The 113,021-nt window shown below is 73.6% G+C and carries 97 protein-coding genes and 3 pseudogenes (2 of these 100 cut by a window edge); 58 read left to right on the forward strand and 42 right to left on the reverse strand.

Annotation, left to right across the window (positions count from 1 at the left end; all coding sequences use genetic code 11):
• Positions 1-77, reverse strand: the 5' end (the start) of a protein-coding gene (locus CFP65_RS07380) for a sugar transferase (protein WP_158702079.1). The gene continues 1,354 nt to the left of window position 1, outside the view; the window shows 77 of its 1,431 coding nt (coding positions 1-77); it begins with the start codon at positions 75-77; its stop codon lies off the left edge, out of view.
• A gap of 375 nt (positions 78-452) precedes the next feature.
• On the opposite strand from CFP65_RS07380, the gene CFP65_RS07385 reads away from it, so the two are divergent.
• From CFP65_RS07385 to CFP65_RS38755, 5 genes are all read left to right on the forward strand, one after another.
• Positions 453-1,370 (forward strand): glycosyltransferase, encoded by a 918-nt coding sequence (locus tag CFP65_RS07385; RefSeq protein ID WP_104815329.1) that lies wholly within the window; start codon positions 453-455, stop codon positions 1,368-1,370.
• Positions 1,371-1,380: 10 nt separating this feature from the next.
• Positions 1,381-2,613: an MFS transporter gene (locus tag CFP65_RS07390; RefSeq protein WP_104815330.1), complete on the forward strand. Its 1,233-nt coding sequence runs from the start codon at positions 1,381-1,383 to the stop codon at positions 2,611-2,613.
• The gene (locus CFP65_RS07395; protein ID WP_104815331.1) at positions 2,610-3,632 is read left to right on the forward strand and encodes a hypothetical protein; all 1,023 of its coding nucleotides are present in this window, start codon (positions 2,610-2,612) and stop codon (positions 3,630-3,632) included. Before CFP65_RS07390 ends, CFP65_RS07395 begins: the two co-directional genes overlap by 4 nt.
• Positions 3,633-3,753: 121 nt before the next feature.
• Complete coding sequence (gene lanL, locus CFP65_RS07400) at positions 3,754-6,417, forward strand: class IV lanthionine synthetase LanL (protein ID WP_254552278.1); 2,664 nt, start codon at positions 3,754-3,756, stop codon at positions 6,415-6,417.
• Positions 6,418-6,463: 46 nt separating this feature from the next.
• Positions 6,464-6,604: a hypothetical protein gene (locus CFP65_RS38755; RefSeq protein WP_158702080.1), complete on the forward strand. Its 141-nt coding sequence runs from the start codon at positions 6,464-6,466 to the stop codon at positions 6,602-6,604.
• Positions 6,605-6,655: 51 nt separating this feature from the next.
• Here CFP65_RS38755 and ligD read toward each other — a convergent pair whose 3' ends face one another.
• Both ligD and CFP65_RS07410 read right to left on the reverse strand, forming a co-directional pair.
• Positions 6,656-7,522, reverse strand: a complete 867-nt coding sequence (gene ligD / locus CFP65_RS07405) for a non-homologous end-joining DNA ligase (protein WP_104820712.1) — start codon at positions 7,520-7,522, stop codon at positions 6,656-6,658.
• A 30-nt stretch (positions 7,523-7,552) separates the two neighbouring features.
• Entirely contained in the window at positions 7,553-8,566 is a 1,014-nt protein-coding gene (locus tag CFP65_RS07410; RefSeq protein ID WP_104815333.1) for a PHP domain-containing protein, read from the reverse strand.
• A 111-nt stretch (positions 8,567-8,677) separates the two neighbouring features.
• On the opposite strand from CFP65_RS07410, the gene CFP65_RS07415 reads away from it, so the two are divergent.
• A complete protein-coding gene (locus tag CFP65_RS07415) occupies positions 8,678-8,953 on the forward strand; it encodes a DUF6158 family protein (protein WP_104815334.1) in 276 nt (91 codons plus the stop codon).
• Positions 8,954-9,056: 103 nt separating this feature from the next.
• Here the strand turns inward: CFP65_RS07415 and CFP65_RS07420 are convergent, their stop codons facing one another.
• Entirely contained in the window at positions 9,057-10,121 is a 1,065-nt protein-coding gene (locus tag CFP65_RS07420; protein WP_104815335.1) for a Ku protein, read from the reverse strand.
• Between the two features lie 176 nt (positions 10,122-10,297).
• Here CFP65_RS07420 and CFP65_RS07425 point away from each other — a divergent pair.
• The 10 genes and pseudogenes from CFP65_RS07425 (at position 10,298) to CFP65_RS07470 (ending at position 21,486) form a co-directional block, all read left to right on the forward strand.
• Positions 10,298-11,286, forward strand: a pseudogene (locus tag CFP65_RS07425) (GlxA family transcriptional regulator).
• 9 nt (positions 11,287-11,295) lie between these two features.
• The gene (locus CFP65_RS07430) at positions 11,296-11,958 is read left to right on the forward strand and encodes a DJ-1/PfpI family protein (RefSeq protein WP_104815336.1); all 663 of its coding nucleotides are present in this window, start codon (positions 11,296-11,298) and stop codon (positions 11,956-11,958) included.
• A 62-nt stretch (positions 11,959-12,020) separates the two neighbouring features.
• Complete coding sequence (locus CFP65_RS07435; RefSeq protein WP_104815337.1) at positions 12,021-12,281, forward strand: hypothetical protein; 261 nt, start codon at positions 12,021-12,023, stop codon at positions 12,279-12,281.
• Positions 12,282-12,435: 154 nt separating this feature from the next.
• Entirely contained in the window at positions 12,436-13,071 is a 636-nt protein-coding gene (locus CFP65_RS40140) for a hypothetical protein (protein ID WP_217368147.1), read from the forward strand.
• A gap of 349 nt (positions 13,072-13,420) precedes the next feature.
• A complete protein-coding gene (locus CFP65_RS07445) occupies positions 13,421-15,079 on the forward strand; it encodes an APC family permease (RefSeq protein ID WP_104815338.1) in 1,659 nt (552 codons plus the stop codon).
• Positions 15,080-15,266: 187 nt separating this feature from the next.
• Positions 15,267-16,721, forward strand: a complete 1,455-nt coding sequence (locus tag CFP65_RS07450; protein ID WP_104815339.1) for a catalase — start codon at positions 15,267-15,269, stop codon at positions 16,719-16,721.
• Between the two features lie 224 nt (positions 16,722-16,945).
• A complete protein-coding gene (locus CFP65_RS07455) occupies positions 16,946-17,977 on the forward strand; it encodes a phosphotransferase family protein (protein WP_104815340.1) in 1,032 nt (343 codons plus the stop codon).
• Positions 17,977-19,197: an acyl-CoA dehydrogenase family protein gene (locus CFP65_RS07460; protein ID WP_104815341.1), complete on the forward strand. Its 1,221-nt coding sequence runs from the start codon at positions 17,977-17,979 to the stop codon at positions 19,195-19,197. The genes CFP65_RS07455 and CFP65_RS07460 overlap by 1 nt, the downstream gene beginning before the upstream one ends.
• Before the next feature lies 1 nt (position 19,198).
• Positions 19,199-20,371 carry an acyl-CoA dehydrogenase family protein gene (locus CFP65_RS07465; protein ID WP_104815342.1) on the forward strand — a complete coding sequence of 391 codons (1,173 nt, stop codon included), beginning with the start codon at positions 19,199-19,201 and terminating at the stop codon, positions 20,369-20,371.
• A complete protein-coding gene (locus CFP65_RS07470; protein ID WP_104815343.1) occupies positions 20,368-21,486 on the forward strand; it encodes an acyl-CoA dehydrogenase family protein in 1,119 nt (372 codons plus the stop codon). Before CFP65_RS07465 ends, CFP65_RS07470 begins: the two co-directional genes overlap by 4 nt.
• Before the next feature lie 99 nt (positions 21,487-21,585).
• Here CFP65_RS07470 and CFP65_RS07475 read toward each other — a convergent pair whose 3' ends face one another.
• The 3 genes from CFP65_RS07475 to CFP65_RS07485 are packed head-to-tail and all read right to left on the reverse strand — an operon-like array spanning position 21,586 to position 24,079.
• A complete protein-coding gene (locus CFP65_RS07475) occupies positions 21,586-22,542 on the reverse strand; it encodes an NADPH:quinone oxidoreductase family protein (RefSeq protein WP_104815344.1) in 957 nt (318 codons plus the stop codon).
• Complete coding sequence (locus CFP65_RS07480) at positions 22,539-23,327, reverse strand: SDR family oxidoreductase (RefSeq protein WP_104815345.1); 789 nt, start codon at positions 23,325-23,327, stop codon at positions 22,539-22,541. The genes CFP65_RS07475 and CFP65_RS07480 overlap by 4 nt, the downstream gene beginning before the upstream one ends.
• On the reverse strand, positions 23,324-24,079 hold the full coding sequence (locus CFP65_RS07485; RefSeq protein WP_104815346.1) for an SDR family oxidoreductase: 756 nt from the start codon (positions 24,077-24,079) through the stop codon (positions 23,324-23,326). Before CFP65_RS07485 ends, CFP65_RS07480 begins: the two co-directional genes overlap by 4 nt.
• Positions 24,080-24,178: 99 nt before the next feature.
• Here CFP65_RS07485 and CFP65_RS07490 point away from each other — a divergent pair, with 99 nt between their 5' ends.
• Both CFP65_RS07490 and CFP65_RS07495 read left to right on the forward strand, forming a co-directional pair.
• A complete protein-coding gene (locus CFP65_RS07490; RefSeq protein WP_104815347.1) occupies positions 24,179-24,811 on the forward strand; it encodes a TetR/AcrR family transcriptional regulator in 633 nt (210 codons plus the stop codon).
• A 141-nt stretch (positions 24,812-24,952) separates the two neighbouring features.
• Positions 24,953-25,723, forward strand: a complete 771-nt coding sequence (locus CFP65_RS07495) for a DUF2470 domain-containing protein (RefSeq protein WP_104815348.1) — start codon at positions 24,953-24,955, stop codon at positions 25,721-25,723.
• 69 nt (positions 25,724-25,792) lie between these two features.
• On the opposite strand, the gene CFP65_RS07500 is transcribed toward CFP65_RS07495, so the two are convergent.
• Positions 25,793-26,566, reverse strand: a complete 774-nt coding sequence (locus CFP65_RS07500) for a VOC family protein (RefSeq protein ID WP_254552279.1) — start codon at positions 26,564-26,566, stop codon at positions 25,793-25,795.
• An 86-nt stretch (positions 26,567-26,652) separates the two neighbouring features.
• Between CFP65_RS07500 and CFP65_RS07505 the strand changes: the two genes are divergently transcribed.
• Positions 26,653-27,891, forward strand: coding sequence for an NAD(P)/FAD-dependent oxidoreductase (locus CFP65_RS07505; protein ID WP_254552280.1), 1,239 nt, complete (start codon positions 26,653-26,655; stop codon positions 27,889-27,891).
• 23 nt (positions 27,892-27,914) lie between these two features.
• Here the strand turns inward: CFP65_RS07505 and CFP65_RS07510 are convergent, their stop codons facing one another.
• Positions 27,915-28,160 carry a DUF1876 domain-containing protein gene (locus tag CFP65_RS07510; protein ID WP_174805513.1) on the reverse strand — a complete coding sequence of 82 codons (246 nt, stop codon included), beginning with the start codon at positions 28,158-28,160 and terminating at the stop codon, positions 27,915-27,917.
• Positions 28,161-28,267: 107 nt separating this feature from the next.
• Here CFP65_RS07510 and CFP65_RS07515 point away from each other — a divergent pair, with 107 nt between their 5' ends.
• Positions 28,268-28,771 (forward strand): DUF1990 family protein, encoded by a 504-nt coding sequence (locus tag CFP65_RS07515; RefSeq protein ID WP_104815350.1) that lies wholly within the window; start codon positions 28,268-28,270, stop codon positions 28,769-28,771.
• A 31-nt stretch (positions 28,772-28,802) separates the two neighbouring features.
• On the opposite strand, the gene CFP65_RS07520 is transcribed toward CFP65_RS07515, so the two are convergent.
• From CFP65_RS07520 to CFP65_RS07530, 3 genes are all read right to left on the reverse strand, one after another.
• Positions 28,803-29,612 (reverse strand): anti-sigma factor, encoded by an 810-nt coding sequence (locus CFP65_RS07520; RefSeq protein ID WP_104815351.1) that lies wholly within the window; start codon positions 29,610-29,612, stop codon positions 28,803-28,805.
• Positions 29,609-30,175: a sigma-70 family RNA polymerase sigma factor gene (locus CFP65_RS07525; protein ID WP_104815352.1), complete on the reverse strand. Its 567-nt coding sequence runs from the start codon at positions 30,173-30,175 to the stop codon at positions 29,609-29,611. The genes CFP65_RS07520 and CFP65_RS07525 overlap by 4 nt, the downstream gene beginning before the upstream one ends.
• Positions 30,176-30,246: 71 nt before the next feature.
• Positions 30,247-30,804: a hypothetical protein gene (locus tag CFP65_RS07530; RefSeq protein ID WP_104815353.1), complete on the reverse strand. Its 558-nt coding sequence runs from the start codon at positions 30,802-30,804 to the stop codon at positions 30,247-30,249.
• 182 nt (positions 30,805-30,986) lie between these two features.
• Between CFP65_RS07530 and CFP65_RS07535 the strand changes: the two genes are divergently transcribed.
• Positions 30,987-31,367, forward strand: coding sequence for a co-chaperone YbbN (locus tag CFP65_RS07535; protein ID WP_104815354.1), 381 nt, complete (start codon positions 30,987-30,989; stop codon positions 31,365-31,367).
• 74 nt (positions 31,368-31,441) lie between these two features.
• On the opposite strand, the gene CFP65_RS07540 is transcribed toward CFP65_RS07535, so the two are convergent.
• Positions 31,442-32,041 carry a TetR/AcrR family transcriptional regulator gene (locus tag CFP65_RS07540; RefSeq protein ID WP_254552281.1) on the reverse strand — a complete coding sequence of 200 codons (600 nt, stop codon included), beginning with the start codon at positions 32,039-32,041 and terminating at the stop codon, positions 31,442-31,444.
• Between the two features lie 186 nt (positions 32,042-32,227).
• On the opposite strand from CFP65_RS07540, the gene CFP65_RS07545 reads away from it, so the two are divergent.
• The 6 genes from CFP65_RS07545 to CFP65_RS07570 all read left to right on the forward strand — a co-directional run bounded on the left by CFP65_RS07545 (position 32,228) and on the right by CFP65_RS07570 (position 40,413).
• Positions 32,228-33,739 (forward strand): APC family permease, encoded by a 1,512-nt coding sequence (locus CFP65_RS07545; RefSeq protein ID WP_104815356.1) that lies wholly within the window; start codon positions 32,228-32,230, stop codon positions 33,737-33,739.
• Positions 33,740-33,841: 102 nt separating this feature from the next.
• Positions 33,842-34,744 (forward strand): septum formation family protein, encoded by a 903-nt coding sequence (locus CFP65_RS07550; RefSeq protein ID WP_104815357.1) that lies wholly within the window; start codon positions 33,842-33,844, stop codon positions 34,742-34,744.
• A gap of 166 nt (positions 34,745-34,910) precedes the next feature.
• A complete protein-coding gene (locus CFP65_RS07555; RefSeq protein WP_104815358.1) occupies positions 34,911-36,911 on the forward strand; it encodes a protease pro-enzyme activation domain-containing protein in 2,001 nt (666 codons plus the stop codon).
• A gap of 149 nt (positions 36,912-37,060) precedes the next feature.
• Positions 37,061-38,473: an NAD(P)/FAD-dependent oxidoreductase gene (locus CFP65_RS07560; protein ID WP_104815359.1), complete on the forward strand. Its 1,413-nt coding sequence runs from the start codon at positions 37,061-37,063 to the stop codon at positions 38,471-38,473.
• A 145-nt stretch (positions 38,474-38,618) separates the two neighbouring features.
• Positions 38,619-39,707 carry a sialidase family protein gene (locus CFP65_RS07565; protein ID WP_104815360.1) on the forward strand — a complete coding sequence of 363 codons (1,089 nt, stop codon included), beginning with the start codon at positions 38,619-38,621 and terminating at the stop codon, positions 39,705-39,707.
• A gap of 289 nt (positions 39,708-39,996) precedes the next feature.
• The gene (locus tag CFP65_RS07570; protein WP_104815361.1) at positions 39,997-40,413 is read left to right on the forward strand and encodes a molybdopterin-binding protein; all 417 of its coding nucleotides are present in this window, start codon (positions 39,997-39,999) and stop codon (positions 40,411-40,413) included.
• A gap of 104 nt (positions 40,414-40,517) precedes the next feature.
• Here the strand turns inward: CFP65_RS07570 and CFP65_RS07575 are convergent, their stop codons facing one another.
• Entirely contained in the window at positions 40,518-40,973 is a 456-nt protein-coding gene (locus CFP65_RS07575; RefSeq protein WP_158702081.1) for a molybdopterin-dependent oxidoreductase, read from the reverse strand.
• 315 nt (positions 40,974-41,288) lie between these two features.
• Here CFP65_RS07575 and CFP65_RS07580 point away from each other — a divergent pair, with 315 nt between their 5' ends.
• Positions 41,289-43,070: a PucR family transcriptional regulator ligand-binding domain-containing protein gene (locus CFP65_RS07580; protein ID WP_158702082.1), complete on the forward strand. Its 1,782-nt coding sequence runs from the start codon at positions 41,289-41,291 to the stop codon at positions 43,068-43,070.
• Positions 43,071-43,130: 60 nt separating this feature from the next.
• Here the strand turns inward: CFP65_RS07580 and CFP65_RS07585 are convergent, their stop codons facing one another.
• The gene (locus CFP65_RS07585) at positions 43,131-43,607 is read right to left on the reverse strand and encodes a MarR family winged helix-turn-helix transcriptional regulator (protein WP_104815363.1); all 477 of its coding nucleotides are present in this window, start codon (positions 43,605-43,607) and stop codon (positions 43,131-43,133) included.
• Between the two features lie 86 nt (positions 43,608-43,693).
• Complete coding sequence (locus CFP65_RS07590) at positions 43,694-44,011, reverse strand: hypothetical protein (RefSeq protein WP_104815364.1); 318 nt, start codon at positions 44,009-44,011, stop codon at positions 43,694-43,696.
• A gap of 232 nt (positions 44,012-44,243) precedes the next feature.
• Between CFP65_RS07590 and CFP65_RS07595 the strand changes: the two genes are divergently transcribed.
• The 3 genes from CFP65_RS07595 to CFP65_RS40625 all read left to right on the forward strand — a co-directional run bounded on the left by CFP65_RS07595 (position 44,244) and on the right by CFP65_RS40625 (position 47,433).
• Positions 44,244-45,779 carry an AMP-binding protein gene (locus CFP65_RS07595; RefSeq protein ID WP_104815365.1) on the forward strand — a complete coding sequence of 512 codons (1,536 nt, stop codon included), beginning with the start codon at positions 44,244-44,246 and terminating at the stop codon, positions 45,777-45,779.
• Positions 45,780-45,896: 117 nt separating this feature from the next.
• A complete protein-coding gene (locus tag CFP65_RS07600) occupies positions 45,897-46,673 on the forward strand; it encodes a TIGR03084 family metal-binding protein (protein ID WP_104815366.1) in 777 nt (258 codons plus the stop codon).
• A 229-nt stretch (positions 46,674-46,902) separates the two neighbouring features.
• Entirely contained in the window at positions 46,903-47,433 is a 531-nt protein-coding gene (locus tag CFP65_RS40625; RefSeq protein ID WP_104815367.1) for an RICIN domain-containing protein, read from the forward strand.
• A gap of 403 nt (positions 47,434-47,836) precedes the next feature.
• Here the strand turns inward: CFP65_RS40625 and CFP65_RS42440 are convergent.
• The 5 genes and pseudogenes from CFP65_RS42440 to CFP65_RS07635 form a co-directional block, all read right to left on the reverse strand.
• A pseudogene (locus CFP65_RS42440) lies at positions 47,837-48,034 on the reverse strand (HD domain-containing protein); the annotation flags it as partial.
• A 125-nt stretch (positions 48,035-48,159) separates the two neighbouring features.
• Positions 48,160-48,921, reverse strand: coding sequence for a pirin-like bicupin family protein (locus tag CFP65_RS07615; protein WP_104815369.1), 762 nt, complete (start codon positions 48,919-48,921; stop codon positions 48,160-48,162).
• Between the two features lie 78 nt (positions 48,922-48,999).
• Positions 49,000-52,431, reverse strand: coding sequence for an error-prone DNA polymerase (locus CFP65_RS07620; protein ID WP_104815370.1), 3,432 nt, complete (start codon positions 52,429-52,431; stop codon positions 49,000-49,002).
• Between the two features lie 150 nt (positions 52,432-52,581).
• Entirely contained in the window at positions 52,582-54,837 is a 2,256-nt protein-coding gene (locus tag CFP65_RS40145; RefSeq protein WP_217368148.1) for a DNA polymerase Y family protein, read from the reverse strand.
• A gap of 327 nt (positions 54,838-55,164) precedes the next feature.
• Complete coding sequence (locus CFP65_RS07635; RefSeq protein WP_104815371.1) at positions 55,165-55,833, reverse strand: hypothetical protein; 669 nt, start codon at positions 55,831-55,833, stop codon at positions 55,165-55,167.
• Between the two features lie 148 nt (positions 55,834-55,981).
• Between CFP65_RS07635 and CFP65_RS07640 the strand changes: the two are divergent.
• The 3 genes and pseudogenes from CFP65_RS07640 to CFP65_RS07650 all read left to right on the forward strand — a co-directional run.
• A pseudogene (locus tag CFP65_RS07640) lies at positions 55,982-56,551 on the forward strand (aldo/keto reductase); the annotation flags it as partial.
• A gap of 433 nt (positions 56,552-56,984) precedes the next feature.
• Positions 56,985-57,671, forward strand: coding sequence for a Type 1 glutamine amidotransferase-like domain-containing protein (locus CFP65_RS07645; protein WP_104815372.1), 687 nt, complete (start codon positions 56,985-56,987; stop codon positions 57,669-57,671).
• A gap of 119 nt (positions 57,672-57,790) precedes the next feature.
• A complete protein-coding gene (locus CFP65_RS07650) occupies positions 57,791-58,336 on the forward strand; it encodes a GNAT family N-acetyltransferase (RefSeq protein WP_104815373.1) in 546 nt (181 codons plus the stop codon).
• 72 nt (positions 58,337-58,408) lie between these two features.
• Here the strand turns inward: CFP65_RS07650 and CFP65_RS07655 are convergent, their stop codons facing one another.
• Positions 58,409-59,719, reverse strand: coding sequence for an MFS transporter (locus CFP65_RS07655; protein ID WP_104815374.1), 1,311 nt, complete (start codon positions 59,717-59,719; stop codon positions 58,409-58,411).
• Between the two features lie 98 nt (positions 59,720-59,817).
• On the opposite strand from CFP65_RS07655, the gene CFP65_RS07660 reads away from it, so the two are divergent.
• From CFP65_RS07660 to CFP65_RS07675, 4 genes are all read left to right on the forward strand, one after another.
• Complete coding sequence (locus CFP65_RS07660; RefSeq protein WP_158702083.1) at positions 59,818-61,407, forward strand: multicopper oxidase family protein; 1,590 nt, start codon at positions 59,818-59,820, stop codon at positions 61,405-61,407.
• A gap of 172 nt (positions 61,408-61,579) precedes the next feature.
• Positions 61,580-61,999, forward strand: a complete 420-nt coding sequence (locus tag CFP65_RS07665) for a VOC family protein (RefSeq protein ID WP_104815376.1) — start codon at positions 61,580-61,582, stop codon at positions 61,997-61,999.
• A 125-nt stretch (positions 62,000-62,124) separates the two neighbouring features.
• Positions 62,125-63,741 (forward strand): AMP-binding protein, encoded by a 1,617-nt coding sequence (locus CFP65_RS07670; RefSeq protein WP_104815377.1) that lies wholly within the window; start codon positions 62,125-62,127, stop codon positions 63,739-63,741.
• 225 nt (positions 63,742-63,966) lie between these two features.
• Positions 63,967-64,998: an isopenicillin N synthase family oxygenase gene (locus tag CFP65_RS07675; protein ID WP_104815378.1), complete on the forward strand. Its 1,032-nt coding sequence runs from the start codon at positions 63,967-63,969 to the stop codon at positions 64,996-64,998.
• Positions 64,999-65,023: 25 nt separating this feature from the next.
• Here the strand turns inward: CFP65_RS07675 and CFP65_RS07680 are convergent, their stop codons facing one another.
• Entirely contained in the window at positions 65,024-65,809 is a 786-nt protein-coding gene (locus tag CFP65_RS07680) for an HAD family acid phosphatase (protein WP_104815379.1), read from the reverse strand.
• Between the two features lie 130 nt (positions 65,810-65,939).
• Positions 65,940-67,517, reverse strand: coding sequence for an FAD-dependent monooxygenase (locus CFP65_RS07685; RefSeq protein ID WP_104815380.1), 1,578 nt, complete (start codon positions 67,515-67,517; stop codon positions 65,940-65,942).
• A gap of 91 nt (positions 67,518-67,608) precedes the next feature.
• On the opposite strand from CFP65_RS07685, the gene CFP65_RS07690 reads away from it, so the two are divergent.
• Positions 67,609-68,151, forward strand: a complete 543-nt coding sequence (locus CFP65_RS07690; protein ID WP_104815381.1) for a CGNR zinc finger domain-containing protein — start codon at positions 67,609-67,611, stop codon at positions 68,149-68,151.
• A 29-nt stretch (positions 68,152-68,180) separates the two neighbouring features.
• Here CFP65_RS07690 and CFP65_RS39645 read toward each other — a convergent pair whose 3' ends face one another.
• A complete protein-coding gene (locus tag CFP65_RS39645) occupies positions 68,181-68,321 on the reverse strand; it encodes a DUF6126 family protein (protein WP_168219577.1) in 141 nt (46 codons plus the stop codon).
• A gap of 86 nt (positions 68,322-68,407) precedes the next feature.
• Here CFP65_RS39645 and CFP65_RS07695 point away from each other — a divergent pair, with 86 nt between their 5' ends.
• The 3 genes from CFP65_RS07695 to nadE all read left to right on the forward strand — a co-directional run bounded on the left by CFP65_RS07695 (position 68,408) and on the right by nadE (position 71,912).
• On the forward strand, positions 68,408-69,073 hold the full coding sequence (locus CFP65_RS07695) for an HAD family phosphatase (protein ID WP_104815382.1): 666 nt from the start codon (positions 68,408-68,410) through the stop codon (positions 69,071-69,073).
• Positions 69,074-69,709: 636 nt separating this feature from the next.
• On the forward strand, positions 69,710-70,996 hold the full coding sequence (locus tag CFP65_RS07705; RefSeq protein WP_371682380.1) for a hypothetical protein: 1,287 nt from the start codon (positions 69,710-69,712) through the stop codon (positions 70,994-70,996).
• A gap of 85 nt (positions 70,997-71,081) precedes the next feature.
• Entirely contained in the window at positions 71,082-71,912 is an 831-nt protein-coding gene (gene nadE / locus CFP65_RS07710; RefSeq protein ID WP_104815384.1) for an ammonia-dependent NAD(+) synthetase, read from the forward strand.
• A 30-nt stretch (positions 71,913-71,942) separates the two neighbouring features.
• Here nadE and CFP65_RS07715 read toward each other — a convergent pair whose 3' ends face one another.
• Positions 71,943-74,036: a regulator gene (locus tag CFP65_RS07715; RefSeq protein WP_104815385.1), complete on the reverse strand. Its 2,094-nt coding sequence runs from the start codon at positions 74,034-74,036 to the stop codon at positions 71,943-71,945.
• Positions 74,037-74,276: 240 nt separating this feature from the next.
• Between CFP65_RS07715 and CFP65_RS07720 the strand changes: the two genes are divergently transcribed.
• Positions 74,277-75,020, forward strand: a complete 744-nt coding sequence (locus CFP65_RS07720; RefSeq protein WP_104820717.1) for a MerR family transcriptional regulator — start codon at positions 74,277-74,279, stop codon at positions 75,018-75,020.
• Positions 75,021-75,026: 6 nt separating this feature from the next.
• Here the strand turns inward: CFP65_RS07720 and CFP65_RS07725 are convergent, their stop codons facing one another.
• Genes CFP65_RS07725 through CFP65_RS07740 form a run of 4 tightly spaced genes read right to left on the reverse strand, consistent with a single transcriptional unit; the run spans position 75,027 to position 80,728 of the window.
• Positions 75,027-77,189 carry a 3-hydroxyacyl-CoA dehydrogenase NAD-binding domain-containing protein gene (locus CFP65_RS07725; protein WP_104815386.1) on the reverse strand — a complete coding sequence of 721 codons (2,163 nt, stop codon included), beginning with the start codon at positions 77,187-77,189 and terminating at the stop codon, positions 75,027-75,029.
• A 26-nt stretch (positions 77,190-77,215) separates the two neighbouring features.
• Positions 77,216-78,430: an acetyl-CoA C-acetyltransferase gene (locus CFP65_RS07730; protein ID WP_104815387.1), complete on the reverse strand. Its 1,215-nt coding sequence runs from the start codon at positions 78,428-78,430 to the stop codon at positions 77,216-77,218.
• Between the two features lie 32 nt (positions 78,431-78,462).
• Positions 78,463-79,605: an acyl-CoA dehydrogenase family protein gene (locus tag CFP65_RS07735; RefSeq protein ID WP_104815388.1), complete on the reverse strand. Its 1,143-nt coding sequence runs from the start codon at positions 79,603-79,605 to the stop codon at positions 78,463-78,465.
• Positions 79,595-80,728, reverse strand: a complete 1,134-nt coding sequence (locus CFP65_RS07740; RefSeq protein ID WP_168219578.1) for a CaiB/BaiF CoA-transferase family protein — start codon at positions 80,726-80,728, stop codon at positions 79,595-79,597. The genes CFP65_RS07735 and CFP65_RS07740 overlap by 11 nt, the downstream gene beginning before the upstream one ends.
• A 247-nt stretch (positions 80,729-80,975) precedes the next feature.
• Between CFP65_RS07740 and CFP65_RS40150 the strand changes: the two genes are divergently transcribed.
• The 3 genes from CFP65_RS40150 to CFP65_RS07755 all read left to right on the forward strand — a co-directional run bounded on the left by CFP65_RS40150 (position 80,976) and on the right by CFP65_RS07755 (position 84,061).
• A complete protein-coding gene (locus CFP65_RS40150) occupies positions 80,976-82,424 on the forward strand; it encodes a sensor histidine kinase (protein WP_104815389.1) in 1,449 nt (482 codons plus the stop codon).
• 146 nt (positions 82,425-82,570) lie between these two features.
• Positions 82,571-83,245, forward strand: a complete 675-nt coding sequence (locus CFP65_RS07750; RefSeq protein ID WP_104815390.1) for a response regulator transcription factor — start codon at positions 82,571-82,573, stop codon at positions 83,243-83,245.
• Between the two features lie 153 nt (positions 83,246-83,398).
• A complete protein-coding gene (locus tag CFP65_RS07755; protein ID WP_104815391.1) occupies positions 83,399-84,061 on the forward strand; it encodes a Pr6Pr family membrane protein in 663 nt (220 codons plus the stop codon).
• 46 nt (positions 84,062-84,107) lie between these two features.
• Here CFP65_RS07755 and CFP65_RS07760 read toward each other — a convergent pair whose 3' ends face one another.
• From CFP65_RS07760 to CFP65_RS07770, 3 genes are all read right to left on the reverse strand, one after another.
• Positions 84,108-84,479, reverse strand: coding sequence for a toxin Doc (locus tag CFP65_RS07760; protein ID WP_104815392.1), 372 nt, complete (start codon positions 84,477-84,479; stop codon positions 84,108-84,110).
• Between the two features lie 16 nt (positions 84,480-84,495).
• Complete coding sequence (locus tag CFP65_RS07765; protein ID WP_104815393.1) at positions 84,496-84,741, reverse strand: hypothetical protein; 246 nt, start codon at positions 84,739-84,741, stop codon at positions 84,496-84,498.
• A gap of 69 nt (positions 84,742-84,810) precedes the next feature.
• Entirely contained in the window at positions 84,811-86,418 is a 1,608-nt protein-coding gene (locus tag CFP65_RS07770; RefSeq protein WP_104815394.1) for an ABC-F family ATP-binding cassette domain-containing protein, read from the reverse strand.
• A 312-nt stretch (positions 86,419-86,730) separates the two neighbouring features.
• On the opposite strand from CFP65_RS07770, the gene CFP65_RS07775 reads away from it, so the two are divergent.
• The 3 genes from CFP65_RS07775 to CFP65_RS07785 all read left to right on the forward strand — a co-directional run bounded on the left by CFP65_RS07775 (position 86,731) and on the right by CFP65_RS07785 (position 89,775).
• On the forward strand, positions 86,731-88,368 hold the full coding sequence (locus tag CFP65_RS07775) for an ABC-F family ATP-binding cassette domain-containing protein (protein ID WP_104815395.1): 1,638 nt from the start codon (positions 86,731-86,733) through the stop codon (positions 88,366-88,368).
• A 78-nt stretch (positions 88,369-88,446) separates the two neighbouring features.
• On the forward strand, positions 88,447-89,115 hold the full coding sequence (locus tag CFP65_RS07780) for a nitroreductase family protein (RefSeq protein ID WP_104815396.1): 669 nt from the start codon (positions 88,447-88,449) through the stop codon (positions 89,113-89,115).
• Between the two features lie 87 nt (positions 89,116-89,202).
• Positions 89,203-89,775 (forward strand): GNAT family N-acetyltransferase, encoded by a 573-nt coding sequence (locus tag CFP65_RS07785; RefSeq protein WP_104815397.1) that lies wholly within the window; start codon positions 89,203-89,205, stop codon positions 89,773-89,775.
• A 65-nt stretch (positions 89,776-89,840) separates the two neighbouring features.
• Here the strand turns inward: CFP65_RS07785 and CFP65_RS07790 are convergent, their stop codons facing one another.
• The 4 genes from CFP65_RS07790 to CFP65_RS07805 form a co-directional block, all read right to left on the reverse strand.
• Positions 89,841-90,797, reverse strand: coding sequence for an aldo/keto reductase (locus CFP65_RS07790; RefSeq protein WP_104815398.1), 957 nt, complete (start codon positions 90,795-90,797; stop codon positions 89,841-89,843).
• A gap of 89 nt (positions 90,798-90,886) precedes the next feature.
• Positions 90,887-91,639, reverse strand: coding sequence for a hypothetical protein (locus tag CFP65_RS07795; RefSeq protein WP_104815399.1), 753 nt, complete (start codon positions 91,637-91,639; stop codon positions 90,887-90,889).
• Entirely contained in the window at positions 91,636-92,322 is a 687-nt protein-coding gene (locus CFP65_RS07800; RefSeq protein WP_104815400.1) for an RNA polymerase sigma factor, read from the reverse strand. The genes CFP65_RS07795 and CFP65_RS07800 overlap by 4 nt, the downstream gene beginning before the upstream one ends.
• Before the next feature lie 86 nt (positions 92,323-92,408).
• Positions 92,409-93,335, reverse strand: coding sequence for a LysR family transcriptional regulator (locus CFP65_RS07805; protein WP_104815401.1), 927 nt, complete (start codon positions 93,333-93,335; stop codon positions 92,409-92,411).
• 118 nt (positions 93,336-93,453) lie between these two features.
• Here CFP65_RS07805 and CFP65_RS07810 point away from each other — a divergent pair, with 118 nt between their 5' ends.
• The 3 genes from CFP65_RS07810 to CFP65_RS07820 all read left to right on the forward strand — a co-directional run bounded on the left by CFP65_RS07810 (position 93,454) and on the right by CFP65_RS07820 (position 97,015).
• Entirely contained in the window at positions 93,454-94,413 is a 960-nt protein-coding gene (locus tag CFP65_RS07810; RefSeq protein WP_104815402.1) for an NAD-dependent epimerase/dehydratase family protein, read from the forward strand.
• Positions 94,410-95,297 carry an aldo/keto reductase gene (locus CFP65_RS07815; protein ID WP_104815403.1) on the forward strand — a complete coding sequence of 296 codons (888 nt, stop codon included), beginning with the start codon at positions 94,410-94,412 and terminating at the stop codon, positions 95,295-95,297. Before CFP65_RS07810 ends, CFP65_RS07815 begins: the two co-directional genes overlap by 4 nt.
• 197 nt (positions 95,298-95,494) lie before the next feature.
• A complete protein-coding gene (locus tag CFP65_RS07820; RefSeq protein ID WP_104815404.1) occupies positions 95,495-97,015 on the forward strand; it encodes a carbohydrate binding domain-containing protein in 1,521 nt (506 codons plus the stop codon).
• Positions 97,016-97,086: 71 nt separating this feature from the next.
• Here CFP65_RS07820 and CFP65_RS07825 read toward each other — a convergent pair whose 3' ends face one another.
• The 3 genes from CFP65_RS07825 to CFP65_RS07835 all read right to left on the reverse strand — a co-directional run bounded on the left by CFP65_RS07825 (position 97,087) and on the right by CFP65_RS07835 (position 103,100).
• The gene (locus CFP65_RS07825) at positions 97,087-98,733 is read right to left on the reverse strand and encodes a carboxylesterase/lipase family protein (protein WP_217368149.1); all 1,647 of its coding nucleotides are present in this window, start codon (positions 98,731-98,733) and stop codon (positions 97,087-97,089) included.
• 130 nt (positions 98,734-98,863) lie between these two features.
• Entirely contained in the window at positions 98,864-99,349 is a 486-nt protein-coding gene (locus tag CFP65_RS07830) for a hypothetical protein (RefSeq protein ID WP_104815406.1), read from the reverse strand.
• Positions 99,342-103,100, reverse strand: coding sequence for a DUF6531 domain-containing protein (locus tag CFP65_RS07835; RefSeq protein WP_104815407.1), 3,759 nt, complete (start codon positions 103,098-103,100; stop codon positions 99,342-99,344). The genes CFP65_RS07830 and CFP65_RS07835 overlap by 8 nt, the downstream gene beginning before the upstream one ends.
• A gap of 187 nt (positions 103,101-103,287) precedes the next feature.
• On the opposite strand from CFP65_RS07835, the gene CFP65_RS07840 reads away from it, so the two are divergent.
• Both CFP65_RS07840 and CFP65_RS07845 read left to right on the forward strand, forming a co-directional pair.
• Entirely contained in the window at positions 103,288-104,697 is a 1,410-nt protein-coding gene (locus CFP65_RS07840) for an SDR family NAD(P)-dependent oxidoreductase (protein ID WP_104815408.1), read from the forward strand.
• A gap of 19 nt (positions 104,698-104,716) precedes the next feature.
• The gene (locus CFP65_RS07845) at positions 104,717-105,292 is read left to right on the forward strand and encodes an NUDIX hydrolase (RefSeq protein WP_104815409.1); all 576 of its coding nucleotides are present in this window, start codon (positions 104,717-104,719) and stop codon (positions 105,290-105,292) included.
• Positions 105,293-105,386: 94 nt separating this feature from the next.
• Here CFP65_RS07845 and CFP65_RS07850 read toward each other — a convergent pair whose 3' ends face one another.
• Positions 105,387-107,804, reverse strand: a complete 2,418-nt coding sequence (locus CFP65_RS07850; protein WP_371682381.1) for a Tex family protein — start codon at positions 107,802-107,804, stop codon at positions 105,387-105,389.
• 201 nt (positions 107,805-108,005) lie between these two features.
• Here CFP65_RS07850 and CFP65_RS07855 point away from each other — a divergent pair, with 201 nt between their 5' ends.
• A complete protein-coding gene (locus tag CFP65_RS07855) occupies positions 108,006-109,319 on the forward strand; it encodes a glycosyltransferase family 87 protein (RefSeq protein ID WP_104815410.1) in 1,314 nt (437 codons plus the stop codon).
• A 23-nt stretch (positions 109,320-109,342) separates the two neighbouring features.
• On the opposite strand, the gene CFP65_RS42445 is transcribed toward CFP65_RS07855, so the two are convergent.
• Positions 109,343-110,995, reverse strand: a complete 1,653-nt coding sequence (locus CFP65_RS42445; protein ID WP_371682382.1) for an alkaline phosphatase family protein — start codon at positions 110,993-110,995, stop codon at positions 109,343-109,345.
• A gap of 173 nt (positions 110,996-111,168) precedes the next feature.
• On the opposite strand from CFP65_RS42445, the gene CFP65_RS07865 reads away from it, so the two are divergent.
• The 3 genes from CFP65_RS07865 to CFP65_RS07875 form a co-directional block, all read left to right on the forward strand.
• Positions 111,169-111,552, forward strand: coding sequence for a PPOX class F420-dependent oxidoreductase (locus CFP65_RS07865; protein WP_104815412.1), 384 nt, complete (start codon positions 111,169-111,171; stop codon positions 111,550-111,552).
• Positions 111,553-111,728: 176 nt separating this feature from the next.
• Positions 111,729-111,947, forward strand: coding sequence for a hypothetical protein (locus CFP65_RS07870; protein WP_104815413.1), 219 nt, complete (start codon positions 111,729-111,731; stop codon positions 111,945-111,947).
• Positions 111,948-112,100: 153 nt separating this feature from the next.
• Positions 112,101-113,021 carry the 5' portion of an alpha/beta hydrolase family protein gene (locus tag CFP65_RS07875; RefSeq protein ID WP_104815414.1) on the forward strand. 192 nt of this gene lie beyond the right edge of the window, so 921 of the gene's 1,113 nt are visible here — the first part of the coding sequence; the start codon lies at positions 112,101-112,103; its stop codon lies beyond the right edge, outside the window.

Here is a 113,021-nt window from a genome sequence, read left to right on the forward strand (position 1 = left end):
TGCCGGTTCCGGCGCAGATCGCGCGGAGTCCTGACATCGCGGTAATTGTCCGAACGTGCGGCCGATTCAACGGCCATGCTGTGCCCCCCAGCCAGTACGCCTGACGAAAAAAGACGTAAGACGGCACGACCATGAGCAGCGCACACCGGTATCCCCCGAACCAGCGCGCGGACTCCCTCAAGCCGTACCGTGCGATCCCCAGGAGAGAAGGTAGCGGCCCGACACGACATCGGACGGACAAACCGCAAACAATCTCTCCAACTATGTGGGTGTCCGGTGGAGAGGCGGACGATCGGCTTCAACCTGCGCCCCCCGTACGCCCCCCGGTGACGCCCGGGCGGCCGATCGGTGAAACGCCTGACCACGAGCCGTGCCACCACGCATACTTGGCCCCGCGTCACCAAGGATCGTGCGGAGCGACGGGCCCGGGGCGGCCACGGCGAGGGGAAACGATGAAGGCTGCGGAAGTTGCAGTGATTGTGGTCACGTGGAACAGCGCCGAGGTACTGCCCGGCCTGCTCGACTCGCTGGATCGCGGACTGCTGGGAGTTTCCTGGGAGTTGACTGTAGCTGACAATGCGTCAGCGGACCAGACACTCTCCGTGGTACGCAGTGCCGTGCCCTCCGCCCGGGTCGTGCAGACCGGATACAACGCGGGCTACGCCGCCGCGATCAACGCGGCCCTGGCGAGCGTCGCCCCGAGCCGGGCGGTGCTCATCCTCAACCCCGACATCCGGCTGGCCGAGGGCTGCGTGGCCACCATGCTGCGCGAACTCGACACCCCCGGCACCGGCCTGGTCGTACCCCTGCTGACCGGCGAGGGCGGCGGGCTGACCCACTCGCTGCGCCGCGAGCCGGCCGTGCTGCGCGCCTGGGGCGAGGCCCTGCTGGGCAACCGCCGGGCCGGCCGCTGGCCCGCCCTCGGCGAGCTGGTCACCACCGAGGCCGCCTACCGCACCACCACTACGGCCGACTGGGCCACCGGGGCGGCGATGCTGGTCTCCACCGACTGCGTCGCGGCCTGCGGCCCCTGGGACGAGTCCTTCTTCCTCTACTCCGAGGAGACCGAGTACGCCCTGCGCGCCCGCGACCTCGGCTACGCCACCCGGCTCGCCCCCACGGCCCGCGCCGTCCACCTGGAGGGCGACTCCGAGGTCTCCCCGCGCCTGTGGACCCTGCTCACCCTCAACAAGGTGCGCCTCTTCCGCCGCCGCCACGCCCTCCCGGCCACCGCCCTGTTCTGGACGGCCACCCTGCTGCGCGAGGGCTCCCGCGCCCTGCTCGGCCACACCCGCAGCCGCCGCGCCGCCGCCGCCCTGCTCAGCCCGGCCCGCCTGCGCACCCGCCCGACCGCCGACAACCTGGCCTGAGGCGCACAGCGTGTACCTCTCCTCCGCCCGCTCCGCCGACCACTCCCGCCCGGCGGGCCGCGCCGCCCGGCGGGTCAGCTCCACGGTGGTGACCCTCGGGGTGGTGAGCCTGCTCACCGACATCTCCTCCGAGATGGTCTCCTCCGTCCTGCCGCTCTACTACACCTCCGTGCTCGGCCTGACGATGCTTCAGACCGGCTTCCTGGACGGCCTGTTCAACGGCGCCACGGTCTTCCTGCGGCTGGTCGGCGCCCACCTGGCCGACCGGTTCCAGGCCCGCAAGTACGTCGCCCTGGCCGGGTACGGCCTCTCCGCGCTCTGCAAGCTGGCCCTCCCGGCGGCGGGCGCCTCGCTGCCCGCGCTCAGCGCGGCCCTCGCGGCCGACCGCAGCGGCAAGGGCCTGCGCACCGCTCCCCGGGACGCGCTGATCTCGCTCTCCTCCACCCCGGAGACCCAGGGCCGCGCCTTCGGGGTGCACCGGATGATGGACACCGCCGGCGCGTTCTGCGGCCCGCTGGCCGCCTTCGCCCTGCTCTCCGCCGTGGCGGTGGCCTACGACGCGGTCTTCGTGGCCAGTTTCTGCGTGGCCACCCTCGGGCTGCTGGTGCTGCTGCTCTTCGTCCGTGACCAGCGCGGCACCCACACCCGGGCCAAGCCCGTGCTGCGCACCGCCCTCGACCTGCTGCGCGACCGCACCTTCCGCCGCACCTGCCTGCTTGTGACCCTACTGGAGACGGCCACCATCAGCGACGCCTTCGTCTACCTCACCCTCCAGCGCCAGGACGACCTGGCGGCCCGCTGGTTCCCGCTGCTGGCGCTGGGCACCGCCGCGCCGTACCTGCTCCTCTCGCTGCCGGCCGGCACCCTGGCCGACCGTTTCGGCCCCTGGCGGCTCTACCTCGGCGGGCACCTCTGCTTCCTGGCCCTGCTCGCCCTGCTGGCGGTCGGCGGCAGCGGCCCGCTGGTGCTCACCGTGGCCCTGCTGCTGCACGGCACCTTTTACGCCGCCACCGACGCCCCGCTGATGGCGCACGCCGCCCGGCTGCTGCCGGCCGAGGCGCGCACCTCGGGCTTCGCGGTGCTGCAGAGCCTCCAGGCGCTCGGCATGTTCGCCTCCTCGCTGCTCTTCGGCACCGCGTACCGCCTGGTCGGCGCCCGCACCACCCTCGAACTCTTCGCCGTGGGCCTGCTGTTGTCGCTGGGTCTGGCCACCGCTCTGATCCGGAAGGGCACCACCGCATGACCACCCGCCTCCGCGTGACCATCTTCGCCGTGGCCTTCGCCCTGCTCGCCGCCCTGGCCATCGGCTACGGCCTGCACGCCGCCAGTCGCGAGCAGGTGACGCACCGTCAGGGCGACGGGGCCGCCCCGAGCGGCCTGGACCTCACCGGAGTGCACGGCCGGCTGCTCTTCCGCGACACCGAACCCGGGCCCGGCTACGGCCTGTTGGCCACCGTGGCGAGCTCGGAGCCGACCGGCCCGCGCACCGTCGGCCAGACCTCCTGCGAGCGGGTGTACGCGGCGGCCGGCACGGTGGTCTGCCTGGCCACCACCTACGCGGCCATCCCGCGCCACACCGTGAAGATCCTCGACGCCACCCTGGCGGTCAAGCGCGAACTCGACCTCGGCGCGGGCGCCCCGAACCGGGCCCGGATCTCGGCCGACGGCCGGATGGCCTCCTGGACGGTCTTCACCTCGGGCGACTCCTACGCCGCCAACACCTTCTCCACCCGCACCTCCATCCTGGATGTGCGCACCGGCACCCTGACCGCCACCCTGGAGAACTTCGACGTCCGCAAGGACGGGCAGCAGTACCTCCCGGTGGACCGCAACTTCTGGGGCGTGACCTTCACTTCGGACGACAACACCTTCTACGCCACCATGTCGCCGATCAGCACCGGCAAGACCTACCTCGTCCGGGGCGACCTGGCCAAGCACTCGCTCACCGTGCTCCGGGAGAACGTCGAGTGCCCCTCGCTCTCCCCCGACGGCACCCGGCTGGTCTTCAAGAAGCGGGTCTCCGGCGGCACCACCGCGCCCTGGCACCTGGCGGTGCTCGACCTGGCCACCATGAAGGAGACCCTGCTGGCCGAGCAGCGCAGCGTGGACGACCAGGCGGCCTGGCTGGACGACCGCACCGTCACCTACGCCGTCCCGGTGGCCGGCAAGTCCACCACCGACCTCTGGCAGGTGCCCGCCGACGGCTCCGGACAGCCGAGCGTGGTGCTGCACAACGGCTTCTCCCCGGCCCCACTGCCGTAGTCCTCCTCAGGCCCGGGTGATCCGACTACCTGCCCGTCGGATCATCCGAATTTCCTCCGTGCCGAAACTTTCTCCCCGCCGGGCCTCGCCAGCCCGGCCGGGGCGCTGCCATCCTGGAACGGTGACGCCGAGCTATCGCGAGATCGCCGCACGTGTCCTGAACGAGATGTCCACCGCCCCCGGCTGGCGGCTGCGCGAGGACGAGACCTGGTGCTTCGCCACCCCGCCCGACCGCCCGCGCCGGGCCCAGGGTTGGAAGCTGCACCTCTCCACCACCCCCGACTCCGCACCCCGGCTGCTCGCCGAGGCCACCCGGGTGCTGGTCGCGGCCGGCTGCGCGTTCAAGTTCGCCGTCACCCCGCAGGTGGCCGCCGAGCTCAACGGGGTGCGGGCCGTCCGCGGGCAGTCAGGCAAGTTCCTCACCGCGTACCCGGCCGAGGACGACCAACTGCGCCGGCTCGCCGACCAGCTCCACCGGGCCACCCTCGGCCTGGCCGGGGCCGCCATCCTCTCCGACCGCCGCTACCTGCCCGACAGCGCGGTGCACTACCGCTACGGCTGCTTCGCCCCGCCCCACGAGCTGAGCGACGAGGGCTTCTACGAGGGCCGGCTCCGTGCCCCCGACGGCAGTTCGGAGCCCGACCAGCGCAACCCCTGGTTCTCCCCGCCCGGTTGGGCTCCGCTGCCGTTCGAGCACCACGGCACCGCCGCGCGCCCCGGCGGCCCGGTCCGGCTGGCCGACCGCTACCTCGTCCACTCCGCCATCCGGCACTCCAACCGGGGCGGCGTCTACCGCGCCCGGGACGAACTCACCGGCGAGGAGGTGCTGTTGAAGGAGGCCCGCCCGCACGTGGGCGCCGAGCCCGGCGGCCGGGACGCCCGCAGCTGGCTGCGCCACGAGGCCGAGGTGCTGGCCGCGCTCGCGCCCCGCCGGGTCGCCCCCGCCCCGCGCGAGGTCTTCGAGAGCGGCGGGCACGTCTTCCTGGTCGAGGACTACATCGACGGCGTCAGCCTGCAGCGCTGGGCCGCCGACCGGGCCCGCCAGTGCGGCGGCCGGATCCCCGCCCCGGAGCTGCGCCGACTGGCCCTCGCCCTGGCCGGGTTGATCCACGAGGTGCACTCCGCCGGGTACGTGCTGCGCGACTTCAAGCCGGGCAACGTGGTGATGGCCGCCGACGGCACGCCCGTGCTGGTCGACCTGGAGGCCGCCGTCCGCCCCGGCGCCCCGGCCCGGGTCACCGGCACCCGCGGCTTCACCGACCCCGCCTACCTCGAAGCCGCCGACCGCGCCGCCACCCCGACGCCCCCGGCCCCCGGTCCGGAGGCCGACTGCTACGCCCTGGGCGCGACCCTGCTGCACGTGGCCACCGGCATCAACCCCGTGCTGGCCCCCGACACCCCGCCGTCCCGCCCCACCGCCGAACGCCTCGCCGCCCTGGTCCGCACCGCCACCCCCGCCTTCCCCGCCCTCCGCAGCCTCGGCCCGCTCATCCTCGGCCTCACCGCCGACCGCCCGACCCGCTGGACCCTCACCCAGGCCACCGCCCACCTGACCGCCACCCCCGTCCCGCGCCCCGCCCCGCCCTCCTCCACCGGCCTGCCCGCACTCCTCCACCACGCCGACCGCCTCCTCACCGACGGCCTCGCCGAGCTCGCCGCCACCCTCACCCCCGAGGCCGAGTACCTCTGGGCCCGTCCCCGGGCGCTGCCGCCCGGCGACCCCTGCAACGTCCAGATGGGCGCCGCCGGCATCCTCGCCGTGCTCGACCGGGCCGTCCGCTGCGGCCACACCGCCGCCGAACCGACCCTCCACACCACCGCCCACTGGCTCGCCGACCGCCTCGACCGCCCCAGCCGGGTCCTCCCCGGCCTCTACTTCGGCCGCTCCGGCGCCGCCTGGGCCCTGTACGAGGCCGCCCGCACCCTCGACGACCAGGGCCTCGCCGACCGCGCCCTCGACCACGCCCTCCACATCCCGCTCGACTCGCACCACCCCGACCTCTGCCATGGCCTGGCCGGCGCCGGCACCGCCCAACTGCACCTCTGGCGGGCCACCGGCGACAAGCGCTTCGCCGCCCGCGCCACCGAGTGCGCCGACCGCCTGCTCGCCCTGGACGCCCCACCCGCCACCATCGACTGGCCGCTCGGCCCCGAGCACCGCCGCGAACTGGCCAACGCCACCTCGTACGGCTTCGCCCACGGCCTGGCCGGCCAGGCCGCCTTCCTGCTCGCCCTCGGCCGCGAGCTCGACCTGCCGGGGCCGGTGGAGATCGCCACCGCCGCCGGCCACGCCCTCTGCGCGGTGGCCGCCCCGGACGGCCCGGCCGCCGAGTGGCCCAAGGGCCCCCGCCGCACGGACCGCCCGGGCCTGGACTACTGGTGCCACGGCGCCGCCGGCATCGGCACCTTCCTGATCCGCCTCTGGCAGCACACCGGCGAGCCCGCCTTCCGCGCCCACGCCGAACGCGCGGGCGCCGCCGTCCACCGCGACCGCTGGCGCCTCGGCCCGGGCAACTGCCACGGGGCCTCCGGCAACGCCGAGTTGCTGCTCGACCTGGCCGAGGCCACCGGTGAGGAGCAGCACCGCGAGCGGGCGGCCCAGACCGTCGACTGCCTCCGCGTCCGGGCCGCGCACCGGGACGGCCGCGCGGTGCTGCCGGACGACACCCTGCGTGAGCTGTGCGCGAGTTACCACGTCGGCTACTCCGGCGCGCTCGACTTCCTGCTCCGCCTCAGACACGGTGGCCGCCGCTCCTGGCTGGTCGACGCCCGTCGACCGGCCTGACGGCCACCGGGACCAGAAGATGCACCATCGAAAGGAGCCCACCCCGATGGAGACCCAGGTCCTGGAACTCCAGGAACTCCCCGAGACCGACGACCAGCCCCTCGACCCGGTGATGTGCTGCGACACCGGCCACCACAGCTTCTGGGAGAGCTACTTCTGCGTCACCCCGCCCGAGGGTGACTGCTGACCCCACCCCACCCACCAGGTGCGGACGTGCCTCCAGCCGTCCGCACCACCCTTACAGCCGACCCCAGTTGGCCTCCTCCAGCACCCCGGCCCACGGGTCACCGGCCCGCTCGGCCACCTGCTCCGGGGTGAAGGCCAGCTGCTCCGCACTCCGGCAGGCCGCCACCTCGGCCCACTCCAGCGGGGTGGACACGCCCGGCACCCGCCCGGCCCGCAACGAGTACGGCGCGGCCGTGGTCTTGGCGCTGTTGTTCTGCGACCAGTCCACGAAGACCCGGCCCGTCCGCAGCCGCCGCTCCATCCGGTCCACCACCAACCCGGGGTGCGCCACCCGCAGCCGGGCGGCCAGCTCCCGCGCGTACGCCCCGGCCGTCCGCGCCGGAGTCGGCCGCAGCGGCACCGCCAGGTGCAGACCCTTCGCCCCGGAGGTCTTCGGCCAGACGGTCAGCCCGTCCGCCACCAGCAACTCCCTGGCCAGCAGGGCCACCGCGCAGCACTCCACCACCGACATCCCGGGCCCCGGATCCAGGTCGACCACCAGCCGGTCGTGCTCGGCCGGGTCCTCCCGCCACTGCGGCACGTGCAGCTCCAGCGCGCCGAGATTGGCCGCCCAGATCAGGGTGGGCAGATCGGCCACCACCACCTGCTCCAACTCGCCCTCGCTGTGCGTCACTTGCATCGTAGTCAGCCAGTCCGGAGCCCCCGCCGGCAGGTGCTTGGCCCAGAACCGCTGCTCCGCCACCCCACCCGGGAAGCGCAGGAAGGAGGCCGGCCGCCCAGCCAGGTGCGGCAGCAACTTCGGTGCCACCAGGGCGTAGTAGCGCAGCGCGGCGGCCTTGGTCCACCCGGTCTCGGGGTAGAGCACTCGGTCCAGATGGGTCAGCCGGAGCTGCCTGCCGTCCACCTCCGTGATGGTCACCGCCGGATCCGCCACCCTGACCACCGCCGATCACCGACCCGTCCAGTCGAGCAACTCCCGTTCGCTCCAGGTGGTGACGATCCGCTCCGCCGGGATCCCGGCCTTCGCCGCCCGCGCGCACCCGTACGCCTGCCAGTCGAGCTGCCCGGGCGCGTGGGCATCGGTGTCCACCGAGAACAGGCACCCCGCCTCCACCGCCAGCGCGATCAACTCGCCGGGCGGGTCACGCCGTTCGGGCCGACAGTTGATCTCCACGGCCGTCCCGCTCTCGGCGCAGGCGGCGAACACCTTGGCGGCGTCGAACCGTGACTGCGGCCGGGGCTTGTCGCCCAGCAGCCGCCCGGTGCAGTGGCCGAGCACATCGGTGTGCGGGTTGCGCACGGCGGCCAGCAGCCGCCTGGTCATCAGCATCGGATCCATCCGCAGCTTGGAGTGCACCGAGGCCACCACCACGTCCAACTGCCCCAGCAGCCCGTCCTCCTGGTCCAGGGCGCCGTCCTCCAGGATGTCGCACTCGATCCCGGTGAGCAGCCGGAACGGCGCGAGCTCGGCCCGCAGCTCCGCCACCACCTCCAGCTGCCGCCGCAGCCGCTCCGGGCTCAGCCCGTGCGCCACGGTCAGCCGGGGCGAGTGGTCGGTGAGCACGGCCCACTCGTGGCCGAGCTCCTTGGCGGTGCGGGCCATCACGGCGATCGGGCTGCCGCCGTCCGACCAGTCCGAGTGCAGGTGGCAGTCGCCGCGCAGCGCCGCGACCAGTTCCTCCCCACCGACGGCCAGCGGCTCCTCGGCCTGCTGCTCCAGCTCGGCCAGATAGGCCGGCACCCGGCCGCCGACCGCCTCCGCGATCACCTTCGCCGTGGTCGCCCCGACCCCGGGCAGCGCCGTCGCGTGCGCGGCCAGCTCCGCCAGGTCGGGCCGCTCCTGCTCCGCCAGGTGGGCCCGGACGGCCTCGGCGGCGTGCCGGAAGGCCTGCGCCCGGTACGGCGAGGCCTGCGCGCGCTCCAGCAGGAACGCGGTCCGTTCCAACGCCCGAACGGGGTCCATGTGCCCCACGTGCCCGGTGTGACCCCTGAGGAAACCCGCCCCACCCGGTTTCCACCCGCCCCACCCGGGCAAGCCGACCTACAGGGGGACGCTCCCGGAGGAGGCACCGCCATGTCGCAGCCCACCACCGTCGACCGCTCGGCCGGCATCCCGCCCGATGCCCTGCACAACGACGTCCTGCTGCGCGAGCTGGCCCAGCTCCACCGCACCCGCCACGAGACCTTCCTCTACGGCTCCGAAGAGGCCCTCCGCCGCCACACCCTGCGCACCGGCCAGCTCGAAGCCGAGTTCGTCCGCCGCTTCCCCTACCGCCAGGTCGCCGCCACCCGCACCCGCAGCGGCGCCCGCGCCCGCGAAGCCGCCACCCAGATCGCCTCACACCCGTAAACCAGGGGCGCGGGGAACTGCGCGGCCAGCCACCCGGCCACCCCACCTGTTACGCAGAGCTACTTGGCACCGTCTGCGAACAGAGCAACCGGTGAACCGAAAGTCAGGACACCGCCCGCAGGTGCCTCGGCCGGGCCGCCTCCAGGGCGGCCTGCAGCTCGTCCCGGTTCATCGAGGACCGCCCCGCGATGCCCTGCTCGGTGGCCAGCTTGTACAACTCCGCCTTGGTCAGCTCCCCCAGCTCCGGCCCGGCGGCCCCCCGCTTCGCCTTCGCCTTCTCCCCCTTCGCCTTCGCCCCCTTCACCTTGGGCTCCCCCTTCGCCCCGGGCTCCTCCTCTGCCTCCGCCGTACCCTCCGCCCCCGCGGTCCCCGCAGTCCCCGGGGCCGCTGCGCTGAGGCTCCGCTGCAACACGTCCATCAGGTCCACCACGTTGGTGGACTCCGGCGCCGGGGCGGCCCGCACGGTGTCCTCGCCACTCAGCTTGGCCTCCACCAGTGCCCGCACCTGCTCCGCATAGGTGTCGTGGTACGCCGCCGGATCCCACTCCACGCTCAGTGCCTCGATCAACTGCCGTGCCGCCGCCACCTCTTGCTCGCGCGGGGCGGCGTCCTCGCCGGCCCCCGGCAGATTGTCCACCTCACGCCGGGGGTCGCGGACCTCGTCCGCGTAGTGCATGGTCTGCAACACCAGCAGGTCGCCCTCCGCCCGCACGGCCGCCAGGTACTGCTTGCCCCGCATCGCGAAGTTCGCCACCCCCGCCCGCCCGGTCTCGGCCAGGGCGCGCCGGAGCAGCGCGTACACCTTCGCGTACTCCTTGCCGCGCGGGCCGAGGTAGTAGGTCTTGTCGAAGAAGATCGGGTCCACCCGGGCGAGCTCCACGAAGCCGCTGATCTCGATGGTCTTGGCCCGCCCGGGCGATAGTTCGTCCAGCTCGGCGGGCTCGAGCACCACGTACTCGCCCTCGGCGATCTCGTAGCCCTTGACGATGTCGCCGTAGCCGACCTCCTTGCCGGTGCGCTCGTTGACCCGCAGGTTCCGCACCCGGTCGGAGGTGCCGCGTTCCAGCTGCCGGAAGTGCAGCGAGTGGTCCTCGGTGGCGGCGTAGACGCCCACGGGCACGGTGACCAGCCCGAAGCTCAGAATCCCGGTCCAGATCGGTCGGGCCATCTCGGCCTCCTCCTGCGCAGCAACACCACGAGCAAGGCCCCCGTCCTCCATGCTGCTCCCCCGCACCCGACTGAGCACCCCCTCCGGGCGGCGTCCCCTCCCGGGGCAGGCCGTGGCAGAAAAGGTGGGGAGCACGACATTGCTGCCACCTCGCCGCCCCTGCCAGGCTGAGGCCCGTGATCAAGCGCAGCGTGCTCTTCGTCCTGTACGACGACCTCCAGAGCCTGGACGTGTCCGGCCCCTGGGAGGTCTTCGCCGGCGCCGGGGCCTACCAGCCCCGCACCGCCTCCCTCGGCGCGGCCCCGGTCCGGTCGAACAGTGGCCTGCGCCTGCTCCGGCCCCGGTCCGGTCGAACAGTGGCCTGCGCCTGCTCCCCGACGAGGACCTCCGCCGGAGCGAACCGCCGCACACCCTGGTCGTGCCCGGCGGCTCGGGCAGCCGCCACCCCCACCCCGAACTCGTGGACCGGATCAGAGAGTTGGCCGAGGGCGCCGAACGCGTCGTCTCGGTCTGCACCGGCGCCTTCCTGCTGGCCGCCGCCGGGCAGCTGGACGGCCGCCGGGTCACCACGCACTGGAAGCACTGCGCGGCGCTGGCCCGCCGCCACCCCACCGTCGAGGTGGATCCGGATCCCATCTTCATCCGGGACGGCCGGGTGGCCACCTCGGCCGGGGTGACGGCGGGGATCGACCTGGCACTCGCGCTGGTCGAGGAGGACCTCGGCCGGGAGCGGGCGCTGCCGATCGCCCGCCACCTGGTGATGTACCTGCGCCGGCCCGGCGGCCAGGCGCAGTTCAGCACCCAGCTCGCGGCCCAGCTGGCCGAACGGCAGCCGCTGCGCGAGCTGCAGCAGTGGATCGCCGAACACCCGGCCGCCGACCTGGCCGTCCCGGCGCTGGCCAGGCGGGCCGCGCTCTCACCCCGCCAGTTCGCCCGCACCTTCACCGCCGAGGTCGGCGTGCCGCCCGGCCGGTACGTGGACGCCGTCCGACTGGAGACCGCGCGCCGGCTCCTGGAGGAGTCCGCCGACGGGATCGAGCAGATCGCCCGCGCGGCCGGCTACGGCACCCCCGAGGCGATGCGGCGGGCCTTCACCCAGGCCCTGGGCACCCCGCCCTCCGAGTACCGTCGGCGGTTCAACTCAACACCTGCACCCACCACTTGAGGACAAGGCATGCGCACCGTCATCCCGCTCTTCGACCGCTTCACCGGACTGGACGCCGTCGGCCCCTACGAGATGCTGGCCGCCGTGCCCGGCGCCGAGGTGGTCTTCGCCGCCGCCGAGGCCGGGCCGGTCCGCTCCGACACCGGCTTCCTCACCCTGCACGCCGAGCTGCCGCTGCGCGCCGTCACCTCGGCCGACCTGCTGCTCGTGCCGGGAGGCCCCGGCCAGGCCGCCCGAATGGCCTATCGGCCCCTGCTCGACTGGCTCCGCGCGATCGACGCCACCACCACCTGGACGGCCTCCGTCTGCACCGGCTCCCTCCTGCTCGCCGCGGCCGGCCTGCTCACCGGCCGCCGCGCCACCACCCACTGGCTCGCCAAGGACCAGCTGGCCCCGCTCGGCGCCGTCCCCGCCGCCGAGCGCGTGGTCTTCGACGGCAAGTACGCCACCGCCGCCGGCGTCTCGGCCGGCATCGACCTCGCCCTCCACCTGATCGGCCGTACGGCCGGCCACGAGATCGCCCGGGCCGTCCAGCTCGGCACCGAGTACGCGCCGGAGCCCCCGTACGCCGCCGGCACCCCGGAGACCGCTCCGCCCGCCCTGGTCACCGCCCTCCGCGCCCGGCGCGGGACCATCCTCGGCACGGCCGACCCCGCCCACCGAACCGGCTGAACCCACCCCCGGTCCCGCCCGCGGCCTCGGCGCCCCCACCCGGCCCGCGCGACACTTGAGACATGAACGACATCTTCACCCCGCCGGTGGTGGTGCGGCCGCCCACCCGGGGAGTCCACCCGTACCGCCGAGTGGAGATCTACGGCCGCCTGGTCGGCAAGGCCTTCACCGCAGCCGACGTGGCCGAGTACATCCGCCGCGCCGGCGTGGAGGACCCCGACCTGGACGACCCGGACCTCGTCGAGTGGCGCGGCGGCGACCGCACCGCCTGGGAGCCCGACGCACCCCCGCCCGACCAGTCGGACCCGCCTCCCCCTGCGTGAGCGCCCGCCCAGGCCACCAGCCCCCGGCGGAGCCGCCTGCGCCCACCCGGGCCAACCCGGTCCCCCCATCCGTTGACGGCCCCACCGGTCGGGTGGCCGCCGCGCCCGGCCCCTGCGGTAGTGGAGAACACCCCCTACCCCGCCAGGAGCCCCGATGCGCCCCGCCAGCCCGGCCGCCCCCGCCACTCCCAAGACCAGCAGCGCCGGCAGCAGCCGCGGCGCCCGCGCCGGCCGCCGCACCACCCGCCTCATCACCGCCGCCCTCGGCCTGACCACCCTCGCCGCCCTCGCGGCGGGCTGCGCCGAGGCCGAGCTGCCGCCGATCCCGCCCGCCCCGAGCCCCAGCCCGAGTGCGGTGGCCAGCGCCGTCCCGGCGGTGGTCACGGCGCCCGGTCCGACGCCCGCGCCCAAGCCGGGCATCACCATCGCGGTGGCGAACGCGGGCGGCCTTGGGCCGATCCTGGTCGACGGGACCGGCCGCACGCTCTACCTCTCCGATGCCGACACCTCGGTCAAGTCCACCTGCGCCGCCGACTGCGCGGCGGCCTGGCCCGCCGTGACCACGCCCGGGCCGCCGGTCGCGGGGGCCGGTGCGGACCAGGGACTGCTCGGCACCACGCCCCGACCGGACGGCAGCCTCGCGGTGCTCTACAAGGGCCGCCCGCTCTACTACTTCGCCGGTGACAGCGCGCCCGGGGACGTCAACGGGCAGCAGCAGGAGCAGTACGACTCGGTCTGGTACGTCTCGAACGCGACCGGCGACAAGGTCGGCAAGGTAAAGACCGACTGACCTGCGGAGCGGTCATCCGCCCGCCGTCTCACCCTGCGACCGGTTGTTGCACTTCCTGAACCATCGACCAACTCCTGCATAATTCTTCACCCAACCCCCGGAATCTCCGCCTGTTCAGCCACATTCTTATACGTTACCCGTATGAACAATCCCATTCAGTCATTCCTCAAGGGACGCTCAAATACGTCCCGACCTGGGAAGATGACAGACCGCCGACAACCATAACCGGCTCGTGAAAATAGCTCGGAGAATGTAACTATTTAGAATCGGCGCCTGTTGTGGAGCGCCGCGCTGCGCCTAGCCTTGGGCAACTCTCACCACCCCTGCCGTCTTCGAGAGGTCAACCCCCATGGCTCAGACCGACCAGCTCGTCGTCTCGTCGGACAAATCGCCCACACCAGCCCCAACCGGGGGCAGCAAGCTCCGCCGCGAAGTCGGCCTGATCGGTCTGCTCTGGGCCTCCGTCGGCTCGATCATCGGGTCCGGCTGGCTGTTCGGCGCCAAGAACGCCGTCGTGGTCGCCGGCCCGGCCGCGATCATCTCCTGGGGCATCGGCGCCGTCGCCATCGCCCTGCTGGCCTTCGTGCACGCCGAGCTCGGCGGCATGTTCGCCGCCGCCGGCGGCACCGCCCGGTACCCGCACTACACCTTCGGTGGCTGGGCCGGCATGTCCTTCGGCTGGTTCTCCTGGCTGCAGGCGGCCACCGTGGCCCCGATCGAGGTCGAGGCGATGATCGGCTACGCCGGTCACTGGTCCTTCGCCCAGCACTTCCTGCACGCCGACGGCACCCTCACCCCCAGCGGGTTCGCCGTCGCCGTGCTGCTGATGGGCGTGTTCGTCGCGGTCAACTTCCTCGGCGTCCGGATCCTGGCCCTCACCAACTCGATCGCCACCTGGCTGAAGATCGCCGTCCCGCTCGGCACCATCTTCATCCTGGCCGTGACCAACTTCCACGGCTCCAACTTCACCTCGCACGGCTTCGCGCCGTTCGGCGCCAAGGGCGTGCTGGCCGCGATCAGCACCAGCGGCATCATCTTCGCGCTGCTCGGCTTCGAGCAGGCCATCCAGCTGAGCGGCGAGAGCCGCAACCCCAAGCGCGACATCCCGCGCGCGGTGCTCGGCTCGGTCACCATCGGCACCCTGATCTACACCCTGCTGCAGGTGGTCTTCATCGCCGCGCTGCCCGCCGCCGCCTTCGCGGCCGGCTGGGACAAGCTGGACTTCGCCGGCATCAGCGGCCCGTTCGCCGGTCTGGCCACCGTGGTCGGCCTCGGCTGGCTGGCGTACGTGCTGTACTTCGACGCCATCGTCTCCCCCGGCGGCACCGGCCTGATCTACACCACCTCCACCTCCCGGATCTCCTACGGCCTGAGCAAGAACGGCTACGCGCCGCAGCTCTTCGAGCGCACCGACCGCCGGGGCGTGCCGTGGTTCGGCCTGGTGATGTCCTTCGTCACCGGCGTGGTCTGCTTCCTGCCCTTCCCGAGCTGGCAGCAGCTGGTCTCCTTCATCACCTCCGCCTCGGTGCTGATGTACGCGGGCGCCCCGCTGGCCTTCGGCGCCCTGCGGGCCCGGCTGCCCGAGCGCGAGCGCTCCTACCGCCTGCCGGCCGGCGGCGTGGTGGCCCCGCTCTCCTTCGTGGTGGCCAGCCTGATCATCTACTGGTCCGGCTGGGACATCCTGATGCGCCTGGGCTTCGCGATCCTGCTCGGTTACCTACTGCTCGGCGGCTACGCGGCCTACGCAATCCACAAGAAGCTGGCGAACGCGCCCCGGCTGGACTGGAAGGCGGCCCGCTGGCTGCCGGTCTACCTGATCGGCATGGGCCTGATCTCCTGGCAGGGCGGCTTCGGCGGCACCGGCCACATCCCGCTCTGGTGGGACATGGCCCTGATCGCGGCCTTCGCCACCGCCATCTACTACTGGGCGGTCAACTCGGCCCTGTCGGCCGAGGAGATCGAGCGCAACGTCGACGAGGTCGACGTGGTGGACGCCGGCGGCCACTGATCACCCCGATCATCCGCTGAGGGCGTGTCCTACGGGTCACGTCGGAGGGCCCCGCCGGGCGGCAGTACGCCGGGCGGGGCCCCTGCGGTTGTGGGCGGGCGTGGACGGTGATTCAGTCGGAAGCGGCCGCAGCGGAGCGCCCGCTGCCCCCTGGTACCTCCCCGTACCGCTAGGAGGCCCTCCCACCATGTCCGATGCACACGTGCCGTACACCACCAACAACGCCGGTGTCCCGGTCGAGAGCGACTCGGATTCGCTGACCGCCGGCGCCGTCGGCCCGATCCTGCTGCACGACCACTACCTGATCGAGAAGATGGCGCAGTTCAACCGCGAACGCGTCCCCGAGCGGGTCGTCCACGCCAAGGGGGGCGGCGCGTACGGCGTCTTCGAGACCACCGGGGACGTCTCCGCCTACACCAAGGCGGATCTCTTCCAGCCCGGCAAGAGCTGCGAGATGCTGGCCCGGTTCTCCACCGTGGCGGGCGAGTTGGGCACCCCGGACAGCTGGCGCGACCCGCGCGGCTTCGCGCTGAAGTTCTACACCGAGCAGGGCAACTACGACCTGGTCGGCAACAACACCCCGGTCTTCTTCGTCCGTGACCCGATCAAGTTCCAGGACTTCATCCGCTCGCAGAAGCGCCGCCCCGACACCCACCTGCGCGACAACGACATGCAGTGGGACTTCTGGACGCTCACCCCCGAATCCGCCCACCAGGTCACCTGGTTGATGGGCGACCGGGGCATCCCGAAGACCTGGCGGCACATGAACGGCTACGGCTCGCACACCTACCAGTGGGTCAACGCGGCCGGCGAGCGGTTCTGGGTCAAGTACCACTTCAAGACCGACCAGGGCATCGAGTTCCTCACCCAGGCCGATGCCGACCACCTCGCCGGAGTAGACCCGGACGCCCACCTGCGGGACCTCTACACCGCCATCGAGCGTGGCGAGCACCCGAGTTGGACACTCCAGGTGCAGATCATGCCGTACGAGGAGGCCTGGAGCTACCGCTTCAACCCCTTCGACCTGACCAAGGTCTGGCCGCACGCGGACTACCCGCCGATCGAGGTCGGGCGGATGACGCTCAACCGCAACCCCGACAACTACCACGTGCACATCGAGCAGGCCGCCTTCGAGCCCTCCAACCTGGTGCCCGGCATCGGTGTCTCGCCGGACAAGATGCTGCTCGGGCGGATCTTCTCCTACCCGGACACCCACCGCTACCGGATCGGGCCCAACTACGCCCAGCTGCCGCCGAACCGGGCGCACGTGCCGGTGCACTCCTACAGCAAGGACGGCCCGATGCGCTTCGACGCCTCCCGGGCCACCACGCCGTACGCGCCCAACTCCCACGGCGGCCCGGCGGCCCAGCCGGAGCTCTGGGGCGCGCCGCTCGGCTGGGACGTGCAGGGGCAGATGGTGCGCGAGGCCTACCCGCTGCACGCCGAGGACGACGACTGGGGGCAGGCCGGCACGCTGGTCCGCCAGGTGATGGACGACGCGGCCCGCGAGCGGCTGGTCGCCAACGTCTCCGGGCACCTGCTGAACGGGGTCTCCGCCCCGGTCCTGGAGCGGGCCTTCCAGTACTGGCGCAACATCGACAAGGAGACCGGCGACCGGATCGCCGCCCGGGTCAAGGGGTAGCACTCCCCGGGGTACCGAAGGGGCGCGGGTCTTCCCGCGCCCCTTCCGGCTGCCCGCGCCAGGTCCGGGCGCCCGCGCCCCGTCCGGCTGCCCGCGCGCCCTCCGGGGCGATGGCCGGGGACGTTGACAAGGGAGTGGGGCGCGAGGAAGCTAAGCAAGCGCTTAGTCAGCACCCGTCGCACCGATCCGACGCCCCACCCCGTCGCGCCGACCCCGAGGACGCCATGAGTGACGACCGCCCCGCCGACCCGCCCGGCCTGGACCTCGCCGGGGTCCGGGCCCACCTGGACGCCGAGCTCCCCGGCCTGGTGCGCGGGCCGCTCACCGCCCGGCTGCTCGAGGGCGGCCGGTCGAACCTCACCTACCTGATCGAGGACGGCCACTCCCGCTGGGTGCTCCGGCGCCCGCCGCTCGGCCACGTACTCGCCACCGCCCACGACATGGCCCGCGAGCACCGGGTGCAGAGCGCCCTCCACCCCACCGGCTTCCCGGTGCCCCGCCCCCTGCTGCTGGTCGAGGACCCGGCCGTCACCGGCGCACCCTGCTATCTGATGGAGTACGTCGAGGGCACCCCGCACCGGGACGCCGCCGCGCTGGCCGCCCTCGGCGAGCCGCGGGTGCACGCGCTCGGCCTGCACCTGACCGAGACCCTGGTCCGGCTGCACGCGATCGACCCGGCCGCCGCCGGGCTGGCCGACTTCGGCCGACCCGAGGGCTTCCTGGAGCGGCAACTGCGCCGCTGGAGCAAGCAGTTGGACGCCAGTCGGAGCCGCGAGCTGCCCGGCCTGGACGAGCTGCGCGAACGGCTGGCCGAGTCGCTGCCCACCTCCCCCACGCCCACCCTGGTGCACGGCGACTACCGGCTGGACAACGTGCTGGTCGGCCCGGACGACCGGATCCAGGCCGTGCTCGACTGGGAGATGTCCACCCTCGGCGACCCGCTCACCGACCTCGGCCTGCTGGTGATGTACACCGAGCTGGCCCGCCAGTACGACGGCATCCTGCCCGGCGCTGCGCTCGCCCCCGGCTTCCCCACCACCGCCGAGCTGGTCGCCCACTACGCCAAGGGATCCGGCCGGGACGTGGCCGCGCTCGGCTGGTACGTCGGCTTCGCCTCGTTCAAGCTCGCCGTGGTGCTCGAAGGCATCCACTACCGGTACGGCCAGGGCGGCACGGTCGGTGCGGGCTTCGACCGGGTCGGCGAACTCGTGCCGCTCTTCGTCCGGTTCGGCCTCACCTCGCTGAAGGAGCACTGATGGACTTCGGGTACGACACCCGCACCGAGGAGCTGCGCGGGCAGCTGCAAGCCTTCCTCGCCGAGCACGTCTACCCGGCCGAGCCGGTGCTCGCCGCCCAACTCGCCGACCCGGCACGGCCGGAGTGGTCGGTGCCGCCGGTGGTCGCCGAGCTTCGCGCCGAGGCCAAGGCGCGCGGACTCTGGAACCTCTTCCTCCCGGGCGAGGTGGGCGCCGGTCTGACCAACCTCCAGTACGCGCCGCTGGCCGAGCTCACCGGCCGCTCGATCCTGCTCGCCCCGGCCGCCCTCAACTGCGCCGCCCCCGACACCGGGAACATGGAGCTGCTGGCCGAGTTCGGCTCCCCCGAGCAGCGCGCGCAGTGGCTGGAGCCGCTGCTCGACGGCACCATCCGCTCCGCCTTCGCGATGACCGAGCCCGAGGTGGCCTCCTCCGACGCCACCAACATCACCACCCGGATCGAGCGGGACGGCGCGGACTACCTGGTCACCGGCCGCAAGTGGTACATCACCGGCGCGATGAACCCGGACTGCAAGATCCTGATCGTGATGGGCAAGACCGACCCGACGGCCGAGCCGCACCGGCAGCAGAGCATGATCCTGGTGCCGCGCGACACCCCGGGCGTGACCATCCGCCGCGGCATGACCGTCTTCGGCTACCAGGACGCGGACCACGGCGGCCACGCCGAGATCACCTTCGAGGGCGTCCGGGTGCCCGCCGCCAACCTGATCGGCGGCGAGGGCGACGGGTTCGCGATCGCCCAGGCCCGGCTCGGCCCCGGCCGGATCCACCACTGCATGCGGGCGATCGGGATCGCCGAGCGGGCCCTGGAGTTGATGTGCCGTCGGGTCAGTGAGCGGGTCGCCTTCGGCAAGCCGCTGGCCGAGCAGGGTGTGGTGCAGGACTGGATCGCCGAATCCCGGGTGCGGATCGAGCAGGCCCGCCTGCTGGTGCTCAAGACCGCCTGGCTGATGGACACCGTCGGCAACCGCGGCGCCCACACCGAGATCCAGGCCATCAAGATCGCCGTCCCGGCGACGGTGGAGTGGATCCTCGACAAGGCCGTCCAGGCGCACGGCGCCGCCGGCGTCAGCCAGGACACACCGCTGGCCCAACTCTGGGCGGGCAACCGCACCTTGCGGCTGGCCGACGGCCCGGACGAGGTGCACAAGCGCTCGCTGGCCCGCCGCGAGCTCCGCCGCCAGACCAAGGAGGGCTGACATGGACCTCCTTGGTCGTGTCCGCGCCCTGCTCGCCGACCACCCGCCGGCCGGGACGGCACCGCTCGACTTCCTCCGGGCCCGCTTCGACGCGGGTCTGGCCTGGGTGCACTTCCCGGTCGGCCTCGGCGGGCTCGGCCTGGCCCGCTCCGAACAGGCCGTGTTGGAAGCCGAGTTGGCCGCCGCCGGTGCGCCCGACAACAACCCGCGCCGGATCGGCATCGGCCTCGGCATGGCCGCCCCCACCATCCTGCGCTACGGCACCGAGGAGCAGAAGGCCCGCTTCCTGCGCCCGCTCTGGACCGGCGAGGAGGTCTGGTGCCAGCTCTTCAGCGAGCCCGGCGCCGGCTCCGACCTCGCCGCGCTGGCCGCCCGGGCGGTGCTCGGCGAGGACGGGGTCTGGACGGTGGACGGACAGAAGGTGTGGACCTCCACCGCCCACACCGCGCGCTGGGCCATCCTGCTGGCCCGCACCGACCCGGCCGTGCCCAAGCACCGAGGCATCACCTACTTCGTCTGCGACATGACCGACCCCGGCGTGGAGGTCCGCCCGCTGCGCCAGATCACCGGCGAGGCCGAGTTCAACGAGGTCTTCCTGACCGGCGTCCGGATCCCCGACGCCCACCGCCTGGGCGCCGTCGGCGAGGGCTGGCAGGTCGCCCAGACCACCCTCAACAACGAGCGGGTGGCGATCGGCGGCCAGGCCGCCCCGCGCGAGAGCGGCATGATCGGCGTGGTGGCCGAAGTCTGGCGCAACCGGCCCGAGTTGCGCACCCCTGAGCTGCACCAGCGGCTGCTCAAGGGCTGGGCCGACGCGGAGGTCGTCCGCCTCACCGGCGAACGCCTGCGCCAGCAGCTAGCCCTGGGCCAACCCGGCCCGGAGGGCGCCGCGATGAAGCTCGCCTTCGCCCGGCTGGCCCAGGAGTTGAGCAGCCTGGAGCTGGAACTCCTCGGCGAGGAGGGCCTGCACTACGACGACTGGACGATGACCCGCCCCGAGGTCGTCGACTTCACCGGCCGCGAGGCCGGCTACCGCTACCTGCGCGCCAAGGGCAACTCGATCGAGGGCGGCACCTCGGAGATCCTGCGCAACATCATCGCCGAACGGGTGCTCGGCCTGCCCGCCGAACCGCGCGCCGACAAGGACCTGCCCTGGAAGGACGTGCCCCGGTGACCCCCGATCTCCCGACCCCCGACCTGCTCTACTCGGAGGTCGAGGAGGAACTGCGCGCGAGCGTAAGGTCCCTGCTCGACCACCACTGCCGGCCGAACGCCGTGCTGGCCCGCTGCGAGGGCGACCAGCCCTACGACCTCGCCCTCTGGGCCACCCTGGCCGGGCAGTTGGGCCTGGCCGGCCTGGCCGTACCCGAGGAGCACGGCGGCGCCGGCGCGGGCCCCCGCGAAGTCGCGGTGGTCCTGGAGGAGTTGGGCCGCCGGGTCGCTCCGGTGCCGTACCTCGGCAGTGCGGTGCTGGCCACCACGGCGCTGATCGCCTGCGGAGCGGCCGAGGCCCTGCCCGAACTGGCCTCGGGCACCCGGCGGGCAGCGCTGGCCGTGCCGTTCACCACGGCGCCCGGGGCAGCCTTCCCGACCGCCGTCACGGCCGAGGCCGGCACGCTGACCGGACGGGTCACCTCCGTCGCGGACGGGTCGGTGGCCGACCTGCTGGTCGTCCCCGCCATCGGGACCGACGGGCCCGGCCTCTACGCCGTCGAAGTGGGCGGAGCCGGAGTCGAGGTGGTGCGGCGGACCTCGCTCGACCTGACCCGGCCGGTGGCCGACGTGATCCTGGCGGGCGCGGCGGCCCGGCGGTTGGCCGAGGCGGAGACGGCGGTCGCGGCGCTCGACCGGGCCCTGCTCACGGGTGCGGGCCTGCTCGCCTCCGAGCAACTCGGCGTGGCGGAGTGGTGCCTGACCACCACGGTGGCCTACCTGAAGGAACGGCGGCAGTTCGCAAGGCCGTTGGGCTCCTTCCAGGCGCTCAAGCACCGGCTGGCCGACCTGTGGCTGGAGACGGTCGGGGCAAGGGCGGCGGCGCGGTACGCGGCCGACGCGCTGGCCTCCGGCAGCCCGGACGCGGCGGTGGCGGTGGCGCTGGCCCAGTCGCACTGCGGGGCACTCGCCGTACGGGCGGCCGAGGAGTGCATCCAGCTGCACGGCGGCATCGGGATGACCTGGGAGCACCCGGCCCACCTCTACCTGAAGCGGGCCAAGGCCGACCAACTCGCTTTGGGTACACCGGGTTTCCATCGAGCGGCGCTCGCCGAATTGGTGGCGCTCGGGGCGTGAACCACTGGGGGCGCGGGGAACTGCGCGATCAACCGTCCACGTACGTAGTGGGCTGGTCGCGCAGTTCGCCGCGCCCCCGGCATGCTGCCCCAGTAATGGTTACCCGATCACGAGACGACCGGTGGTGCGTCCCTCGGCGACACGGGCCACTGCATCGGCCACCTCTTCGAACGGCACTCGCTCGCTGACCAACGGCCGGACAACTCCCTTGGCGGCGAGCGCAGTCAACTCGGCGTGAGCCTCCCGCACGGCCGCCGGGTCCTTCGTCACGTACAACCCCCAGTGCAGGCCGAGGATCGAGTAGTTCTTCACCAGCGCGTGGTTGAGCGGCGGCGCCGGGATCGAGCCGCCCGCGAAGCCGACCACCACGATCCGGCCCTCGAAGGCCACGCACTTGGCCGACCCGGTGTAGGCATCCCCGCCCACCGGGTCGAAGACCACGTCGGCCCCGCGTCCGCCGGTGGCCTCCTTCACCGCCGCCACGAAATCGGCCGAACGTCGGTCGATGACCACATCGGCGCCCAACTCCCGCGCCACGGCGGCCTTCTCGGCCCCGCCGACCACGCCGATCACCGTCGCCCCGGCCGCCTTGCCGAGTTGGACGGCGGCGCTGCCGACGCCCCCGGCCGCGGCGTGGACGAGGAGCGTCTCGCCGGCGCGGATCCGGGCCCGGCGGTGGAGGGCGAACCAGGCGGTCTGGTAGCCGATGTGGAGGGCGGCGGCCTCGGCGTCGTCCAGTGACTCGGGGGCCGGGAAGAGGTTGTCGGCCGCCATCAGCGCGTACTCGGCATAGGCACCGGCCGGCAGCACCGGGGTGCCGATCACGCGCTGCCCGGTGCCGACCACCTCGCCGCAGAGCTCCAGACCCGGGGTGAACGGGAGCGGGGGCCGGAGCTGGTAGTGGCCCCGAGTGAGCAGGGCGTCGGGGAAGTTGACGGCGGCGGCCCGCACCCGGACCAGCACCTGGCCCTCGCCGGGCTCGGGCTGCGGCACGTCCTCGTGCAGCCGGAGCACCTCGCGCGGCTCGCCCAGCTCGCCCACCTGCCAGGCCCTCATGCCGGGCCCTCCTTCTGCTCGATGGTCTGCTGGAGGCGGTTCATGCCGTCGATCCAGCGGTCGGGGGTGGTGGCGCGGGCCGCGTAGTACTCGGCCACCTCGGGGTGCGGGAGGATCAGGAACTCCTCGGCGGTGACGGCGCGCAGGGCGGCCCGGGCCGCGTCGGCGGGCTCGATGGCCGTCGGGGTGAGCAGCACCTCGCCGGCCGTGCCGGTGGCGGCGAGCATCCGGGTGCGGACGCCCTGCGGACAGAGCGCGTGCACCCGCAGGCCGCGGTGGCGGTAGGTGGCGGCCAGCCACTCGGCGAAGGCCAGGGCGCCGTGCTTGGTGACGGCGTAGGGGGCGGCGCCGAGCATGGTGAGCAGGCCGGCGGCGGAGACGGTGGCCAGGAAGCGGCCCGAGCCGCGCTCCAGCCATTCGGGGAGCAGCTGTTCGGCGGCGCGGACGTGTGACATCACGTTGACGTCCCAGGCGGTGGCCCAGGCGGCCGGGCCCGCGTCGGGGCCGCCGCCGGTGCCGATGCCCGCGTTGGCGCAGTAGGTGTCGATGCCGCCCAACTCGGCTCGGGCGTGGGCGAGTAGAGCGGCGATGCCCTCGGTGGAGGCGGCGTCCCCGGGGTGGGCGAGGCCGCCGATCCGGTCGGCGACGGCCCGGGCGGCCTCGGCGTCGAGGTCGTTGACCAGGACGCGGGCGCCCTCGGCGGCGTACGCCTCGGCGAGGGCCGCACCGATGCCGTGGCCGGCCCCGGTGACCACCACGCGCTCACCGGCGAAGGCCCCGGTCACAGGCCACCGCCGAGCGTCACGCCGCCGTCGACCACCAGGGTCTGGCCGGTGATCCAGGCGGCGTCCTCGGAGAGCAGGAAGGCGACGGCGCCCGCCACGTCCTCGGGCAGGCCGAGCCGCTTGAGCGGGTAGGCGCGGCTGACCTTCTCCTCGCGGCCCTCGTACAGCGCCTCGGCGAACTTGGTCTTCACCACGGCGGGGGCGACGGCGTTGACCCGGATGTCGGGGCCGAGGTCGGCGGCCAGCTCCATGGTGAGCCGGATCAGCGCGGCCTTGCTGACGCCGTACATGCCGATGCCGGCCGAGGAGCGGATGCCCGCCACGGAGGCGACGTTGACCACGGCGCCGCCGTGCTCGCCCATCCAGGCGGCGTGGGCGCGGCGGGTCCAGGCCAGCGGGGCGAGCACGTTGACGGCCATGATCTTGGCGGCCACGGCCGGGTCGGTGTCCAGCACCGGGCCGTAACTCGGGTTGATGCCGGTGTTGTTGACCAGCAGGTCGAAGCGGCCGAAGGCCTCCAGGGTGCGGCTGACCGTCTCCTCCTGGTGGGCCGGGTCATCCGACTTGCCGGCCACGGCGATCGCGTGGTCGGGGCCGCCGAGCTCGCGGACGACCTCGGCCAGGGCCTCCTCGCCCCGGGCGGTGACGCAGACCTTGGCACCGCGCTCGACCAGCTCGCGCGCGATGCCGAGGCCGATGCCCCGGCTCGCTCCGGTGACCACGGCCACCTTGCCCTTGAACGAAGGCGTCATCGCCAACTCCTCTCATCCTGACTAAGCGCTTGCTTAGCATGTTGGGCCCGGGTCACACTGTCAACAGCCCGGCCGGGCCCGTCTGGGAGGATGAGCGCCATGAGTGATCAAGCAGCAGCCGCCCTCTGGCCCGAGGCCGCCGCCGGCACCACGGGCGAGCGCACCGAGACGGCCCGGCGCCTGCTGCTGGCCGCCGTCGACTCCTTCGCCCGGCGCGGCTACCACGCCACCACCACCCGCGACATCGCCACGGCCGCCGGGATGAGCCCCGCCGCGCTCTACATCCACTACCCCTCCAAGGCGGCCCTGCTTTCCGAGATCAGCCGGGCCGGCCACCAGGCCACCCTCGACCTGGTGCTGGCCGCCGCCGCGAGCCCCGGCGGCCCGACCGTCCGGATGCGCAAGCTGATGGAGAGCTTCACGCTCTGGCACGCCCGGGCCCACACCGTCGGCCGGATCGTCAACCACGAGCTGCACGCCCTGCCGCCCGAGGAGTTCGAGGTGGTGGCCGAGCTGAGACGCCAGATCGAGGAGACCGTCCGCGCGGTCATCTGGCAGGGCGTGGCGGCCGGCGTCTTCGACGTGCCGGACATCCGCACCGCTGCCCGGGCCGTCACCTCGCTCGGCATCGACGTCTCCCGCTGGTACACCGACCGCAGCACCGAGACCCCCGAGGAGCTCGGCCGCCGGTACGCCGTCCTGGTGCTGCGGATGCTTGGCGCCAAGGGCTGACCCCGCGGCCGGCTGCCCCTCTGACCGGCCGACCCGGCCTACAGTCTGACGAACTGACAACCCCATCGGACGGCACCCTTCCCCACCTCGATCGACTTAGGTTAGGCTCACCTAAGTCGAACCCGAGGAGGACGGACACCCATGCCCGCACACCGCCCCACCGCAGCCGAACGCGCCCGCACCCTGGTGGCCCACGCCTCCTCCGTGGTCCTGGACCTCCCCGGCATCGACCTCACCGAGCGCCCCGGCCCGCCCCCGCTGGTCAGCTGTGCCGTACTGCCCGGCCCCGGCGCCACCCTCGCCGTCCTGGTCGAGCGCTCCTCCCCGCTGCACCGGATCACCGCCCTGGCCCGGGCCGAGGAGATCCCCGGCGAGCTGGACGTGGTGGACGTGGCCCCCGTCGCCCTGCCGCACCGGATCCGTGCCCGGCTCGGCGCCCAGGGCCGGCTCAGCCCGCTGCCCGCCACCGCCGAGGAGCTCGACCGCCTCTTCCCGCCGCACCTCTTCCCGCACCGCGCCGGAGGCTCCCACGCGCTGCTCCGGTTCGAGCTCGACCACCTGGCCGTGGAGGACCTCTGGGGCAGTGACTGCTGCATCGGCCTCGCCGCCTTCACCGCCGCCCGTCCGGACCCGGTCGCCGCCGAGGAGGCCGGCCTGCTCCAGCACCTGGCGAGCACCCACCCCGAGCAGCTCGACCTGCTGGCCGCCCAGGCCCTGGACCACCCGGACGGCCCCGGCCCCTTCCCGGTCACCGCCGTCCGCCCGGTCGCCCTCGACCGCCACGGCCTGCGGGTCCGCCTGATCGGCGAGCAGCACGTCACCGACGCTCGGTTCGACTTCCCCCACCCCCTTACCGGCCCCGAGCAGCTCCCCGACGCGATGCACCGCCTCTTCGCGCACGCCCTCCGCTGAGAGCCCACCCATGTGAGCGCGCACATCCCGAGCGCCGAGCGCCGAGCGCCGAGCCCCGAGCCCCGGCCGTCAGCGGCCGTTCGGGGCGATCACCGAGAAGTGGCCGCCCTCCGCGTCCCGGAGCCGGGCCGTCCGCCCGTACGGGGAGTCGGCCGGAGCCTCGGCCACCTCGCCGCCCAGCTCCACCGCCCGGACCGCCGCCCGGTCGGTGTCGGTCACCGAGAAGAAGACCTCCCAGTGCGGCGCGATGTCCTCAGCCCGGCGCAGCGCCGCCACGCTCCGGCCCTCCGAGCGCAGCGCCACCCGCTCGTGCTCGTACCGGACCTCGAACCGGGCCGGGTCACGCCCGTCCCACTCGAAGACCTCTCCGTAGAACAGCGCCGAGGCGAACGGGTCGCTCGCCCGCAGTTCGATCCAGACCGGCGCGCCGGGCGAGTCCACCCAGGTGGCGCAGCCGAGCTCGCCCTCCCAGACGCCGAACGCGGCGCCGTACGGGTCGGCCGCCAGGGCCAGCCGCCCGGTCTCGAAGGCCAGCGGGCCCACCGCAAGGGTGCCGCCGCTCTCCCGGATCCGGTCGGCGGTGGTGTCGGCGCTCTCCGTCCCGAAGTAGGTGGTCCAGGCGACCGGCGGCTGCCAGTCCCCCTCCAGGGTGCCGATCCCGGCCACCTCCACCCCGTCCACCACGGCCCGCAGGTGCGGCCCCCAGCGGTCCGCCCCCGGTTCGAACTCCCACCCCAGCAACGGTCCGTAGAACTCCCGCGCGGTCTGCGTGTCGCGCGCCATCAGGCTCACCCAGCACGGCGCGGCGGGCACGCACCGCACCTCGACGGTCTGTCCGCTCAAGGTGACCACTCCCTCCGGTCCGGAACGGGCCCAGCCTAGCCCTGGTGCGTGTACGGCGGGCCCGTGCCACCGTGGAGCTGGACCGAATGGCAGAGCCGAGGAAGTGGTTGGCGATGGGCGGCGCGTACGTCGTGGTGGGCGCGGGTCTGGCCGGGGCGAAGGCCGTGGAGACCCTGCGGGAGGAGGGGTTCGACGGACCGCTGGTGCTGATCGGCGCGGAGGCGGAACGGCCCTACGAGCGGCCGCCGCTCTCCAAGGGGTACCTCCAGGGGAAGGCCGGACGGGAGACCGTCTTCGTGCACCCACCCGAGTGGTACGTCGAGCACCGGGTGGACCTGCGCACCGGCGTCACCGTCACCGAGATCGACCGCTCCGGCCACACCGTCCGGCTGGACGGCCGCAGCCTGGTCGGCTACCAGAAGCTGCTGCTGGCCACCGGCGCCGAACCGCGCCGGCTGCCCGTGCCCGGCGGCGACCGCGCGCTGCTGCTGCGCACCCTGGGCGACAGCGAGCGGCTGCGGGCCGGCTTCCGGCGCGGCGCCAAGCTGGTGGTGATCGGCGCGGGCTGGATCGGTCTGGAGGCCGCGGCCGCCGCGCGGGAGGCGGGGTGCGAGGTCACCGTGCTGGAGGCCGCCGCGCTGCCGCTACTGCGGGTGCTCGGCCGGGAGGCGGCCGAGGTCTTCGCCGAGCTGCACCGCGCGCACGGCGTGCGGATGCGCTTCGACGTGCGGGTCAGCGAGCTGACCGAGCGGGGCGTGCTGCTCGGGGACGGCGAACTGGTCGAGGCCGACACCGTGCTCGCCGGGGTCGGTGTGGCCCCGCGCACCGAACTGGCCGAGGCCGCCGGGCTGACCGTGCAGAACGGCATCCGCACCGACGCCCGGCTGCGCACCTCCGACCCGGACGTCTACGCCGCGGGCGACGTGGCCAACGCCGACCACCCGCTGCTGCGCCGCGCCGTCCGGGTCGAGCACTGGGCCAACGCGCTGCATCAGCCGCGCACCGCCGCCCGGGCGATGCTCGGCCAGGACGCGGTCTACGACCGGGTGCCGTACTTCTTCACCGACCAGTACGACCTCGGCATGGAGTACACCGGTTACGTCGAACCGGGCGGCTACGACCGGGTGGTCTTCCGGGGCGACGTGGACGGCCGCGAGTTCATCGCGTTCTGGCTCGCCCAGGGCCGGGTGCTGGCCGGCATGAACGTCAACGTCTGGGACGTGACCGACCCGATCCGTGCCCTGGTCCGCAGCGACCGGGCCGTGGACCCGGCCCGGCTGGCCGACCCCGACGTGCCGCTGGACGAGGTCTTCGAGCAGGGCTGAGCCCGCCGGCCCCGGCTACGGATTCAGCCGTTCTTGAGTTCGCGGTGGGCCTTGGTGAGCAGCTGCATCGCCAGCTCGTTGAGGGCCCGCGCACCTGCCACCTCCTCGCCCACCCTGGCCTGCGGGCGGTCGTCGTGGTGCCGGGTGCTGTAGCCGTTGGCCCGCAGCTCGGAGCCGTCGGACAGGCAGACCATCGCGGCGGCCTTGGTGCGGTCGCCCTCCTCCTCGAACTCCAACTCCACGTGCCAACCGACGAGTGTGTGCATCATCGCCGCCACCTCCGCATCCATCGGGTCACCGGACGGCGTTCACTCCCCAGCCTGCGCCGCCCGGCCCGCCATTTCCACCGCCGCCCCACCCCGAGAGGTTCGCCGCCGTGCCGCTGACCTACCCCGAGCGGGGCGCGAGCGCCCGGCCGGGCCCGCTGCCGAAGGGCTACCACCACCTGCGGCACCGCGCCCGGCTCGGCCACGGGCGGGCCGCGTTCGAGCGGGCCGGGGCCGCGCTGACCGGATGGGCGGTGCACCGGGGCGCCGGGGTGCGGATCGCGGCCGGAGCCGCCCGGGCCGAGCCCGGGGTGACGGTGGACGGCGAGCTCCGGGCGGGGCCGCTGCGTTTCCCCGCACCCTGCGAGGTGGTCTGGAGCACGGCCGAGCCGAACCGGATCGGCTTCGCCTACGGCACTCGGCCGGGGCACCCCGAGTGCGGCGAGGAGTCCTTCCTGATCGAGCTCGACCCGGACGGCTCGGTCTGGTTCACCATCGCCGCCTTCAGCCGCCCGGCCCGCTGGTACACGCGGCTGGCCGGCCCGCTCACCCCGCTGGCCCAGCGCCTGATCGCCCGCCGCTATGCCCGCGCGGCCCGCCGGCTGGCCGGGTAGAGCGCGAAGGAGACCTCACCGGGCTGGGTGGTCAGCCGGGCCACCGGCCGGGCCCGGGCAGAGCGGTGCCAGTGTGCTCGATGGTCGTCCCGAGGATCCCTGACTGTCGGGAGGGCGGTTGCGTTGCCGTGTTCGCGACCGGGACGGTGAGCAGCAGGCGGGCCGAGGTGTCGGTGGTGCGGATCTCGAAGTGGTCGATGGCGGTGGGGGGCAGGGCGGTGCCGCCGGTGGTGTGCAGGGTCTCGTAGGGGGTGGCGGGGAGGGACCAGGTGGTCACGGTCTGGTGGGCGCCCTGCGGGGAGACGGCGACCAGGTCGCAGGTGAGCGGGCCCTGGAGGGTGCCGAGGGAGAGGGTGAGGGTGATCGCGCTGCCCCAACCGGCCGGCGTGACACCGACGGTGGCCGCGACGCCGGTGGCCGGGTCGGTGGCGGAGTACTGGGCGGCGACGGCCACCGCGGTGGGGGCGGGCGAGCCGGCGGTGACCGCGAGGGTGGCGGCCGGGCCGCCGATGACCAGGACGGCGGCGGCCGCTACCAGGGTGAGGCGGCGGCGCCGGGTGCGGCGGCGGGCGGCCGCGACCTCGCCGATCAGCCGGTCGAGCAGGCGGGGGCTCGGCACGGGGGTGCGGATCGGCTCGCCGGCCGTCCTGAGTTCGGCCAACAGGTCTGTGGTGGCGGCGAGTTCGGGGAGTTCGGCGGTGCAGGACGGGCAGTCGGCGAGGTGCCGCTCGAAGGCGTCCCGCTCGGCCGGGGCGAGCAGCCCGAGCAGGTACGGGCCGAGGTCGGTGTGCGGGCCGCCCGGCGCGGCGGGGTGCTCCGGCACGGTGGGGTGCGAGGTCATGAGGTCACTCCTCGTTCCTCCAGGGCGAGCCGCAGGGCGCGCAGGGCGTAGTGGGCGCGTGAGCGGACCGTACCGGCCGGGATGCCGAGGCGTTCGGCGGCCTCGGCCGCCGTGCTGCCGCGCAGGTAGGTCTCCACCAGCACCTCCCGGTGGGCCGGGGTGAGGTCGTCCAGGGCCTCCGAGATGGTCATCAGCCGCAGGGCGCGGTCGAGTTCGTCGGCGGCGGGCAGCAACTCCAGCGGGGCGTCGGAGACTTCGTGCGGCCGGGCCTGGCTCCCCCGGTGTCCGTCGATCACGATCCGCCGCGCCACGGTGACCAGCCAGGGCCGCACCGAGGGCCCGGAGGTGTCGAGCCGGTCGATGTGCCGCCAGGCCCGGAGCAGCGTCTCCTGCACCACGTCCTCGGCCCGCTGCCGGTCACCCGCCACCAGCCGGGAGACGAACCCGAGCAGCGGGCCGGCGTGCTCCCGGTACAGGGCACGCATCAGCTCCTCGTCCGGCCCCGCACCGGACTCCGCCCGGCCACCGAAGCGCTCCTCGGTCACGGCGCCATCCTCGCGCACGCGGTCCTCCTGGTCGAGACGGGTGGGGTGGACGGGACTGATGAACAGGACTGATGAACGGGTGCGGCCGGTCAGTAGCCCGGCACGGTGCTCGGCGTGGCGGCGGCCGCCTTCTGGCCGGTCGGGGTCACCGCCCACCAGCTGCCGCCGACGCCCTGGCCCTTGGTGTCGCCGGGCTTGGTGTCGGGGGCGTAGCGGTAGAGCGGCCAGCCGGCCAGGGTGAGCTGCTTGCTGCCGTCCGGGCGGGTCACGGTGCCCACCAGCGACTTGTCGATGCCCTGGACCTGCGGGTCGGCGGTGGCGGGGACCGGGGGCCAGAGGCTCGCGCAGGCGTCGGTGCAGTGCGAGGCCGAGGGGCCGGCGGTGTCACTGTCGAAGCGGTAGAGGGTGAAGCCGGCACTGTCGGTGACCACTGTGCCGAGGGTGCCCGAGGCGGCCGTCCTCAGCGCGATCCCGCCGGCGGGGGTCGAGACTCCCGAGCCGCCGGAGGCGCTGGAGCTCGCCGGCGGGGCCGGGCTTGCCGTGGAGTGCGAGGAGCCGGAGCTGCCGCAGCCCGCCACCAGCGCGGCGGCGGCGACCCCGGCGGCGGCGTACAGCCGCAGGCGGCGCGGGACGGTTCTGGTCGACATGGCAGGGACCCCCAAGCGGTGGAGTGGGGCGCGCCGGCCGCGCCCGCTCACCCCCTGGTACGCAGCGCCCGGCCGGAGTGTTCACCGGGAGTGCGGAATAGTCGGGTGTCCGCCGCGGTTGACGGGGAACGGACAGAGCAGATCCGGGCCATCCGGTCGACCGAGAGGGCAGGTACCCCGATATGAGCACCGTCGAGCTGACCACGGCGAACTTCGACGAGGTCGTTCCGGGCCCGGAGGGCAAGCAGTTCGTCTTCATCGACTTCTGGGCCGGGTGGTGCGGGCCGTGCATGCGGTTCGCCCCGGTCTACGAGAAGGCGGCGGAGAAGCACCCGGATCTGGTCTTCGCCAAGGTCAACACCGAGGCCCAGCAGGAGCTCGCGGCCGCCTTCGGCATCCAGTCCATCCCCACCCTGGCGATCATCCGCGAAGGTGTCCTGGTCTTCTCCCAGGCCGGCGCCCTCCCCGAGGCCGCCCTGGAGGACCTGATCGGCCAGGCCCGCGGCCTCGACATGGCCGAGGTCCACGCCAAGGTCAAGGCCGAGGCCGCCGCCCAGGGCTGACCCGCCCGACACACCCGGAGGGGGTGGGAGCCGCCAGCGCGGCTCCCACCCCCTCCGGCGCGTCCGGGTGTCCGTCAGCGGCCGAGGCCGGCGAGGAGCAGGCGGAGGGCGAGGTCGAAGCCGCGGTCGTCGAGGGTGCCGGGGCGGGCGGTGGAGGCTTCGAGGGCGGTGGCGAGGGCGGGGTAGGCGGGGGCGTAGTCGGCCGGGGGGAGGGTGAAGCCGGCGGTGAAGGTCTCCAGGGCCGAACCGAGCACGAGGTAGTCGAGGGCGGCGGCCGCCTCGGCCGCGTCGGCGGGGGTCAGGCCGGCGCGGGCGAGGGCGGCCAACAAGGTCTCGTAGCCGAGGAGTTGGCGTTCGGCGCCGACTCGACGGCGGGCCAGCAGGGCGATGGTGTGCGGGTGCCGCAGGAAGGCGGCACGGTAGCCCCGGGCGTACACGGCCAGCCCCTCGCGCCAGGGCAGCGGGGAGTCAGCGGCCAGCGCGCCGAGGTCGATCTCGGCGTTGACCAGTTCGGCCAGCCCGTCGAGTATGTCCTCCCGGCCGCTGACGTGGTTGTAGAGCGAGGCGGCCTTGACGCCGAGCCGCTCGGCGACGGCCCGCATGGTGAGGCCGTCCGAGCCCTGCTCGTCGACCAGGTCGAGGGCGGCCCGCGCGATGTTCTGCCTGCTCAGCACTGCCCTGCTCGGTCGCCCCACGGCCCGCCCCTCCGGTCTGCCCAACGCCCGGGTCACGTTACAGCCTGGTGTCGACCCCTTCCGCCATCGGCCGGGGGCCGGTACGGTCCCTGACTAACAAAGTTAGTTTTATCGCCGGGCTCCCTCCCCGGTCCCATCCCCCACGGCACAGGCAGGTGGACGCGCATGGCCCACACCCCTCCGGAGACCAGACCCCAGGGCGACGCCGACCGGCTCGCCGCGCTCGGCTACCGCCAGGAGCTGCGCCGCAGCCTCGGCATCCTGGGCAACATCTCGATGGGCTTCGCCGTGGTCTCCCCCGTGGTCGGCCTGTACACGGTGGCCCAGCTGGGCCTGGGCGTGTTCGGCGGCGCCTGGGTCTGGGCGCTGCCGGTCTGCCTGCTCGGCCAGCTGCTGGTGGTCTGCGTCTACTCCGAGCTCGCCTCGCAGTGGCCGCTGGCCGGCGGCGCGTACCAGTGGACCCGCCGGCTCACCGGCCCCACCTTCGCCTGGCTGAGCGGCTGGATGTGGCAGTTCGCGGTGATGTTCGCCAACACCACGGTGGCCTACCTGGCCGCGCCCTGGTTCTTCGCCCTGTTCGGCGTGACCCCCACGCCCGCCGAGCTGGTGCTCACCGCCGCCGCCTTCCTGATCGGCTGCACCCTGGTCAACGCGTACGGGATCAACCTGCTGCGCTGGTTCGTCTCGCTCGGGATCGCCGCCGAGGCGGTCGCCTCGGTGCTGGTCACCCTCGCGCTGCTGCTGTTCTTCCGGGCGCACGGCTTCGGGCTGCTGCTCGACACCCTCGGCGCGCCGGCCACCACCGGCACCGGTGGGTTCTCGGCCTTCCTGGCCGTGGTGGCCGTCGGCGGCTGGGCGTTCATCGGCTTCGACGCCTGCGTCTCGACCGCCGAGGAGACCAAGGACGCCGCCCGCCAGGTGCCCCGGGCGATGCGGTGGGCCCTGCTGAGCGTCGGCACGGCGGTGATCCTGAGCGCGGTCTCGATCACCCTGGCCCACCCGGACCCCTCGGCCGTCTCCCAGGGCACCGACCTCGACCCGGTGACCACGGCCGTCACCACCGGGCTCGGCGGCTGGGCCGACAAGCCGTTCGTCGTGGTGGTGCTGATCAGCTTCGCCGCCTGCCTGATGGCCAGCCAGGGCGGGGCCGCCCGCGGGCTCTACTCGCTGGCCCGGGACGGGGTCTTCCCGTGGTCCGCCCAGGTGCGCCGGGTCAACCGGCACCAGGCGCCGATCGGCGGCCTGGTCGCCGCCACCCTGGTGAGCTGCGCCGCGCTGCCGCTCGGTCTGAAGACCGCCGCCATGGGCAGCCTGATCACCTTCGGCACGGCCGCCACCTTCCTGCCGTTCTTCCTGCTCTCCCTCGCCGCGCTGATCGCCCGGCTGCGCGGCAGCTGGCAGCCGGCCGGGCTGGTCTCCTTCGGCCGCTGGGGCACCGTGCTGAACCTGCTGGCCACGCTCTGGACCGGCCTCGAGGTGGTCAACATCTGCTGGCCGCGCACCATCCTGGCCCCGCCCGGCGCACCCTGGTACCAGGTCTGGGCCGCCCTGCTGGGCGTGGGCCTGGTGACCCTGGCCGGCTGCGGCTACCTGCTGGCCCGCCGCCCGCAGCGCCTGATGCGCGGCCCGGCCGCCGAGCGGCCGGACACCGAAGGGCTCGCCCCGGCCGTGATCTGAGCCACCCGCACCACCCGCGACCCGCCTGCGCGGCCTGACCGCTGATAAGGTCGCGCAGTTCTCGGACGTTCGTGTTCGATCCAACTGAGCGGAGCACCACCCATGCGCAGCGGCGCAGCGGCGGCCGTCGGGGCGGGCCTGGTCGCCGCCGCCCTGACCGGTTGCACCCAGCACACGGCGGGCCCGGCCCGGCCGAGCCCCACGGCCACCGCCTCGCCGAGTGCCTCGGCCACCCCCGCCAGGGTGCTCGCCGCCGGCCTGGTGGCCGGCGACTGCTTCACCACCCGGGGCAAGGGCTACCTCGACGTGCAGCGGGTGGACTGCGCGCAGCCGCACGACGGCGAGGTGTTCGGCCGGGCCAGGTTCGAGACGACGGAGTTCCCGTCCGCCGACCTGCCGCCGGAGCAGGAGCTGCACTCTACGGCGGCGGTCGAGTGCGCCGACGCGTTCGGTCAGTTCGCGGTCGACAGCTGGGCCCTGCCCGACACCGTCCGGCTGGTGTACGCCTACCCGGACCGGCCCGGCTGGCACGAGTGGAGCAGCCGCCAGGCCGCCTGCGTCCTCACCGACACGAACGGTCCGCGGACCGGCAGCCTGCGGGAGGACCCGAGCCGGTTCACCCAGGACCAGCTCACCTTCCTCGAGACCGAGAACGGCCTGGACGGCGTGCTGCGGCAGACCGCTCAGGACAAGGACCTGGCGCAGAACCCGACCTGGGGCCGGCTGCTCCGTCAGGCTGCCGCCAGTACGGCCACCAGCCTGGAGGAGTGGCCCTGGCCCGCGGCGGCCGCCCCGGCGGTCAAGGCGCTCAGCGCCCGCCTGCGGGAAGCCGAGGGCCACCTGACGGCTGCAGCGAACATGCGCAGCCCCGAGGCCCGCAAGCAGGAGACCGACGCGGCCCTCGACCAGCTCACCCACGCCCCGGTCGGCCCGGTCCGCGCCGCCCTCGGCCTGACCACCGAGCCCCGCTCCACCGACGTCCCGGCCGCCCTCGGCGACACCTGAGCCCGACCGGCCCCACCCCGAGCCGGGTCCCCGCCCCGCCGTGGCACCCACCCCCGCCGACACGCCCGACCCCTCGGCGGTGGCGGTACGGCAGGGGCGTGAACTTCCCGGCGGGGCGGGGGCCGGTTCGCCGGGATGGGATGGTGCGTGTCCTATCCCTTGCGACATGACACCTCGTCGGAGACTCCTCGCAGCCGCCGCCTCGCCGCTGCTCGCCCTGGCCCTGGCCGCTCCCGTCGGAGCGGCCCCTTCGCCGCAGCACCGGGTCGTGGTACCCGGCACCCACCCGGCCTGGGCTCAGGCCTCGGCCGACCTCGGACCGGTGGGGGCCAACGCGCCCGTCACCGTGCGGATCTACCTGGCCGGCCAGGACGAGGCGGAGCTGACGGCCTTCGCCCAGGCCGTCTCCGACCCGCACTCCACCCACTACCGGCACTTCCTGACGCCCCAGCAGGTGCGCGAGCGGTTCGGGCCGAGCCCCGAGCAGACCGCCTCGGTGCACCGCTGGCTCAGCTCCGCCGGGCTGACGATCAGCCGGCAGACCGACCACTACCTGGTGGCCGAGGGCACCGCCGAGCAGGCCCAGCGGGCCTTCGCCGTGCAGCTGCACTCCTTCCGCCGGGAGGCGCACACCTACCAGGCCCCGGTCGGCGAGGCCTCGGTGCCGGCCGAGGTGGCCTCGGCGGTGCTCGCGGTGCACGGGCTCAACACCGCCCCGCACCAGGTGCACCACGGCTCGGGCGCCAACCGCCCGGCCGCCGCCCGCTCGGTGCCGCAGGACACCCTGCCCGGCCCGGCCCCGGCCTTCGTCAACTCCGGCCCGTTCTCCTCCTACTACGGCGAGAAGCCGGCCACCGGCACCCCCGAGGCGTACGGCCAGGTGCAGCCGTACGTGATCCAGGGCTATGACGGCGCCCGGCTGCGCTCGGCGTACGGCGCCTCGGCCACCGGGCTGACCGGGCAGGGCGTGACGGTCGCGATCGTCGACGCCTACGACTCGCCGACCCTGGACCAGGACACCGCCACCTACGCGGCCGCCCACGGCGACGCCCCGTACGCCCCGGGCCAGTTGATGCACGACGACCCGGCCGAGTGGACGCACACCCAGGCCCCGACCGACGCCGACCCGACCGGCTGCGGCGCCCAGGGCTGGTACGGCGAGCAGACCCTGGACGTGGAGGCCGTGCACGCGGTGGCCCCCGAGGCCGGCATCCAGTACGTGGGCGCCGCCTCCTGCCAGGACCCGGACATGATCGACGCGCTGCGCCGGGTGGTCGACGGGCACCTGGCCGACATCGTCAGCAACTCCTGGGGCGAGGCCGAGAACGCCAGCGACCCCGCGCTGGACCCGGTCTACCAGCAGATCTTCCACTGCGGCGCGGCCGAGGGCATCGGCTTCTACTTCTCCAGCGGCGACGACGGCGACGACCTGGCCAGCACCGGCACCAAGCAGACCGACATGCCCGCCTCGCTCGACTCGGTGACGGCCGTCGGCGGCACCGCGCTCGGCCTGGACCAGGACGGCGCGTACTCCTTCGAGACCGGCTGGGGCACGCTCAAGGCACCGCTCTCCTCGGACGGCACGAGCTGGACGAACTTCCCCGGCGCCTTCACCAGCGGGGCCGGCGGCGGCACCAGCGGCCGGGTCAAGCAGCCCTCGTACCAGCGCAAGGTGGTGCCCAGGTCGCTCTCCGGGGCGAACGGCGGCCGCAACCGGGTGGTGCCGGACATCGCGGCGGTGGCCGACCCGAACACCGGCTTCCTGGTCGGACAGACCCAGACCTTCCCGAACGGCGAGGCGCGCTACTCCGAGTACCGGATCGGCGGCACCAGCCTGGCCGCCCCGGTGATCTCGGGCCTCCAGGCGCTGGCCCAGCAGGCGTCGGGCAAGCCGATCGGCTTCGCCAACCCGGCGATCTACCAGCGGTACGGCAGCAGCGCCTTCCACGACGTCACCGACCAGCCCTTCGGCCCGGACCACGACCTGGCCGAGGTGCGGGTGGACTTCGTGAACGGCGTGGACGCGAGCCAGGGCACGGTGACCTCGCTGCGCAGCCTGGGCAAGGACTCCTCGCTGCACGCCGTCGAGGGCTACGACGACGTGACCGGGGTCGGCACCCCCACCGCCGACTACCTCACCTCCTACGCCGAGGCCCCGAAGCACTGAGGCCCAAGCACTGAGGTACGTGGGAGGACCGGTCCCTCGGGCGACACACCGCCCGAGGGGCTGGCCGGTCGGCACCGGCTCACAGCAGGATGGTGCTGCCCGCGACCCGGCCAGGCCGGGTCCCCTCGGAACGAGAGTGAGCAGCAGCCATGGAGTCGCAGACCTACGACGTGGTGGTGCTCGGCGCCGGGCCCACCGGGGAGAACCTGGCCGACCGGACCAAGGCGGCCGGCCTGAGCACCGTCGTGGTGGAGAGCCAGCTGGTCGGCGGCGAGTGCTCGTACTGGGCCTGCATGCCGAGCAAGGCGCTGCTGCGCCCCGCCGCCGCGTTGGCCCACGCCCGGGCGCTGCCCGGCGCCAAGCAGGCCGCCGCCGGGGAGCTGGACGTGGCCGCCGTACTGGCCCGGCGGGACGAGTTCACCTCACACTGGCACGACGAGGGCCAGGTCTCCTGGCTCGACTCGGTCGGCATCGACCTGGTCCGCGGCCACGGCCGCCTCGCCGGGGAGAAGGCCGTGCTGGTGGACGGCGAGCGGCTGCTGACGGCCCGCCACGCCGTCGCCGTGTGCACCGGCAGCCGCGCGGCCCTGCCACACACCCCCGGCCTGGCCGAGGCGCACCCGTGGACCAGCCGGGACGCGACCAGCGCGGCCGAGGTGCCGCCCCGGCTGGCCGTGGTCGGCGGCGGGGTGGTGGCGGTGGAGATGGCCACCGCCTGGAACGCGCTCGGCTCCCGGGTCACCCTGCTGGTGCGCGGCTCCGCCCTGCTCGACCGGATGGAGCCCTTCGCGGGCGAGCTGGTGGCCGCCGGGCTGGCCGAGGCCGGGGTGGAGCTGCGGTTCGGCGTCTCGGTCGAGGCCCTGCACCGGGACGGCGGCCCGGTCACCCTGACCCTCTCGGACGGCGGCACGCTGGAGGCCGACCAGGTGCTGTACGCCACCGGCCGGGCCCCGCGCACCGACGACATCGGCCTGGAGACGGTGGGCCTGACCCCCGGCTCCTGGCTGGAGGTGGACGAGAGCTGCGCCGTCACGGGCGTGGCGGGCGGCTGGCTGTACGCGGCGGGCGACGTCAACCACCGGGCGCTGCTGACCCACCAGGGCAAGTACCAGGCCCGGATCGCCGGCGCGGCGATCGGCGCCCGGGCGGCCGGCACCCCGCTGGACACCGCGCGCTGGGGCCGGCACGCCGCCTCGGCCGACCCGGCCGGCCCACCGCAGGTGGTCTTCACCGAACCGGAGGCCACCGCCGTCGGCCTCTCGCTCGCCGAGGCCGAGCGGGCCGGGCTGCGGGTGCGGGCCGTCGACCACGACCTCGGCCAGGTCGCCGGAGCCTCGCTCTACGGCGACCACTACCGGGGCCGGGCCCGGCTGGTGGTCGACCTCGACCGCGAGGTACTGGTCGGCGCGACCTTCGTCGGCCCCGGAGTGGCCGAACTGCTGCACTCGGCCACGGTCGCGGTGGTCGGCGAGGTGCCGATCGCCCGGCTCTGGCACGCGGTGCCCGCGTACCCGACGGTCAGCGAGGTCTGGCTGCGACTGCTGGAGACCCTGCGGGGCTGAGCGGCCTCTCGTGGCTGAGCGGCCCGGCTCCGCCGTGGGTCTCGGTGGTGCTGCCGCGCGTCTCGGTGCGGGTGTCGGTGGGTGGGAGCAGACTGGCGGCGACAGCTGGTGTCCGTTTCCACCCGTTCCACCCGAGGTGAGCTTCATGTCCGAAGTCCTGTTGGCGGTCGGCACCCAGAAGGGGCTCTTCCTGGCCCGCAGCACCGACCGGGAGAAGTGGGAGCTCACCGGCCCGCACTTCCCGATGAACGCGATCTACTCGGTGGCCGTCGACCGCCGCGGCGAGCGGCCCCGGCTGCTGGTCGGGGCGGACAGCAGCCACTGGGGTCCCTCGGTCTGGCTCTCCGACGACCTGGGCGAGACCTGGGAGGAGCCGACCACCCCCGCCGTGCGCTTCCCCGAGCACACCGGCACCTCACTGGAGCGAGTGTGGCAGCTCCATCCGGCCGGCCCGGAGGCCCCCGGCGTGGTCTACGCGGGCACCCAGCCCGCCGCACTCTTCCGCTCCACCGACGGCGGCCGGCACTTCACCCTGGACGAGACGCTCTGGGCCCACCCGCAGCGGGCCGAGTGGGCGGCCGGCTTCGGCGGCCAGGGCCTGCACACCATCCTGACCGACCCCCGGGACGCCTCGGCCGTCACCGTCGCGGTCTCCACCGGCGGCGTCTACCGCACCACCGACGGCGGCGGCAGCTGGCACCCCGTCAACACCGGCATCCGGGCGGGCTTCCTGCCGGACGAGTACCCGGAGTTCGGCCAGTGCGTGCACAAGGTGGCCGCCGACGCCACCGACCCGAGCCGGCTCTACCTGCAGAACCACGGCGGGGTCTACCGCAGCGACGACGACGGCGCCCACTGGCAGGACATCGGCGCCGACCTGCCCGCCACCTTCGGCTTCGGCCTGGCCACCCACCCCCGCCGGGGCGGCACCGCCTACCTCTTCCCGCTGGACGCGGACTACGCCCGCCTCCCGGTCGAGCGCCGCTGCCGGATCTTCCGCACCCAGGACGCCGGCGCCACCTGGCACCCGCTCAGCACCGGCCTGCCCGCCGAGGACCACTACGGCGTGGTGCTGCGCGACGCCCTCTGCACCGACGACGCCGACCCGGCCGGGGTCTACTTCGGCAACCGCAACGGCGAGGTCTACGGCAGCCGGGACGACGGGGACAGCTGGCAGCTGATCACCTCGCACCTGCCGGACGTGCTCTGCGTCCGCGCGGCGGAGCTGGGCTGAGCTCGGCCGAGCCGCCCATGCCGGGTCCGAGCACGTCCGGGCGCGTTGCCGAGCACGTCCGGCCGCGTTGCCGGGCACGTCCGGGCACGCCCGGGCGCGTCGCCGGGCGCGTCCGATCGGTGGACTGCGCGAGGGCGCGGCTCGCATCCGCGAGGGCTCGGCAGGGCACCCACTGGCAGCTGCCACGAGTGCTCTGAGCAGCGGAAACCACCCGTCTAGGGTGGGCGGCGACCGGACATCCGAATCGCGCTCCCGTCCCTCGGGAGCCCGTGCGAAGTGGGGATCCACCATGGCCATGAGCATCCGCAACCAGCTGCCCGGCACCGTCACCACGGTGACCACCGGCGAGGTCATGGCGACCGTGAAGGTGTGGCTGACCGGCGGCCTCGAGCTCACCGCCGCCGTGACGGTGGACGCCGTCAAGGAGCTCGGCCTGCACGCCGGCTCCGCCGTGCACGCCCTGGTCAAGTCCACCGAGGTCGCCCTCGCCACCGGCCCGGTGCCCGGCCTGAGCATCCGCAACCAGCTCCCGGGCACCGTCACCGAGGTGACCACCGGCGGCGCGATGGCCGGCGTCAAGGTCACCGTGGACGCGGGCGAGCTCACCGCCGCCATCACCGCCGAGGCCGCCGACGAACTCGGCCTGGCCGCCGGCACCCCGGTGGTCGCCCTGATCAAGTCGACCGAGGTCTCCCTCTCGGCCTGACCCCGGTCTGACGCACCATCCCGTCGATCGCCCCCTCCCGTCGCGGCGGTTTCCAGGGGGCGATCGCGTACCCGGCCAGGGTGAGGTGAGGTGGGTTACCGGGCTCAGGCGCAGGCCGCCGCCTCCGCCAGCCGGACGGCGGTGATGCCGCTGACGTACCGGGCCCCGCAGACGTCGGTCGGGACGACCAGCTGCGGCCCCTCCGCGTCCAGCGGGCGGCCGTCCATGGTGGTGGCGAGCAGGATCGGCTGGGCACCGAAGTCCGGGTCGAACTCGGCCCAGGAGACCACCACGAGGTGACCGTCGGCACCGGTCACGGCCACCAGGTGGCGGAGCCGCTGCTTGCGGCCCTTGAAGTCCACCAGCGGCCGGGCCGCCCGCAGCACGTCCCAGAGCAGCGCTCCCTCGAAGACGTGCCGCTGCGGGCCGGCCGAGAGGCAGTCGAAGCTCACCTCGGCCCGGTGCTCGGGCAACGCCCGCAGGTGCGCCATGGTCAGCTCGACCGGCTCCTCGAACCGTCCGTGCAGCAGGACCGCCCCGGCGGTGACGGTGGTGTCCATCGTTCGCGTGCCCCTTCCCGGCGCCGCCCGCGCGGCACCGCACTGGCGATACCCGAGCAGACCACGTGCCACTCGCTTCCGCCACCTTTTCAGCGAATCCCACCAGCAGCTGCGATGACAGATGACTCTATCTGCTCGCAACTGCCGATCAGTCAACTGGCCGGAGCGCCGGAGTCGCCCGCCCACCCCCGACCCACCCCTGGTCGATCCACCAAAAAGTCCCGACCGGACTATCTCTTGCATTTACGATGCTTCAGCCCACCTTTCCCTCGCTCAAGCGAGGGCAGGATCGGCGCGGCGCACAAGGAGCGAGACATGATCGTCGGGGACCTGCTGGAGTTGGACGGCCTGCACATCGGGCTCGCCTGGGGCACCTCGGACCTGCTGGGCCGCCAGGTCACCGGGGTCACCTCCACTGACCTGCAGGACCCGGCGCGCTACCTCCAGCCCGGCAAACTGGTGCTGAGCGGGTTGGTCTGGTGGCAACCGGAGGAGAGCTCGGCCGCCCTCCGCTTTGCCACCTCGCTGCGCAGCGCCGGGGTGGCCGCCCTGCTGGCCGGCGAGGGCACCCACGGCCGGGTGCCCGACAGCCTGGTGGCGGCCTGCCGCACCCACGCGATCCCGCTGCTCTCGGTACCGCCCGGCACCAGCTTCCGGACCGTCACCGACCGGGTCCACCTCCGGCTCTGGGGCGGCCTGCACGGCGGCACCGAGGAGGTCTCCCCACTCCCGGAGGCGGCCCGCCGCGAACTCCTCGCCCTGCTGCACGAGGACGGCCCGCTGGAGACCGTACTGACCACCGCCCTCACCCACGCTGTGACCACCCTCGGCCTGCCCGACTGCTCCGTCCACACCGGCAGCGGCCGCCTGCTCGCCACCTCTTCTCCCCCGGACGCCGCCGAGGCCACCCCCCGTACGGCCACCCTCGGTACGGCCACCGGCACCCGCGGCGCCGCCCATCGCCTCGACCCGGCCCCGCGCCGGGGCAGCGGCGGGCCGGCCGAACGGCTGGCGATCGGGCCCACGGGCGAGACCCCGTTCGACGGCTGGCTGCTGCGCCCGCACACCGACCCCGGGCCGGCCGCGGCGACCGTCCTCGGTGCGCTCGCCGAACTGCTGGCCCCGCTCGCGGCACGGGCCCGGACCGGCGCGGCGGCGCAGCGGCAGAGCGCGGCCCGGTTGCTGCGACTGCTCGCCGAGGACGGCCCGGGGCTCGCCGAGGCGCTGGCCTCCTGCGGGTTGCCGACCGATGTGCCGTTGATCCCCGTGACGGCCCGGATCGACGGCCCGAACGGTGCCCCGGCCGACCCCGCTTCGGCCGTGGCCGCCCTCGCCGAGGCCCTGCACCAGCTGGGCCTCCCCTTCGCCGTCGGTCCGGACGCCGCCGGCGGCGCCACCGCCCTGGTGGCCGCTCCCCGGGTGACCGCACCCTTGGCCACCGCCCACCCGGGCCCGGCCGCCGGTCACGGAAAGCCCGCTGCTTCCAGAGCAGTCACCTTTTCTGAAAGCAGCCGTGTTTCCGGAAAGTCCACAGCTTCCGGAAATGCCCTCCCCTCCCGAACGGGCACTCCCGCCGACAAGGCCGCCGCGCCCGCCGTCCTGACAGCCCGGCTGCGCCTGCTCTGGCCCGCACTCCAGGGGCGGCTGCCGCAGCGACGGGTGCTCCGGGCCGGGGTCGGGCCGGCCGTGGCGCCGAACGGGCGGGAGCTGCGGGCGGCACTGGTCGAGGCCGGCTACGCGCTGGCGGCGGGCGGTACGGGCGGGGGCAAGGCGGGCACGGCGGTCGGCAGCAGCGGTGAGCTCAGCTCACTCGCGGCGCTGCTGCGCGGGCTGCCCGGCGAGGTGACCCGGACCTTCCATGCCCGGCTGCTGGCCCCGCTGACCGCGCACGACCGCGAGAACGCCGTCTCGCTGCTCGGCACCCTCGACACCTTCCTCGACCACGACGGCTCCTGGGCCCGCACGGCGGAGGCCCTGCACATCCACGTCAACACGGTGCACTACCGGATCCGCCGGATCGAGGAGCTGACCGGCCGCAGCCTCAGCCTCTTGGAGGACCGGGTCGACCTCCGCGCGGCCCTGCTCTGCGCGCCCTGACCACGCCGGTCGGCGCCCGTCCGCCGGCTGCCCGTGGACCGTCCAACGACTGCCCGCCGACTACCCGCCGGTCGCCCGCAGTCGGGCGCTGACCTGGCCGAGGCTCTCGGCCAAAACGGCCAGTTGCTCGCGGCTGAGCACGTCGATCAGCACCTCCCGCACGGTGGCCACGTGCCCGGGCGCGGCAGCCTCCAGTGCGGCCAGGCCCTCGGCGGTGAGTTCGGCGAAGACGCCCCGCACGTCGCTGGCGCAGGAGCGCCGCCGGACCAGGCCGGCCTTCTCCAACTGGGTGATCTGGTAGGTCAGTCCGCTCTTGGACGTGACCAGCCGGTCCGCCAGGTCGGTCATCCGCAGCGAGCCGTCGGGGGCGGCCGACAGGTGCACCAGCACCTCGTACTGGGTGTGCGAGAGCCCGGCGTGCTCCTTGAGCTGCTGCTCAAGCCGCCGGTTGATCAGGTTGCTGGCGGCCACGAACCCGCGCCAGGCGGCCATCTCGTCCTCGTCCAGCCAGCGCGGTGCGTCCTTGGGCCCGTCCATGCCCCCATCGTACCCAGTCGTTCGAATTCAAACGAGTGTGGGCGGCCCGGAGCGCCCCGGACCGCCCGAAGTGGAGATGTGGTGGCTCAGCCACCCATGGCGTCGCCGCCGACCGCACCGGCGTCCATGCCGCCGCCAGCCGCGTCGCCGCCGACCGCGAAGGCGTCGCCGCACATCGACTCGGCGTCGCCGCCGACCGCAGCGGCCCAGCCGTCACCGTCGGCGGTGGCGTCGCCGCCCACGGCACCGGCGTTCTGGGTCATCGACTCGGCGTCGCCGCCGACGGTGTAGGCACCGTGCGGGGGCGCACAGTGGGTGTGGGCCGAGGCAACCCCGGCGCCGGCGAAGACCGCGAAGCCGGTCAGGGCGGCCGCAGCCGTGAGCTTGGCGATGGTCGTACGCATGAGTCCTCCTGGTTGGTACACGACGGAGGGTACTTCGGCACGACTCGGCCCACGCCTTAGCCGAGCCCGCCGGAATCACCCGGTCAGCGCAGCAAGTCCACCGGCCAGGAGCAGAGTTGACGCCGCTCCATTCGCACACCAGAATCGCTCGGCGTGATCACACCCCACCCAGTGGTGATCACCACTTCCGTTCACCCTGGTGGCCGGGCGGCAGAGACGGCACAGTGGCCGCATGCAGACTCCCCTGACCCTCATGGACTTCCTCGACCGGGCCGAACTGGTCTACGGGGACCGGATCGGCGTGATCGACGAGCCGGACCAGCCCGCCGCCTCCTGGGGCGAACTGACCTACCGCCAGCTGGCCGCCCGGGCCAGGGCGCAGGCCGCCGGGCTCGACCGCCTCGGCGTCGGCCCCGGTGAGCGGGTCGCGATCGTCTCGCACAACTCGGCCCGGCTGCTCACGGCACTGTACGGCGTCAGCGGCCACGGCCGGGTGCTGGTGCCGGTCAACTTCCGGCTCAAGGCCGAGGAGGTCGCCTACATCGTCGAACAGTCCGGCGCCACCGTGCTGTTGATCGACCCCGAACTGGCCGACGCGCTGGCCGGGGTGCCCTGCCGGCACCGCTTCGTCCTCGGCGCCGAGAGCGACGCCGAACTGTACGACTACGAGAACGAGCCGGTCCGGTACGAGATCGCCGAGTCGGACACCGCCACCATCAACTACACCAGCGGAACGACCGCCCGCCCCAAGGGAGTCCAGCTCACCCACCGCAACCTCTGGCTCAACGCGGTGCTGATGGGCCTGCACTTCGGCGCCAACGACCGGGACGTGTACCTGCACACCCTGCCGATGTTCCACGCCAACGGCTGGGGCATGCCGTTCTCCCTCACCGGCCTCGGTGCCCAGCACGTGGTACTGCGCAAGGTGGACGGCGCGGAGATCCTGCGCCGGGTCGAGCGGCACGGCGTCACCTTCCTCTGCGGGGCGCCCGCCGTGGTGGCGAGCATCCTGGACGCGGCGGCCGACTGGGACGGGCCGGTGCCCGGGCGGGACAAGGTGCGGATGATCGTCGCCGGGGCGCCGCCGCCCACCACCCTGGTGCAGCGGATGGAGGCCGAACTCGGCTGGGAGTTCATGCAGATCTACGGCCTGACCGAGACCTCGCCGATCGCCACCGTCAACCGCACTCGCGCCGAGTGGGACGACCTGCCTGCCGCCGAGCGGGCCGAGCACCTGGTGCGGGCCGGCTTCCCCGCGCTCGGCAGCCAGGTGAAGGTGGACGGGCAGGGCGAGGTGCTGATCCGCTCCAACACCGTGCTGGACGGGTACTGGGAGCGCCCGGACGAGACCTCCGCCGCGCTCAAGGACGGCTGGTTCCACACCGGGGACGGCGGCGCCTTCGACCAGGACGGCGCGCTCGGCATCTCGGACCGGAAGAAGGACGTCATCATCACCGGCGGGGAGAACGTCTCCTCGATCGAGGTGGAGGACTGCCTCTACAGCCATCCCGCCGTCGCCGAGGTCGCCGTGATCGGCGTGCCGGACGCCAAGTGGGGCGAGACCATCAAGGCGCTGGTGGTGCTCAAGGAGGGCCAACAGGCCGACGAGGCAGGCCTGATCGCGCACTGCAAGGCCCGGCTCGCCGGGTACAAGGCGCCCACCTCGGTGGAGTTCCGGGACGTCCTGGCCCGCACCACCACCGGCAAGCTGCAGAAGTTCCGCCTCCGCGAGCCTTACTGGACCGGCCACACCAGGGCCGTCAACTGAACCACCGGCCGCCGCCGTTCGGGGCCCGGGGAGCTTCGGCAAGGACACTCCCCGGGCCCCGAAGGGCAGTTACCCTTCAGTAACTACTCGAGATCCACTCGACGGAGAGGCACCACCATGACGGATCTGACCGCCCTGCTGGACGACCTGCGGGCGGAGAGCGCCGAGCTGGACGGCCTGGTGGCCGGCCTGGACGCGGCCGGCCTGACCACCGCGACCCCGGCCCCCGGCTGGACCATCGCCCACCAACTCGCCCACCTGGCTTGGACGGACCGCTGGGCGCTGCTCGCCGCGCGGGACGCCGAGGGCTTCGCCAAGGCCACCGCCGCGGCCTTCGCCGCCGGCGGCGACCCGGTGGAGGCCGGGGCGGCCGAGGGCGTGGGCGAGGCCCCGGCCGAGCTGCTCGGCCGTTGGCGCGCGGGCCGGGCCGATCTGGCCGAGGCGCTGGCCGAGGCGGCGGCCGCCGACCGCAAACTCCCTTGGTTCGGGCCGCCGATGAAGGCCGGCACGATGGCCACCGCCCGGCTGATGGAGACCTGGGCGCACGGCCAGGACGTGGCCGATGCCCTCGGCGCCACCCGCGCCCCCGCCGCCCGGATCCGGCACGTCGCCCATCTCGGCGTCCGGACCATGGGGTTCGCCTTCACCCTGCACGGGCAGCCCGCCCCGACCGACCCGGTCCGAGTCGAACTGACCGGCCCGGACGGCGAATTGTGGACCTGGGGTCCGGAGGAGGCCACCGACAGGGTGAGCGGCCCGGCCCTCGACTTCTGCCTGCTGGTCACCCAGCGCCGGAGTCGCGCCGAGCTCGCCCTGCAGGCCGAGGGCCCGACCGCCACCGCCTGGCTCCCGATCGCCCAGGCCTTCGCCGGCCCGCCCGGCAAGGGACGTTGACCGGCCCGCCCGAAGAAGGGGCGTTGACCGGCCCGCCCGGAGAAGGGTGTTGACCAGCCCGCCGACGCCGGACCGACGAGCACCGGGCGGCCCAACCCCGCCATCCTGACGTTGTCCTGCCTCCTCCGGGCTCACTTTCCCCGCTCCCGTTGCCTCCTTGACGGTGGATGGTCACTGTGGTCTCGCAGAGGCCGACCGGCGGCCTTCTTCGGGGGAAGGAATCTCTCACATGCGTGCACGCAGGGCGCTGGCCCTCACCACTGCGGTCTTTTCCGTGGCGCTGACTTCACTGGTGGGGGTGGGCGCGGGCACCGCCAGCGCGGACACCCCGGTCGGGACGTTCCGCCTGAAGAACTACGGCTGGGGCAACTACTGTGTCGCCGCGACCGGCGGCATCGGCGCGCGCACGGCCCTGGCCCCCTGTGCCGACACCGCCTCGCAGAAGTGGACGATCTACCCCGTGGGCGGTGCGGGCGAGAGCGGCACCTGGTACGTGGCGGTGAACGCCGGCAACGGGCTCTGCCTGGACGGGGACGTGCACAACCTGACCGGCGGCGCGGCCGTCCAGACCTGGTCCTGCAACAACAACACCAACCAGCGGTGGGGGTTCACCATGAACCTCAACTACACCCAGCACATCAAGAACCTGGACGCCTACACCGACGGGTGGAACAGCCGCTTCCTGCTGGACATGGACACCAACCTCCAGCGGCTGTGGGCCGACAACGGCGCCAACAACCAGTACTGGGCGTGGATCTGAGGCTGTGATCGCGGCCGGGGGGCGGTAGGGCCGTCACCCCGGCCGCGGTTCTCTCAGTGGGCAAGCCCCCCCCCGATCCCCCCGACTCCCGCGAGCTGTCAGGCAGTTCGGCGAGCAGTGCCGGGTTGACCCGCCACAGGACGGTCTCCAAGTGCTGCCGGTCGACGGCGGGCCAGAGCAGCCGGCGGGCGGCGGCGTACTTGGCCGCCAGCCGCTCGCGCTGTTCGAACGGGAGCCGGGCGGCCCGGTGCGCCAGGGAGTTGTGGGCATTGTCGGCGATCTTGACCAGCCGAGCAGCCGGGTGGGCCGCGACGGCCCGGATCATCTCCTCGTACGGCACGCCCGGCCGCTTGGTGACGACCTCGACGGTCTCGACGACCGCCGCCGGCACACCCGCCGCCAGCAACCGTTCGGCCGTCCACTCGGTGTCCTCGATGACATCGTGCAGCAGCCCGGCCATCTCCAACTCCGCACCGAGCGGCGCGAGGCCGGCCGCCACGGCCCGGACGTGCCCGATGTACGGCGCACCGGTCTTGTCGGCCTGGCCCCGATGCGCGGCCTCGGCCAGCGCATCGACCTCGGCCACGGAGAGCTGCGTCATCCCTGGTCACCCCCGGTCCGGCGGACCCTCGCCGCCACCCCCGCAGCCTAGGGCCCGCTCGGCGATCCACGCCGAGCGGGCCCCGTTCACCGGCCGATGGTGGTCGGACGGTGGTGAGTCGGTTGTCAGCCGACCATCACCGCCGCCGTCATCTCCCAGGCCAGCACCTCCGCACCGTCCGGCCCGGCCGTCAACCGCTGACCCTCGGAGCCGGTGATCCGCCCGGCGTCGCCGGTGCCGAGCGGGCCGGCCCCTTCGAGCTCCACGCTGCCCTTGGCCACGAAGAGGTGGGCGAAGGGCGCGTCCGGCAGCCGCAGCGTCTCGCCCGCGCGCACCCGGGCCACGTGCAGCGCCGCGTGCTTCTGCCGGATCCCGATCGCCCGCTGACTCGCATGCTCGGGCATCCCGGAGGCCAGCGTGACCCAACCACCCCGGGCCAGCTCCTCGTTGATGTCGAGCTGCTCGTAGCCGGGCTGGATGCCGGCGGTGTCCGGGATGGTCCACATCTGGATGAACCGCACCGGCTGCTCGTGCTCCGGCTCGCCGGTGAGCGTCCAGGAGTCGTTCTTCTCGCTGTGCAGGATGCCCGCCCCCGCGCTCATCCGCTGCGCGAGCCCCGGGTAGATCACCCCGTTGTGCCCCTCGGAGTCCTGGTGCACCAGGCCGCCCTCCAGCACCCAGGTGATGATCTCCATGTCCCGGTGCGGGTGGGTGTCGAAGCCGGTGCCCGGGGCCACCACGTCGTCGTTGGAGACCAGCAGCAGCCCGAAGTGGGTGTTCGCCGGGTCCCAGTGGCGGGAGAACGAGAAGGAGTGCCGCGAATCCAGCCAGGAGGTACGGGTGTGGAAGCGGTCGTCGGCGCGGCGGATGTCGAGTACGGATGCCATGGTGGCCCTCCTTCGTTCTTGTTTACGATTCAACAATACACCGTCCGAGATATTCCGCATGTCCCACCGCCAGGCGGCTCAGACGCCGATCCGCAGCGCGGTCAGCCGGCTCGCGACCAGGTTGACCGCGCCCTCGCGGCGCTCCACGTGGCCGTGCACGAGCAGGCCGGCCCGGTCCAGGGCGGTGCGGCGCTGGGGCTCCCAGACCGCGCGGTTGCAGACCACGTTGATCAGGCCGGTCTCGTCCTCCAGGCTGAGGAAGAGCACGCCACCGGCCGTCGGCGGGCGCTGCCGGTGGGTGACCAGACCGCCGACCACCACCGGGGTGCCGTGCGGGGTTCGGGCCAGTTCGGCGGCGGAGAGCGCGCCGCCGTGGGCGAGGGAGGCCCGCAGGTGTTGGAGCGGGTGGCTGGTGGCGGAGGTGCCGGTGGACCAGAGGTCGGCGATGGTCTCCTCCACCGGGGTCATCGGCGGCAGCCCCGGCGCCTCGGTGCCCGGGGCGGTGCCGGGCAGCACCCCGGCCGAGCCCGCGTACGCGCCCGCCGCCCAGAGCGCCTGCCGCCGCGACAGCCCGAAGCAGCCGAACGCCCCGGCGGTGGCCAGCGCCTCCAGCACCGGCGTGGCCAGCCCCGTCCGCCGGGCGAAGTCCTCCAGGTCCGCGTACGGCCGCCCGGCCGCCACCGCCTCGGCCGCCGCCGCACCCAGCCCCCGGACGGCGGTCAGCCCGAGCCGCACCGCCGGCTGCGGATGCGGCGAACGCCCCATCGGCGCCGGAGCCGGCGCACCCTCGTCCGGCTCCAGACTCGGCGCCGGCGCACTGGAGTTGACGTCCACCCCGCGCACCCGCACCCCGTGCCGCCGGGCGTCCGCCGTCAGGCTGAGCGGCGAGTAGAAGCCCATCGGCTGGTTGGCCAGCAGCGCGCAGGTGAAGGCCGCCGGGTAGTGGTGCTTGAGCCAGGCGCTCGCGTACACCAGGTAGGCGAAGCTGATCGCGTGGCTCTCCGGGAAGCCGTAGTTGGAGAACGCCTCGATCTTCCCGTACACGTCCTCGGCCGTCTCCGCCGGGATGCCCCGCGCGGCCATCCCCGCGAGCAGCCGCTCGCGCAGCTCGGCCACCCGCTGATGGGACCGCTTGGCGCCCATCGCCTGCCGCAGCCGGTCCGCCTCCGCCGGGCTGAACCCGGCGCAGTCGATGGCCAGTTGCATCATCTGCTCCTGGAACAGCGGCACCCCCAGGGTCTTGCCGAGCGCGTTCTCCATCGAGGGGTGCGGACAGGTCGACGGCTCCAGCCCGGCCCGCCGCCGCAGGTACGGGTGGACCGAGCCGCCCTGGATCGGCCCCGGCCTGATCAGCGCCACTTCCACCACCAGGTCGTAGAACCGGGTCGGCTTGAGCCTCGGCAGGGTCGCCATCTGAGCCCTGGACTCGACCTGGAAGACGCCCACCGTGTCGGCCCGGCCGAGCATCTCGTAGACCTCTGCGGCCTCCTTCGGGATGCTTGCCAAGTCGTAGCGCAGGCCGTGGTGTTCGGCGATCAGGTCGCAGGTGTCGTGCAGCGCGGAGAGCATGCCGAGCCCGAGCAGGTCGATCTTCACCAGCTCGGCCCCGGCCACCGACTCCTTGTCCCACTGGAGCACCGAACGCCCCGGCATCCGGGCCCACTCGGTCGGGCAGATCTCGCCGATCGGCCGCTCGGTCAGCACCATGCCACCCGAGTGGATTCCCAAATGCCTTGGCAGGCCGTGGAGTTCCTGGGCCAGACCGAGCACGTCCGCGGGGATCAACGCATCGGCGGTGGGCTGCGCCCGGAAGTCGCTCTGCCGGGAGAACGCGTCCACCTGCGCCCTCGGGTACCCGAGCACCCGGGCCGCGTCGCGCAGCGCGAGCCGGGGACGGTAGGTGATCACGTTCGCCACCTGGGCGGCGTGCTCACGCCCGTACCGGCGGTAGAGGTACTGGATCACCTCCTCGCGGCGGCGGTGCTCGATGTCCAGGTCGATGTCGGGCGGTCCGTCCCGCGCGACGCTCAGGAACCGTTCGAACAGCAGCCGGTACCGGATCGGGTCCACCGCGGTGATCCCGAGCGCGTAGCAGACCGCCGAGTTGGCCGCCGAACCCCGCCCCTGGCACCAGATGTCCTCCCGGCGGCAGTACTCGACGATGTCGTGCACGATGAGGAAGTACCCGGCCAGGCCCAGCTGTTCGATCACGTCCAGCTCCACGGCCAGCTGCTTGCGGGCCGCTGCGTTCTCCGCTCCGAACCGGCGCGGGCCACCCTCGACCACCAGCGCGCGCAGGTGCCCGATCTCGCTCTCCCCCTCGGACACCGGGAACCCCGGCAGGGCGGGGGCCAGACTGGTGAACTCGAAGGCGCAGTCACGCCCCAACTCCACCGTGGCCCGCTGCACCCCGGGGAAGCGGGCCAGCCGCCGCGCCATCTCCGCCCCCGACCGCAGGTGCGCCGCCCCCGCCGCGTCCGTCCACCCCGCCGCCTCCTGGAGCGTGCGGCGCCCGTGCAGTGCGGCCAGCCCCTGCGCCAACCGGGCCTGGGCAGGCCCGGCTTGGTGCACGTTGTTGCTCGCCACCGTCGTCAGCCCGACCCGGGCCGCGAGCGCGGCCAGCCGGTCGTTGCGCAGATCGTCCCCCGGCAGCCGGCGGTCGATCAGCTCCACGTACACGTTCTCCGATCCGAACGCCTCGGCAAGTACGCGGAGTTCGCGTTCGGCCCGGGCCCGTCCCGCGGCGGCCCGGGCGTTGGGGGCTGCCGGCTCGCCGGGGAGCGGACGGCCGTCGGGGAGTGGGCGACCGCCAAGCGGCGACCTCCCGTCGGGGCGGAGCTGCCCGTCGGGGTGGAGCTGCCCGCTGAGGAGGGACTGCCCGTCGTGGAGGAACTTCCCGCCGTGGAGGGCTCGTTCGCCTCCCGTCGTCGACAGTGCGGCCGGCACCCGGCCCTTACGGCAACCGGTGAGCACCGCCCAGTGGCCGCCGTGAGCCGCCGCGAGTTCCGCGAACTCGTACACCGGGCGGCCCTTGACCCCGCCCGCGAGCTGGGCCGCACTGATCGCGGCCGACAGCCTGCGGTAGCCCTCCGGGCCGCGGGCGAGTACCAGCAGGTGCTCCTCTGGGCCGAGCGTCAGCTCGGCTCCGGCCACCGTGCTCAGGCCCAACTCCTTTGCGGCCTTGGCCAGTCTGACCACACCGTAGAGGCCGTCGTGGTCGGTGAGGCCGAGGGTCTCGACGCCGAGGCGGGCGGCCTCGGTGGCCAGGGCCTCGGGGTCGCTGGTGCCGTCGAGGAAGCTGAAGGCGGAGTGGACGTGCAGCTCCGCCCAGGCTGCGGCCGGGTCCTGGCGGTACGGCCCGCTCGGTCCGTTCGGCCTGCTCGGTCCGTTCGACCTGCTCGGGGCTATGGGGTCGGGAGTCTCGGGTTCCGGTAGCGGTGCTGCCGGGGCGCCGCTCAGGCGGCGGTTCAGCTCCTGCCAGGAGAGCGAGGGGTGATTGGTGAATCCCATCGCGGTGGTGCTCCGTCTCGGGGTGGTGCGGTCGGTTCGGTCTCCCCCCTGCGGATGCCCGTCGGTGCTGCTCGGCTCTCGGCGCGTGGCCGAGCGCAGCTCGGTTCAGCTCGATTCGCCTCGGTTCAGCTCCGTTCAGCTCGGTGCGGTTCAGTCATAGGCGGCCTCCACCGACCACCGGCCGTTCTCGACGGTGAGCAGCAGCGCCCGTCCGTCGGACACGGTCACCTGGAACCGGGCCCGGCGGCGGCTCCGGCTCTCGTCCCACCACCGTTCGACGGCCGGCCAGGGCCCCGTCCACCCCACGACGGCCACCCGCCCGCCGCCGAACTCCACCCGGTCCGGCGGCGCCGAGACCTCGGCCCGTCCGCTCACCGTGACCACCTGCCCCGCCGCGTCCAGCACCACGGCCGGCACCGCCCGCCGCAGCACCACCGAAGGCTCCAACCCCTCGATCCGCCCAGGCCACGGCGCCACCACCCCCTCCTCGTGCGGCTCACCCCACGGCACCCGCACATGCCCCTCCCCGGGCCCCCGCCCCCCGCCCACCCCCACCCGCCGCAACCCCGCCCACCCCAGCACCGCCTGCACCCGAGCCACCGCCCGCTCCACCCGGTCCTCCGCCACCGCCTGCCCCCACAGCGCCAGCTGCCGCCCCCGATCGACCACCAGCCCGTCCGGCACCAACCGCAGCACCGTGAACCCGCCGGCGCCGCCGTACGAAGAACCGACGGGCGAAGAACCGACGGGCGAGGCGGACGGAACAGGGGCGAGCGGAACAGGAGTGAGCGACCCACCAGCGGACAGCATCGAACCGGAAGCAGCCGGACCGGTCCCGGCGGGCTGAGCAGCGGGAACGAGCGTGAGCGGCCCGGCGTCGGGCGGCGAGGCGAGGGGATGGGGGGCAACGGCCTCGGCGGCGGCGGTCGGTTCGGCGGGGACGAGCGTGAGCAGGCGCGGGCCGATGGACGAGGCAGTACGGTCGGGGCCGGACGCGGAGCCGAGCCCGGAGTCGGGCCCGGAGCCGGACGCGGAGCCAGGCGCAGAACCGGAGGCGGAGCCGGGTGGGTGGTGACCGTCGGACGAGTCGGCCCCGGCGACGGGAGCGCACGAGCCGGCGCCGAAGAGCTGGATCACGTCCGCAGGAGCGTCACCCGACGAGGAGTCAGCCGGCTGGCGCACACGATCGAACGGCGCGCCCGCGACAGGGGCAGCAGGCGAACCCGGTCCCGGTCGAGCCCCCGGAGCCGTAGCCCCGGCCATGGCAGTACCGCCACCATCACCGGGCGCCTCCACGCCTGCGGGCCCGCTCCGCCGAACGCCGGCGCCGGTCCCGGCGAAACCGGCGGTCCCGGCGGAAGCGGCGGAAACGGTCGGGGCGACAGACTCTGCCGGCTGCGGGCTCTTCCGGGCCAGGGCTCCGGTGGTCTGCCAGGCGTGGAGTTGCCAGCGGACGCGTTCGGCCAGGGCCGGGGCGGTGAGAGAACCGTTGTGGTGCCAGAGGCGGGTGGCGGTGTGGCCGTCCGCGCAGGTGATCTCGACGGCCACCCGGCGGCAGGTCAGGCCGGTGGCGGCGAGCTGGGTGTGGAGCTGTTCGGCGAGGGTGCGGGCGACGAAGATCAGCGGTTCGGCGAGGGTCTCCGGTGGGTCGAAGTGGTGGGCCACGGACAGGTCGGGGTGTTCGGTGCGCGGGGTGAGGGGGCGGGAGCTCAGGCCCCGGGCCCGGCGGTGGGCTGCGGTGCCGACCGGGCCGAAGCGGTCGGCCACGGCACGGGCGGGCAGGGCGGCGAAGGCGCCCACGGTGGGGAGGCCGAGCCGCACCAGCAGCTCGGCCAACTCCTCGTCGCCGAGCGCGGCCACCGGGTACGGCGCGAGGAACTCCGCCGTCCGGCCGGTGGGCACCAGGGCCCCGGCCCGGGCGGCCAGGGTCGCGGCGAACAGGCCGTCCGCCACGCCGATCTGTCCGTGCGGACGGTCCTCCTCGTCGGCGACCGGGCTCTCGGGCTCCGCCCACGGGGTGCCCGGCGCCGAACCGGGTGTCTGCGGGTTCGGCTGGCCCGCGGCCAGGGTCTCGGCCACCGCCTGGTGCACGCGGGCGGCCAATGCCTCCTCGCCACCGAAGTAACGGCTCGGGCCCTTGACCGGGATCGCGCACATGCCCGGACGCAGCACCTCCACCCGAGGGGTGAAGGCAGCCACCGCCGCGACCACCGGTTCGAACAGTCGGGTCTCGGTCTCCTCGTCGCGTTCGCGCACGGTGAGCTCGGGGCAGAGGCGGTGCGCCAGCCGCAGGGGCTGCCCACGCCGCACCCCGGCCGCCCGCGCCGCCGCCGAACAGGCCAACACCCGCCCACCCTCGGTGACGGCCACCGCCCCGGCCGATCCGTCCCCGCGTACGGCGACCACCGGCCAGTCCGGGCACCACACCACCAGGACCCGGGCCACCGCCCCGCCCGGGGCCGAAACTGAACCCGATTCCGGTTCCGGTTCGCGTTCCACCCCCGGCGACACCGTCGCACCCCAACTCGAACCTGAACGCGACTCCGGTTCAGGTTTCACTCCCCGGCTTCCAGCGGTCGAATGCGAACCTGAATCCGGTTCACGTTTAGCCTCGGCACTCCCGCCACCCGAACCCGAACCCGAACCCGAATCCGGTTCAGGTTTTCCCGCCCCCGCCTCCCCTCTCGCCACCCACTCAGCCGGCTCCATCGCTCACCAACACCCATCTCGTTCTCAGACTGCGGCCAACCGCCCACTCGGGGCGGCCCGTTCGAAGCCCGGAGCGAACTCATCGGAGGGTTCGAACGGCCGGGCCGCGCCGTATTCGTCGGGGAGCCAGAGCCGGGCCGCCCGGGGACGGGCGGCGCCACCCCGCCCCTGGGCCGTGATCTCCACCTGCCGCCCCTGGAGCTGCCCGTGTCCGGCGCCGAGGCCGTACCAGCGGGCGGCGGCCAGCCGTAGCTGCAGGACGGCCCCCGGCCAAGGACCCGCAACGAGCAGGGCGCAGCCGCCCCGACGCAGTACGGCAGTGAGCCGAGTAGCGAGTTGCGGCGAGACCGGGCCGTCCGGCCGGAGCAGGATCACCCCGACCGCCGGCGCCAACGTCGCCACCACTTCGGGCCACTGCCCGCCCGGATCGTCGACGAGCAGCAACCGCCGCAGGTCGAGCCCGTACCCGGCCGCAGCCCCGAGCCCGAGCTCAGGCAGCCCGACGGCCGCCACCCACTCCCCACCCGCAGTCGCGCTGACATCGACACCGGCACCACCCGCTTCGCCGAGCCCCGAAGCCCCGGCCGCCAGCGCCAACAGCAATCCGGTGTCCCCGGCCACCGAGACCGCAGCCCCGCGCCGCAGTCCACCCTCGGGCAGCAGGGCCGCGAGCGCCGGCAGCACGGGCAGCACACCCCGCTCCCCCGGCAGCCCAGGGACGGCGACAGTCGCCCCGGCGGTTCGGAGCGCTGCAGATTCGAAAACAGATTCGAAAGCGGGCACGCCCCTAGCATCGAACATTCGTTCGTAAATATTCAAGTCCGAATCCGTGCAGCTCAGCGCCACCGAGCGTTACACCGAGGACAGCCTCGAGCGCCTGGGCAGCAACCGTCTGGACATCGTCCGGGTCCACGACATCGCCCAGGACTTCCACGGCGACCAGTGGTTGGCGAGGTTCGAGGAGGCCCGCACCGGCGCCTTCCGGCTGCTGTCCCGCCTGCGCGAGGAGGGCGTCGTCAAGGCCTGGGACCTGGGCGTCAACAAGACCGAGCCGATCGAGCTGACCCTCGCCCTGGACGAGCCGCGCCCCGACGGCTTCCTGCTCGCCGGGCGCTACGCCCTCCTCGACCACGATCACGCCCTACAGCGCCTGCTGCCCATGGCCCCGGAGCAGGGCGTCGACATGGTCGTCGACGACCCCTGCAGCTCCGGCGTCCTCGCCGGCGGTACCCACTCGAGTACCAGCCGGCCCCGCCCGCCATCCTGACGAAGGTCGCCCGCCTCAAGGACCTCACCGCCCGCCACGGCGTGTCCGTCAAGGCCGCCGCCCTCCAGTTCTCCCTCGCCCAACCGGTGTCCACCGGTGTCCACCGCCGTCGTCCCCGGCGCCACCAAGCCCAGCCGCCCTGCCCGACTGGTTGCCCTGCATCCCCGAGAGCATCGCCCTCGAAGGCGGCCGGGTCCGGCAGCTGAAGAACCCCGAAGGCGAGGTGATCATCGATCGCCTCGTGGACTTCAACGAGGTTGAGCGGCAGTACAGTTACGCCGCCCACCGAGCCCCGTTCCCGGTGGACGGTTGCCTCTCCACGCTCCGGATCCACGCCCTCCCCGGCCCCAGCACCCCGCGCCTCGCAGTCCGGACGCGCACTCCACGCACCCGGGCCACCGGCGTTCACGGGCCGTCCGGCCTCACCGGTCCGTACCGCTCCCGGACGCAGCCGTCCGTGTTAGCGTCACGCGTCTGCTCCGGCCGGCCCGGCCATCGACCCAGCCAACAACCCGACCATCGAGCTGGCCATCGAGCCGACCAGACCTGACCCTCGGCCCCATCAAGGCGGAACGTGATGAAACTTCTGCTCACCGACTCCGGCGTCAACAACCCGAGCATCCAGGCGGCCCTGGTCGACCTGCTGGGCAAGCCGATCGCCGAAGCCGATGCCCTCTGCATCCCCACGGCCGGCTACGCCAGCCCGAACGGGAGCCCGTTCGGGCCGTGGCGCTTCATCAGCGGGAACTCCCACTGCCCGATGACCGGGCTGGGGTGGAAGTCGGTGGGCGTGCTGGAGCTCACCGCGCTGCCCAGCATCGACCGGGAGCTCTGGACCGGCTGGGTGCGGGCGGCGGACGTGCTGCTGGTGAACGGCGGCGACGCGCTGTACCTGGCGCACTGGATGCGGGAGTCCGGGCTGGCCGACCTCTTCCCGTCGCTGACGGAGACCGTCTACGTCGGGTTCAGCGCCGGGAGCATGGTCCTGACGCCGCGTATCGGGGCGGAGTTCGTCGGCTGGCAGCAGCCCGGCGGGGACGACCGCACGCTGGGGCTGGTCGATTTCTCGATCTTCCCGCACCTCGACAGCCCCGCCTGCCCGGAGAACACCACGGCCGACGCCGAACGCTGGGCCACCACGATGACCGGCCCGGCGTACGCCATCGACCCGGAGACGGCGATCAAGGTGGTCGACGGCCGGGTCGAGATCGTCTCCGAGGGCCACTGGAAACTGTTCGACCAGCCCCTCGACGCAACGGTCTGAGCATCCGGCGCCCCAGGACCCCGGTTAGCCGAGCAGGCCGAGCAGGCCGAGCAGGCCGAGCAGGCCGAGCAGGCCGAATTCGGTTGCCGCAGGCGCCGTGCCTGCCGAAAGATCGGCACATGAGCCATCTGATACGAGCAGTGACCGCCGAGGACTGGCCGCGCGTCAAGGAGCTGCGGCTGGCCGCACTGCTGGACCCGGTCGCGGACATCGCCTTCCTGGAGACGTACGAGAACGCCGCCGCGCAGCCGGACGAGTTCTGGCAGCAGCGGGCGGCCGGCGCCCGCGGCGAGATGATCGCGCGGCAGTTCGTCGCCGAGCGGCCGGACGGCGGGTGGGACGGTTCGGTGTCGGTGCTGATCGAGCGGGCCGGGCGGCCGGACGTGCTGGGGCGGCCGAACGAGTTCGACCAGGCCCACCTAGTCGGGGTGTTCGTCCGACCGGAGCAGCGCGGCACCGGCCTGGCCCGCGAGCTGTTCGACGCGGCGGTGGCGTTCGCGCGCGAGCTGGAGGAGCCCGCGGTCGAGCGGATCCGGCTCTTCGTGCACGAGAAGAACACGCACGCCGAGGCCTTCTACCGGAAGATCGGCTTCGCCCGCAGCGGCAACACCTTCCCGGTCCCGGGTGACGAGTCCTCGATCGAGCACGAGCTCGTGCTCGGGTAGCGGCTTGAACAGCGGCGCGAGCAGCGGCGCGAGCACCGGCGCGAGCACCAGCCCGGGTAACGCCGGGCCGTCCTAACCGACGGTCTCGGCGGCCGCGGCCGGGATCGGGATCGGGCTCGGACTCGGACTCGGGCCCGTCGGTTCGGCGAGCGGGCGGCGGGTGCGTTCGGCCCAGGCCGCCACCGGGGGGCCGGCTGCGCCGAGGGCGGCGAAGAGGACGCCCAGGAGCAGCCAGCCCGGCTGCCCGAGGGCCAGCACCGCGCCGGTCAGCACCAGCGGGGCGAGGGCCTGGCCGGTGTCGAAGCCGATGCCGAACAGGCCATGGTACTGGCCCTGGGCGTGGTCGGGGGCCAGGCCGTAGCCGAGGGCGAAGGCGGCCGAGGACTCCCAGACCTCGCCGATGCTGTGCACGCAGACCGCGAGGAAGGCGAGCGCCGGGGCCACCCAGGCGGGCACGTCGGCGGTCAGGGCCATCAGCGGGCAGCTGAGCAGGAAGAGCAGGCCGGCCCGGCGGAAGGCCCGGCCGCCCTGGGTCGGGGTCTCCACCTTGGCGCCGAGCCGGCGCTGGAGCAGCACGCAGACGCCGGAGCTGGTCGCGTTGACCAGGGCCACCGTCCAGCGCGGGGCGTCGGTGTGGGCGGTGAGCCAGAGCGGCAGCAGCAGGGCGGCGGTCTGGTACTGCAGGCCCATGGCGCTGTAGAGCGCGACGAAGGAGACGTACGGCCGGTCGGCCAGCACCGACCAGCGGCGGTGCCCGGCTGGCTTGGGCAGCGGGCGGTAACCCGGCACGCCGAGCAGGACGACCAGGGCGGCCAGCGCGAAGCTGGCGGCGTTGGCGAGGATCAGGCCGGTGTAGGCGGCCCGGGTGCCGAGCTGGATGGCGAAGCCCGCGCCGAGGGTGCCCAGCACCACGCCGAGGTTGACGAAGGTGCGCAGCCGGGCCCGGAAGGCGGCGGGGCGTTCGCCGCCGACCCTGGCCACCAGGGCGCCGCCCGCCGCGCCGGCGGCGGTGGCGGCCAGCCGGTCCAGGGTGGCGACCAGGGTGAAGGCCAGCCAGCCGTCGATGAAGACGAAGGCCGCCATGGTGACGGCCTGCAGGGTGAGGGTGGTCAGCCAGACGGTGCGCGGCCCGTACCGGTCGGCGAGGTTCCCTGCGGGCAGGCCGGCCGCGAGACCCGCGAGGCCGGCGATGGTCAGGCCGGCACCGACCTGGGCGGGGTGCAGGCCCACCACGAAGGTGAAGTAGAGGATCGCGGCGGTGTTGAACAGGCCGTTGCCCACCCGGCTGATGAAGTGGGCGGTGATCAGGGCGCGCTGCGGACCGGCCGCCGCTGTCTCGGATATCCGCTGCTCCGTGCCTGTGGCCGTGCCCCCGCTGGTCATGCCGGTCAGGCTAACAGGGGGGATTTTCGCCACCCGGTACGGACCGGTCGGTGCGGCACTCCGGGCGATCGGCGCTTTTCGACCTAGATTGACCGGTTATGGGAGAAAGTGTCGGGATCAGTCGCCGGTCGGTGCTCAAGGCGGCGGCCGCCGCCGGTCTCGGGGTGGCGGTGGATCAGGTCGCCGCCGGGCGGGCCGCCGCCGCAGCTTCCCCGGCGGCAGCGGCCTTCCCGCAGTCAGCCGAAGCGGGCCGGCGGGTGGTGGCGCAGACGCTGGACGTGCGGTACGCCGAGGTCGAGGTGCCGGGGTACGGCACGGTCACCACCCGGGCGTACAACGGGACGGTGCCGGGGCCGACGCTGCGGGTGCGCGGCGGCGACCTGCTGCGGCTGACCCAGGTCAACGGCCTGCCGCCGAACCCGCCGCACGAGGGCGGCCCGCACACCCCGCACCACCCCAACAGCTTCAACCTGCACACCCACGGGATGCACGTCTCCCCCGCCGGGGAGGCCGACAACGTGCTGCGCGAGTTCGCCCCGCGCACCGCCGAGGAGGTGGCGGCAGGCGCGCCGGAGCCCCGGTACACCACGGTCATCGAGGTGCCGGCCGACCACCCGGCCGGCACCTACTGGTACCACCCGCACCTGCACGGCGCCACGGCCGAACAGCTGGCCGGCGGCCTGGCCGGGGTGATCGTCGTCGAGGGCGACGTGGACGAAGTCCCGGAGATCCGGGCCGCCGACGAACTCGTGCTCTGCATCAACGAGTTGAAGCTCAAGGACGGCAAGGTGCCACCGTTCTCCTCGGGCGGCTGGATGTCGGGCGTCCCGTCCGTCTTCACCGTCAACGGCGCCGTCAACCCGACGCTGGGGCTGCGCCCGGGCGAGGTGCAGCGCTGGCGGCTGGTGGCGGCCACCGCGTTCACCGCCCTGAACATCGAACTCACAAGCAGTGCAAGCAATTTGACGTTGCATCAGATCGCCCAGGACGGCGTCACCTTCGCGGCGCCGGTCGCCCGGGCCCGCCTGGAGCTGGCCATGGGCAACCGTGCCGACGTCCTGGTGCTCGGCGGGCAGCCGGGACGGTACGAACTGCGCGCGGACGGGGTGGCCGAGCCGCTGCTGACGGTGGAGGTGGCGGGGGAAGCCGTCGAGCCGCCGATGCGGCTGCCCGAACTGCTGCCGCCGGGGCGGCCGTTGATCGAGGAGCAGGAGCTCACCGACCCGGCCGCGGAGCGCGAGGTGCTCTTCCACGTCGACCCGAACGTCTTCCCCGGCGACTTCCCCAACGCCTACCGCGTGCTGGGCTCGCACCCGACCCCGGCGGTCGATCCGGACGGGGATCTCGGGCACGACCCCGCCTACGGGCTGTTCGATCCCTGCTACACCAACCACACGCTGCGCCTGGGCACCGTCGAGCGCTGGACCGTCCGCACCGGCGAGACCTCGCCCTTCCTCAACCACCCCTTCCACCTGCACACCAACCAGTTCCTGGTCACCCACCGCAACGGCGAGCGGCTCGACCCGCCGGTCTGGCACGACACCGTCGGCCTGGCCGGCGGGCAGCCCGGCGAGTCGGTGACCTTCCTGGTCCGCTACCAGGACTTCACCGGCCGCACCATCGCGCACTGCCACCACCTCCACCACGAGGACCTTGGCATGATGCAGACCGTCGACTACGTCCGCTGAGCAGACCACCCCGGCCGACCACCCCGGCCGGCCACTGCACCTGCCGCCCCGGCCGGCCGCTGCACCTGATCGGGTGATCCCCGGCGGGTGGGCTTGGGGTGGCGGGGTCCGGCGGTGATGCTGGACGGGTCGAGTGGCCGCGGACGACGGTCGTGGACGGTGGGAGGTACGGGTGTCGGATGCGCTGGAGCCGCCGGCTCCGCAGGTGTGGCCGAGCCTGCGGGCGCGGGACGCACGGGAGTTGATCCGCTTCCTGGTGGCCGCCTTCGGCTTCGAGGAGACGGTGGTGTACGGCGAGGGCGACCGGGTGGACCACGCCCAGCTGTGCTGGCCGCTGGGCGGCGGGATCATGCTCGGCTCCGCCCGGCCTGAGGACGCCGAGGACGAGTGGCCGCTGCGGCCCGGCACCTTCGGCGCGTACGTGGTCACCGACGACCCGGACGGGCTGCACGCCCGCGCCCTGGCCGCCGGCGCCGAGATCACCTCGCCCCCGCACGACACCGACTACGGCTCGCGCGACTTCGCCGCCCGCGATCCGGAGGGCAACCGCTGGTCCTTCGGCACCTACCGAGGTGAGCCCAGGCGTGGCTGACCACCCGTCACCGACCTGGCGCACCGGGCGCCGGAGGCGTTCTTGACGGACCGGTCCGGGTGCCCAAGCCTGATCCACACGGGCCGCCCGACCGGGGTCGGCCGGCGAATGTGGAGGTCGAAGCAGTGACGGTACAGGCGTCCTACTCCTCGGGCAGCACCGCCAAGCCCCTGTTGACGGAGACCATCGGCGCCTGCCTGCGCCGGGTCGCCGCCGAACGGCCCGGCGGCGAGGCGCTGGTGGACGTACCCTCCGGCCGTCGCTGGACCTACGCCGAACTCGACCACGACGTGGACGAATTGGCCCGCGACCTGCGGGCCCGCGGGGTGGTCAAGGGCGACCGGGTCGGGATCTGGGCGCCCAACTGTCCGGAGTGGGTGCTGGTGCAGTACGCCACCGCGCGGCTCGGCGCGGTGCTGGTCAACATCAACCCGGCCTACCGCGCCCACGAGTTGGCGTACGTGCTCGACCAGGCCGGGATCAGCCTGCTGGTCTCCGCCACCAGCCACCGGGACAGCGACTACCGGGCCATGGTGGCCGAGGTGGCCGCCGACTGCCCGGGCCTGCGCGAGACGCTCTGGATCGGCGACCCGAGCTGGCAACTCAAGCCGGGCGAGGGCGAGTTCGAGGAGCTGGACTGCCACGAGCCGATCAACGTGCAGTACACCTCCGGCACCACCGGCTTCCCCAAGGGCGCCACTCTCTCGCACCACAACATCCTCAACAACGCGCACGGCGTGGGCGCCCTGCTCGGCTACACCGAGCAGGACCGGATCTGCGTGCCGGTGCCCTTCTACCACTGCTTCGGGATGGTGCTCGGCAATCTCGCCGCGCTCAGCCACCGGGCCTGCGTGATCATCCCGGCCGCCGGCTTCGACCCGGCCGCCACCCTGCGCGCGGTGGCCGCCGAACGGGCCACCTCGCTCTACGGCGTGCCCACCATGTTCATCGCCGAGCTGGGCCTGCCCGACTTCGCGAGCCACGACCTCTCCTCGCTGCGGACCGGCCTGATGGGCGGCTCGCCCTGCCCGGTGGAGGTGATGAAGAAGGTCACCTCGGACATGCACATGGCCGAGGTGGCGATCGCGTACGGGATGACCGAGACCTCGCCGGTCTCCACCCTGACCAGGCACGACGACGACCTGGCCCACCGCACCGAGACGGTCGGCCGGGTGATGCCGCACGTGGAGGTGAAGATCGCCGACCCGGCCACCGGCGCCACCGTCGACCGCGGCACCCCCGGGGAGCTGCGCACCCGGGGCTACTCGGTGATGCTCGGCTACTGGGACGATCCCGAGCGGACGGCCGAGGCGGTGGACGAGGAGGGCTGGATGCACACCGGCGACCTCGCGGTGATGCACGAGGACGGGTACGTGGCCATCGTCGGCCGGATCAAGGACATGATCATCCGGGGCGGGGAGAACGTCTACCCCCGGGAGATCGAGGAGTTCCTGCACCGCCACCCCGAGATCGTGGACGTGCAGGTGGTCGGCGTGCCGGACGAGCGCTACGGCGAGGAGGTCTTCGCCTTCGTGATCCTGCGCGACCCGGCGGCCACCACCCTCGGCCAGCCCGAGCTGGCCGAGTACTGCCGGGGACAGCTGGCCCGCTACAAGACCCCGCGCCACGTGCTGGTGGTCGACTCCTTCCCGATGACGGTCAGCGGCAAGGTGCGCAAGACCGAGCTGCGGGAGCTGGCCGAGCGCTCGCTGCGCGACGCCGGGGCCTCGTCGCAGAGCTGAGGCCCTCGCCGCAGAGCTGACGGCCTGCGCCGCGGAGCTGAGGCCCTCGCCGCAGAGCTGACGGCCTGCGCCGCGGAGCTGAGACCCTCGTCACGGAGCTGCGGCCCGCCGGGCGGGAATGAGACCGGACGGGCGGCGGCTTACGCTGGTGACGTGCGCGGACGCGTCGTCGCCGCACCCTGCCGCCCTCCCCCGGAGGGCACCGGAACCCCTCGGACGCCACCCATGACCAAGACCTCCAGCAAGCACCCCGGCACTCCGGCGGACGGCCTCCCGGTCGTCGACCTCTCGCTCGCCGACGGCACCCCGGCCGACCGGGCCCGGCTGCACGAGACCCTCCGCCACGCCGCCACCGAGGTCGGCTTCTTCCAGCTCACCGGCCACGGCGTGCCCGCGGCCGAGCAGGCCGAGCTGGCCGAGGCGATGCGGGCCTTCTTCGCCCTCCCCGAGGCCGACCGGCTCGCCGTGAGCAACCTCAACTCGCCGCACTACCGCGGCTACACCCGCACCGGCGACGAGCGCACCGGCGGCAGCCGGGACTGGCGCGACCAGCTCGACATCGGCGCCGAGCTGCCCCCGCACGTGCCGGGCCCGGGCGAGCCGCCGTACTGGTGGCTCGAGGGCCCCAACCAGTGGCCCGACGCGCTGCCCGCGCTGCGCCCGGCGGCGCTCGGCTGGATCGGGCGGCTCGGCGCGGTGGCCGAGCGGCTGCTGCACGAGCTGCTGACCGCGATCGGCGCCGACCCGGGCTTCTACGACTACGCCTTCAAGGGCCACCCGCACCTGCGGCTCAAGCTGGTCCGCTACCCCGGCACCGCGCCGGACGGCGCCGGCCAGGGCGTGGGCGCGCACAAGGACTACGGGTTCATCACCCTGCTGCTCCAGGACACCGTCGGCGGCCTCCAGGTGGAGCGGCCGGACGGCAGCTTCCTCGAGGTGCCCCCGATGGAGGGCGCCTTCGTGGTCAACCTCGGCGAGCTGCTGGAGGTCGCCACCGATGGCTACCTCAAGGCCACCCGGCACCGCGTGGTCAGCCCGCCGGGCGCGCACGAGCGGTACTCGGTGCCGTTCTTCTACAACCCCCGGCTCGACGCGCACATCGAGCCGCTGGACTTCCCGCACGCCCACCACGCCCCGGGCGCCACCCAGGACCCGGCCAACCCGCTGTTCGCCGAGTTCGGCCGCAACGAGCTCAAGGGCTACCTGCGGGCCCACCCCGAGGTCACCCGGCGCCACCACCCCGAACTGGCGGCCTGACGCCGGGCGCCCCTGCCGGTACCGGTCAGGGGAGGTAGTACATCGGGTTCGGGATCTTGTAGGTGCGCTCGGTGTGGCCGCCCGACAGGTCGCTGTACTGGTCGCCGAAGTCGGCCACGATCTTGTAGCCGAGGCTCTCGATGTGGGCCCGGGTGCCGGACTTGTACTCGATCGTGGTGCAGGTGGCGCCGCAGGGCAGGTAGGCCGGCGGGTTGGCCTTGTTCTTCAGGTACAGGTGCTCCTGGTCGGCGGCCGGGAAGCCGACGGCGGCCAGGTTGGCGGCGGTGGAGGCCCGCTGGGCCTCCGGGCGGCCGGTGATGAAGAAGACCGTGTAGCCCTGCTGCTGCGCCCAGGTGGCCAGGTCGTTCATGCCGAACACGGCCGGCATGGTCTTGGTGGCGATGTACTGGGCGTTGCTGGTCGGGTTGTAGACGAAGGTCGTCTCCAGCTCGTAGTTGTACGTGGAGAGCGAGGTGTCGTCCACGTCCAGCACGATGGCCTTCTTCGGGCCGTGGGTGTTGCGGGCCCGGTCCGCCAGGTAGCGCTTGGCGTCCTTCTCGACCCCGGCGACCTGCTTGGCGTAGTTGCTGTCGGCCGAGGGCCAGTGCTCGCCCTGGGCGTCCACGGTGTCGCCGTAGTACGCCTTGATGTCGCTGACCTCGTTGGTCATGTTGGTGATCTGACGGTCCGTCCGCGGCACGCGGGCGTCGGCCGCCGCCAGCCCGCCCCCGGCGATCGCGCCACCGGCGACCACGCCGATCGCGAGCAGGGCCAGCGACTTGGACCGGCTTCCGGAGATCTTGTCGAGCATGCGGGAATACCCCCTAGGTCAGCCGGGTGGGGAGGCGCGAAGCGCCCCCTCCGCGCCCCCGGCGCACATGATGCGGCAAGAACCTAGGGCCGGTCGGACGGCCAGGTCAAGGGAGCTCTACGCGCGGCGTCTACGCGCGCTGATCATCGCCCGTCCGGGTGCGGCTCAACACCCCGGCCATGGCACTCGACAACTCCCGGAGTGCCGCCGCCGAGCCGTCCGGCGACCCGCCTGGCGCGGCCCCGCACCAGGCGAGATGACCGTCCGGACGGACCAGCACCGCCTCCCGTCCGCCCGGCAACCGCCGCCACCGCGCGCGGGCCGCCGCGGGCCAGTCGGCGGGGTCGACGGCCCGGACACCGGGCGCGGCCACCGCCCCGGGGGCGATCAGCGTGAAGCCGGGGCCGACCAGGTCGAGGGTGGAGGCGCCGTCCGCCAGCGGGAGGTGCGGCAGCCGGGCCCCGGGCCGGCAGGCGGGGCGGTAGCCCGTGGGGTCCAGGGTGGTGGCCGCCTCGGTACCGCCCGGAGCCTCCGCCGCAGAGTCCGGAGCCTCCGCCGGGAGGACGGCGGCCGAACGGTAGACGGGGGTCAGCAGCAGCTCGTCGTCGATCCGGTAGCCCGCGCGGTTCGCGGCATTGGCGGTCGAGACCTCGATCACCTGGCGGGCCACCGGACGGCGTTCGGCCTCGTACGTGTCGAGCAGCGCCTGGTCCGCCCCGCCGGCCACCACGGCCGCCAGCTTCCAGGCGAGGTTGTCGGCGTCGCCGATGCCGGTGTTCATGCCGTGCCCGCCGGTCGGCGGCACCACGTGCGCCGCGTCCCCCGCCAGCAGCACCCGGGAGCGCCGGTACGCCTCGGCCAGCCGGGCGTCCATCCGCCAGACCAGCGTGGAGACGATCGTCACCGCCAGCTCCGGCAGCCCGGCCGCCGTGCGGACCAGCCCCGCCAGCTCCGCCGGGTCGGTCGGGGGCTGCGCCTCCGGCCCGAGCGGGCACTGGTAGATCCACTGCCGGTCGTTGTCCACCGCCAGGAAGCCGCCCCGGCCGGGCACGGTGAGGAAGTAGGAGGCACTGGCCCGGTCCGCCACCACCGCGCCGAGCGGTGCCTCGAGCCGCACGCTCAGGTACCGCCCCAGCCCGGTCGGCCCCTCCAACGCGATCCCGGCTCCGGCCCGGACGCTGCTCGCGGCGCCGTCGCAGCCGATCAGCCAATCCGCCCGCACGGTCTGCCGCGCGCCGGTGCCGGCGTCGGCCAGCACGGCCCCGACGCCATCGCCCTCCTCCCGGTACGAGAGCAGCCGGGTGCCGAACCGGATCCTCGCCCCGGCCAGGGCGGTGGCGCGACGCAGCAGCACCGGCTCCAGCGCGTCCTGCGAGCAGATCAGCCCCGGGGTGGGCGTGACGGGCTCGCCGTCCGGCTGCTCGGGCGCCCCGGTGCGGACGAACTCCGGATCGACCAGGTCACGCCCCCGGTAGAACCGCACCTGGTCGGCCGGCAGCCCCGCCCGGCGGACCTCCGCCGCCAGGCCGAGCCGGCGGAACACCTCCATCGAACGGGCCGACACGCCACGGGCCTTGGGGTGCGGCGAGACCGTGCGCCGGGCCTCCACCAGCAGGTGGTCCACCCCGTACCCGGAGAGCAGCAGCGAGAGCGTCAGGCCGACCGGCCCGCCGCCGACGATCAGCACCGGGGTCTTCAGCGCAGTCACCAGGGTCCTCCCGTTCGCATGTAACGACTACTTTGGATTTTGACGTTACCATTGGCGGGACGGGTGATCGAGAGAGTTCCGGGAGCCGGAGATGAGCAGCGGATTCGCCGAGGAGAGCCCCCGCGGCCTGTACTTCCTGGTCGACCTGGCCAACCTGGTCGGGGCCGACCCCGGGGTGGGCGCGGCGGAGCTGCAGGCGCTGGTCCACCGGCACGGCGGCCCGGACCTGGCGCTGACCGAGGCGGACGCCCGGGAGGTCCGCGCGGCGGCCGCGACCCTCGCCGGGATCCTGGGCAGCACCGAGGAGGACCGGGCCGCCGAGGCCGTCAATGCGCTGCTCGACCGCTACCCGGCCCGCCCCCGCCTGGTCCGGCTGCCCGGCCGCCCCTGGGCGCTGCACACCCGGACCCCCGAGGGCGCGAGCCCCGCCGACTGGCTGCTCGGCACCGCCGCCCTGGCCCTCGCCCTCTGGCTGAGCGAGCGCGGCCGCTGCGCCTGGGGCCGCTGCGCGGCGCCGGGCTGCGGGCGGTACTTCATCGACACCGGGCGGCGCGAGCCGCAGCGCTACTGCTCCACCGCCTGCGGCACCCGGGTCCGGGTCGCCGCGCACCGGGCCGCCAAGCGGGAGGGCTGACGCCCCTGCGGCCGGGGGCCGCGAGGCGCTCAGTGGCCGCGGCCGCCGAGGAAGAAGAGCAGCATCACGAAGCCGGCGAAGAGGTGGGTGCCCGCGATGTAGACGGAGGCGCGGATCAGCATCGCCTTGCGGCGGGCCTTCTCGTCACGGACGCCTGCGGTGCCGCTCATCGCTCGGGACTTCCTCTCTCGGGTACCCGTCGAGTGTAGGTGGGGTGGGCCGACGGCCTCATTCTGCGCTGTCCTATCCTGCCGGGATGATCAACTCTGCGAAGGCCATAGAGCTCGTCATCTTCGACTGCGACGGGGTGTTGGTGGACAGCGAGCGGATCGCCGTCCGGCTCCAGGTCGAGATCGGCGCCGAACTCGGCTGGCCGATCACCGAGGCCGAGGTGATGGAGCTGTTCATCGGCACCTCCGGCGAGACCATCCGGGCCCGGATAGCCGAACGGCTCGACGCCGCCACCGCCGACCACTGGTGGAAGCTCCTGCTCACCCGGCACGCCGAGGCCGTCGACCAGGAGCTGCTCCCCGTGGACGGCCTGCCCGAGGCCCTGGCCGCCATCACCCTCCCCACCTGCGTGGCCTCCAGCGGCTCGCACGAGAAGATGCGGCACACCCTCGGCCACACCGGCCTCTACGCCCACTTCGAGGGCCGCATCTTCAGCTCCAGCGAGGTGCCGCGCGGCAAGCCGGCCCCCGACCTCTTCCTGCACGCCGCCGCCCGGATGGGGGTCGACCCCGCCGCCTGCGTGGTCGTCGAGGACAGCCGCTTCGGCGTCCAGGCCGCCCGCGCGGCGGGCATGCGGTCCTTCGGCTACGCAGGCGGCCTCACCCCGGCCGACTGGCTCACCGGCCCGGGCACCGTGGTCTTCGAGGACATGCGGCAGCTCCCGGAGCTGATCGCGGCTGCCGCCGCCTGACCGGCCCGACCCGGTAGGTTGGGGTGATCGACAGCGGAGACGGCGTCAGTTCCGAGTGGCAGCAGCGGTAGTGACGACGGCGACAACGGGGAGTGCGGTGGAGCAGCTGATTCGCGTCCCGGTCGGGCCGGAGGCCGCCGACTGGGCCACCCGGGCGGGCTGCCGCCGCGTCCTGCTGGTCGTGCACAACGTCACCTCGGCCACCCGCCTGCTCGACGTGCTGCCGCTCTTCCGCGACGACCTCCGCATCCAACTCCTGGCCACCTGCACCGGCTCCTCCCCCTTTCAGCACGGCGTCCCCGAACTCCTCGCCGCCCTCGGCCTCCCCGTCCTCCCCTGGCAACAGGCCCTGACCACCCCCGTCGACCTCGCCCTCTCCGCCAGCCTCGGCGGTGAACTCCACCTGCTCCAAGGCAAGTTGGCGATACTGTCCCACGGCGTTGGATACAATAAGAAGCTGCCAACGGCCAACGGCCAACGGCCAACGGCCAACGGCCAACGGCCAACGGCCAACGGCCAACGGCCAACGGCCAACGGCCAACGGCCAACGGCCAACGGGGGGACAGTTCCCGTTTCGGGGTTGCTTTCGGCTCGGCGTCCGCGCAGGATGCGGCTGCTGCCGAGCGGGTGTTCGGGATGGCGCCGGAGTGGGTGCTGCACGAGGGCGTGCCCGTCGCGGACGCGATGGTGCTGTCGCATCCCGAGCAGTTGGAGCGGCTCCGGGCCGCCAGCCCGGCGGCCGTGCCTGCGGCCGTCCTCGCGGGTGATCCGTGCTTCGACCGGCTGCTGGCGGCGCGGCCCGAGCGCGAGCGGTACCGCCGGGCGCTGGGCGTGCGGCCCGGGCAGCGGCTGCTGGTGCTCAACTCCACCTGGAACCCGACCTCGCTGTTCGGCGACGCCGGGGCGGCGGACCTGCTGCCGCTGCTGCTCGGCCGGATCGCCGAACTGCCCCAGGACGACTACCGCCTCGCCGCGGTGCTGCACCCGAACATCGGCCACGGCCACGGCCCGGGCCAGGTGCGCCTCTGGCTGGACCGGGCCCGCCGGGCCGGGCTGACCCTGGTCGATCCGCTGGACGGCTGGCGGCAGGCGCTGCTGGCCGCCGACGCGGTGGTCGGCGACTTCGGCTCGGTCAGCTACTACGCGGCGGCGCTCGGCACGCCCGTACTGCTCGGTGCGGCGGGCGAGGAGGTGCTGGGCCAGGACACCCCGGTGGCCGCCTTCGTCCGGGCGGCGCCGCGCCTCGACCCGTACACCGCCCTCGCCCCGCAGCTCGACCGGCTGCTCGCCGGACACCGGCCGCTGCCCGGGCCGGCCGAGCTGACCAGCTCCGTGCCGGGCCGTTCGGCCGGGCTGCTCCGGGCGCTGTTCTACCGGCTGATCGGCCTCGCCGAACCGGCCGGCCCCGCGCTGCTCGACCCGCTGCCGCTGCCGCCGTACCAGCCGGCCCGGGTGACCGCCCCGCTCCAGGTGCTGACCAGGATCGCGCCGGACGGGGCCGTCGAGCTGCGCCGGTACGCGGCGGGGGCGCCCGAGGACGGCTGGGCCGGGCTGCTCGCCGTGGACGAGGAGACCCTCGACCCGGGCTCGCTCGGCCTGGCCGACCTGGTGCTGCGGCAGGCCGCCCCGGACGACCCCCGGCTCGGCCCGCCCGCCGCCTGGGCGGCCGAGGCGCTGGCCCGGTACCGGCACTGCACCACGGCGGCTTACGTCACAGGCCCGGGCACCGCCCTGGCCGTCACCCGCGACGGCCGGCACCTGACCCTGACCACCGACCCGGCCGGCCCGCAGGGGCTCGACCCGGCCGCCGCAGCCGCCGCCCTGCACGCCCACCTCGCCGCCGGCCGCCCGCCCGGCCCGGAGCTCACGGTGCTCACCACCCACGCCCGGCACCGGGTCCGGCTCGCCCCCGCGCGGATGTGAGCAGCCCCGAGCGGGCCGGAGTCGGCTCCCTTATAGAGTTGCTGCCATCCCCACCGGGAGCGGTGGGCCCGACCGAGGAGCAACCGTGACCGACCTGGCGTCCACGTCCGAGCAGCAGGAGATCGCCCGGGATCTCCAGGTGAGCGCGTCCTTCGACGCGCGGGAGGAGATCGAGCGGCGGGTGGCCTTCCTGGCCGAGCGGCTGACCTCCTCGGGGCTGCGCTCGCTGGTGCTGGGCATCAGCGGCGGGGTGGACTCCACCACGGCCGGGCGGCTCTGCCAGCTGGCGGTCGAGCGCGCCCGGGAGGGCGGGTTCCAGGCCACCTTCTACGCGATGCGGCTGCCGTACGGCGTGCAGGCCGACGAGCACGACGCCCAGCTGGCGCTCGGGTTCATCCAGGCCGACCAGGTGCTGACCGTGGACGTGAAGCCCGCGAGCGACGCGGCGCTGGCGGCGGCGCTGGCCGGCGGGGTGACCTTCCGGGACGCGCACCACCAGGACTTCGTGCAGGGCAACATCAAGGCCCGCCAGCGCATGATCGCCCAGTACGCGGTGGCCGGCGCGACCGACGGCCTGGTGGTCGGCACCGACCACGCCGCCGAGGCGGTCTCCGGCTTCTTCACCAAGTTCGGCGACGGCGCGGCCGACCTGGTGCCGCTCACCGGCCTGACCAAGCGCCGGGTGCGCGCCGTGGCGGACGAGCTGGGCGCGCCGGCCGAGCTGGTCTGGAAGGTGCCGACCGCCGACCTGGAGACCCTCGACCCGGGCAAGCCGGACGAGGACGCCCTCGGCGTCACCTACGACCAGATCGACGACTTCCTCGAGGGCAAGCCGGTCGACGAGTCCGCGCACGCGGCGATCGTCCGCCGCTACCACCTGACCGAGCACAAGCGTCAGCTGCCGATCGCCCCCTGAGGCACGGCGCTCCCGCCTGCGCGCGCAGGCTCAGCTGCACCGCGCGCGCAGGCTCTCCAGGTGGGCGAGGTGGGCCGTGGCCCGCTCCGCCCGGAGCAGCGTGGCCGCCCGGTCGATCAGCGGCCGGGCCGCCGCCGGCTCGCCGGCCAGCAGGTGGTTCTCCGCCAGGTCGGTGAGCACCCGGGCGGCGTTGTAGTTCTCCTCGGTCTTCTCGAAGTACTCGAGGGCGGCGAGGAGTTGGACCTCGGCCCGGGCGTACTGGCCGAGGCCGCGGCGGGCCCGGCCCTGGTGCCGCTCCAGCAGGGCGAGCCCGCGCGGCACGTCCGCCTCGCCGTCCTCCCCCGGGGCGATCTCCCGCAGCAGCGCCGCCGCCTGCTCGAAGCAGTCCAGCGCCTCGGTGAAGCGCCACTGGCGCAGCCGCAGCAGGCCGAGCGACTCCACCGCCGTGGCCCGGCCGCGCCGGTGGCCGGCCTGCCGGTCCGCCTCGGCGGCGGCCAGCAGCTCGGCCTCCGCCTCGGCGTCCTGCTGCAACTCCATCAGACCGAAGGCGAGTTGGGTGTGCATCCGGCCGGCGATCCGGCTGCCGGGGTGGTGCGCCTCGGCGGCCCGGACGCCCATCCGCAGGGCGGGCAGCAGCAGTTCGTTGTGGCCGGCCTTGAGTTGGAGCGCCCAGAGCGCCTCCACGCACTGCCAGACCGTCTCCGGGTCGTCGAACTCCTCGGCGGTGCGCACGGTTTCGACCAGATTGGGCAGCTCGGCGGCCAGTGCCGTGACGGCGGCGCCGATGGTCTCGGCCGGGCCGGGCGTCAACTCCCGGTAGAGCGGGCCGAGTTGCCAGCGCTGCCGGTGCGCGGTGAGGTCGGCCTGGACAGCCAGCCGCAGTTGGGCGGCCAGCGCCCGGCGGACGGCCGCCGTGCAGCCGGCAAGCCCCTCCTCCGCCTGGGCGGCGGACTCGGCGTGGGCCCGAACGCTCTCCCGGTAGCGGTAGCGGCCGGTGGGGCCGGGCTCGATCAGCTGGGCGTCGGCGAGTGCGCCGAGCAGCTCGGTGGCCTCGGCGGGGTCGGCTCCGGTCAGCGCCGCGGCCAGCTCGGGGCCGAGGGCGGGCCAGGGGCGCAGCCCGCCGAGCCGGTAGAGCCGGGCGGCGGCCGGAGTGAGGCCGCGGTAGGCGGTGTCCACCGCGGCGGTGACCGGCGACCAGCCGGGCCGGGCCACGGGCGGGCCGGCGAGCAGCTGGGGCGCGGCGGCGTGCAGCGCGTACGGGGAGCCGCCGCAGCTTGCCAGGACGGCGGGCAGGGTGGCCTTGGCGGCCTTGAGGGTCTGCTTGCCCGCCAGGTCGGTGAGCAGCCGCAGCGCGTCCTTGTCGGCCAGCGGGCCGACCGGCACCGGCACGGCGTCCAGGCCGGTGAGCGGGCGACGGGAGATCACCACGGTGAACACCCCGGGCGCGCCGGTGACCAGTTCGCGCACCTGGGCGGCGCTGCGCACGTGGTCGAGCACCACGAGCAGCCGTCGGCCGGCGATCCGGGTGCGGTACTCGCGCAGGCGCTCGTCCAGGCTCGCGGGCACCTCCTCGGCGGGCAGGCCGAGGCAGCGCAGGAAGTGGGCGAGCACGGTGGAGAGGTCGGGGCTGGTGGCGAGCGAGGAGCCCTGCAGGTCGTAGTGGAGCCGGCCGTCGGGGTAGCGGTGGGCCTCGCGGTGGCCCCAGTGCAGCACCACGGCGGTGGTGCCGATGCCGGATTCGCCGTACACGGCGGCCACCCTCGGGCGGCCGTCGGCCTTACGGGCGGCCTCCTTGGTGAGGGCGGCCAGCGGCCCGTCCCGGTCGGTGAAGTGGCGGGGGCCGGCGGGCAGCAGCTCGGGTACGGCGAAGGCGGGCCGCGCCCGGTCGATCAGCACGGAGAGGCCGGCCGCGAGGCCGGCGTCCTGCCCGGCGGCCCGGACCAGCACCTCGGCCACGGCGCGCCGCTCGGCCGCCCCGGTGGGCGCCGGCGTCTCGCGCCCGGTGATCCGCCGGACCATCCCGCCCACCGACTCCATGGCGAGCTTGCCCGCCTCGCTCGCCATCGAGGTCCCGGCGGCGGTCAGGAAGGCCGTGACCGCCGTCACGGACAGTGGATCGAGCACGCCCTACCCCCGGTTCTCCTCCGCACGGCGGCTCCGCCACCGCCTCGGCCTGCTGTCCGGACCACGGTAGCCTGCCCGACCAGGCGGGCCGTGCGCTTTCAAACAACCGGCGGACAACCGGCGGACAGCCGGCGCACGGGCCGCCGTGCTGGACCGGCTCCGGGCGGCGCTGTCACACTGGTGGTGTCACAGCGGATGTGTGACGGCGAGTGGGTACGGCGGAAGGACGAGGGCGGCACCATGACAGCGACACCGGGGGCGCCGCTGCGGCTGACCGTGGACGAGCTGGCCGCCCGGGCCGGGGTGACGGTGCGGACGCTGCGGTTCTACGGGACGAAGGGGCTGCTGCCGCCGCCGGAGCTGGGGCCGCGGCGGGTGGGGCTGTACGGGGAGCGGCACCTGGAGCGGCTGGAGCTGATCGAGGAGCTGCAGCGGCAGGGCCTCACGCTGGCCGCGATCGAGAGGTACCTGGCGCAGCTGCCGGCCGACATCTCCTCGCTCGACCTGGCGATCCACCGGGCGCTGGTGGCCACCTGGGCGCCGGAGAGCGAGGAGGAGCTCAGCCGGGGGCAGTTGGAGCGGCGGGCCGGGCGTTCGCTCTCCGAGCTGGACCTGGACCGGCTGGTGGCGATGGGCGCGCTGCACCGCACCGAGGACCCGGAGCTGTTCCGGATCGAGCCCGGGCTGCTGCCGCTGGGGATCCGGATCGTGGACGTGCCGATCCCGCTGGAGACGCTGATCGCGACCCGGGCGGTGGTGCGCCACCACAGCCAGGCCACGGCGCACGACCTGCACCACCTCTTCCTGGAGACGGTCTGGAAGCCGTTCCGGGAGAGCAATCCGGCCCCGGCGGACCTGGAGCGGATGAAGGAACTCACCGACCAGATCCAGCCGATGGTGGTGCAGGCCCTGGTGACGGCCTTCCAGCGTTCACTGGCCGAGGAGTTGGCCCGGGGCGCCACCCGCCCCGGGCCCACCGACTAGGGTCGGTCAGAAGGTGCTGCCCTCGGCGGCCATCCGCTCCAGCAGGGCCGGCGGGGCGAACCGCTCGCCGTAGGCGGCGGCCAGCTCTCGGGCGCGGGCGGTGAAGCCGGGGAGGCCGCCCCGGTAGCCGTTGATGTACTGGAGCACGCCGCCGGTCCAGGCCGGGAAGCCGATGCCCAGGATGGAGCCGACATTGGCGTCCGCGACGGAGGTGAGCACGTTCTCCTCCAGGCAGCGGACGGAGTCGATCGCCTCGGCGAAGAGCATCCGCTCCTTCATGTCCTCGAACGGGATCTGCGCCTCGGGCTTGGTGAAGTGCTCGCGCAGGCCCGGCCACAGGCGCGTCCGCTGCCCGTCCTCGTACTCGTAGAAGCCGGCCCCGCCGCTGCGGCCCTCGCGGCCGAACTCGTCGAGCATCCGGTCCATCACCACGTCGGCCGGGTGCTCGGGCCAGACCCCGCCCGCCTCCTCGATCGCCCGCCGGGTCTCGTTGCGGATCTTGCGCGGCAGGGTGAGGGTCAGCTCGTCGAGGAGTGAGAGCACCTTGGCCGGGTAGCCGGCCTGGGCGGCGGCCTGCTCGACCGAGACCGGGTCGACGCCCTCGCCGACCATCGCCACGCCCTCGTTGATGAACTGGCCGATCACCCGGGAGGTGAAGAACCCGCGCGAGTCGTTGACCACGATCGGGGTCTTGGCGATCTGGCGGCACAGGTCGAAGGCGCGGGCCAGCGCCTCGTCCCCGGTCTCCGGGCCGCGGATGATCTCGACCAGCGGCATCTTGTCCACCGGCGAGAAGAAGTGCAGACCGATGAAGTCGGCCCGGCGCTCGACCCCTTCGGCCAGCAGGCCGATCGGCAGGGTGGAGGTGTTGGAGCAGAGCAGCGCGTCCGGCGCCACCACGGCCTGCACCTCCTGGAAGACCTTGTGCTTGAGCTCGGGGTTCTCGAACACCGCCTCGATCACCGCGTCGCAGCCCGCCAGGTCGGCCGCGTCGGCGGTCGGGGTGATCCGGGCCAGCAGCTCGGCCCGCTTGGCCTCGGTGGAGCGGCCCCGGGCCACCGCCTTGTCCAACAGGCCCGCGCTGTAGGCCTTTCCGCGCTCGGCGGCCTCCAGGGTGACGTCCTTGAGCAGCACCTCGATGCCGGCCTTGGCGCAGGAGTACGCGATGCCGGCGCCCATCATGCCCGCGCCGAGCACGGCCACCTTGCGGACCTGCCGGGCCGGCACCTCCTTCGGGCGGCCCGCACCGGAGTTGACGGCGTTCAAGTCGAAGAAGAGTGCCTTGATCATGTTCTTGGCGGTCTGCCCGCAGGCCAGCTCGGTGAAGTACCGGGCCTCGATGACCATCGCGGTGTCCACGTCCACCTGCGAACTCTCCACCGCCACCGCGAGGATGTTGCGCGGGGCCGGGTAGGGCGCGCCGTTCAGCTGCTTGCTGAGGTTGGCGGGGAAGGCGGGCAGGTTGGCCGCGAAGGAGGGGTTGGCGGGGGTGCCGCCGGGGATCTTGTAGCCCTTGACGTCCCAGGGCTGCTGGGCGGTCTCGTTGGCCGCGATGAAGGCCCGCGCCTTGGCCAGCAAGTCCTCCGCGTCGGTGGCGAGTTCGTGCACCAGGCCGTGCTTCAGCGCCTGCGCCGGGCGGTACTGGCGGCCCTGCAGCAGCCACTTGAGCAGCGCGTCGGTGATGCCGAGCAGCCGGACGGTGCGCACCACCCCGCCGCCGCCGGGCAGCAGGCCGAGGGTCACCTCGGGGAAGCCGAGCTTGCTGCCGGGGGCGTCCAGCGCGACCCGGTGGTGGCAGGCCAGCGCGAGCTCCAGGCCGCCGCCCAGCGCGCTGCCGTTGATCGCGGCCACCACCGGCTTGCCGAGCGTCTCGAGCGCGCGCAGGCCGCGCTTGAGCTCCATCGAGGCCTCGAAGAACTCCTCGGCGTCCTCCGGGCGGACGGCGGAGAGCAGGTTGAGGTCGCCGCCCGCGAAGAAGGTCTTCTTGGCCGAGGTGAGGATCACCCCGCGCAGGCCCTCGAAGGCCCGCAGGCGCGCCAGCGTCTCGCGGAAGGAGTCGCGGAAGGCGGCGTTCATGGTGTTGACGGACTGCGCCGGGTCGTCGAGGACGAGGGTGACCACGCCGTCCTGGTCCTGCTCCCAGCGGATCACGGAAGTGTTGTCAGACATGAGTTCAGATCTCCGAGGTGGGGTGGTCAGATGCGCTCGATGATGGTGGCGACGCCCATGCCGCCGCCGACGCAGAGGGTGATCAGGCCGCGTTGCAGGTCGCGCCGCTCCAGCTCGTCGATCATGGTGCCGACCAGCATCGCGCCGGTGGCGCCGAGCGGGTGGCCGAGCGCGATCGCGCCGCCGTTGACGTTCACCTTCTCGTGCGGGAAGTCGAGTTCGCGCATGAAGCGCAGCGCCACGGCGGCGAAGGCCTCGTTGATCTCGACCAGGTCGATGTCGGCGGCGGTCAGCCCGGCCTTGGCCAGCGCCTTGCGGGTGGCCGGGGCGGGGCCGGTCAGCATGATGGTCGGCTCGGAGCCGGAGACGGCCGCCGAGACGATCCGGGCGCGCGGGCGCAGCCCGTACCGCTCGCCGACCTCCTTGCTGCCGATCGCGACCAGGGCCGCGCCGTCCACGATGCCGGAGGAGTTGCCCGCGTGGTGGACGTGGTCGATCTTCTCCACCCAGTGGTACTTCTGCAGCACCACCGCGTCGAAGCCGCCCACGTCGCCGATGGTGGCGAAGGAGGGCTGGAGCCCGGCCAGCGTCTCGACCGTGGTGCCGGGGCGGATGAACTCGTCGCGGTCCAGCACCACCAGGCCGTTGCGGTCCTTGACCGGCACCACCGAGCGGTCGAAGTACCCGCCGGCCTGCGCCTTGGCGGCCCGGGCCTGGGATTCGGCGGCGAAGGCGTCCACGTCGGTGCGGCTGAGGCCCTCCAGGGTGGCGATCAGGTCGGCGCCGATGCCCTGCGGCGCGAAGCCGACCTGGAAGCTGGTCATCGGGTCGGCGAACCAGGCGCCGCCGTCGGAGCCCATCTTGACCCGGGACATCGACTCCACGCCGCCGGCCAGGATCAGGTCCTCCCAGCCCGAACGGACCTTCGCCGCAGCGAGGTTGACGGCCTCCAGGCCCGAGGCGCAGAAGCGGTTCTCCTGCACGCCGGCCACGGTGTCGGGCAGCCCGGCGGCCACCGCCGCGATCCGGGCGATGTCGGAGCCCTGGTCGCCGATCGGGCTGACCACGCCGAGCACGATGTCGTCGATCGCGGCCGGGTCCAGGGTCGGGAAGCGGCGCCGGAGTTCGTGGATCAGGCCGACGACCAGGTCGATCGGCTTGGTGCCGTGCAGGCTGCCGTTGGCCTTGCCCTTGCCGCGCGGCGTGCGGATAGCGTCGTAGACGTACGCTTCGGTGGTCACTTCAAGTGCCTTTCGCTTCACGAGGATGGGGGCTAGCCGAGCAGGGAGCGACCGATGATCTCCTTCATGATCTCGGTCGTCCCGCCGTAGATGGTGGTGATGCGGCCGTCGGTGAACGCCTTGGCCACCGGGTACTCGCTCATGTAGCCGTAGCCGCCGTGCAGTTGGAGGCAGCGGTCGGCGGTGCGCTTGTGCAGTTCGGTGGCCCACCACTTGGCCATCGAGGCGTCGGAGGGAGTCAGGGCGTAGCGGCCCAGCTCGGTGATGCAGCGGTCGACGAAGGTGCGGGTGACCGCGCACTCGGTGGCGATCTCGGCCAACTCGAAGCGCACGTGCTGGAGTTTGGCCAGCGGCCGACCGAAGGCCTCGCGCTGCTTCACGTACTCGGTGGTGAGCTCCAGCAGGTGCTCGGCCCCGGCGATGGCGGCCACGGCGATGGCCAGCCGCTCCTGGGCCAGGTTCTGCATCAGGTGCAGGAAGGCGCCGTGCTCGGTGCCGAGCAGGTTCGCCTTGGGCACGCGGACGTCGTTGAAGAACAACTCGGCGGTGTCCTGGGCCTTCTGGCCGATCTTGTCCAGGTTCTTGCCGCGCTCGAAGCCGGGCATGCCGCGCTCGACCACCAGCAGGCTGAGGCCGTGCGCGCCGCCCTCGGGGGTGGTCTTGGCCACCACGATCACCAGGTCGGCCAGGATGCCGTTGGAGATGAAGGTCTTGGCGCCGTTCAGCAGGTAGTGGTCGCCCATGTCCACCGCGCTGGTGCGGATGCCCTGCAGGTCCGAGCCCGCGCCGGGCTCGGTCATCGCGATCGCGCTGATCAGCTCGCCGCTGCAGAAGCCGGGCAGCCAACGGCGCTTCTGCTCCTCGTTCGCGAAGGCGGTGAAGTACGGCCCGATCACGTCGTTGTGCAGCCCGAAGGCCGGCCCGGTCGCCCCGGCCCGGGTGAACTCCTCGGCCAGCACGGCCGCGTGGCGGAAGTCGGGCACGCCCCCGCCGCCGTACTCCTCCGGCACGGCGAGCCCGAGCAGGCCCTGCTTGCCCGCCGCCAGCCAGGCGCTGCGGTCGACGATGCCCTGCTGCTCCCAGCGCTCGTGGTGCGGCAGCACCTCGCGGGCGAGGAACTCCCGGACCACGGCCCGGAAGTCCTCGTGCTCCTGGGTGTAGAGCTCACGCTCCAACGTGGGTCTCCTTGGTGTCGAGCCCGGGTACGCCCCAGTCGGCGGCGACCTCGGCGGTGTGGGCGCCCGGCACGGCGGGCGGACGGCGCAGCGTGCCCGGGGTGCCGGACAGGCGGGGCGCGGGGGCGGGCTGGGTGAGGCCCCGGTACGTGGTGTAGGTGCCGCGTTCGGCCAGGTGCGGGTGGTCGGCGGCCTCGCCGAGGGTGAGCACCGGGGCGGTGCAGGCGTCGGTGCCCTCGAAGACCTCGGCCCACTCGGCCCGGGTGCGGGTGGCGAACCGGGCCGCGATCTTCTCCCGCAGCTCGGGCCAGCGGGCCAGGTCGTACTGCTCGGGGGCGCCGTCGAGCTCGAGCAGCCGGACGAACTCGGTGTAGAACTGCGGCTCCAGGGCACCGACCGCCATGTGGCGGCCGTCGGCGGTCTCGTACACCGAGTAGTGCGGCGCGCCGCCGTCGAGCAGGTTGGCCCCGCGCCGGTCCTGCCAGAGGCCGGTGGCCCGCAGGCCCCAGAGCATCGAGGTCAGGTGGGCGGCGCCGTCCACGATCGCGGCGTCCACCACCTGGCCGGCGCCGGTGGCGCGGGCGTGGTGCAGCCCGGCCAGCAGGCCGACCACCAGGTAGAGCGAGCCGCCCGCGTAATCGCCCAGCAGGTTGGCCGGGATGGCCGGCGGCCCGCCGGCCGGCCCGATCAGCCCGAGCACCCCGGCCGTGGCGGCGTACCCGATGTCGTGCCCGGCGGCCTGCGCGAGCGGCCCCTCCTGGCCCCAGCCGGTCATCCGGCCGTAGACCAGGGCCGGGTTGCGGGCGAGGCACTCCTCGGGCCCGACCCCCAGCCGCTCGGCGACGCCGGGCCGGTACCCCTCGATCAGCAGGTCGGCCCGGGCCACCAGGTCGAGCAGCAGGCCGGGGCCCTCGGGGCTGCGGAGGTCGATCACCACCGAGCGCTTGTTGCGGTTGGTCACGTCGTGCGCCGGATCGGCGCCCAGCGCCGGGGGCGTCGGCCGGTCCACCCGGACGACGTCGGCGCCCAGGTCGGCCAGGAGCATCGCGGCGAACGGGCCGGGGCCGATCCCGGCCAGCTCCACCACCCGTACTCCGGCCAGCGGCCCGGTGGTCTCGGTCATCTGCTGCCCCTGCCCCTGCCCTCGCCCGAGGTTCGACTGCCGGTGTTTGACAGTAGAGCTGTAACACCCGAGATGATAGAGAAGCGACCGGCCGGTAACAAGGACCCGTGGGCCTTCCTTCTCCTCCCCCGTCCCTCCCCCGCGCGAGGGAGCAGGTCGGGCCGTCGGGAGGATGCGGGACGGAACGGCCGGACGGCAGGCTCACTCCCATGATGGGCGGACGGCGGGCTGACATAGGGTCAGTGCGATGAGCGGACTGTTCGGGCGGCGCGCCGTGCTGCGCTGGGTGCACCTGGTGCTCGGCGGCGCGCTGCTCATGCCGTACTGGTTCCTCAGCGAGCTGCTGCTGCACTCCCTCCCCGTGCGGACCGGGCCGGTCGGCGCGCTGGCGCTCCAGCTGCTCGGGCTGCCCGTGGGGCTGGTGTTCGCGGTGTTCACCGCGCTGGTGCCGATGGTCCGGGCCCTGGAGGGCACCGCCGCGCGGGCGCTCTGCGGCTCGGCGGCGGCGGAGGAGCTGTCGGCCACCCCCGCCCACTCCTGGGACGCCCGGCGGCGCACCGCGCTCTGGTACGTGCTGCACCTGGGGCTCGGCGGGATCATCAGCGGGCTCTCGCTCTCCGTGCCGCCGCTGGCGGCGGTGCTGATCGCCTCCGGGGCCGGGGTGTTCGGGCCGCCGGCGCAGCAGCTGATGCGGGTGCTCTTCGGCGGGTGGCGGCCGCCCGGGGTGCTGCTGGGGCTCCTGCTGCTGCTCGGCCTGTTCGCGGTGGTCACGGCGGCCGGCGCCCTGCTGGCCCGCTGCGCCCCCGCCCTGCTCGGCCCCACCCCCGCCGAACGGCTCGCCGCCGCCGAGCGCCGCGCCCTCGAACTCGCCCACCGCAACCGCCTGGCCCGCGAACTCCACGACTCCGTCGGCCACGCCCTCAGCGCCGTCACCATCCAGGCCGCCGCCGCCCGCCGCACCCTGGCCACCGACCCCGCCTTCACCGCCGAGGCCCTGGCCGCGATCGAGGAGACCGCCCGGGCGGCGGTCGCCGAGCTCGACACCGTGCTCGGGCTGCTCCGCGAGGACCCGCCGGAGGCGGCGAGCCACGAGGGCGGGGGTGCCGCAACGACGAGCGGAGCGGCGGGCAGCGGACGGGCGAGGCGTGGGTATCCGGCGCGTGGCTGGGCGAGGCCCGGGCCCACGGCGTCGGCCCAGGGAGCGGCGACGGATCACGGCGGGGCGACGAGCGCACACGCACCGGCGACCGACCGGGCGACGAAGCCGGGGGTGGTGGGGGAGGGCGGCGAGACCGGGCCGACCCTGGCGGCGTTGGAGGTGCTGCTGCGGTCGGTGCGGCTGGCCGGGGCCACCGTCGAGGTCGAGGCCGTGCCGGCGGAGCTGGCCGGGCTGGCGCCGGGGGTCTCGCGGGAGGCGTACCGGATCGTGCAGGAGGGGCTCACCAATGTGCTGCGGCACGCCGGGCCGGTGGCCGTGCGGCTGCGGCTGGCTCCGGCCGACGGCTGGCTGCGGGTCGAGCTGACCAACCCGCTCGGCCCCGGCCGCCCCAGCCGCCCCGGCGGCGGCCGGGGCCTGCGCGGCATCGCCGAACGCGCCACCGCCCTGCGCGGCAGCTACCAGGCCGGCCCGCAGGACGGCCACTGGCAGCTGGCCGTCGCCCTCCCGCTGCCGCAGCCGTCCCGGCGCGCACCGTGAGGCCGCCGGCCCGGCGCACGGCGAGCACCCGGCGAGCCCTGCGCCACACCCGACCCGGTCACCACCGGGCACCGCTCCCGCCGATGGAGCCGTCGCGCTCGTCAGCCGCTACCCACCACCCCACTCGAACGCCCGGAGGGCACCGCATGAGCACCCCCACTCCCCCTGACGGCACGATCACCGTGCTGGTCGCCGACGACGAGCGCCTGGTCCGGACCGGGCTGCGGGCGGTGCTGGCCGGGGAGCTGGACCTGCGGGTGGTCGGGGAGGCCGCCGACGGGGCCGAGGCGGTGGCGCTGGCGGCGGAGCTGCGGCCGGACGTGGTGCTGATGGACGTGCGGATGCCCGGGACGGACGGGATCGAGGCGACGGCGCGGCTGACGGCGGGCGGGGACGGGCCGAAGGTGCTGGTGGTGACCACCTTCGAGAACGACGACCACGTGTACGAGGCACTGCGGGCCGGGGCCTCCGGCTTCCTGCTCAAGCGGGCCCGGGCGGAGGAGATGGTGCAGGCGGTGCGGCTGGTGGCGCGCGGGGAGTCGCTGCTCTTCCCGGACGCCCTGCGCGAGCTCGCCCTGCTCGGGGCCGGCAGCCGGACGCCAACCGCTCCGCTGCCCCGGCTGACCGAGCGGGAGGGCGAGGTGCTGCGGCTGATCGCCGAGGGGCTGACCAACGGGGAGATCGCCGAGCGGCTGGTGGTCAGTGTCGAGACGACCAAGAGCCACGTGGGCAGCGTGCTCGCCAAGTTGGGGGTCCGGGACCGCACGCAGGCGGTGATCGCGGCCTACGAATCCGGCTTCGTCCGGCCCGGGAGCCGCTGACGCACGCCGGGCGGCCGGCGCTGGGGAGCGCCGGTGCACGCACCGTGACCTGCGCCGTTCCGGCTTCCCTCGCGACTGTACCGGTGGGTAGAGTGCGACGATCCCCAGGTGCCGGAAGATCCCCAGCACCAAGAGCGAAGAGCTGGTGAACACATGTCCTCGGTCTGGACCCGCCCTGCCATCTGGTGGCGCCTCGCCATCGCCCTGTCGGCCGGGTTCGGGCTGATCACCGGGCAGGGCTCGCTGGTGTACTTCACCGTCGAGAGCAACGTCATCGTGCTCGGCTACTTCCTCGGCGCGGTGTACTGGATGGCCAAGCGCAACACGGTGGACGCCCCGGCGCCCCGGCTGCGCGGCGCCGCCACGCTGTACATCACGATCACCGGGATCGTCGCCCACGTGCTCCTCAACCACGGCGCCAACCCGCTGCCGGGTCTGGTCGAGGGCTCCAGCGCGGACCGCCTCCAGCACTGGTCGAGCTTCCTGCTGCACTACACCACGCCGATCATGGTGATGATCGACTGGCTCTGCCTCAAGCCGCGCAACGCCTCGCACTGGCGCGACCTCCCGCTCTGGCTCGCCTTCCCGCTCGGCTACGCCGGCCTGACCTTGCTGCGCGCCGCCCTCTTCCCCGACTTCACCAACGCCTACCCGTACTTCTTCCTGGACCCGACCACCAAGGGCTACGGCTGGGTGGGCGGCCAGATCGCCCTGCTGACGGTCGAGTTCATCGTGCTCGCCGCCGCCGTGGTCGGCCTCGACCGCCTCGGCACCCTGGTCAACCGCAGGCTCAAGCCCGCCACCCGGGAAGCCTGACCAGGAAGCCCGAACCGGAGCGCCGACCACCGCGGCCGCCGACCCGTCAGATCCGCCAGGAGCGGATCCGGTCGGCGGCCGCGAACACGTCCGCCCGGGATTCGGCCACGTCGCGGGCGAGTTCGACCAGGGCGCCGTACGGCGGGTCGATGCCCTCCTCGGCGGCGTGCATGTAGGCCGCGGTGGCCATGCAGGCGTAGAGGTTGTTGCGCACGGGCAGCGGGCGCAGCTGGACGATGGTGTGCATCAGGGCGGCGGCGCACCAGGACGGGTCGGCGTCGTGGCCGAGTTGGGCGGTGTTGACCCGGTGGCGGGCCACGGCGGCCTGCAGAGCGGAGTAGTCGCGGACGGTCAGGTCCTCGGGCGAGGCCTGCTCCTGGACGTCCAGGAGCCACCGGATGTCGACGTGCAGCAGCATCACGCGGCGGCCCGCGTCAGGCCGCGGCGGTGCGCTCGGCGGCGCCGCGCCGGGCGGCGGGCGTGTCCTCGGGGAACGCCGCGTCGAACTCCTCGAGGTGCTCGTTCCAGAACGCGACCGCGTGGCTCACGAAGGTGCGGCGCTTCTGCTCGCGCACGCTGAGGTCGTGGACGTAGGCCTTCACGCTCTTGCCGTCCGCAGCGGCGGCCTCGCGGATGGCGGCGAGTTCGAGCTCGGTGTACTCAATGTTGAGTGCTGGCATGGCCCGATGGTACCGGGCGGGTACCACGCTGGGTACCCGCCCGGTACCGGAACCCGCCTCGCGACTGCGTCACATCGGGCTCACCGCCTTCAACTCCCCGTCCAGCTCCAGCCAGCGGGTCAGCCCGAGCCCGCGCAGGAAGGCCAGGTCGTGGCTGACCACGACCAGCGCCCCCTGGTACGAGGCGAGCGCCTGGGTGAGCTGGCGCACGCTCGCGAGGTCGAGGTTGTTGGTCGGCTCGTCGAGCAGCAGCAGCTGCGGCGCCGGGTCGGCGAGCAGCAGCGCGGCCAGCGAGGCGCGGAAGCGCTCGCCGCCGGAGAGGGTGGCCGCGCTCTGGTCGGCCCGGCCGCCCCGGAACTGGAACCGGGCCAGCCGGGCGCGGATCGTGTTGTCGGGCGCCTGGGGGGCGTACCGCTTCACGTTCTGCGCGACGGTGAGCCGCTCGTCCAGCAGGTCGAGCCGCTGCGGCAGGTAGCGGATCGGCACCGGGGTGGTGATCTCGCCCTCCAGCGGGGCGAGTTCGCCGGCGATCGCGCGCAGCAGGGTGGACTTGCCCGCCCCGTTGCGTCCGACCAGGGCCACCCGCTCGGGCCCGCGCAGCTCCAGCTCGGCCCGCAGGCCGTACGGCAGCCGGACCTTGTCGAGGGTGAGCACCGTGCGCCCGGCCGGGACGGCGGTGCGCGGAAGGTCGATGCGGATCTCGGCGTCGTCCCGCACCGCCTCCTCGGCGGCCGTCAGCCGCTCCTTGGCCTCGGCCAGGCGCTCGGTGTGCAGGCCCTTGACCCGGCCCGCCGTCTCCTCGGCCCGCCGCTTGAAGGCGCCGGCCAGGATCTTCGGGTCGTTGCGCTGCTTGGACTTGCGCTCCCCGTAGTTCGCGCTGCGGGCCAGCTTGATCCGGGCCTCGGCCAGGTCGCGCTTCTGCCGCTGGACGTCGGCCTCGGCCGCCCGGACCAGCCGCTCGGCCGTCTCCTGCTGGGCGGCCACCGCGCGCTCGTAGTCGCTGAAGGTGCCGCCGAAGAAGGTGACCGAGCCGTCCCGGAAGTCGGCGATCTGGTCGACGTGTTCGAGCAGCTCGCGGTCGTGGCTGACCACGACCAGCACCCCGCCCCAACCGTCGATCGCGTCATACAGCAAGCCGCGGGCCCGCCGGTCCAGGTTGTTGGTCGGCTCGTCGAGCAGCAGCACGTCGGGCCGGCGCAGCAGCAGGGCCGCCAGGTGCAGCAGCACCGCCTCGCCGCCGGAGAGTTCGGCCGTGGTGCGGTCGAGCCCGAGCCGCTCCAGGCCGAGCTTGGCCAGCACGGCCCGCGCGCGCTCCTCCACGTCCCAGTCGTCGCCGACGGCGGCGAAGTGCCGCTCGTCCACGTCGCCGGATTCGATGGCGTGCAGCGCCTCCCGGGCGGCCCGGATGCCGAGCGCCTCGTCGACCCGGTGCGGCGCACTGTAGGTGAGCCCCTGCGGGAGGTAACCCAGCTCGCCGGCCACCCGGACGGTGCCGGCCGTCGGGGTGAGCTCGCCCGCGAGCAGGCGCAGCAGGGTCGACTTGCCCGCGCCGTTGAGCCCGATCAGCCCGGTGCGGCCGGGGCCGATCGCCAGGTGGAAGCCGTCCAGCACGGGGGCGCCGTCGGGCCACTCGAAGGCGAGGTCGGTGCAGAGGATCGAGGTGGTGGGTGATGCCATGGGGGCCTCCCGAGGGTGGTTGCGAGGGGAAAGGGCAACACGGGGAGACACCGCTACTGCGGCGGACAGCGGGGAGGGCACGAAGGCACGGCTCACGCTGAGGTCTGCACGCTCACACGCCGCGCACCACCGACGGAACAGGTGGACACGGGGGGCGGTGTCTCATGACCTCAGTAGAGCAACGGCCTTCTCCAGACGGGTGATGCGAACGCTCCCGCTCCTGCGGGGCTGACAACGACGGTAACCGGGCCCGGCAGGAGGCGGCAAGCGGTTTATCGGGCGGCCGAGGCCGGGCCCTAAGATCGAGGCATCATGAGTGCCACTCTCGTTGTCAAGGATCTCAGCGCCGGCCACGGCGACCGCACCCTCTTCTCGGGGCTCGACCTGGTGGTCGCGCCGGGCGAGGTGATCGGGCTGGTCGGCGTCAACGGCGCCGGCAAGTCGACGCTGCTGCGCCTGCTGGCCGGGCTGGACACGCCCGAGGCCGGTTCGCTCAAGCTCAGCCCGCCCACCGCGAACGTCGGCCACCTGCCGCAGGAGCCCGAGCGGCGCGAGGGCGAGACGGTGCGGGCCTTCCTGGGCCGCCGCACCGGGGTCGCCGCCGCGCAGGCCGCGCTGGACGAGGCCACCGAGGGCCTGGTCGAGGGCCGCCCCGGCGCGGACGACGCGTACGCGGTGAGCCTGGACCGCTGGCTCGAGCTGGGCGGCGCCGACCTGGACGAGCGGGCCGAGGAGGTGGCCGACCAGCTGGGCCTCAAGGTGAGCCTCGACCTGCCGATGACGGCGCTCTCCGGCGGTCAGGCGGCCCGGGCCGGGCTGGCCTCGCTGCTGCTCTCCCGGTACGACGTGTTCCTGCTCGACGAGCCCACCAACGACCTCGACCTGGACGGCCTGGAGCGGCTGGAGGCCTTCGTCAAGGGCCTGCGCGCGGGCACCGTGCTGATCAGCCACGACCGCGAGTTCCTGGCCCGTACGGTGACCAAGGTGCTGGAGCTCGACCTGGCCCAGCAGCAGGTCAACCTCTACGGCGGCGGCTACGAGTCGTACCTGGAGGAGCGGGCCACCGCCCGCCGGCACGCCCGCGAGGAGTACGAGGAGTACGCCGACACCAAGGCCGGCCTGGAGGCCCGGGCCCGGATGCAGCGCGGGTGGATGGAGAACGGCGTCCGCAACGCCCGCCGCAAGGGCGGCGACAACGACAAGATGGCCCGCGCCACCCGCCAGGAATCCACCGAGAAGCAGGCCGCCAAGGCCCGGCAGACCCAGCGGATGATCGAGCGCCTCGACGTGGTCGACGAGCCGCGCAAGGAGTGGGAGCTGCGGATGGAGATCGCCACCGCGCCCCGCTCGGGCTCGGTGGTGGCCACGCTGCGGGCGGCCACCGCCAAGCGCGGCGAGTTCGCCTTCGGCCCGGTCGACCTCCAGCTCGACTGGGCGGACCGGGTGGCCATCACCGGGGCCAACGGCGCCGGCAAGTCCACCCTGCTGGCCGCCCTGCTCGGCCGGCTCGAACTCGACGGCGGCAGCGCCTCGTTGGGCTCCGGTGTGGTGGTCGGCGAGGTGGACCAGGCCCGTGGCCTCTTCTTGGGGGACGAGCCGCTGGCGGTGGCCTTCGGTGCGGCCGTGCCGGAGCTCTCCGAGGAGGAGGTCCGCACCCTGCTGGCCAAGTTCGGCCTCAAGGCGGTGCACGTGCTGCGCCCTGCGGCCACCCTCTCGCCGGGCGAGCGGACCAGGGCGGCGCTCGCCCTGCTCCAGGCCCGCGGGGTCAACCTGCTGGTGCTCGACGAGCCCACCAACCACCTCGACCTGCCCGCCATCGAGCAGCTGGAGTCGGCGCTCGCCTCGTACACCGGCACCCTGCTGCTGGTCACCCACGACCGGCGGATGCTGGACACCGTCACGGTGAACCGGCGCTGGGAGGTCGCGGGCGGCACCGTCCGGGAGAGCTGACGCCGTAGGCGGCGGCCCAGTGGTCTGGTCCAATCGGGCCATACCGCCGGGCCGCCGCGCTGTGCTCTGCTGTGGGCCATGAGTGCAACCGACAGCGCGGGACACCCCACCGTGCCGCTGAGCCCGATGACCGTGCCCGCCGACCAGGCGCTGGCCCGCAGCGAGGCCTTCCACCGGGTGATGGCCCAGCGCCGCACCGTCCGCGACTACGCCACCACCCCGCTGCCCGAGGGGGTGATCGAGAGCGCGATCCGCACCGCCGCCACCGCGCCCAGCGGCGCGCACGTGCAGCCCTGGCGGTTCGTGGTGATCACCGACCCGGAGCGCAAGCGGCGGCTGCGCGAGGCCGCCGAGGCGGAGGAGCGGGAGTTCTACGCGCACCGGGCCTCCGAGGAGTGGCTGGCCGCGCTGGCGCCGATCGGCACCGACTGGCGCAAGCCCTTCCTGGAGGACGCGCCCGCCGTGATCGTGGTCTTCGAGGTGCACAAGGGCCCGGACTCGCCGCGCCCGTACTACACCAAGGAGTCGGTGGGCATCGCCGTCGGCCTGCTGCTCGCCTCGCTGCACCAGGCCGGCCTGGCCACCCTCACCCACACCCCGAGCCCGATGAAGTTCCTCAACGAGGTCTGCGACCGCCCGGCCGAGGAGCGCGCCGCGTACGTCATCCCGGTGGGCTACCCGGCCGCCGACGCACGGGTGCCGGACTTGCACCGGAAGGGACTTGACGAGGTCTTGGTCCGCCTCTGACCGTTCCGTCCCGGTCTGGGACGATCCGGCCCGCCCCGGCTCGAAAGCCGTTGATCAGGCGGCTGACCAGGCACGATAATCCCAGCCATGAGTCACAGCACCGAGGACCCCGCCACCGTCGTCCGCCCGCCCGAGCAGATCGCGCTCCGCAACGGGGTGTCGCTCCGCCGCCGGGCGGCCGGCGACGCCGAGCCGCTCAACGCCGCCGTCGCCGGCAACCTGGCGCACCTGCACCCGTGGATGCCCTGGGCCGGCGCCAAGCCGACGCTGGAGCACACCACGGCGATGGTCGACGAGGGCATCGCGCTCTGGGAGACGGGCACCGACTTCATGTACCTGGCCTGGTCGGAGCAGGCGCCCGGCGAGGTGATCGGCGCCTTCGGCCTGCACGGCCGGGTCGGCGCGGGCGCGCTGGAGATCGGGTACTGGGTGGCCGAGGCCCACACCGGCAAGGGCGTGGCCACCGACTGCGCCCGCGCACTGACCGAGGCCGCGCTCGCGCTGCCGCAGATCGAGCGGGTCGAGATCCACTGCGACACCGCCAACCTGGCCAGCTCCGCCGTGCCGCGCAAGCTCGGCTACCGACTGGCCGAGGTGCGCGAGACCACGCCCTCGGCCCCGGCCGAGAGCGGCAAGCTGGAGATCTGGGTCACCCCGTAACACCCCTGTGGGACAAGAGCCGCGTGGGGCAGGGCCGGTACCGGTCCTGCCCCACACGTACTCACTCAGTACCGGCCGCCGACCGGCGCCGGCAGGGCGTCCAGCTCGGCCAAGTCGGCCGACGAGAGCGTGAGTTCGGCCGCCGCCGCGTTCTCCGCCAGGTACTTGGGCGTCTTGGTGCCCGGGATCGGCACCACGTACCGCCCCTGCGCCAGCACCCAGGCGAGCGCCACCTGGGCCGGGGTCGCGCCCAGCCGCTCACCGATCTCCCGCACCTTGGCCACGATCGCCAAGTTGGCCTGGAACGCCTCCTCCTGGAACCGCGGCAGCGTGGACCGCCAGTCGTCGGAGGGCAGTTCGGCCGCCGAGGCGTACCGCCCGGTCAGGAAGCCCCGGCCGAGCGGGGAGAACGGCAGGAAGGCGATGCCGTGCTCCTCGGTGTAGGGCAGCACCTCGGCCAGCGAATCCCGGGTCCAGAGCGAGAGTTCGTTCTGCACCGAGGCCACCGGGTGGACGGCCCGGGCCCGCTCGATCTGCTCCACCGTCACCTCGGAGAGCCCGATCGCCCGCGCCTTGCCCGCCTGGACGGCCTCGGCCAGCGCGCCCCAGGTCTCCTCGATCGGCACCTTCGGGTCGACCCGGTGCAGCTGGTAGAGGTCGACGTACTCGGTGCCGAGCCGGCGCAGGCTCGCGTCGATCGCCGCCCGCACGTGCTCGGGCCGCCCATCGTTGCCGACCCGGACCTCGCCGGTGCCCGGCACCAGGCCCACCTTGGTCGCGAGCACGGCCCGCTCCCGGTACGGCCCGGCGAGCCCCTGGCCGACCAACTCCTCGTTGTCGTAGGGCCCGTAGATGTCCGAGGTGTCGATCAGGGTGACCCCGAGGTCGAGCGCGCCGCGCAGCACCTCGACCGAAGCGGGGTCGTTGCGCCCGTTCGGGTCGTACGCCCAGGTCATCCCCATGCAGCCGAGCCCGATGACCCCGATCTCCGGCCCGTCCGCGCCGAGTGTGGTGGTACGCATCGCCGTTGTTCTCCGCTCGCTCGATCGGCCGTTGCCGGAGTCCACTCTGTCGGTTGGAGTGCACTCCAGGTCAAGCCGACCCGCGCGGGTCAGTGCTTGGGCGGCGTCGGGTACAGGCTGGCCAGCGGGTTGAAGAAGACCTTCGCCGGCAGGCAGGAGGGCCCGGGAGCCTTCATCAGCCCGGTGTGCGACTCACCCAGCTTGTGGGCAGGTGTGGTCTTGATCTCCGGCAGGTAGATGAACAGCTCCTGCCCGGCCGGGATACGGCCGCGGAGCACGGTGAGCACGCTCTTGGTGCCCTGGGTCTCGATCGTCCACCCGTTGTCGGTGAGGAAGTCACCGGTGAGGGCCGAGGTGTCACGGTCCGGAACGTCGGGCTCCTTCTCCTTGCAGCCGAACTCGCCGGGGTAGACCCGGGCCGGTACGCCCGCCCGGTCGAGGTCGCGCTGGAGCTGGTCGGGGTCCACGCCCTTCTGCTCGTCGAACATGGTGAGCGTGAGCCGGTCGGCCTTGCTCTCCAACGTGTACCCCACGTTGGAGATGGTCCCCAGCTGCGCCTGCGTCGGTGCCTTGGCGATGGCGGGCGTCGAGGCAGGTCCGGCGTTCGGGACCAGGGCTACGGCGGCCGCACCGGCGGCCACCACGGCCGGGAGGGCGATCTTGAGGACCAGGCGACGGCGGTGCGGGGTGCGGGTGCGCTGCTCGTGCACGGTGTCCATCAGGTGTTCCTTCAGCAGGAGGTGACGGCGCGGGGAGAGCTCCGGGGCCGCCGCACTGGGCAGCAGCCGGGCCAGCTCCGCACGCTCGGCCCGCTCGGACCGGGGGTCGGGGTCGGCAGTCATCGGATCGTCTCCTTGGTCGGCCGGACCGCGACTGTGCGGTCATCAGTTACCTGTCCGTGGGCGCCGGGGCGTTGCAGTCTTTCTTCCGGGCTCGGTCCCGCCTCGGGGGCGAGGGCCGCGCCCCTGGTGGCACGGGCCGCCGCGAGCTCCTTCTCGGTGAGGTCGCGCAGCCGGGCGCGGGCCCGGGAGAGCCGCGAGCGGATGGTGCCGACCGGCTTGCCGAGCGCCTCGGCCACCGCCGCGTGGTCCAGCCCCTCCCAGACGCAGAGCGCGAAGACCTCCCGCTCGGCCGGCTTCAACCGCGCCAACGCGGCCTTGGCAGCGGCGAGTTGCTCCGCATCGGCCATCCGCGCGGTCAACTCCACCGCGATGTCCGGCAGGCTCTCGCGCGGCGGCAGCTTGGCCATCGCCTCCCGGTGACGGCGGGCCGCCCGGCGGGTGTTGCGGATGACGTTGGTCGCGATGCCGAGCAGCCAGGGCCGCAGGCTCTCTCCCTCCGGATCGACCTTGGCGCGCAGCCGCCAGGCCTCCAGGAAGGTCAGCGAGACCACGTCCTCGGCCACCGCCCACTCACCGGTCATCCGCAGCGCGTGCCGGTGCACGGCCTGGGCGTGCTCCTCGAAGAGCTGCCCGTAGGCCACCGCGTCGCCGGCCCGGATCCGGGCTCTTGTCGTTGTCTCCACGTCTGTACCTGTCCGACCGCGCCGGGCCGTTGCCGTGACCTGCCTCACACCCGCGCCAGGGAGCACGGCCCCCGATCGGGGCACCCCTACCCGAGGTCGCTGACCAGACCGTTCTCCAGCCCGATCGCCAGCCCGTTCGCCAGTTCTTCGGCCAGGCGGGCCGCCCGGCCGCGCCGGCGGCGGGCCAGGGCCAGGCCGAGGTGGCGGCGCGGGGCCGGCTCGGCCAGCGGGCGGACGGCCAGCTCCGGGTCGCCGGTCAGGCCGATCTCGGGGATCAGCGCGATGCCGACCCCGGCGCCGACCAGGGCCTGGGCGAAGGCGTAGTCGGTGGCCGTGCAGGAGATCCGCAGCTCGACCCCGACCAGGGCGCCGTGCCGGGCCAGCTGCCCGGCCGACTTGTGGCAGCCCAGGATCCAGCGCTGGTCGGCGAGTTCGGCCAGGTGCAGCGGCTCCGCCCGGCCCGCGGCGGGGTGCCCGTTCGGCAGCACCACCCGCAGCGGGTCCTCCCCCAGCGGCGTCCAGTCCAGGCCCGAGCGGTCGCCGGGCCGGGCGGGCGGCGGGCCGTCCAGGTGGTAGGCCAGCGCGAGGTCGGCCCGGCCCTCCCGGACGGCGGGCAGGCTCTCCTCGGGCTCCGCCTCCAGGATGGTCAGCTCCACCTCCGGGTGCGCGGCCACGAAGGCGGCCAGTGCCCCGGGCAGCAGCCGCCGGCCGCCGCTGGCGAAGGTGGCCACGGTGAGCGCCGTCCGCTCGGCCGTCAGCCGGGTCACCCGCTGCTGGGTGTCGGCGAGTTCGGCGGCGATCGCCTCGGCCGCCTCCACCAGCAGCCGCCCCGCATCGGTCAGCGTGACCCCCCGGGTGGACCGCTCGACCACCGGCGCACCCAGGCTCCGCTCCAGCGCGGCCACCTGCTGCGAGACGGCCGAAGGCGTGCAGCGCAGGGCGAGCGCGGCCTGGTTGAAGCTGCCCCGGCGCGCCACCTCGCGGAGCACCGCGAGCCGCTGGACGTCGATCACGTTCTCCCCTGTCGACAGTTCTGCTGATGACCTGACCGTCAGCTCGACACTACCGCTGTCGTCCGGCTCCCGGCAGGCTGATACCGAAAACGACACCGGAACGGAGAGGACCACGACCATGGACGTGTGCGTGATCGGCGGCAGCCGCTACTTCGGACGACGGCTGATCGAGCTGCTGCGGGACGCGGGCGCGGCGGTGACCGTGATCAACAGGGGCTCGACCCCGGCCCCGCCCGGCGTCACCCACCTGCGCTCCGACCGCAACGACGAGGCCGCCCTGCGGGCCGCCCTCGGCGACCGCCGCTTCGACGTGGTGATCGACCAGGTCTGCTACACGCCCGTCCAGGCCGCCATCGCCGCCCGGGTCTTCGCCGGCCGCACCCCGCGCTACCTGCTGACCTCCACCGTCGAGGTCTACGCGGAGCTCGGCCGCCCCGGCGGCCCGGCCCTCCCGGAGTCGGCCTTCGACCCGACCACCTGGCCGGTCGACCTCGAACTCCCCTGGAGCGACCCCGAGTTCTGCGGAGACCACTACGGCGAGGGCAAGCGCCAGGCGGAGGCCCTGCTGACCCGACTGGCCCCCTTCGAGCTGGTCACCGTCCGGACCGCCCATGTGCTCGGCGGCGCCGACTTCACCGGCCGCCTCGCCCACTACGTGGAGCGGATCGGGCAGGGCCACCCGGTGGCCGTCCACCCCGAGCCCCAGCCCGCCACCTTCGTCCACGCCCCGGAGATCGCCGCCTTCCTGGCCTGGGCCGCCACCGCCGCGTTCACCGGCCCGGTCAACGCGGCCTCCCCCGACCCGCTGGACGCACGGGAGTTGAGCACGGTGGTGGGCCGAGTCCTCGGCGCCGAACCCCGGCTCACGGTGCCCCCGACCCCGCCCTCGGACCCGACCCCGACCTCAGCCTCGACCGCGACCCCGGCCTCGGCCTCGGCCTCGGCCGACGAGGAGCTCTCCCCCTTCTCCTTCGAGCACTGCTACGCGATGGACACCACCCGCGCCGCCGAGCTCGGCTTCACCTTCACCCCGGCCGCCACCTGGCTGCCGCTCGCCGTCCGGGAGCTCCACGCATGACCACCCCGACTCCCCTCCCCCGCCGCATCGGTGAGCTCGCCGTCGGCCCGATCGGCCTCGGCGCGATGCCGCTCTCCGTGGAGGGCCGCCCGGACGAGGCACAGGCGATCGCCACCGTCCACGCCGCGCTCGACGCGGGCGTGCGGCTGATCGACACCGCCGACTCCTTCCACTGGCACGCCGAGGAACTCGGCCACAACGAAAGGCTGATCGCCCGCGCACTGGCCGCCTACGGCAGCGGCGCGCGGGAGGTACTGGTGGCCACCAAGGGCGGCCGGGGCCGTCCCGGCGACGGGTCCTGGACGGTGGACGGCCGTCCGTCCCACCTGCGCCGGGCGGCCCAGGCCTCGGCCGCCCGCCTCGGGGTCGAGGCGATCGACCTCTACCAGCTGCACAAGCCGGACCCGGCCGTCCCCTTCGCCGAATCCGTCGGCGCGCTGCTCGAACTGGCCGAGGTCGGCACCATCCGGGCGGTGGGCCTCTCCAACGTGGACGGCGCGCAGATCCGGACGGCCCACGCGCTGCTCGGCCCCCGGCTGGTCTCGGTCCAGAACCGCTACTCCCCCGCCCACCGGGCCAGCCGGGACACGCTCGACCTGTGCACCGAACTCGGCCTGGCCTTCCTCCCCTGGAGCCCGCTCGGCGGCATCTCGCCGAGCGCCGTGGAAGACCCGGGCGCCGCCGCGCCACCCGCCGACACCCCGTTCCACACCGTGGCCCGCGCCCGCGGCGTCAGCCCCCAGCAGGTCTGCCTCGCCTGGCACCTGGCCCAGTCACCCGTGGTGATCCCGATCCCTGGCGCCCGCCGGCCGGCCTCCGCGCGGGATTCGGCAGCGGCCGCCGGGCTCGTCCTCGACAGCACGGAACTGGCCGCGCTGGGCTGATCCCTCCGAGGTCAAGGGTCGGGCAAGGGTGGTCAACCTTAACCAGGGGCTAAACCAGCGGTGGAGTGCTTGACGTGTGCACTTGGTCTAGTCCATTTTGAAGTCACGGCGACGCGGCCCGACCTGACGCTGATTCAGCCGTGCCGCGTGCCACCACCCCCACCACCCCCACAGCACGTCCCGAGAGGCAACCCCACATGCCACGCGCACTCCACCGCCCCGCCGCCCGGCGCGCGGCGAAGCTCCTCCCACTGCTCTGTGCCGGCGCCCTGGCCGTCGGCGGCCTCAGCACGCTCGCCGTCTCCGCCCAGGCCGACACCGTCACCGGCAACCTGCTGGCCAACCCCGGCTTCGAGACCGGCTCGCTCGGCCCCTGGAGCTGCTCGGCCGGCACCGGCTCGGTGGTCAACTCCGGTGCGCACTCCGGCACGTACGCGCTGAAGGGGGCCGTGGGCAACAGCGACACCGCCCAGTGCACGCAGACGGTGGCCGTCCAGCCCAACACCAAGTACTCGCTGCAAGCCTGGGTCCAGGGCCCGTACGTCTACCTCGGCGCCACCGGCGCCGGGGTCACCGACCCGGCGGTCTGGACCCCGGGCGGCGCCAACTGGCAGCAGCTGAGCACCAGTTTCACCACCGGCGCGAGCACCACCAGCGTCAGCATCTACCTGCACGGCTGGTACGGCCAGGGCGCCTACCTCGCCGACGACGTGGTGCTCAGCGGCCCCGGCGGCACCCCCTCCAGCCCGCCGCCCACCTCGCCGTCGCCCTCCCCCACCCCCACCTCCTCGCCGACCTCCTCCCCCACCTCTTCGCCGACCCAGACCCCGCCGCCGAACGTGGGCATCCCGGTCGCGCCGTACGTGGACATGGGCGCCTGGCCGGTGCCGGTGCTCAAGGACATGGCCGCGGCCGGCAATCTGAAGTCCTTCACCCTCGCCTTCGTGACGGCCGTGGGCTGCAAGGCCAGCTGGTTCAACGCCTATGACCCGCGCACGGGTTGGGCCAAGGACCAGATCGACGCGCTGCGCGCGGCGGGCGGGGACGTGAAGATCTCCTTCGGCGGCGAGGCCGGCACCGAGCTGGCCCAGGCCTGCACCGACGTGAACTCGCTGTTCGCCGAGTACGACGCGGTGGTCAACGCCTACAACCTCAAGTATGTGGACTTCGACATCGAGGGCGCGGCCGTGGCCGACCACGCCGCCAACGACCGCCGCTCGGCCGCCCTGGCCAAGCTCCAGGCCGCCCACCCCGGCCTCAAGGTCTCGCTCACCCTCCCCGTGCTGCCCGAGGGCCTGACCGCCGACGGCGTCTCCATCGTCCAGTCGGCCCGCGACGCCGGGGTGAACGTGGACCTGGTCAACGTGATGGCGATGGACTACGGCCGCCCGAGCACCAACTACGGCGACGCGGCCGTCCAGGCGGCGCAGTCCACCCACGACCAGATCAAGGCGCTCTACCCGGCCAAGACCGACGCCCAGCTCTGGGCGATGACCGGGGTGACTCCGATGCTCGGCGAGAACGACGACCACCAGATCTACAACCAGGCCGCCGCCCGGCAGTTGGTCGCCTTCGCCCAGCAGCACCACCTCGGGGTGCTCGGCTTCTGGGAGGAGAGCCGGGACGCCAACGCCTGCACCGGCGCCCTGTTCAAGTGCACCAACATCCCGCAGCAGCCCTACGAGTTCTCGAAGATCTTCTCGCAGTACACCGGCTGACGATCCGCCAGACCCGCGTGCGGCCGGGCCGCCCCCGCTCGGAGGGCGGCCCGGCCTGCTCACTGCTTCGCTCAGACCGGCCTGGGCACCCAGCCCGCCGTGTCCCAGGCACGCAGTTGGGCGGCCTTCGGGGTGACCGCGAGCCGGGCCACGGCCGGGCCGCCGAGCACCAGGGTGCTGGCGGTGTCCGGGGCGAAGACCGGCAGCGCGGGGGCGTTCGGGCTGGTCGGCGCCGAGCCGTGCGCGAAGCTGGCGACCAGATCGCCGAAGGTGTCGGAGACCTGCTGCTCCAGCGGGCCGTTGCCGAACTCCGGGGCGTTGGACGGAATTCCGTTGGTCCCGAACAGGAACGGCGAGGTCGACTCGTGCGGCGAGCCGAACCAGGGCGCCCGCACCGGGTGGGCGAACTCCATCCGGTACTGCCGGGACGGGCACTGGGCCGCCCGCCGCTCGGCCAGCCGGACGATCTGGTAGCGGAGCAGGCCGTCCCCGTAGATCTCGGTGAGCACGGACAGCGGGTCGGTCGGCCGGCCCTCGGCCACGGCCGCCGCGCGGTAGGCGGTGATCAGGCTGTCGGCCAGCCCGGCGGGCACCTGGTCGGTGCCCTTGAGCAGGTAGGTGCCCACCACGGTGCGGAGTTCCTCGTCCGTGGTCGGGGTCGGCAGCGGCGACGGTGAGCCCGGACCGGTGAAGAACGAGCCCTCGGTGGCGGTGTTGACCGAGAGGACCGGCAGCCCGGGATCGGCCGACTGCCAGTCCTCGCCGCTCATCCAGTAACCGTCCACGACCGGGCCCCGGTACTCGCGGCCGCTCGCCAGCTGCCGGGTCGCCGGGGCGCCGGCGAACAGGCCGTCGAAGGTGTCGCGCAGCGTGGTCGCGGGCACCGCGCGCAGGCCGGCCACGGTGGTGCCGAGCTTGCCGGCGGTGAGTTCGAGCGCGGACCGGGCGTCCGCCGGGGTCAGGCCGACGGCCGGGGCCCAGACGTGCGCGGCGCTGATCGGCACGATCCGGCGGATCAGCGGGCGGGTCTCCGGGTGCAGGGCCAGCTGCCAGGTGCTGGAGCCGCCGGCCGAGGTGCCGCAGAGCGTGATGTTGTCCGGGTCGCCGCCGAAGGCCGCCGCGTTCCGGGAGACCCAGCGCAGCAGCGCCGCCTGGTCCTGGAGGCCCCAGTTGGCGGCGTAGCCGGTCCGCCAGTCGGTCAGGTCCTCGTGCAGCCCGAACCCGAAGACGCCCAGCCGGTAGTTGAAGGTCACCACCACCAGGTCGCCCCGGGCGGCGAGCTTCGAGCCGTCGTAGACCGGCATGCTCGCGGCGCCCAACTTCCAGCCGCCGCCGTGGATGTAGACCAGCACCGGTCGCCGGCCGTCGGTGCTCGGCGTCCACACGTTCGCGTAGAGCGAGTCCTCGCTGCTGCCGGGCAGCACCGACTGGAGCGAGGGCGCACCGAACGCGGTGGCGTCCCGCACCCCGTCCCAGCCGGCCGGCGGACGCGGCGAGGAGAACCGCAGCGCGCCGGTGGGCGGCGCCGCGTACGGCACCCCCTTGAACACGGCGAACCCGTCCCCCTGACTCCCCCGTACCCACCCCGCCGTGGTCCTCGCCTGCGGCGCCGCCGGGGCATCCGCCCCGTACGCCGTCCTAGGCCGCATCGCGACGGCCGCCGCAGCCGCCGCCGAACCCGTCAGGAACAGTCTCCGGCCCATCGTTGCAGGTCGCATGCACAGAACTCCTTGGCCTCACCCGGGCATTGCTCTCCCGCCGAGTCTCTGTGCCCACCCGCACCTCCCACACCACCCTTCCCCCTACTCCGTCACCTCCCCGGACCGGCCGGGCCACCCGGGCTGCTCCTCACCAAGGCGTCACCCGTGGGCGGCGGTTCCAGCGCTCCGACGGGGTACGGCCGGCCGGCGGCCGGACCCAAGGGCGCAGGGTGCCCTCCGGGTCCGGGACGGTGTTGGCTTCGAAGAGGGCGTCGAGCTGGTCGAGGAGCCGGCCGATCGGCCGCCCCGTCTCCTCGGGGAGCGCGGCAACCACCTCGTCGAGCAGGTCGCGATCCTCCAGAACGTTCGGGTAGGCACTGATCGAGAAGCTGCCGTCCGGGGGCCAGCCTGACTCCATCCGCCGGACGAAGTCCTCCCAGTCGGACAGCAGACGCCGCACCGAGTGCACCGGCTCGGTCACCCTGCCGCGCAGCGCCGGCGTCTGCCGAAGCTCCGTCTCCAGCCTCGCCGCGTCCCAGCGCGCCACCGCCTCCCGGCCACGGTCGTCCAGGGCGGACGACCAGGCCTCGGTCAGGGGTGCACCACTCGCGGTCTTCTTGTCCTCGTCACTCATTGATCTGTTCCCAGAAGTAGTCTTCGCCTCGGCTCGGTTGCATGAACGTACCGGTGTTTCCCTCGCGGATCACCATCGTGCCGGTGCTGTCGTCCCACCAGGCCCAGCGCGGCGTGCCGCCAGGGGTGTCGCGCATCTTGTACCCCGGCGACCGGCTCATCACGTCCTCCAGGTGCTCGGCGACATCCAGGTCGTCCACGCCGGGGATGCTGCGTTGCGTCGCGTGGGCCGCGATGTTGTCGGCCGCGTAGCCGGCATTCGCCTGGCTCGCCGGATCCGCCGATCCCTTCTTGACCGCGGGCGGCTTCTGCTCCTCCTCCGGGTGCGGGGAGAGTCCCAGCGGGTCGGCCCACCGATGCGGGTTGAGCACGTAGGTGTCGGGGTTGGACGCCGGTGCGAGCCCCAGGGGATCGGTCGAGGTGTACCGACCGGTCTCGGGGTCGTAGTAGCGCTGGTGGTTGTAGTGGAGCCGGGTCTCGGGATCGAAGTACTGGCCGGGGAAGCGCAGCGGCGTGTAGGCGGTGCTCTCACGCGGCCAACTGGTCTGCCCCCAAAGGCTGGGGGTGGCCCGCCAGGCGACGGTGCGGCTCGCGGAGTCGACCAGCTCGGTGGGGGTTCCGATGAGGTCGGTGACGATCGCGAAGAAGCGCCGATCGATCTGCGCTCGGTCGCTGCCCTTCGGGCCCGTGGTGATCATCGTCTCGGTCTGGGTCAGCGGACGTAGGCCGTCGTGCTCCCAGGTGAGGGTGTGCGGGCCGGGCAGGTACGGAGCACGGGTGGTCTGCTCCGCCAACCCGGCGCCGTCCCAGGAGAACTCGGTCTGTTCTGCTACCGTCACGCCGTCCGCGCCGAGCCGCTGCTTTGCGATCCGTCGGCCGAGGGGGTCGTAGCGGTACTGCCAGCGGGTGCCGTCAGGAGTGATGACGTGGGTGAGACGGTCCTCGGCGTCCCAGGTGTAGCGCCAGGTGTCGGGCTTCTTGGAGAGCCGGGTGACCTGACGCAGGACCACGCGTCCGGCAGCGTCGTACTCGTAGCGGACCCGCCCCGCACCCACCAGCCGGGTGCCCACGTAGGTCCGACTCCCGAGGGCTGCCTTCGACGGACCGGTGGCGGGCCAGTCGGCCGCCGTCGGGTTTCCCGCACGGTCGTACGCGTAGGTCTCGCTCCAGTGGGCGCCACGTACGGCGGTCACCCGACCGACCGGATCGAGCTCGAACTCGCGCGACCCACTGAGCAGGTCGGTCACCCCGACGAGGTACCCGTCCTCGCGGTACCGGTAGCTTCGCTCCTGGAGCACGTGCTGCCCCGAATCGGACCGGCCGCTCAGCATCTGTCGGGTCAGCCGGTCGTGCTGCCATGTGCTGGCCAGGGTCAGTCCGTCGTCGATCGCCCTCAGCTGCTCCCGGCCGGTGGCATCACGGGTGAAATCGATCCGACCGCCTGGAGTCACCAGGGAGGCGGGGCGCCCGGACGGGTCCAAGGCCCACTCACTCAGATGGCCTGAGGGGGTGACCCGTCCGGTGCGGCGGCCCAGGGCGTCCCGCCGGTGCGCGACGGTCCGGCCGTTGACGGTCTCGGCGATCAGGTTGCCTAGGGCGTCCACGGTGCGCTGCAGGTCGGCGTCCGGGTTGGTGGCCCGGGTCAGCCACCCTGCCGGGTCGTACTCGTACCGGGTGACCTTCCCGGCGGCGTCCTTGGCAGCCAGGCGGCCGAGCAGGTCGTACCGGTAGCTGGTCACCTGCCCGAGCGGGTCGGTGACCTCCGTGATCCGGCCGATCGCATCCCGCCGATAGGTGGTCCGCCGCCCCTCGAAATCGGTCTCGGCGGTCAGCCTGCCCACGGCATCGTGTGTGTAGCTCCACTGCTGACCGTTCGCGTCGGTGACCGCCACCAACCGCATGTCGGCATCGTGGGCGAACGAGATCCGGGCGAGGTCCGGGGTGGTCTTGGCGACGAGCGTCTCGAAGTGGGTGTACTCGTACGTGGTGGTCAGGCCGAGCTGGTCGGTGCGGGTGAGGCAGTTCCCCTCGCCGTCGTAGGTCCAGCTCTCGGTCGCGCCGGCGGCGGTCGTCCGCGAGGCGAGGCGACCCTCGATCGTCCAGGTCAGCCGAGTGGTACCGCCGAGCGGGTCGGTGACGGCGGTGGTGCGGCCGAAGGCGTCGCGTTCGTAACATGTGGTCGCGCCGGTCGGGTCGGTCGTCTCCACCGGGAGGCCGGCCGGGTTGCAGCGGAGCAGTCTCGTGTTCCCGAGGGCGTCGGTGACGGTGGCGAGGTGGCCGTGGTCGTCGTAGGTGTAGCGGGTCGTGACACCGAGGGGGTTGGTGAGGCTGGTGCGCAGACCGTTCTCGTCGTAGGTGTGCCGCCAGGTGGCGCCGCCGGGTTCGGTGATCTCGGTGGGCAGGCTGAGGTGATCGGTGTAGGCGGCGGTGGTCCGTTCGCCGTCGGGGCGGGTGATGGTGATCAGGTCGCCGGCGCCGTCGTAGGTGTAGCGGGTGGTGCGGCCGAGGGGGTCGGTCTCGCTCAACAGGCGGTCGTAGTCGTCGCGTTCGTAGCTGGTGGTGTGACCCAAGGCGTCGGTGACGGCGGTGACTTGGGCGTGGTGGTTGATCAGGTAGGTGGTGGTGTGGCCGAGGGCGTTGGTCTCGGTGTGGGTGCGCAGGCCGGTCGACGGGTCGGGGTCGGCGTAGGTGAAGGTGAAGCGGAGGGCGCCGGTGGTGCCGCCTTCGTCGGTGACGCGGTCGAAGGGGTCGTAGGTGTACCGGTACTGGGAGTTGTTGCGGTCGGTCCAGGAGAGGATGCGGCCTGCGGTGTCGTTGGCGAAGCGCATGGGCTTGCCGGAGGAGTTGTAGACGGCGGTGAGGTGGCCGTCGGTGTAGCCGTAGCGCATGAGCATCACGTCGCCGTCGGGGGTGGCCAGGCGGAGGGCGGTGATGCGGGTGTGTTCGACGGTGACGTTCAGGCGGTAGCCGCCGGAGTGGGTGATGGCGAGTGGGATGCCGTCGGGGTCGTAGGTGAGGGTGTAGTGGCGGCCGTGGCGGTCGCGGACGGTGGTGAGGAGGGCCTCGGTGCCGTCGGGGGTGGGGGTGAATTCCTTGACCAGGCCGGTGGCGGGGTCGGTGACGGTGAACGTGTCGTCGGTGCGGTCGAGTTGGTGGCGGGAGCCGGCCGAGGCGAGGACCGGGTCGCCGGGTTCGGGGTGGGGGTAGGCCTGGGTGATGCGGTCGGGGCGGATGTGGACGACGCCGGCCTCGTCGAGTTCGAGGCGTTCGTCGAAGGGGCAGAGCCATTTGGTGCCCATCCAGCGGCCGGTGCGCAGGCCGGATTCGAAGCTGCGGGTGAAGTGGAGCGGCAGCGAGCCGGGCAGTGAGGCGTCGGTCTGGTCGATGAACATCCGGCCGGTGGCGATGTCGACGGGCTCGCCGGGGCATTTGCGGGAGGTGTGGTCGCGGCCCTCGGTGCGGGGGTCCTTGACCTGGTCGCGGCCGCGGCCCTTGGGGTGGTCGTGGCCACCACCAGGTCGGCCGCCACCGCCCGAGCGGGGGTGGGGGACGCCCTTGGTGTCGTGTTCGAAGGTCTTGGCGAGGTCCTTGGCGTGTTTCTCCTCGACCTCGCGGACGTTGGCGGCGACCTTCTTCAGGTTCTGGCCGGCGGAGTGGTAGAGGTCCTTGACGGCCTTGCCGGCGTCCTTGGCGATGGCCGTGCCGATCTTCTCCGCCGCGTGTTCCAGCGCGCGCACGATCTGATTGCTCACTCGCAGCTCACCCCCGAGAGCGTACGTGTGGTGGGCGCAGCGAACTCCGTTGGAGATCACGACGCTTGGGCGTACCGACGGTAGCCCATGGGAGACGGCGAAGCGACCGGCGGGGGCGGGTTAATCGGATGCCCGGGGTGGCCGGGCGGCGCTAGGGTGCCGGGAAAACGGCTGCTGAGGAGGGAAGATGCACGGGTACGCCCCTGCCACCGAGGAGGATCTGGCCGCGTACGAGGCGATCGTCGCGCGGCTGCGGCGGCTGCCCGCCGACCGGCCCGTGCGGATGCGGGCGGAGAAGCTGGCCGAGGTGTTCGTCCGGGAGGGGCGGCGTCGGCGGCGCGGGCTCGGCCGGGCCGAGATGGCCCGGCAGGACGCGGAGTTGGCCGCCACCACCGTGACCGGGGCCACGGACCGCCGGGAGGACGCACCGCTCGCCCTGCCGACGAATCCGAGCGGCCCGACCGGTCTGACCGGTCTGACCGGCCCGACCGAGGGCGGCCTCGGGACCTATCAGCGTGCTCACAACTGCTATGTCTGCAAGCAGAGTTACCGTCAGGTCGATGCGTTCTACCATCAGCTCTGCCCGGCCTGCGCCGCCGTCAACTCCGCACACTGCGCCCTCTCCACCGACCTGCGCGGGCGTCGCGCGCTACTCACCGGCGGCCGGGTGAAGATCGGCTTCCAGCTGGCCCTGATGCTGCTGCGCGACGGCGCCGAACTGACCGTCACCAGCCGCTTTCCGCAGGACACCCTGCGCCGGTTCCGCGCCGACCCGGGCAGCGGCGCCTGGCTGGACCGCCTCTCGGTGGTCGGCATCGACCTGCGCGACCCGCGCCAGGTGATCGGGCTCTGCGACCGGCTCCTCGCCGAGGGCCGGCCGCTGGACATCCTGATCAACAACGCCGCGCAGACCGTCCGCCGCCCACCGGAGGCGTACGCGCTGCTCGCCGCCGGCGAGCGCGGCGCCCTGGAGGCCGGTCGGGTCGAGGACGGTCGGGTCGAGGCCGGCCGGGTCGAGCTCGCCCCCGGGTTCCGTTCGCCGGGCACCGAACTCAGCCTGCCCGCACTGCACTTGGCACCGGACGAGGCCGGGCTGCTGCCCGACACCGCACCGCGCAACTCCTGGTCGGCCCGGCTCGGTGAGCTGGACCCGGTGGAGCTGCTGGAGACCCAGCTGGTCAACTCGGTGGCCCCGGCGCTGCTCTGCGACCGGCTGCTGCCCCTGCTCCTGCAGGGCGAGCCGGATCACCACCGCTACATCGTCAACGTCACCGCCGTCGAGGGCCGCTTCGCCGTCCGCAACAAGACCGGCGGGCACCCGCACACCAACATGGCCAAGGCCGCGCTCAACATGCTCACCCGCACCAGCGCCGCCGAACTCACCACCCGGGGTGTCCAGATGTGCGCCGTGGACACCGGCTGGATCACCGACGAGAACCCGGCCCCGCGCAAGGCCCGGATCGCGGCACGCGGATTCCGGCCGCCGCTGGACGTGGTGGACGGCGCCGCCCGGATCTACCACCCGATCGTCGCGGGCGAGGCCGGGGCTCCGTTCGCCGGGGTGTTCCTGAAGGACTATCGGCCCGCCGACTGGTGACGGCGACTAGGATCACCGAATGACGGACATCACGGAGAGAGCAGGGGGCGACGCGGATCTCGCGGCCCGGTATCCGCAGCTGTACGCCCCGCAGCGGTGGGCCTGGGGCGGGATCGACGCGCTGTTCTCGGCGGCGTTGCCGCCGGACGAGTTGATCACCAACATCCACCTGGTGGGGTTCGAGCAGGGGCAGGTGGTGCTCTGCCGCGATGCGCGCGGGCACTGGTTCCTGCCCGGCGGCACCCGGGAGGCCGGGGAGGGGGTCGACTCCTGCCTGGCCCGGGAGTTGCGCGAGGAGGCGGGAGCGCGGCTGGCCGGGGAGCCGGTCTGGCTCGGCGCGCACCGCTGCGTCACGGACCACCCGGTGCCGTACAAGCCCTGGCAGCCACACCCGGAGAAGGCCTGGCTCTGGGGCTGGGCCGAGGTCACCGTGGACTCGGCGCCGACCAACCCGGAGGACGGCGAACAGGTGGTCGAGGTCCGGGCGATGCCGGCCGAGGAGGCCCGCCACCTGCTGGTCCGGGGCCGGGAGCCCTGGTGGGGCGAACTGATCGCCCTCGCGGTCGAGTCGCACGACGCCGCGACGCGGCAGTAAGCACCCGCCGGAGCGGCAGCACCCGCCGGAGCGAGCAGCCACCGGCACGGACGGGCGGCCCCTGGAGCGAACCCCAGGAGCCGCCCGCCGGAGGCTACTTGGTCAGCCCGGCCCGCCGCAGCGCGTCGGCCATCGCCCCGCTCGGCGCCGGAGCCGACGACTGCCCACGGCCCCGGTCACCCCGGTCACCCCGGTCGCGGTCACCCCGGTCCTGCCGCGGCGGCCGGCCACCCTGCCCGCCGCCACCGCCCTGACCCCGTCCACGGTCCTGCCCGCGGTCACGGTCCCGATCGCGGCCACCGCCACCGCCACCCGCAGCGGAGACCTCGTCGTCCAGCCGCAGCGTCAGCCCGATCCGCTTGCGCGCCACGTCCACCGTGGTGACCCGGACCCGGACGATGTCGCCGGGCTTGACCACCTCGCGCGGGTCCTTGACGAAGTTCTTCGACAGGGCCGAGACGTGCACCAGGCCGTCCTGGTGCACGCCCACGTCCACGAAGGCGCCGAACGCGGCCACGTTGGTGACCACGCCCTCCAGCACCATGCCCACCTCCAGGTCGCCGATCTTGTCGACGCCCTCCTTGAAGGTGGCGGTGCGGAAGGCCGGACGCGGGTCGCGGCCGGGCTTGTCGAGCTCGCCGAGGATGTCGGTGACGGTCGGGATGCCGAAGGTGTCGTCGGCGAAGTCGGCGGGCCGCAGGGCGCGCAGCGCGGCCGAGTTGCCGATCAGGGAGCGGAGTTCGCCGCCGGTGGCGGCGAGGATGCGGCGGACCACGGGGTACGCCTCGGGGTGCACGCTGGAGGCGTCCAGCGGGTCGTCGCCGCCCGGGATGCGCAGGAAGCCGGCGCACTGCTCGAAGGCCTTCGGGCCGAGCCGGGCCACGTCCTTGAGCGACTTGCGGGTCTTGAACGGGCCGTTGGCGTCGCGGTGGGCGACGATGTTGTCGGCCAGGCCGGCGGTGATGCCGGAGACCCGGGTGAGCAGCGGGGCGGAGGCGGTGTTGACGTCCACGCCGACGGCGTTGACGCAGTCCTCGACCACGGCGTCCAGCGAGCGGGAGAGCTTCACCTCGCTGAGGTCGTGCTGGTACTGGCCGACGCCGATCGACTTGGGGTCGATCTTGACCAGCTCGGCCAGCGGGTCCTGGAGCCGCCGGGCGATGGAGACCGCGCCGCGGATCGAGACGTTGAGGTCGGGCAGTTCCTGGGAGGCGAAGGCGGAGGCCGAGTAGACCGAGGCGCCGGCCTCGGAGACCATCGCCTTGGTGAGCCTCAGCTCGGGGTGACGCTTGATCAGGTCCTCGGCGAGCTTGTCGGTCTCGCGCGAGGCGGTGCCGTTGCCGATCGCGACCAGGTCCACGGAGTGCTTGGCCGCCAGCGCGGCCAGGGTCGCGATCGAGGCGTCCCACTTGTTGGCGGGCTGGTGCGGGTAGATGGTCTCGTGCGCGACCACCTTGCCGGTGGCGTCGACCACGGCCACCTTGACGCCGGTGCGGAAGCCCGGGTCCAGGCCCATGGTGGCGCGGGTGCCGGCCGGGGCGGCGAGCAGCAGGTCGCGCAGGTTGGCGGCGAAGACGCGGACGGCCTCCTCCTCGGCCTCGGCCCGCAGCCGGGTGCGCAGGTCGATGCCGAGCCGCACCAGGATCCGGGTGCGCCAGGCCCAACGGACCGTGTCGCCCAGCCACTTGTCGGCCGGTCGGCCCCGGTCGGCGATGCCGAAGCGGGCGGCGATCCGCTGCTCGTAGTCGGTCTCGCCGGGCAGGTCGCCCGAGTCCGAGCCGTCCAGCGGGGAGAGTTCGAGGTCGAGCACCTCTTCCTTCTCGCCGCGCAGCATGGCCAGGATCCGGTGCGAGGGCAGCTTGGTGTAGGGCTCGGCGAAGTCGAAGTAGTCGGCGAACTTGGCGCCGTCCTGCTCCTTGCCCTCCCGCACGCGGGCGACCAGCCGGCCGCGGGTCCACATCCGCTCGCGCAGGCTGCCGACCAGGTCGGCGTCCTCGCCGAAGCGTTCCACCAGGATGGCACGGGCGCCCTCGAGGGCGGCTCCCGCATCGGCCACCGACTCGTTCAGGTAGCCGGCGGCAGTCGCAGCCGGGTCCAGGCCCGGGTCGGCGAGCAGCGCCTCGGCCAGCGGTTCGAGGCCGGCCTCGCGGGCGATCTGGGCCTTGGTACGGCGCTTGGGCTTGTACGGAAGGTAGATGTCCTCCAGTCGGGCCTTGGAGTCGGCGGCGAGGATCTGCGCGCGCAGGGTGTCGTCCAACTTGCCCTGGGCCTCGACGGATTCGAGCACGGCGGCCCGGCGCTCCTCGAGCTCGCGCAGGTAGCGCAGCCGCTCCTCCAGGGTGCGCAGCTGGGCGTCGTCGAGCTCGCCGGTGACCTCCTTGCGGTAACGGGCGATGAACGGCACGGTCGCGCCGCCGTCGAGCAGCTCGACGGCGGCCTTCACCTGCCCGTCCCGGACGCCCAGTTCCTCGGCGATCTTGCGTTCGACGGACACGTTCACTGGCGTGGTCACGAAGCCTGGCACCTTCATCCATGCGGGTTGGCGGTTCTTCCGTGCCTTCCGGGCACGCCCTGCATTCTGGCAGGTGCCCGGGCCGGGAGTGGTTCGGTCGTGCCCTCGGGGTGGCGTGGCGCGTTGTACCGGGGGCGGCGCCCCGGGCGCAGCCGGATGATCAGACCGTAACACCTGCTCGTACACCTGCTCGTGGAGGCGATGGTGGCGCAAGCCCCGACGCCGGTCACCCCGTGGGGCATCCCACAGGCCGGCCCGTTCCGCTGGACCAACCCCGCCACCTGGCCGCGCGAGGCGCTCGCGCTGACCGGCTACTGGCTGGCCAGCCGGCTGGTGATGATCGGCATGATCCGCTCCGGCAAGGCGGAGCAGGCGATCGAGGTGCACCGCACCTACCACCAGTGGTACGAGATCCTGGTGCAGGGCCACTTCCCGACCGGCGACGTCACCTGGCAGTACCCGCCCGGCGCCGCGCTGGCCATGCTCGCGCCCGGGATGCTGCCCTTCCTCAGCTACCTGCAGGCCTTCGTACTGCTGATGCTGGTCACCGACGCGGCCACCCAGGCGCTGCTGGTCCGGGTCTCGCTGCGCCGCAGCGGCGGCCTGCACCGGGGCCGCTCCACCGCCGGGGCCTGGCTCTGGGCGCTGGCCCTGCCGCTGCTGCTCGGCCTCCCGTACGGACGCTACGACCTGCCGGTCACCGCGCTGGCGATGGCCTCGGTGCTGCTGCTGCCCAGCCGCCCCAAGCACGGCGGGGTGCTGGCCGGGATCGGCGCGATGGTCAAGGTCTGGCCCGCCCTGGTGGTGCTCGGCACCCCGCGCGGGCGCGGCACCCGGCAGGCCTGGACCACGCTCTGCCTCTCGGGCCTGGCCCTGCTGCTGGTGCTCTGCACCCTCTTCGACGGCGCCTTCGACTTCCTCGGCGCCCAGCAGGGCCGCGGGGTGGAGATCGAGTCGCTGGGCGGCAGCGCGCTGCAGGTGGCCCGGCTGTTCGGCTGGCCCGGGGAGGTGGAACAGCACTACGGCTCGCTGGAGTTCCTCGGCCCGCAGGTGCACGCGGTGGCCACCGCCTCGCTCGCGCTCACCGGGCTGGCCTTCGGCTGGCTGCTGCTCTGGCGGTTCAAGGCCCACCGCTGGCAGCCGGCCACCCCGTACGACGCGGCGCTCACCGCCGTGCTGCTGTTCACCGTCACCAGCCGGGTGATCAGCCCGCAGTACCTGATCTGGCTGATCGGCCTGTGCGCCGTCTGCCTGAGCGTGCGCGGCTCCTCGCAGCGGCCCACCGCGCTGCTGGTGCTGCTCTCGACCGGGGTCACCACGATCGACTACCCGCTCTTCTTCGACGCCCAGATCGCCGGCGGCTGGCAGCCCGCCGTGGTGATCGTGCTGCGCAACGGCCTGCTGCTCGCCGCCGCCCTCTGCGCGGCCGGCCGGCTCTGGCGGGCCAGCGTGTCGCCGGTGGCGGCCGTCCAGCCCGCCACCCAGCCGCTGCGCGGGCCGATCCGGGCGGCCTGAGGCCACCCGGATCGCCCTTGGCCTCAGCCGACGTTGAGTGCCGCGTCGTCGATCACGAAGCTGGTCTGCTGGCTGGAGTCCTCGGTGCCGGTGAACTTGAGCGTGACGCTCTTGCCCACGTAGGCGGCGAGGTTGACCGTGCGCTGGGTGTAGCCGCTGGCGGCGTCCACGTTGGAGTAGCTAGCCACCGTGGTGCCGTTGGCGGTCAGGGTGAGCTTGTCGTAGGCGGTGCTGCCGGTCTCGGCGGTGTCCACGTGCAGCCAGTAGGTGAGCGTGGCCTTGGTGCAGCCGGCCGGCACGGTGACGGTCTGGCTCAGCGTGTCGCTGTGGGCGCTGCCGTAGCCGTCCAGCCAGGCCTTCCAGCTGCCGCCGTGGGCCGCCTCGTTCGAGGAGTTGTCGATCACGCCGCTGCTGGCCGTCCAGGGGGCGGCGGAGCCGGTCTCGAAGCCGGGGTTGCCGAGCAGCTGGGCCGCCGTGCAGCCGCCGCCACCGGCCGGGTTGACCTGCCAGCTGAAGCTCGCGCTGCCGCTCGGGCCGGTGGAGTCGGTCGCGGTGACGGTCACGGCGGCGGTGCCGGCCGTGGTCGGGGTGCCGGAGATCAGGCCGGTGCCGGCGTTGATGCCCAGCCCGGCGGGCAGGCCGGTCGCGCTGTACGAGAGCGTGCCGCCGGCCGTGTCGGTGGCGCTGACCTGGAGCGAGGCGGCGGTGCCGACCGTGCCGGTCTGGCTGCCGGGGTTGGCCACCGTGACGCTGCCGCCGGGGGCCGAACCCGTCCAGGCGTCGGTGATCGACGTGGCGTTGGCGGCGGCGCCCGCGTACGGCAGGCCGTACATGTCCTCGATGGTGCGCAGCACGCCGAAGTGGTCCACGTGCTCGGTGTAGGTGCCCACCTTGACGGGCTGGCCGTCGAAGATGGTGGCGATCTGGTTGGCGCTGGTGGAGCTGTCGTCCTCGTCGAAGGTGGTGATCAGCAGGCTGTTGTGCGTCTTGGCCCACTGCACGTACGCGTCCAGGTGCGCCTGGAGCCAGCTGTCACCGGTGGCGGTGGAGCAGTCGTGCATGTCGTTGCAGAGGTTCGGGACCACCCAGGAGACGGTGGGCAGCTTCGTGAAGTCGGTCGGGAAGGCCGAGAACGGCTGGTTGTCGGCGGCCGGCACGTTGGTGAAGTTCACCCAGGGGTTGTGCTTGCGCGCGTACCCGCTGGTGCCCGCGGTGCAGACGGTGGAGCCGGCCGAGGGCAGGGTCTCCGAGTACCCGGTGAAGGTGAGGCCCTTGGCGATCAGCTGGGCGGCCTCGTTGTCGGAGGAGAAGGTGTGCGGGCAGGAGTCGTCCGTCACGCCCTGGTTGGAGCCCGAGAAGAGGTCCAGGTAGTTCGGCTGGCTGGGGTGCTCGATCGCGAAGGCGTTGGTGAAGTTTGCGCCGCTGTTCGCCAGCTGGTTGAAGTACGGGGCATCGGGCGAGCCGATGATCGAACCCTCCGAGGTGTTCTCGAACACCACGACCACCACGTGGTCGGGCCGGGGCACGGCGGCCGTCGCGGCCACGGTGGTGGCGGCGTGGGCGGTGGTCACGGCCGGGGCCGGGGTGACGGCGGTGGCCGGGGCGGCGGCCAGGCCGCAGAGGCCGGCCAGCAGGCCGAGGGTGGCTGCGGCCGAGGTCAGCAGTGTGGGGCGCACAGGACGTTCTCCTCGTCGGGGAGCGTGCGGATGGCGGTCGAGCGCTGGACATCCTGCTTCCATTGACCATGCTCAGACAAGGTTTCGGCGCCGGACTTTGCGATGAATTTCCCTACCGGCCATCCGAGTTGGCCCGCCCGACCCGCGCGCCACCCGCTGGCTAGACTCCGTCCATGGCACCGACACCGTTCCAGCAGCTCAGCACGGGCAAGTACCTGCTCGTCACCTCCTACCGCAAGGACGGCACCCCCGTGCCCACGCCGGTCTGGGTGGTGGCCGACGGCGAGGCGCTGGGCGTCTGGACGGCCGCCGACTCCTGGAAGGTCAAGCGGATCCGCCGCCGCCCCGAGGTGCTGGTCGGCCCCTGCGACCTGCGCGGCAACCCGACCGGCCCCGGCCGCCCGGCCACCGCCGTCCTCGGCGGCCCCGAACTGCTCGCCCGCTACCGCACCCTGATCGCCCGCAAGTACGGCCTGGTCGGCCGGCTCACCCTGCTCGGCAGCCGCCTGCGCCGGGGCCTGGACGGCACGGTCGCGATCCGGATCACCCTGGACTGACGCGACTGCCCGGGCCTGACCTGGTCCGCCACGGCAGCGGCCGGTATACGCGCTGGTCCGGCCGGGCAGCCCGCCCACACCGGACGTTGATCTCGCGTAGATCGGTGGCGGATCGGCAGCTGCCAACCTGTGGTCACCGCCGAGCGACGGTGGTCCCCAGAGAGAGGCACACCCCGATGTCCGAGCTGCTCCGCACCACCCGCCTCGCCAGCCGCCTCACCGGGACGGCCCTCACCGCCGTGCTGGTCTTCCTCCCCCTCGGCGCCACCGACGCCTCCGCCCAGGCCCCGGTCCCCGCCTCGGCCTCGGCCTCGGCCGGCCACGGTGTCCACGACCCGAGCGGCACCGAGGAGTGGAACGGCACCGGCGCCTGGTGCGTCAGCTGCGTGCACTGAATCCCCGCACCGCAGGCCACGGACCGGACCGGTCACTGATGGCCGCTCGCTGGCCTGGCCGGTGGGGCGACCGGGCTGACAGTGTGATCGGCGCGCGCAGCACCTCGCCGCGCGCCGGTCATCCGGCCGTGTCCAGCCGTAAAGGATTCCGTCTTGAGTACGTCGCACCAGCCGCTCCGCTGGGTCCGGGCCGCGCTCGCCGCCGCCGTCACCACGCTGACCCTCACGGTGGCCCCCGCCGCGCACGCCGACGCCCCGGCCCAGCCGCCGCTGCCCGACGGGTTCGGGCTGACCAAGGTCGCCACCGACCCGGCGATCCTGGCGGCGAACACCCCCACCAACTTCGTGATCACGGTGACCACCCCGCAGGTCGCGGGCACCCACCACATCCGGATCATCCTGCCGGCCGACTACTACACCAACACCACCAAGCACTACCCGGTGCTCTACTTCCTGCACGGCACCAACGACGACCCGGCCCACGCGAGCCTGGCCTGGCCGGCCCTGCTGGCCGCCTCGGCCCGCTCCTCGATGATCACCGTGGAGCCGGACGGCGGCCTGCGCGGCTGGTACGCCAACTGGCTGAACCAGAGCACCGCCGCCGGAGCGCAGAACTGGGAGAACTTCCACCTCGGCCAGGTGATCCCGTTCGTCGACGCCGACCTGCGCACCATCCCGGACAAGGCGCACCGGGCGATAGCCGGGCTCTCGATGGGCGGCTTCGGCGCCATGCACTACGCCGAGGACCACCCCGAGCTGTTCAGCCAGGTGGCCTCGCTCTCCGGCGCGATCGACCTCGGGCGCGACTCGATGGACGTGCGGATGGCCGCCGTCGGCACCCTGACCAACGGCGCCGGCGTGCTCTGCGGCTCCTCCACCGACGGGGGCTGCCCCGGTGGGTTCGGCCCGACGGTGGACTCGGACGCGCTGTTCGGCACCCCGTACCCGTTCTCGATCTTCTACCCGTTCAGCGACGTGCTGTGGAACGCCGCCGACCCGTCCACCCACCTGTCGAAGCTGACCGGCATGGGCATCTCCCTCTACGTCGGCAACGGCAACAACAACCCCGCCGAC

It is taken from the genome of Kitasatospora sp. MMS16-BH015 (genome assembly GCF_002943525.1).
GTDB lineage: Bacteria > Actinomycetota > Actinomycetes > Streptomycetales > Streptomycetaceae > Kitasatospora.

What these genes read in the sequence shown, in the direction of transcription:
- CFP65_RS07385 (WP_104815329.1), top strand. Translation starts at nt 453, where the DNA reads ATGAAGGCTGCGGAAGTTGCAGTGATTGTGGTCACGTGGAACAGCGCC.
- CFP65_RS07395 (WP_104815331.1), top strand. Translation starts at nt 2,610, where the DNA reads ATGACCACCCGCCTCCGCGTGACCATCTTCGCCGTGGCCTTCGCCCTG.
- CFP65_RS38755 (WP_158702080.1), top strand. Translation starts at nt 6,464, where the DNA reads ATGGAGACCCAGGTCCTGGAACTCCAGGAACTCCCCGAGACCGACGAC.
- CFP65_RS07410 (WP_104815333.1), bottom strand. Translation starts at nt 8,566, where the DNA reads ATGGACCCCGTTCGGGCGTTGGAACGGACCGCGTTCCTGCTGGAGCGC.
- CFP65_RS07415 (WP_104815334.1), top strand. Translation starts at nt 8,678, where the DNA reads ATGTCGCAGCCCACCACCGTCGACCGCTCGGCCGGCATCCCGCCCGAT.
- CFP65_RS07420 (WP_104815335.1), bottom strand. Translation starts at nt 10,121, where the DNA reads ATGGCCCGACCGATCTGGACCGGGATTCTGAGCTTCGGGCTGGTCACC.
- CFP65_RS07430 (WP_104815336.1), top strand. Translation starts at nt 11,296, where the DNA reads ATGCGCACCGTCATCCCGCTCTTCGACCGCTTCACCGGACTGGACGCC.
- CFP65_RS07435 (WP_104815337.1), top strand. Translation starts at nt 12,021, where the DNA reads ATGAACGACATCTTCACCCCGCCGGTGGTGGTGCGGCCGCCCACCCGG.
- CFP65_RS40140 (WP_217368147.1), top strand. Translation starts at nt 12,436, where the DNA reads ATGCGCCCCGCCAGCCCGGCCGCCCCCGCCACTCCCAAGACCAGCAGC.
- CFP65_RS07445 (WP_104815338.1), top strand. Translation starts at nt 13,421, where the DNA reads ATGGCTCAGACCGACCAGCTCGTCGTCTCGTCGGACAAATCGCCCACA.
- CFP65_RS07450 (WP_104815339.1), top strand. Translation starts at nt 15,267, where the DNA reads ATGTCCGATGCACACGTGCCGTACACCACCAACAACGCCGGTGTCCCG.
- CFP65_RS07455 (WP_104815340.1), top strand. Translation starts at nt 16,946, where the DNA reads ATGAGTGACGACCGCCCCGCCGACCCGCCCGGCCTGGACCTCGCCGGG.
- CFP65_RS07460 (WP_104815341.1), top strand. Translation starts at nt 17,977, where the DNA reads ATGGACTTCGGGTACGACACCCGCACCGAGGAGCTGCGCGGGCAGCTG.
- CFP65_RS07465 (WP_104815342.1), top strand. Translation starts at nt 19,199, where the DNA reads ATGGACCTCCTTGGTCGTGTCCGCGCCCTGCTCGCCGACCACCCGCCG.
- CFP65_RS07475 (WP_104815344.1), bottom strand. Translation starts at nt 22,542, where the DNA reads ATGAGGGCCTGGCAGGTGGGCGAGCTGGGCGAGCCGCGCGAGGTGCTC.
- CFP65_RS07485 (WP_104815346.1), bottom strand. Translation starts at nt 24,079, where the DNA reads ATGACGCCTTCGTTCAAGGGCAAGGTGGCCGTGGTCACCGGAGCGAGC.
- CFP65_RS07490 (WP_104815347.1), top strand. Translation starts at nt 24,179, where the DNA reads ATGAGTGATCAAGCAGCAGCCGCCCTCTGGCCCGAGGCCGCCGCCGGC.
- CFP65_RS07495 (WP_104815348.1), top strand. Translation starts at nt 24,953, where the DNA reads ATGCCCGCACACCGCCCCACCGCAGCCGAACGCGCCCGCACCCTGGTG.
- CFP65_RS07505 (WP_254552280.1), top strand. Translation starts at nt 26,653, where the DNA reads ATGGCAGAGCCGAGGAAGTGGTTGGCGATGGGCGGCGCGTACGTCGTG.
- CFP65_RS07510 (WP_174805513.1), bottom strand. Translation starts at nt 28,160, where the DNA reads ATGATGCACACACTCGTCGGTTGGCACGTGGAGTTGGAGTTCGAGGAG.
- CFP65_RS07520 (WP_104815351.1), bottom strand. Translation starts at nt 29,612, where the DNA reads ATGACCTCGCACCCCACCGTGCCGGAGCACCCCGCCGCGCCGGGCGGC.
- CFP65_RS07530 (WP_104815353.1), bottom strand. Translation starts at nt 30,804, where the DNA reads ATGTCGACCAGAACCGTCCCGCGCCGCCTGCGGCTGTACGCCGCCGCC.
- CFP65_RS07535 (WP_104815354.1), top strand. Translation starts at nt 30,987, where the DNA reads ATGAGCACCGTCGAGCTGACCACGGCGAACTTCGACGAGGTCGTTCCG.
- CFP65_RS07545 (WP_104815356.1), top strand. Translation starts at nt 32,228, where the DNA reads ATGGCCCACACCCCTCCGGAGACCAGACCCCAGGGCGACGCCGACCGG.
- CFP65_RS07550 (WP_104815357.1), top strand. Translation starts at nt 33,842, where the DNA reads ATGCGCAGCGGCGCAGCGGCGGCCGTCGGGGCGGGCCTGGTCGCCGCC.
- CFP65_RS07555 (WP_104815358.1), top strand. Translation starts at nt 34,911, where the DNA reads ATGACACCTCGTCGGAGACTCCTCGCAGCCGCCGCCTCGCCGCTGCTC.
- CFP65_RS07560 (WP_104815359.1), top strand. Translation starts at nt 37,061, where the DNA reads ATGGAGTCGCAGACCTACGACGTGGTGGTGCTCGGCGCCGGGCCCACC.
- CFP65_RS07565 (WP_104815360.1), top strand. Translation starts at nt 38,619, where the DNA reads ATGTCCGAAGTCCTGTTGGCGGTCGGCACCCAGAAGGGGCTCTTCCTG.
- CFP65_RS07570 (WP_104815361.1), top strand. Translation starts at nt 39,997, where the DNA reads ATGGCCATGAGCATCCGCAACCAGCTGCCCGGCACCGTCACCACGGTG.
- CFP65_RS07575 (WP_158702081.1), bottom strand. Translation starts at nt 40,973, where the DNA reads ATGGACACCACCGTCACCGCCGGGGCGGTCCTGCTGCACGGACGGTTC.
- CFP65_RS07580 (WP_158702082.1), top strand. Translation starts at nt 41,289, where the DNA reads ATGATCGTCGGGGACCTGCTGGAGTTGGACGGCCTGCACATCGGGCTC.
- CFP65_RS07585 (WP_104815363.1), bottom strand. Translation starts at nt 43,607, where the DNA reads ATGGACGGGCCCAAGGACGCACCGCGCTGGCTGGACGAGGACGAGATG.
- CFP65_RS07590 (WP_104815364.1), bottom strand. Translation starts at nt 44,011, where the DNA reads ATGCGTACGACCATCGCCAAGCTCACGGCTGCGGCCGCCCTGACCGGC.
- CFP65_RS07595 (WP_104815365.1), top strand. Translation starts at nt 44,244, where the DNA reads ATGCAGACTCCCCTGACCCTCATGGACTTCCTCGACCGGGCCGAACTG.
- CFP65_RS07600 (WP_104815366.1), top strand. Translation starts at nt 45,897, where the DNA reads ATGACGGATCTGACCGCCCTGCTGGACGACCTGCGGGCGGAGAGCGCC.
- CFP65_RS40625 (WP_104815367.1), top strand. Translation starts at nt 46,903, where the DNA reads ATGCGTGCACGCAGGGCGCTGGCCCTCACCACTGCGGTCTTTTCCGTG.
- CFP65_RS07615 (WP_104815369.1), bottom strand. Translation starts at nt 48,921, where the DNA reads ATGGCATCCGTACTCGACATCCGCCGCGCCGACGACCGCTTCCACACC.
- CFP65_RS07620 (WP_104815370.1), bottom strand. Translation starts at nt 52,431, where the DNA reads ATGGGATTCACCAATCACCCCTCGCTCTCCTGGCAGGAGCTGAACCGC.
- CFP65_RS07645 (WP_104815372.1), top strand. Translation starts at nt 56,985, where the DNA reads ATGAAACTTCTGCTCACCGACTCCGGCGTCAACAACCCGAGCATCCAG.
- CFP65_RS07650 (WP_104815373.1), top strand. Translation starts at nt 57,791, where the DNA reads ATGAGCCATCTGATACGAGCAGTGACCGCCGAGGACTGGCCGCGCGTC.
- CFP65_RS07655 (WP_104815374.1), bottom strand. Translation starts at nt 59,719, where the DNA reads ATGACCAGCGGGGGCACGGCCACAGGCACGGAGCAGCGGATATCCGAG.
- CFP65_RS07660 (WP_158702083.1), top strand. Translation starts at nt 59,818, where the DNA reads ATGGGAGAAAGTGTCGGGATCAGTCGCCGGTCGGTGCTCAAGGCGGCG.
- CFP65_RS07675 (WP_104815378.1), top strand. Translation starts at nt 63,967, where the DNA reads ATGACCAAGACCTCCAGCAAGCACCCCGGCACTCCGGCGGACGGCCTC.
- CFP65_RS07680 (WP_104815379.1), bottom strand. Translation starts at nt 65,809, where the DNA reads ATGCTCGACAAGATCTCCGGAAGCCGGTCCAAGTCGCTGGCCCTGCTC.
- CFP65_RS07690 (WP_104815381.1), top strand. Translation starts at nt 67,609, where the DNA reads ATGAGCAGCGGATTCGCCGAGGAGAGCCCCCGCGGCCTGTACTTCCTG.
- CFP65_RS39645 (WP_168219577.1), bottom strand. Translation starts at nt 68,321, where the DNA reads ATGAGCGGCACCGCAGGCGTCCGTGACGAGAAGGCCCGCCGCAAGGCG.
- CFP65_RS07695 (WP_104815382.1), top strand. Translation starts at nt 68,408, where the DNA reads ATGATCAACTCTGCGAAGGCCATAGAGCTCGTCATCTTCGACTGCGAC.
- CFP65_RS07705 (WP_371682380.1), top strand. Translation starts at nt 69,710, where the DNA reads ATGGCGCCGGAGTGGGTGCTGCACGAGGGCGTGCCCGTCGCGGACGCG.
- CFP65_RS07720 (WP_104820717.1), top strand. Translation starts at nt 74,277, where the DNA reads ATGACAGCGACACCGGGGGCGCCGCTGCGGCTGACCGTGGACGAGCTG.
- CFP65_RS07725 (WP_104815386.1), bottom strand. Translation starts at nt 77,189, where the DNA reads ATGTCTGACAACACTTCCGTGATCCGCTGGGAGCAGGACCAGGACGGC.
- CFP65_RS07740 (WP_168219578.1), bottom strand. Translation starts at nt 80,728, where the DNA reads ATGACCGAGACCACCGGGCCGCTGGCCGGAGTACGGGTGGTGGAGCTG.
- CFP65_RS40150 (WP_104815389.1), top strand. Translation starts at nt 80,976, where the DNA reads ATGAGCGGACTGTTCGGGCGGCGCGCCGTGCTGCGCTGGGTGCACCTG.
- CFP65_RS07750 (WP_104815390.1), top strand. Translation starts at nt 82,571, where the DNA reads ATGAGCACCCCCACTCCCCCTGACGGCACGATCACCGTGCTGGTCGCC.
- CFP65_RS07755 (WP_104815391.1), top strand. Translation starts at nt 83,399, where the DNA reads ATGTCCTCGGTCTGGACCCGCCCTGCCATCTGGTGGCGCCTCGCCATC.
- CFP65_RS07760 (WP_104815392.1), bottom strand. Translation starts at nt 84,479, where the DNA reads ATGCTGCTGCACGTCGACATCCGGTGGCTCCTGGACGTCCAGGAGCAG.
- CFP65_RS07765 (WP_104815393.1), bottom strand. Translation starts at nt 84,741, where the DNA reads ATGCCAGCACTCAACATTGAGTACACCGAGCTCGAACTCGCCGCCATC.
- CFP65_RS07770 (WP_104815394.1), bottom strand. Translation starts at nt 86,418, where the DNA reads ATGGCATCACCCACCACCTCGATCCTCTGCACCGACCTCGCCTTCGAG.
- CFP65_RS07775 (WP_104815395.1), top strand. Translation starts at nt 86,731, where the DNA reads ATGAGTGCCACTCTCGTTGTCAAGGATCTCAGCGCCGGCCACGGCGAC.
- CFP65_RS07780 (WP_104815396.1), top strand. Translation starts at nt 88,447, where the DNA reads ATGAGTGCAACCGACAGCGCGGGACACCCCACCGTGCCGCTGAGCCCG.
- CFP65_RS07785 (WP_104815397.1), top strand. Translation starts at nt 89,203, where the DNA reads ATGAGTCACAGCACCGAGGACCCCGCCACCGTCGTCCGCCCGCCCGAG.
- CFP65_RS07790 (WP_104815398.1), bottom strand. Translation starts at nt 90,797, where the DNA reads ATGCGTACCACCACACTCGGCGCGGACGGGCCGGAGATCGGGGTCATC.
- CFP65_RS07795 (WP_104815399.1), bottom strand. Translation starts at nt 91,639, where the DNA reads ATGACTGCCGACCCCGACCCCCGGTCCGAGCGGGCCGAGCGTGCGGAG.
- CFP65_RS07810 (WP_104815402.1), top strand. Translation starts at nt 93,454, where the DNA reads ATGGACGTGTGCGTGATCGGCGGCAGCCGCTACTTCGGACGACGGCTG.
- CFP65_RS07815 (WP_104815403.1), top strand. Translation starts at nt 94,410, where the DNA reads ATGACCACCCCGACTCCCCTCCCCCGCCGCATCGGTGAGCTCGCCGTC.
- CFP65_RS07820 (WP_104815404.1), top strand. Translation starts at nt 95,495, where the DNA reads ATGCCACGCGCACTCCACCGCCCCGCCGCCCGGCGCGCGGCGAAGCTC.
- CFP65_RS07825 (WP_217368149.1), bottom strand. Translation starts at nt 98,733, where the DNA reads ATGCGACCTGCAACGATGGGCCGGAGACTGTTCCTGACGGGTTCGGCG.
- CFP65_RS07830 (WP_104815406.1), bottom strand. Translation starts at nt 99,349, where the DNA reads ATGAGTGACGAGGACAAGAAGACCGCGAGTGGTGCACCCCTGACCGAG.
- CFP65_RS07840 (WP_104815408.1), top strand. Translation starts at nt 103,288, where the DNA reads ATGCACGGGTACGCCCCTGCCACCGAGGAGGATCTGGCCGCGTACGAG.
- CFP65_RS07845 (WP_104815409.1), top strand. Translation starts at nt 104,717, where the DNA reads ATGACGGACATCACGGAGAGAGCAGGGGGCGACGCGGATCTCGCGGCC.
- CFP65_RS07855 (WP_104815410.1), top strand. Translation starts at nt 108,006, where the DNA reads ATGGTGGCGCAAGCCCCGACGCCGGTCACCCCGTGGGGCATCCCACAG.
- CFP65_RS07865 (WP_104815412.1), top strand. Translation starts at nt 111,169, where the DNA reads ATGGCACCGACACCGTTCCAGCAGCTCAGCACGGGCAAGTACCTGCTC.
- CFP65_RS07870 (WP_104815413.1), top strand. Translation starts at nt 111,729, where the DNA reads ATGTCCGAGCTGCTCCGCACCACCCGCCTCGCCAGCCGCCTCACCGGG.